Below are 115343 nucleotides of genomic sequence, written 5' to 3' on the forward strand. Positions count from 1 at the left end.
TCATTTTTAAAATCGCAGAATACTGCTGATGAGTCTAATTTAAATCCCCAAGTACTTGAACAGGTAGCTTTATAGGAACTATATCCATGATAAACTTCATCGACCTTTTGAAATCCACATACTTCCATTAAAGCTTTAAACTCATTAATTGATATTTTTCTTTCTGAAGTCTTAATATTTTGTCCTTCGCGAACATAAATATCTGTGAATCCTATACCGTCACTATGCTTTTGAGCAAACTCATCTATATTTTCATTTTCGTCTTTCAAGTCAACAAAATTCTCTCTAGGAACTAACTCAACTTGACAATAAAAGTCTTCATGCATATAAAGACCACTCTTTTTCTCATCAGGTTTGTTATTCTTACTTTTCAACCAGTTAAAAAGACTCATATTTCAAATTTGATATATTTTACATCAACATTTTCTGTCAACCATACACCGTTTTCAGAAAGATAGAATTCAATTCCATCAGTATTCATTTTCCCAGCATCAATTTTCAAAACAATTGGTTTCCCATATCGCATTCCGACCTTTTTCGCAGTTTCTGTATCACTTGATAAATGAACATGATGACGATTTTGCTTTAAAAGTCCATGCTTTTTTATTGAATCAATATTTCTGGTTGCGGTTCCATGAAATAGTATTTTTGGGGGTAATTTTTTCTCCCATTTCAAGTCAACATTTATTGAATGACCTTGATTAGCTCTTATTTTCGAAAAGTCATCATTAAACTTAAATCTTTGCTTGTCACTTGATTTTACAATTTCCTTTAATATCTCAATGTCAATCGAGTAATTAGCTTTATGCATTCCCTGAATTAAAAAATCCGTATTAACCCATCCATTTTCGTCAAGTTCTAAATCAATCGTTTCAGGTTTGTGTCTCAAAACCAAACTCAAAAACTTACTTATCTTAATCTTATCAGTTATCATTTTGTAGTGAGCTTTCCTATAATTCTGACTAACATTTAATTAAACTGTTGCATATCAATTATTTACAATCATCATGTTTTGTTATTAATTCTTTTAATTTCTTGGCTCCACCGTTAGCTTGCGGAGTCAATGACTTGGCTATAGGAGGAATTGGCTACAACGTTAAGAATATAGGGCGTTGGGCACTTCAAGGCTCCAAACTGCCAATTCCTTACATATTTTCTTAAATGTAATCATTTTCAGCTTTAGCACTATCTGCCCAATGACCTATATTTAGTGTTATCTCCTTTTCATTTCTATTTAGCTACCTCTAATCAATTTATTGTTAAGTAGCAGCGCAAATTCTTCTTTGCTACCTAAGAGGATTCCGTGTGTTTCATCCCAGCCGTTTTCATGCACTAGGCATAACATAAATTCTGACTTCAATTCAATCAAAAAACCATTGATTACATTCGGAAAGTTAAAGTCATACCATTTACTTTTTTCAATCTGAAATTCAAATTTCACTTCATTAATATTGAGTTCAATATTAACAGTTGATCCAAGATCTTTACCAAGACTGTCTGATTGAAAATTTTTAAGCGTCAAGTTTCCATTACTCTGCTCAAATAAGGTTTTTAGTTGATCCTCATAATCCTCAATATAAAAACCATGGATTCCGAATTTCAAAACCCTAGAATCATCAATCAATTTGGCTAAATTAACTGAGTTGTTTATTTTGATTACTTCGTCTGGACCTTTGATAAGTTCAACTAGGTCTTTCTCTGGCATCAACAATTCCCAGATATTGGCAGTCAAATACTCTATTTTAGGCTTACCAAACCCATGATAAAACCAATATATTTTTCCAAATTTGTCAGTTATAATTCCTGGGCCTTCTCCATCTGGATGATTTGAGTCAAAAAGAATTGTTGCCGATTCTCTATGTATTCCATTGGTCTGATTTATGTCTCTCAGCATTCTTCTTATGTTATTATCTACATCATGCTTTTGGAAAGATTCGAGAAGCTGTTTACTTATGTTGAACTTGTATATTTCATTTTGAAGTTCTAACTCTATCACCTTATCGTAATTGCGAAGTATCTTTAAAAAGAATTGAATATCGGAGGAGTCAGAATGTTCAAACCTTTGAGTTGAAGGTACAGAAGAGTTACTTTCTCTTTTTTGTCTCCTCAATAATACAAAAACAAGAACCAGAATAATAATTATAATAGAGATAGTAAGGGTCATATTTTTATTGGAGATAACGTTAAGAATATGGGGCGTTGGGCATTTAAAAGCTCCTAACTGCCAATTCCGCACATTTTTTCTCAAATGTAATCATTTTCAACTTTAGCACTCTCTGCCCAATGACCCATATTTAGTGTTGGGTACTGTTATTCTTCATAATAGCATTCAAATGTTGTACTTCGTTTTCTGAAGTAATCATTTAATGGCTCAAGGCCTAATTTTTCTCTTTCCCCTTCAGCCTTTTCGCAGTCACAAATAACCGGTTTCTTCCCAGCGTGGCCTATGTAGGATCCAATTAAAAAACAAATATCATAACTTGACTTATTAATATTACCAATTCTTACTAGGTTCTTGTAATCCAATGGGTATGCAGCGTTGTAAGGTGATAAATCACCTCTCAATATGGCATCAACTAGAATAGGTTTTAGGTTGTTTACTTGTTCCGAGGTAAAGTGATGTAACATAATAGTTATTTCTCCATAAGCATACTTGTCTCCTTCTTTTCCATCTCCAATCAAAGATCTACCCGGCCATTTTCCATTATTTGCTATGATAATTTCCGAAAGACGTTCATAGTTAAGACTGTCTGTGCTCTCCATTTTTCTCAAACTTCCAAAAATAGGATGTCGAGCCGCTTGATCACTGTCTACCATACTAAGTAATTCAGTTCTAAGCACAGTATTTAAGCCTCCTACATATTCTTGATGCAAAGAGTCATACTTTTCCCTCAATATTTTCCATTCCTTTGATTTTTTAAAAGTCGAAAGGTGTTTCCTGATACTTTTAATAGTCAAGCCAACTGAAATTCCTTCGACAAGATATTCATAGGTTCTCCCATTTTCAGCTAGAAGGTCTGAATTCACTGCAGCTAATAAGTAATCATTTTTAAATGGTTTGTCTACTAAATTAAAGGCGAACTGATAAAGGGAATCAGCCTTTCCATAATCCTTGTCAAGATGTGCAATCTCAGCTTTGTTAATTGTCTGGTAATAGGTTAAAAAATTAAGTCCTGAAGCATTTTGAAGTCCTAAAATTAACAAGACAAAAGAGAAGATAGCGGTTCGTTTCATTAGTTTGGTTAAGTTGCGATAACGAAATTGTACCCAACGCTATGGCTATGATGAGTGGGGCTTAAAGACTACTAAGCTTGCCAACTGCACACAGCCACAGCAACAGTTAAAATTACAAATTGTGGCTGACTTTCCAAGTACCGTCAAACTTTCCTGACTGATGAAACCCCATTCATTCATAGCTAGTGTTAGCAGTTTTATTTTTTTCATTTATTAATTCCTGTGCCGCTGTTCTCGCTTCATAAACAAGGTCATTGGATATACTTTTTTTCTTTAATTCAAATTCAGATAGTTCTCTGAATTTTATTTTGAATTGGTCAATTCTATTCTTTTCAGCATTCTCTTTCTCCTTGGATTCAATTTGTCTTTGTCTCAATGATTTTGGTGGAAATGGAATGAATTTATATGAATTTTTAGTTGGTTGAATTGGTGGGTTTACTATGTCTATCATCAAAGAGGTGAAAAAGTACTCTTGATTGTCCAAGGTTTGTATTCTAAGAAGACCATAATTTCGCCACGGCATTGGTATGTAGTTTTGTTTCCACTCTGCATGTCGATAATCTGAATAGTAAATACGCTCGATTTCTTTTAATTCATTCCAATCAATTTCTAATAACTTTCCCTTTTCTGTTATGTAAATTTTTTCTTTTTGGCGGTCAATTTCTATAACTGTCGATTTATTAAGGAAGAAGTAAGTAGGATGAAGTATTAATGCTGGGATAAACCAAAATAAGGTCCATAGAATTAGTAGTATTATTAGTTCAGGGTCAGGATAAATACCTTTCCAAAACCATAGAACAGCCAAAACCACTGGAATCATTCCTATGTTCCATAGTCCATTTGATATGGATTTGATTTGGTGTTTCAGGTCTATTTGGTACTTCTCAGGCATATTATATTACTGCTAACGCTTAGGCTATGATGAGTGGGGCTTAGAAACTACTAAGTTTGCCAACTGCACACAGCCACAGCAATTAATTAATTTACTAATTGTGGCTGACTTTCCAAGTACCGCCAAACTCTCCGGACTGATGAAACCCCATTCATTCATAGCTGGTGTTAGCATTTCGTTTATCATTCACAGCTATTGCTACTTCTATTTTGCTTGAAACGATTTCATTTCTAATTTTCCCTGCAGTCCAATCAGTTAACCCATTTATCTCGTTAATAATAACATTTTCAAGTTCCATATAATCATCGGTTGCATTTCGTTCAGTTATTTCAGCGTTAGAAGATTCACCATCCTTATTAACAATGAAACTCACAACAAAATATGGAGCATTCACAATATTGGATATCAGTTCTATTGAATCTTTTGCAAAGGTCTTTTTATTTAGCCTTTTGATAATTTCTTCTTGCCCATTGAAATTTGGATTAGTTGCCAAAAGCGGTCGTTCATCGAGTTGTTGTTCAGGAAAAACTGATCCTCTATTGGTTGCAAGAAATAAACTATCCGCTTGGTTTTTAATCAGCATCAAATAGTTTGAACCAAAACGTTCATTTATTACGCTATCCATTACAGATTTTTGACAATATCCTTCCCCATGCATAGATGCTACTAACTCCAATTGAATATTAGATTCACTCAATACTTGTCTTAGCTCCCTCTCGTATCTTGGAATCTCATTAATTAGCACATATTGTACTGTATCTTTTTTTAAGAGCTTAAATGCCTGTTCAATTTCTTCTTCACATATTGCATCTTCCAAATCCACAACATCTTCTTTATTCGGTTTTGAAGAACATCCGAAAATAATTAATATGAAAAATGTAATTGTATATCTCATGAATGCTAACGCAAAGCTAAAATGCGTTTGCTTCACTTCGCTGATGAAATACTAAAGTAGCGAAGCCAAACCGTAACCACAATTAATGAAAGATAAAAGAATAGAAACCTTCTGAGTGATTGTATTAAATGTTATTGAACGCCTCAGTTTGGCTTTGTGGTGAATTACCTGCTCACTTTGCTAGAAGCAGTAAGCAAATGCATTTTTAGTGAATGTTAGCATTTTGTTTTTTAAAGTCGTTTGTTAAGCTTAAAATACGATTCTTTAAGCTCGCTTGAATATTGATTTTAAAAAGTTTAGTGTTGATGACAAGTTTGTTTATTTCTTGGCAAATCAATACAAGTCTTTCCTTTTTTGAATTAGGAGTTGGGGGATTAACTAGCCAAATTTTACCCGTCAATCTGATATTGGAAAAATGAAACGTAGAACCATCAATTCCAAAATTTTGGCAATTTGCACAAACTGAACCAAGTGCCGCAGAAAAAAGATTACTGATTAGCTCATAGTCTTCACTTCGGATATGCTTGATGATTTTATTGATTTCTATATCATCAGTTTCAGGGAGAGAGTTCCAAATACTTTTTGAAGGACTAACATGTGTAATGAAATAGAAACTAGGTTTTTTTAGGTCAGTGGTATCGAGTTCAATAGCCCAGAAGGTTTCAGATTGTTGGTATCTAAGAATTTGAAAGTTTGATAATTGACTAATAAGAATTTCTTCTACTTTCTTTTCGTATTCCTTGTCTCCAAATAAACTTGCCCCAATTGGAGATAAGCAGTCATTGGAAGCCTTTTGTCCAAATACAGGGGTTATGGTGAAAAAAATAGCTGTTAATAGAAAAAGCTCTCTCATGGTTCTAAATGCTAACGCCACTGTATAAATTCGTGGCTGATTAAAAGTATAAAAATTTGCGTTAACTACCGAGGCAATCCGCAGGATTGGCTTATTAAATTAATTTTCACAAATAAGTCAATCCTGCGGATTGACGGGCTTTCTACGAAGAACTGAAGGAACAATAACCTACTAACAGCCATGATTTATGACAGAATGTTGTGTGTAGTTTATTATATTTCCTCATCTTCATAGGGTTCAACAGTTAATTCTTTGCTTGCTAAATCAAAGTATTGACTAAATGCAAATGACCAATCCGTTTCAGGTTTGGAAATTACTCCGAAGAATTCTAATCTACCGTCTTTCAGATTTTTAAACCAATATCTATGAAATCTTGCAATATCTAAGAATTCTTTGTCTGCAAATTTTGAGAATGCTGTTTTTGTGAAAGTAGAGTCAATAAGAATGGATTCACCCTCTCTTATATCTAATTGAATTTTAGAGTCTCGGTACTTATCCTGATAAATGGTGTCGTTAATCTCATACTCGTCTAAGACGTAACTGTCCAAGTAAGTCTTAGTTATCCTTATTTGAATATTTTGCTCATTTATCAAGGTGTCAAACTTTGCAGTTGAAATGTATTCAGGTATGAGTCTTTGAAGCACATGTGAATGTTTTTTAAATGCAGAATCGATTTCTGAATTCTTTGTTTCACTTGTCACTACTTTGGAAGACTCTGTCTTAGATGTCTGCCCATTTTCATGTCCTTGTCTTGATTGGCAACTCACAAAAGCTATTAAAGCAATACTTACAAATAAATAATGTTTTATCATTTCACGCTTATTACACACAACGGCTCGAATATGCGTAGTGCGGGATTTCAAGGTGCTTCACTATCAAATCGTTACTTTGTTTATTAAATGCTTTAAAGTTCAAATTTACCAAATCGCCCCGCATTACGTATATTTATTGTTACCTGCTTTTTTTTATTATTTCCTCAAAGTCAGGAATTAATCCAGAACCTTTATTTCCTACAATTTTGGATAGTCCATATTCAGAGAATTCAATTGCTTTATTATTGTTGTTCAAGAATTGATTCATTCTAGCTAAAAATAATGCTGTTCTAGTCTGAGGTTTTCTGATAAAAGATTTAGTATCTCCGTTCTCAATACTATCAGTCGTAAATTGGGATACAGTTTCTTCCCAATTGTCAAAATGGCTAAAATATGTTTCCCCCTTGTTTGAAATCAATTCTTTCAGTTCAGAAAATAAACTTTCAATCTCTGCGTCTGTTTTGGGAAATTCCCACCAAAAATCATTTTCATCATTAGGAGTCAAGCGAGATGTTATATCCATATCCCAAGTTTTCAGCTTTGACAAATCCTTCTCTACTGGCAGAGGAATAAAATCAAAATGAACACCAGTTTCAATGCAAAATTTTCCACCAGAACTTGATGGTTGAATAGTCAATGCTTTGACAATATTTTCAATATGTTTGTTGTAATCAAAGCCAGTTCCCTTCCATCCATTCTCTCGGAGAAAGGGTGCAAGTTCTTTTGTTACTATTTTCTTAAAATCGGCAGACTTCATATTCTTTTCTATCTGTATTTTTTGTCAATTAATTATCAATCAATCTCTCTATTCGCAGTCAGTTTCCTCGTTGGTAAAATTGCAGGTAACGTTAAGAATATAGGGCGTTTGGCAATTCATTGCTCCAAACGACCAATTCTCTACATGTTTTCTTAAAGGTAATCATTTTCAGCTTTAGCAGCATTTGCCCAATGACCTATATTTAGTGTTGTGGTGTCGTTCTTATTCTAATATATCCAAGCAGCAAATCCAAAGAAACCCCAATAAATTAGATAACAGTTCATTGTTGTCATTGAACTTGCTAGGCTTATCGTCCAAATTTTATTTCTCAAGCTTTTAAATCTGGACCTAAAGGATTGAGCTATGCCGAGAACTGTGAAAATTGGAAATAGGATGGTGCAAAGAGCTAGTAATATAGTTAACATTTGTGGCTCATGAATTTTTTCTATTGTTCCCATAAGGAGATAGAAAATAATACCAAGTAGAAAAAGCGATGAGCCAATTTCAAAGATCAGCTGTGGGCTGAAATCAATCTCTTTCTTCTTGATCATACTTATCAGACGAACTAAAAGTGAAATTTGAGAAGAGCAGATGATTACAAATGAGATAATCAAACTGAAGCCTAGAAATAATATAAAGAAGTAAGGAGTCTTCTTATAAGAAAAGCCTAATGAAGTGTACAATTGATCATTGGATTCATTAAATATGTATTGATATTCATTGTCAATTCCGTTGGGAGAGAAACTGTTCCGTCCTGTTCGAATCATTCTTGATTCCCAGCCTTTCTGACTAGATATTAAGATATTCCCAGTATCGGAATCAACAAAAAGTCCTTCTGTAAATAGTTCAGTTAAAGGATAAAGCAATTGGTTCCGAGGACTTGTCAAAACATAATGCCCTTCTAATGCCATTAGGTTAGCCTCTTTATTTACTTGTTTTGATTTTATCAGTTTCTGAGCAGTTTTTGGAACTAAGTTATGAAAGGCATTAATGACACCATCCACAGTTTTTGTAGCATTAGGTCCGTTTGAAACAACAAAAATACCCAATCCGAGTTCGTGGCAATATTCAAATTCAGAGTTGTATTTATTGATTGAACCACCATGCCCTAGCCATTTTCTACCCTCTCGAAATCGTGGATAAACACCAAGTCTGTAGCCATTTTCGGTTTTATTAAAGGCTTCAATGCTATGATGCGTTTCAAATTCTTTAAATTCACTTTGATCTAAAAATCGCTCACCTTTATTCAAAAGCATCATTAAAAAAGTTCCCATGTCTCGGGAGGAGCTTATTAATGAACCTGTAGGTCTAGTAAAAATATGTTTGAAGGGTAATTCTTTATTAGAGTAAGAATAAGATTTAGCAAGAAGCTGTTGATTGACGTCTTTTAGGCGTATGGAAGAATTTGTCATTCTCAATGGTTTTAGTACCTCCTGACTTATAAAGTCATTGTACCCTCTTCCTGAAACTTTTTCTATTATATAACCTGCTACTAAATAACCTACGTTGGAATATGCGTATTGAGTTCCTGGCTTCCAGCGAGTCTTTAATGAGTTTTCAACAATCTCTAGCCCATTCAATAATGGAAACTCATCATCTGTGACTGGAATACTTCTATCTTTAAAATGGAGTTCATCAAATCCTGAAGTATGCTCCAATAAGTGATAAACCGTTAACGGATATTCATCCTCCCATTGGTTTACAAAAGATAATTCTGGAGCTAGTTTCCCCACTTCATCCTCTAGTTCTAACTTACCTTCTTCTACAAGCTTTAAAATGCCAAGAGCAGTAAATGTTTTAGTGATAGACCCCAAAACAAATAAAGTAGAATCCGTAACTGGATACTTGTTTTCGAGACTAGCATTTCCTAATCCTTTGTAAAATAGAACACTATCCTTATTTACTACGATTACCGATGCTCCAACACTATGATTTTGTGTTATTACATTACTTGCCTCAGATTCTAATTTATGCCAGTCAATTGATTGTGCTTGTGATAATAATGCAGAATTGAGTAAAAACAGAAGAAGTGAGTAGGTTTTAAGATTGCTCATAGCTCAATTCGTTGCCAAAGATGATGCCAAGGTTGCTTGATTCATCAATGCACCACAACAATTGGCTATCGCTATTGTTGATACATATTATTATCGCACTAATCTAATGGATTTTTTATGTTTTTAATAAAATTATTTGCCACATGAGTATAAATTTCGGTGGTACTTAAGTTATTATGACCTAAAAGAGACTGTATACTTCTTAAATCTGTACCTTGCTCTAGCAAATGAGTTGCAAAACTATGCCTTAAAGTATGGGTTCTTACCTTTTTTTAATCCCCGCTTTTGCAACAGCTCTTTTTAATATCGATCTTATCGAACTGCTTGAATAATACTCGCCATTCATTCCTTCGAATAAGTAATTTTTAGGTTTATATTCTGAATAATAAGCTCTTAGTTCGACCAGTAATTTATTACTCAATAATGTGTAGCGGTCTTTTCCTCCTTTAGAATTTTCGATTCTTATCATCATTCTTCCACTATCAACATCACTTATTTTTAGATTGATTAATTCACTTACTCTTAATCCAGCTGAATAGATAGTACTAATCATGCACTTATGTTTTTTATGCTGAATGGAAGAAATGATGCGATTAATCTCATCTTTTGTAAGTACTTCTGGGAGTTTTTCTTTCTTAATTGGGCGTTCAATATCATAAAATCTGTTTGGCATATTCAAAACAACCTCAAAGTAAAATTTAATACTATTAATGGTTTGATTAACAGTCGAGTCACTGTGCCCTAAGCCTATTAAATGTGAAATGTATTGACGGATTTCAATTTCCCCTAATTCCTCTAGTGGTTTATTTTTATAAAAATTTATAAATCCTTCAAATTGGTTTATATAAGTTTTGGCTGTGTTTTGAGCATATTTTTTTAACTCTAGTTTTTGTAAGAAATTTTCTGGACACTTCCTTTTTCCTGAATGATTTTTACTTTCACGGTATTTTTTTTATGCTGAATTGTCCTTCCTTCTTTACGGGATTTTTCAAGGCTGCCTTTTTATAGAAATACTTTCCGTCTATCCATGCTACTCCTTTAAATTGTTCATATATCTTTTGGAGGTTTTTCTCTTTATTAGGCAAATATGCCATCCCATACTGATTGCTCCATTTGATACTAGGCAATTCTTTAACCATAGCTTGTACAACTTTATCAGGATAAAATTTTAATCCAATCATTCGCTGCCCTTTTACTTCCAAATGCCTAAGGCTGATTATCTTGCTGAATTTTTCCATTATATTCTTTTTTAATACAAACACCGATAAAAATTTCGATATTTTAAAGTTTAACCGTAGATTTAAACGTTTAATAAACGTTTAAATCTACGGTTATGAAAAAATGTATGAACTGTGAAAAAGAGTTAGAAGGAAGGGTTGGGAAGAAATTTTGCAGCTCTTATTGTAAATCCAATTACCACTACGCACGCAGAAAAGATAAAGAAGATTCCTTTTTTAAAACAGTTGACAAAAAACTAAAATTGAATCGAAGAATTCTTAAAAACTATAATAGGGCAGGGAAAGCAACAGTAAGAGCAGAGGTGCTAACCAAGCATGGTTTCGATCCAAATTATTTCACTCACTATTGGAAGAACAAGAATGGTGTTGTATATCTATTCTGTTATGAATTTGGGTTTTTGTCTTTTAGGGATGCGAAAGGGGTCAAGAAATTCACCTTGATAAAATGGCAGGGCCATATGGCGAATTGATTTATTGTAGCTTTTGTCCAAGTGGACGCTTGAACAAGGGGGCGTCTTTTTCTCTTCTCAAGAGAATCTCAAATTACCGATTCTTAAAAGCTATACTTCCCATCCCCACATCTAGTAAAAACTCCATGCTTTCATCTGGATTGTCGATGTAGGCTTGATTACCGAAGGTATTATGCCCTATTTTTTCGAAATTTTCGGCCATCTTTATATTGCACAATGGGGAATTATTGAGCCTTATTATTACAGGGATTTCCTTTGGCGGAAGCAATATGTTGAGATTACCCGCTCCTACTGATGCTGTTACTCTGCTATTCATTTTCCAGTCTGATCCGCAATCAATGGATATGGCACCGAAACCAACCTCAGCAATAATTTCCTTAGCTAAAGCGTAATTCAAATCCTTTACTTCTATATTGCCAAAATTAACTTTCACAAAGAATGTATCCATGGCAACCCTGTTCATGATGGCATCCTTATAGGAGAGTTTCACATCTGCGCTGGCGGATTTAATTTTTAATCTCTCAACTGCAAGTCTGCTCAAATCCACATTGGCATCTCCCATTAAATAATTAAGGTTCAAATCAAAGGCTTGATTTTCCGATAGATTAATTTGCCATATATCATGAACCTGATCTGAAGATGAAAAAAAGCTATTGGCTACAGATTCAGTAAAATTTAAGCCCATATGGCTTTTACAAGTTAATTCTGCATCTACTTTTTGGGTATTGTGTAGTTTTTCAATTCTAAAAGAGCTGGCTGCCACGTCATTTTCACTAGCTCCTAATATTAATAATGGCTCAACAGCATCTACTGCATTTAAAAAGGATTTACCTGCTTTGGTAGAAACTTTCAGTTCGATTTTATCAATACCGTTAGCTTCCTTAAGCTCGAAATGCTTATGTAGTTCTTGCCCAACTACTGTTGAAGCAATCAAAGAAAGTGATGTGAAAAATAATATATTCTGTAAAGCCTTAGCCATAATGAAGCTATTACGATGGCATTGTTCAATAGGTTGTTGCTTAAAATAAAAAAACCACTACTCTTTTTAGAATAGTGGTTTAATTTAATGATAAGGTCAAATTGCGCAAGTGACTACTTATGCATTATTTAAGATGAATCCTAATTAAAAAACTCTTTCACTCTGTCAAAAAAGCCTTTATCTGCTTTCGTTGGATTAGGTTTAAAGTTTTCTGATGCTCTCATGCTTTCCAGCATTTCCTTTTCGTTATCAGTCACTTTTTTCGGAGTCCAGACATTCACATGAATTAATTGATCTCCTCTTCCATATCCGTTTACATCACCAACTCCCTTGCCTCTCAATCTTAAGATTTTACCAGATTGGGTACCTGTCTCAATTTTGATTTTTACTTTTCCATCTATAGTCGGTACTTCTACTGTAGTTCCTAAAACGGCATCCACAAAATTTACATAAAGGTCATAAATGATATTGTTACCATCACGCTTCAATAACTCATGCTCGATTTCTTCAATCAGGATAATTAAATCTCCAGCTGCGCCACCCATTGGGGCTTCATTACCTTTGCCTGACATGGATAGTTGCATGCCATCCGTAACGCCTGCTGGAATTTTAACACTGATTACTTCCTCTTTTGACTGAAGACCAGTGTTGTCAACATGAGGTGGCTTTTTATCAATAAATTTACCTGAACCATGACAAGTAGGACATGTGCTGGCCGAAACCATTTGCCCTAGCATGGTATTGGTTACTCGTCTTACTTGACCAGAACCACCACAAGTTTCACATGATTTGTAGGTTACTCCATCGGCTGAAACCAATCGGTTTACTTTGATTTTTTTCTCAGCACCATGAGCTATTTCTTTTAAATCTAGCTTAAGCTTAATGCGAAGGTTAGAACCTCTTCTTCCTCTGCTTCTGCGGCCACCACCAGCTCCACCAAAGAAGCTTTCGAAACCGCCACCTCCGCCACCACCGAAGATGTCGCCAAATTGAGAGAAGATGTCGTCCATGTTCATTCCTCCGCCACCGAAGCCACCTGCTCCGCCTTTCATACCTTCATGACCAAATTGATCATAACGCTGACGTTTTTGAGGATCACGTAACACTTCGTAAGCTTCAGCAGCTTCCTTGAATTTATCTTCTGCTTCTGGGTTATCAGGATTTTTATCAGGGTGAAACTTGATGGCTACTTTTCGGTAAGCCTTCTTTATTTCTGCTTCCGAAGCACCTTTGCTAACACCTAGTATATCGTAATAATCTCTTTTAGCCATCTTATCTATATTCTAATATTTTAAAAAGATAATTTTTTTGATTTGATATTCACTATCAAGCCCAATAGCAAATGGGAACAAAAACCATCTCGTATAATTGCCTAATTAGGTCTATTTATTCTCCTATAACTACTTTTGCGAATCGAATTACCTTATCATTTAATAAGTATCCTTTTTCTACAACATCTACCACTTTGCCTTTCAACTTCTCATCAGGAGCAGGAATTTTAGTAATGGCTTCATGAATTTCAGGGTCGAATTCTATCCCTGGCTCATTGTCCATTGCTTTCAGTCCTTTATTGATTAAGGTCTTTTCAAATTTGTTTTTAATTAAAGAAAAGCCTTCTTTCAATCCTTCATTTTCAGACTGGTCTTCAAAAGATTTTTCTGCTCTTTCGAAATCATCCATAACAGGTAAAAGATCAGAAATTAGCTCTTCAGAAGCATTTTTCACTAATTCCAATCGCTCTTTGGCATTTCTTCTTCTGAAATTCTCGAATTCAGAATACAACCTCAAGAATTTATCTTTCGACTCTGCCAGTTCAATTTCCAACTTCTCGAAATCTGACAATTCTTCATCTTTAGCCTGAGCCTCTGCTTCTGCCGCTTTTTCTTCTTCTGATCTGTCGTCCTGACTTTCCTGTTCAGGATTTTGCTCGTCTTTTATATCTTCCGCAGTTTCTGCTTCTTTATTCAAATCTTTTTCGTCTATATCTTCTTTAGCCATAACTATATTATGTTATTCAATCTAATTTTCAGCTTAGGTGAACAAGGAGTTTGCCAACTGGTAGTTCACTGACAAGATGACATTAAGCATTTATAGCCTTCCAAATCATGTCTTTAAGCTCGTTTATGTTGTATTGTGTTAGAGATGAAATAAAAACATGCTCTAAATCATGGGGTAATTCTTTTTTCAGTTCTTGCATGAGCTCTTCATCCAAAAGATCAGATTTTGTGATGGCCAAAAGTCGATTTTTATCCAATAATTCAGGATTGTATTCCTTTAACTCATTGATTAAAATCTGATATTCCTTTTTCACATCTTTACTGTCGGCAGGTATCATGAAAAGCAATATGGAATTTCTCTCGATATGTCTTAAAAAGCGAGTCCCTAACCCTTTTCCAGCTGCTGCACCTTCAATTATTCCAGGTATATCTGCCATTACAAAAGATCGGTGATCACGGTAAGGAATCACTCCCAGGTTTGGAGTTAAGGTCGTGAAAGCATAATCAGCAATTTCAGGTTTGGCTGCCGAAACCACAGAAAGCAAGGTACTTTTCCCCGCATTTGGGAAACCAACTAAGCCAACATCAGCTAATAATTTAAGCTCTAAAATAATCCATTCCTCTTTACCGTCTTCACCAGGTTGAGCATAGCGAGGTGTTTGATTGGTGGCCGTTTTGAAATTAGCATTACCTAATCCTCCTCTACCACCTTCGGTCAATATTTTCTCTTCGCCTTCTTCTGTTATTTCAAACCTTACTTCACCCGTTTCGGCATCTTTGGCAACAGTTCCTAATGGCACTTCCAAGATAATATCTTTTCCATCAGCACCAGAACTTCTTGCTCCTCCGCCATTTTCACCACCATCGGCTATTACGTGTTTTTTGTACTTCAAATGGAGAAGCGTCCAAAGCTGGGTGCTGCCTTTTAAAATGATGTTTCCGCCACGACCACCGTTTCCACCATCGGGACCGCCTTTGGGTACATGCTTTTCTCTTCGCATAGAAACAGCACCTGCACCACCTTTACCGGAACGAGAGCAGAATTTAATATAATCAATAAAATTGGGATTGGACATGGGACTAAATTTTAAGGCGCAAATTTAGTTTAATTTAAGCAGGAAATAAAAAAGCCGACCTATTTTGAATAAGTCGGCTTCTGAAGAATTCAATATATTCTATTTTAATTTATCAATTTCACTTGAAATTTTACCAAAAATCTCGTCTATTGTGCCCACTCCGTGGATTTTTACAAATTTACCCTCGCCATCGTAATAGTTGGCAACTGGTAAAGTTTCTTCTTGGTAAACCTTAATTCTATTTTCAATTTTGGCTTCATCCTGATCATCCGTTCTGCCAGAAGTCTTGCCTCTTTCTTTAATTCGCTTTTTTAATTCCTCTTCAGGAACATCCAAAGCAATCATTCCAGCAATTTTCTCACCCTTTTCTTCCAATAAGGTGTCCAAAGCTTTTGCCTGAGGAACTGTTCTAGGGAAGCCATCAAAAATATAACCACTACTGCTGTCTTGGGTTTCTTTGATTTTTTCATCCACCATGCCAATTACCACTTCATCAGGCACTAAATTGCCTTCATCCATGTATTTCTGGGCTAGTTTTCCTAAGTCCGTTCCTTCTCCCAAATGCTTTCTGAATAAATCCCCAGTGGCAATATGGGTTAATTTATATTTATCAATTATTTTTTCGCTTTGTGTGCCTTTTCCCGCTCCGGGAGGGCCAAATAATATAATATTCAACATGATTGTAATTTAAATAGAGCCTTTTAGGCAATTACACGAATAAAATTTATAACTATTTTATATTCAGTAACTAATAATGAATTTTAGTGAAATTAATTATCAGATCTCATTTAATAGAAAATCAAATATAAAAGTTTTATGTTAAAAATTATCAAATTTAACTTAATTGATATATTTCCTTTAATTCCCTACCAAGGCCTTCATAATCCAAGCCATAGCCTACAACGAATTTATTGGGAATTTCAAAACCTACAAAATCTGGCTTTTCGGCTTTTTCCTGAGCATCAGGTTTATGCAATAATGTAGCTACTTTAATTGATTTCGTACCCAAATCTTTAAAAGCCTCCAATAGATGTTCCAAAGTTGTTCCCGTATCGACTATGTCTTCCAAAATTAAAATATCCCTACCAAATACATTCTCTTTCAAGCCTAAAATTTCCCTCACTTTTCCTGTGGTTTTAAGCGCTTCATACGAGGCTACTCGAATAAAGGTCACCTCAATTGGCGTTTTAATTGTTCTTATCAAATCAGCCGTAAAAATAAACGAGCCATTTAATACACTTACAAAAAGCGGTTTTTCACCTTCATAAGCCTTACTGATTTCAGCTCCAAGCTCATTAATCCTTTTACTAATTTCTTCTGCTGAAATATAAGGTATGAATTCCTTGTCAATAATCTTGATCATCTTATAATTCCTTCATTAAGAATTGGTACATGGCTACCATAGCCTCTATATCTTTTTTATGAACTTTTTCATCGGGAGAATGTACATTATCCTCTGGCGCACCAATAAAACACCAATCAATTGGGTAAGGGGATTCTTGTAATTCACGCCCATCACTGCCTCCACTAGCTTCCACTTCCAATTGATATGGGATTCCTGAATTATCTGCCATGTTTTGAATCATTTGCACGAATGATTGCCGGGGAACATTTCGATCACGCATAGAAATGGCTACTCCTTTTCCATGCTCAACTCCTTCTGTCACCCAGGTGATATCAGAAATTAAGGCTTGATGAATTCCATATTGCTCCACCATGAATTTTGCCAAAAAGGGAACGGTACCTCCACCATGTTCTTCATAAGCAGAAAAAACTATCATACCATTTTCTAGTGTCTCAGCTAATTTGAGGCAATTAAAAATGCCTAACCTATTATCTAGATAACATGATTGCACATAATCTTCAGTTTCTCTAAAATCACATTCAAAAGTTAGGCTGGCTCCTCTGTCAATTCCTCTTCCAAATTTATAAAAGGTATGATTTTCCTCATTCAGTTCTAAGTCGCATGCAATCGGCCCTAATGAATCCTCTCCTTTTAATTTATAGCCATTCTTAGCCTCAGGTCCTCCAATAGGAATAAGTTGGTTTTCGTAACGCACTGTAAACCCAACTGAATCCATATGGGCAAAAACAGCAGTGGTAGGCTCACCAAAAACTAGCACTAGACAATCCTGAAAATCTTCACCATGATGAAGCTTGGGTTTTACTTTCCAATCAGATTGATTTTGCTTGATGTATTGAAGCAAGAAATTTTTCATCATATATTCTTCTCCTGAAGGAGAATGAATACCGCATAATTGCTGAAGTAGTTCGTAATTTATCATTAGCGCAAAGTTAAAATCTTTTAAGAGCAGAAATGAAATTCCTATCGGGATATTTCCATTTTTTAATTTTTTTCTTAAAAAATAAAATTATATTTAGGTTTTGACACCAAAAAATGTCAATCTACTTCCAATAATGTACATTTTAGACAAAGAAAATAGCATTGCAAATCATTTTTTAGCTGAATTGCGAGAAATCGATATTCAAAAAGACCGCTATAGATTTAGAAGAAATCTTGAAAGAATAGCTGAAATATTAGCTTACGAAATCTCAAAATCTTTATATTTTCAAAACAAGGAAATCCAAACCCCATTGGAAAAAACCGCTGTTGCCTTAATGCACGATTTCCCCGTAATAGTGAGTGTATTAAGAGCAGGATTACCTTTTCATCAAGGTTTTCTTAATATATTCGATCATGCAGATTCTGGTTTTATTGGCGCATATCGAAAACATGGTGAGGGAGATGAATTTGAAATTGCCATGGGATATGAGGCGCTTCCTCCAATATCAGGCAGGGTTGTTATTCTTGCAGACCCAATGCTTGCAACAGGCAAATCTTTAATAAAAGCTGTTGAACATATAAGTAAAATTGGTAAGCCTGAAAAGTTTATCATTGCTGCTGCGATTGGTACCCCAGAAGGAATTCAAAATTTAGATGAAAGTCTCAAGGTAGATTTTGAAGTATATTTAGGTTCTTTGGACCGAGAACTAAATGAAAAAGCCTATATTTTACCTGGGCTTGGAGATGCTGGAGATTTAAGTTTCGGACAAAAACATACACATTAACATAATAGATGCCTCTATCAAACACCATATTGCTAATAGTTGGGTTGGCTGTCCTCATTCTAGGCGGAGAATTATTAGTGAGAGGCGCTTCAAGAATAGCTTTAAGATTAAAAATGTCTCCGTTAGTGGTGGGGGTAACTATTGTTGCTTTTGGCACATCAGCCCCCGAATTACTAATTAGTATTCAGGCTGCCTTAGCAGGAAGTCCTGACATTACTATGGGAAATGTTATAGGATCTAATATTTGCAATCTTGCATTGGTATTAGGTATTACAGCATTGATAGCTCCCATTCCAGTCAATTCTGATTCCATTAAAATTGATTGGCCTATGACTATGGGCTGTACCATATTATTATACTTTTTGATTCAGGAAGGATATGTGAACGATTATGAGGGGATAGGATTTATTTTACTATTGCTCCTCTACATGTTTTTCATAATCCGCAGATCAAGAAAAAACCATATGGCCTAGTAGATTTAGGAATTGAGGTTGAACCCCCTTCTGAAGGTTCCAGAAAGAATATGATTAAAGATTTTTCTTTAATCGCAATTGGTGGGGCTGGACTTTATTTCGGATCTGATTGGTTTGTGAACAGTGCCAAGGATTTAGCCATTTACATGGGGATCAGTGAGCGAATAGTTGGCATTACAGTGGTGGCCTTAGGTACTAGTTTACCTGAATTAGTGACCTCCGTTGTTGCAGCCTTTAAGAAAGAAACCGATATGGCTCTAGGTAATTTAATGGGATCCAATATTTTCAATATTCTTTCCATTTTAGGAATTACTAGCCTTATAGCAGAAATAGAAGTTAGTGAAGTTATTATTAACTCTGACATGATCTGGATGATGGGTATCACGCTCTTGATACTTCCATTTATGGCAATCAATAAAACTGTTGACCGCTATGAAGGCTTAATTTTAGTGGGGATTTATATTTATTATACCATTAACGTTATTTCATAGATTTTTAGAAATTATTCATCCTGATCTTCATCAGGCAACATTTCTATATCCTGAATTAACACCTTTTTAGAAATGCTTTGACCCGTTAATGTAGCCGCTAAACCACCCATTGCCGTTTCTTTATATTTAGTTTCCATACTTTGACCCACTTCACCTAATGCATCTACGCATTCATCAACAGGAATAACACCACTTACATTGGATAAAGCAATTTGGGCAGAAGAATTGGCTATTGCTGCAGCACTTGCATTTCTTACTACGCAAGGCACTTCCACTAGTCCTGCTACGGGATCGCAAACCAAGCCTAACATGCACTGAATGGTAATAGCAACGGCATTAAACACCTGATCTGTATCTCCTCCTAAACAATATACTATTGCTCCAGCAGCCATTGCTGCAGCACTTCCTGTTTCCGCTTGGCAACCACCAACTGCACCTGCTAAAGATGCTTTTTGCTCTATTATTAATGCAATTCCAGCACCAACCAAAAGCCCTTCTAATATTTTTCTATCCTCCAATCCGTGGATTTCTTGTAGGGTATACATGGTGCCAGGTAAAATTCCGCTGGCTCCAGCTGTAGGTGCAGCCACTACTCTTCCCATGCAAGAGTTCACTTCTTTAGCTGCCAATGCTCTGGCAATTAACTTCTGAAAATTTGGGTCTAAAACTGTTAAAGGATTTTGATATACTTTTTTTGCTCCATTATTGATCATTCCTGAACGAGATTGCATATCTTCTTCCAGGCCTGTCTTTACAGCATCACGCATTACATCATAGGCTTTTTGCAAATTTTCCCACACGAAATCTGCATCTTTACCCTTTTGGTCTTTTTCATATTCCAATACGGGTTCAAAAAGTTTAACACCTTTCTCCTCACAGTATTCTTTCCATTCTTTGAATTCACTAAAAAGTATTGACATAACAGTATAGATTTAGCCTAATGCATTAATCGGCAAAGAAACATAAAAGTTTAGCATTATTATAATTCAGAAGCATAATATGAATGTATATTTGCAACATGGAATTAAAAAACGATCTGCTGCTGCGGGCGGCAAAAGGCGAGAAAGTAGAAAGAACTCCTGTTTGGCTGATGAGACAAGCTGGAAGGATCCTACCTGAATATAGAAAAGTGAGAGCAAGTGTTAGTGGCTTTATTGAACTAGCACAAACTCCCGAATTGGCAGCTGAAGTTACCATACAGCCTGTTGACATCCTTGATGTAGATGCAGCCATAATTTTTTCTGACATTTTAGTGATTCCTGAAGCTATGGGATTGCCTTATGAAATGATAGAAAAAAGGCCCTCGTTTCCCTGAAACTATTCAATCTAAAGCTGATGTAGAGAAATTAAGAGTTGCTGATGTAGAAGAAAGCCTCTCTTATGTAACTAAGGCTATTGAAATTACAAAAAGGGATTTGAATGGCAGAGTTCCATTAATTGGTTTCGCTGGGGCACCATGGACTATTCTTGCCTATATGGTGGAAGGATCAGGCAGCAAAACATTCTCTAAAGCAAAAGCTATGCTTTACACAGATCCTGAATTATCTCACCAACTTTTAAATAAAATCACGGATAGCACTATCGCTTATTTAAAAGCTCAAATTAAAGCTGGAGCAGATTTAGTGCAAGTTTTTGATAGCTGGGCAGGAATTTTATCCCATGAACAATACAAAGAATTTTCTATTCCATATTTACGGAAAATTGCTGATGCAATTCAAGATGTCCCAAAGACTGTTTTTGCCAAAGATGCACATGCTGCATTTGCAGATTTAAGCCAACTCGATTACCAGACAATAGGATTAGACTGGACAATGAATCCAAAAAGTGTTCGAGATATCGTTGGGGCAAATAAAACCTTGCAAGGAAATCTTGATCCATGTGCGCTTTATGCTGATAAAGCAACTATACAAAAACATACCAAAAGTATGTTGGAACAATTTAGTCCAGGAAGACATATAGCCAATTTAGGACATGGAGTTTATCCTGACATCAATCCTGATCATGTAAAATATTTTATAGAGGCCGTAAAAGAATACAGCCAAAAATAACTTCTGAAACAGAAAAAGAAATAAAAGGCAAAGAATCCATCTTTGCCTTTTCTATATCTTACCTAATAAATAATAACCAAACTAATACCAGTAGTGGCAATAAGAATGGGATGGAATATCTAATAATATAACCAAAGAAAGATGGCATTTTAATACCGACTTGCTCTGCAATAGATTTCACCATAAAGTTAGGGCCATTCCCAATATAGGTCATAGCGCCAAAGAAAACAGCTGCAATAGAAATTGCGGTTAAATCTGCTACTGAGTCATAAAAGACCCCTCCATTTGCAAATTGGGTTACCTCAGCCAATACTGAAATACTTCCTCCCTGAGATGCCATAGCTGCAGCTAAGAAATTTAAATAAGTAGGTGCATTATCTAAAAAGCCTGAAAGAACTCCTGTCCCCCAGTAAAGCGTATTATGTGTAATCAAAGCTGCCCCAGTTTCAGATTTTGCAAAATCACCAACCAAATCCAAAGCAGGCATCATGGTACCGAAAATACCTACAAATATAAATGCTACTTCTCGAATAGGTTCAAAGCTGAATTCATTTAGCTCATGAACTTTATCCTTAGCAAATTTATAGGATAGATAGGTTACACTTAGCATGATCACCTCTCGAATGTAAGAGAATTGTTGCCCATCATATGTTATTCCCGGAACCCAAGAGAATACATTAGGATCAATAAAAACAGAAATAATAATAACGATTAACCAAAGAAAATTACGCTTTCCATTGATTGTGATTTTGTTGTCGAAAACTTCTTTTTCGTCTTCTTCGACTCCTGATTTATTTCTTCTGTCAAGAAAATAAAAGGCTACAGACAAAATGACTAAAGCAAATATCCAGGCTGGCCAGTTGTGTTCTAGCGTCCAGAAAAACGGAACCCCTTTTAAGAATCCTAAGAAAAGCGGAGGGTCACCAATTGGCGTTAAAGAACCTCCAATATTACTCACCATGAAAATGAAAAAGATAATATGGTAAGCTTTAATTCTGTTTTTGTTTAACCGTATGAATGGTCGAATTAATAACATTGAAGCCCCAGTAGTACCAATTAAATTAGAAACTGCCGCTCCAATCAATAGCATGATAATGTTTACTATTGGGGTAGACTTTTTATTGACCTTAATTACAATTCCACCAGAAGCAATATAAAGGGAGGCTAATAAGGATATAAATTGAATATACTCAAAAGCGGCATGGACAGGACTGTGGACATTATGGATCACAAACAAATAATAACTCACCACCAGAACTGCCAAAACAACTGCGATTTTCGGATAATTCTTATGCCAAAAATGTTCGTAAAAAAGTGGGCCAGTTGCTATCATCAATAACAACAACACAAAAGGGATTACCGTCCAGGCTGGTGCCGAATGGTGCCCCTCTTCCTCATTTTCTACATTTTCAGATGCTTCTTCTTGATTACCATCTTCTTGATTACCATCTTCCACAAGCTCTGTTGAAACTTTTGAGTCCGTAGAAAAAGCCTTTGGAACAAAAAAGGTGGTAAATAATAAGGTCAAAAATATTGCTGAAATAGAAAATAGTGATGTTCTCATGCAAATGATTTTTCAAGATTCCTCAATTTAGAAAGTTTACTATAAATAAACATAAGAGGAATTGATTAATTATATGTTAAATTAATTGACTTAATGCGATTTCAAAAGAAGTCTTTGAAATATTGACATTAGAATTACTAGCTTCAAAAGTTTTACGGAGCGCTCTTTCAATTGTTCTGGAAGTATCCTCAAAAATAGCTTCATCTGTAATTTCAGCATTGGTGGTCATTAGGTAGGCAAATACCCTTGCCATTCCGCAATTGGCAATAAAATCTGGAATAACAGCCACTCTATTATCAGCAAAATCTGCAATCGGCCAAAAAATATTTCCTTGTCTGCGAAAGGAACATTGGCACCGGCAGCAATCACCTCTAATTTGGAATCTATCATTTCCTCCACATGCTGTTTAGTAATTAACCTTGAGGCAGCAGCAGGTATAAAAACTTCAGCCTCTAGTACCCAAATTTTTTCGTTAATCTCATCAAACGAAATCAAATCATCTGATATTAATTCGTTACCTTTTCTATTGAGGAATAATTGAGTCAGTTCTTCTAATGAAAAGCCCTCTTTATTTATTAAGCCACCATTTCGGTCTATAATCCCCACAATTTTAACCCCCGCTTGAGCTAAGAAATAGGCCGCTGATGCTCCAACATTTCCCCAGCCTTGAATAATCGCCCTTTTCTCATTTAAATTTCCACCCCAAATATGGTAGTAATGCTCAACCGACTTTGCCACTCCAAAACCTGTCACCATATCAGCAACAGTGTATTTCCTTTTGATATCCGGACTGTAAGTAGAGGCTTCAATTACCTTGATTACACCTTGTCGAAGTTGGCCAAGTTTTTTTATTTTTTCTGGCTCTGTGGCATTAAAATGTCCATTCACCACACCTTCTTGCGGATGCCATAAACCATATGCTTCTGTGATGGGAATTACTTCATGAATTTCATCAACGTTCAAATCACCACCGGTTCCATAATAGTTTTTCAATAATGGAAATACAGCCTTATACCATCTTTCCAATACTCCTTTTTTTCTAGGGTCGTTAGGATCGAAGTTAATCCCTGACTTTGCTCCGCCAATTTCAGGGCCTGAAACGGTGAATTTCACTTCCATGGTCTTCGCCAAAGATTCAACTTCATGCTTATCTAAGCCTGGTCTCATGCGAGTTCCCCCACCTGCAGCACCACCTCTCAGTGAATTGATCACTACCCAACCTTCTGCTTCTGTTTCAGAATCTTTCCATTCAAATACTACTTCGGGTCGTTTATTCTCAAATTTCTCTAAGAGTTCTTTCATTTTATTCAGTTTAGTCAGTTCGTAAAAGTATAGGTGAAAATCTCACCCATGTTTCCAAAGCGCCAAAACTACAAAAATTAATTTCAAATGTTGCCTAGCTTTTGACCAGATATGCTATTCGAATGAGCACCGGTAACTGAAGCCAAGGTGTTCCATTCGTTTCTCACATTTAAAACCCCTAAAAATGCAAAAATCAAAGCCTCCTTATAGTTTACTATTTTTGGATCAGCTACTTTAAGCTCATAATTTTCATCCAACTTGGATTGAAGCCTTTCAATTAAAAAATCATTAAAAGCTCCTCCACCAGTCAATAGAACTTTACCTCCTTTTTTAGCTGAAACTAATGTATTGCGGATTTGTGTTGCGATATGTTCCACCGCAGTAGCAAGCATATCTTCTACGCCATATTTATTCACATCAATTATTGAAAGGATTTCAGGTTCGATTAGTTCTATTCCTAAACTTTTTGGAAAATCTTTCTTAAGAAAAGAAAAATCATTCCACTCCTTTAATAATGTATGGATTATATCTCCAGATTTTGCAAATAAGCCTTTATCATCATACTCTAAACCTTTAAGTTGGGCCAAAGTATTCAACAGAATATTGCAGGCGCATATATCATAAGCTATTCTTATATGCTCATTATTTAAGAAAGATAAATTTGCAATTCCTCCCAGATTGATACAAAAGTCGTACTCACTGAATAATAATTCATCGCCTATTGGCACCAAAGGCGCACCTTGCCCACCTTTTGCCATATCAAGTGTTCTGAAATCTGAGATTACTGGACAATCCGTAATCGCATGGATAAAATTGGGATTTCCTATTTGTAAAGTGAGTTGGTTCTCTGGTACATGAAAAACAGTATGGCCATGGGAGGCAATGAAATCAACTTTCAGTTTATTTTCATCAATAAATCCTTTTACTACCTTTCCTATCCATCTCCCTAAGTTAACATCCAATTGATGTAATTCCAGCCCATCTAAGTGAATCGACTCTCCTAATTTGGATTTCATCTCTTCAGGATATTGTATTGTTTCGCAATTCAACACTTTCCAATCCCATATTTGATTAGATAAAAGTTCAAATCTGCAAAATGCAATATCCAATCCATCTAAGGAAGTTCCAGACATTAAGCCGATGGCATTGTAGGTGTGCTTTTGCATAAATTTATTTAATTTTAGATTTGAAATATAGAAATATGAACTTAGCCATAGACGTAGGCAATACTAAAACTAAAATCGGTTTTTTTTCTGAAGACCGCTTAGAATTTACAAAAACTTTTGAATCTCTTTCCGAACTCAACCAGTTTTTAGATTCAAAAGAAATAAATTCAGCCATTATTTCCAGTGTAAATATTCCATATGAAGATCTCTTGAAAAAAATATCCATCCTAGATAAACCCATATTGTTAAGTAATAAAACTCCATTGCCTTTCGAAAATAAATATAAATCTGAAACCATAGGCTTAGATAGAATAGCTGCTGTAGCAGGTGCACAAACCTTATACCCAAATGAAAATACACTAATTATTGACTTAGGTACTTGTATTACTTACGAAGTTCTTGAAGACAATTCTATTTATCATGGAGGAGCAATTTCTCCAGGTTTATATATGAGATTTAAGAGTATGCATAATTTTACTGCTCGTTTGCCGTTGGTAGAACCTGAATCAATATCTACTTACATAGCAGATAATACAAAAGATGCTATGCAAAGTGGTGTTGTATTTGGAATTCAGGCTGAGATAGGAGCTTACATTCAAGAAGTTAAAAGAAAATATTCACCGCTTAAGACAATAATTACCGGTGGAGATGCAAAATTCTTTGAATCTAAAATAAAAGAGCCCATCTTTGCAATCCCTGAATTAGTTTTGTTGGGTTTAAATGCAATTTTAAGATATAATGCGTCACTTTAAGACCGGCTTAATTGCCAGTATTTTTTCCATATTATTTATTTCTTCCTCCTTCTCGCAAGAGATGGTTTCGCCCTATTCGGCCTATGGCATAGGACTGATGGCTGAAAAAGGCTATGTATCCAATAACGGGATGGGGAACGCAGGAATAGCTTACCAAAGCCCTTGGTTCATTCCAGTATTGAACCCTGCTTTATTAGGAGGACAACGCTTTACTTCATTCGAGGCGGGGTTAAGCATTTCTCAGAACAACATAAGCGATGAGGCGACACGTTTTACTCAAATAAATGGAGGACTAAAATATGCGGCCATAGCATTTCCTATAGTTCCTGGTAAATATGCTTTTTCAGTTTCTTTAAGACCACTTTCCTCCAAAAATTATGAGATTTTAAGAAGAAGTTCTAATCAAATACCTGACCCTCAGGCTCAAACCTCCAAATTTGAAGGAGAAGGAACAATCTCACAATTTAGCTTAGCTAATGGCTGGAACATTACGAAAAATATAGCCATTGGAGTGGAAGCCAACTATAATTTCGGCAACCTCACTGACAGAACCGTTTACGAAAACATCATTAATCAAGGTGACACTTTAAGTGTCCCTTACTTGGTATCAGCAGAATACACTGACAATTTTTCTGATTTCTCATTTGTATTCGGAACTAATTTTACAAAAAAATTGGGCGAGAACTTCTTGTCATTAGGCGTTACCTATGACTTGGAAGCTAATTTAAAAACCACACGAAATTCATTTTTACAACTCTTAAGTCTAACAGAAAATCCGCTTCGTGCAGAAAATACAGAAAACTCATTTTTAGAATCAGATGTGGAGGGCACCACAGTAGTGCCTCAAAAAATAAGTGCAGGATTAAGTTATGTTAAGCAGAATGCATGGGCAATTTTAGCCGATTTTTCCTATCAGGATTGGTCTACTTACAATAGTTTCGGAATTGCAGATAATAACTTTGGAGAGCAAATGAAATTAAAATTTGGAGGTGAATTTACACCTAATGCGCAATCTGGTACTAAGTACTTTGAAAGGATAACCTATAGGGCTGGCCTTAACATTTCTAATGGCCCATTAGTTATAAATAACAACTCTATAAATTCATTTGGCATAACTTTTGGTTCTAGCCTACCTATAAGTAATATATCAAATGTAAATTTAGCATTTGAAGTAGGTCAAAGAGGAACATTATTAAATAATTTGGTGCAAGAAAATTATTTAAACCTTAATTTGAGTTTTACTTTTAATGATAGATGGTTTTTACGAAGACAGTTTGATTAAATTTTAAAAAAGATGAAGAGAATTCTATTAACACTAGCATTACTAATATTTGCACAAGCTACTATGCTTGGGCAAAATGGCTGGAACTGGCCGGAAGATCCGGATAAGAAGGCAACTGCAATGGAAAAAAATGCACTTTATTCTGATATGCTTACAGCGGAAAAGTATGAAGCTGCAAAACCTCCTTTGGAATGGTTACTGAAAGAAACACCTGATTTAAACCCGTCTATTTATATACAAGGAGTTAAAGTATATGAAAATTTAGCGGAAACTACCACAGGTGAGAAACAAAAAAACATCCAAGATTCTGTGGTGCTATTGTATGACCTTAGAATGAAATATTTCAATGATGTTGAAAATGTTACCAACAGAAAAGCTTCTGGTGCATATGATGTGTGGAAAGAAAGAAAAGATAAGTATAAAGACTTATATGAAATCCACAAAGAAGCTTTTGAAATGTTAGGAGCCAAAGCTTTTATCTCCACTACTTTCCGTTATATGGATGCTGCAAGGAGATATAAATTAACTGGAGGCCCATTAACTGATTTGGATATAATCGAAATCTATGATCAAGTTCAAATTGTTCTGGATGAAATGGAGGCAAATGGAGAAAGTAAACAACAAATCCAAAGAGCTAGAGATTATATCGAAAAATTATTCAATGCTTCGGTAACTATTAATTGTAGCATGATTGATGAAAAACTTTATCCTAAGTTTATAGAGAATGAAAAGCCAGTTGAAGACGCTGAAAGAATTGTTAAATTCGGTTTAGCTGGGGGTTGTACTAGCTCGGATTCTTTCATTGACGCGGCAAAAGTTGTTCAGGAAAATACTCCAGAATTTGGTTTAGCTAGATTAATTGCCTTGAAAAGCAAATCAAAAGAGAACTATGAAGAAGCGGCAAAGTATTTCGAAGAAGCTTTAAAATATACTGAAGATAATATCAAAAAAGCAGATGTTCATATTGAATTGGCAGACATTGCTTCTAAAACTGGTAATAGGTCTAAAGCAAGAAGTTATGCTTATGAAGCTTTGGATGAGGATCCATCTAGAAAAGAAGCCTACACTTTAATTGGAGATTTATACCTTAAAAGTTTCCCTGATTGTAAAGGAGGAGAGGATATTGTAAAAGACAGAGCGGTTTATATTGCTGCTTACAATATGTATCAAAAAGGTGGTGCTACAAATAGAATGAGTGTTGCTAAAGAGCAATTTCCTTCTAATGAAGATATCTTTAACTATGATTACGAAGTAGGTGATGAAGTTACCGTTGGATGTTGGATAAACGAAACAGTACAAGTTCAAATTAGGGACTAAGATTATAAATATAATTTTTAAAAGCGGTCTGGAATTCAATATCTTGACCGCTTTTTTTATTTTTGACAAATGAATTGAATATTATTTAAGTACAAATATTTACCAACACACTCTAATACCTGAATAAATCGTGACCTATATAAAGCAATAAATAAACATGAAACAATTTTTCACCTTCCTATTTGTTTTGACCATTTTTGCCTGCTCATCAGGATTGGAAAAAAATAAAAATTTTGAGAAGTATACTGGCCCAATAATGGAAGCCGATACTATTGAAATTCTTTATTCTGATTCTGCTAAGGTTAGAGTTAAAGTGAAAGCCTCAAAGCAATATGAATTTGAAAATGGGGATAGAGAATTTCCGAATGATATTTTCATAGAGTTTTATGAACCTGACGGAACTATGTCTTCTACTTTAGAAGCCAATTCAGCTTACTTTACCAAAGAAACTCAAATCTATAAAGCAGAAGGAGATGTAGAAGTAATTGGATATATTGAACCAAGAAAGCTTAATTCTGAAGAATTATACTGGGAGCCTGAAAAAGAAGAAATTTACACCGAAACCTTCGTAAGAATTCAATCGGAAGATCAGATTTCTACAGGGACTGGCCTAAGGGCAAAACAAGATTTTTCAAGTTATAGAATTCTCAAGCCAAGCGGTACCATCTATTTAGATGAAAAAGATTCAAGCAATCAAGAGGTTAAACGTTCACCTACAGAACCTGAGAAACCTAAATCAGAAAACATTAAAAGAAAACCCGTTAAGAAAACCATAAAAAGATCGAATGAGCTCAAAGAAGAAAAAAACAAAGAATAAAAGTTCAGAGCCAAAGAAACCAAAAACTAATTTTATAATTATTGGTTTAGCATTTGCTTTCTTTATTATTGGTATTCATCAATCTATGACGGTGGGCTTTGAATATTCTTATTGGATTTTTATGTTATCTATAAGTCTCTTACTTTTACATAGATACCTAAGACAAAAAAATAAAGCGGAGGATAGTTCTAAATAAAAAATGGATAGCAGTTATTTTATATATATAATCGTTTCTCTACTCTTTTCTGCATTCTTTTCAGGAACAGAAATCGCTTTCATATCCTCCAATAAGCTTCATATTGAATTGCAAAGCCAGCAAGGCATCATATCTGGCAAAATACTCTCTAAATTTCTAGAGAAACCTTCCTCTTTTATTGGAACAATGCTTATAGGCAATACGATTTCTTTAGTAGTTTATGGTATTTATATGGCTAAAATGATAGAGCCCATTTTAATTACAAATTTACCTTTATTCTTTCAAAATGATGTATTTATTTTATTAGCTCAGACTTTTATTGCAACCATATTTGTTCTATTTATAGCAGAATTTACCCCCAAAAGCATATTTCTGCTTAATCCAAATGGATTATTATCTTTCTTTGCAGTACCCCTTTGGCTAATTTACTACCTAACTTATCCTATTGTTTTCTTTATAGTAAGCCTATCAAAAGTATTTATAAAATATGTGCTTAGGCTAAATTATGAAGAAGACAAACCAGTATTTGGATTAACAGATCTAGATCATTTTGTTAAAAACACGGTTCAACTTGACCATCAAGAAAGTAAAGTAGAATTAGATAAGAAAATCTTTAATAACGCACTTGAATTTAAAACTATAAAAGTGCGGGAATGCATGATCCCAAGGACTGAGGTAGTGGCTGTAGATATAGAAGATACAATTGAGGAATTAAAGGATGCATTTAATGATAGTGGTCATTCTAAGGTGTTGATTTATAAAGACACTATTGACGATGTTATAGGATATTGCCATTCATTAGCGCTTTTCAAAAAGCCCAGTACAGTTAAAGAAATTTTAACGCCTATAATTATAGTACCTGAAACCATGCCAGCCAATGAATTAATGATACAATTCATTCAAGAACATAAAAGCTTGGCGTTGGTCGTAGATGAATTTGGCGGCACATCAGGTATTGTCAGTTTGGAAGACATCATTGAAGAAATTTTTGGCGAAATTCAGGATGAGCACGATGATGAAGATTTAGTAGAAGAAAAAATCTCAGCTGATACCTTCGTTTTTAGCGCAAGACTTGAAATCGATTATATAAATGATAAGTATTTATTGAACCTGCCGGAAGGGGATTATGATACGTTAGGAGGCTTTATCTTGTCTATAACAGAAAATTTTCCACAATTAAAAGAAGAAGTCAGTAGTCCTCCATTCCGATTTGTGATAGAAAGTATGGAAGAAAACAGAATTAATCTAGTAAAATTAATTATCACTAACCCGAATTAAGCTAAAAGTAATAAATGGAATCACTTTGATATTAATCATTTATACTATTATTTTGCGAATCTTTGAAATAAACAAACATGGGAGTATTTAATACATTAAGAGTAAAAATGGGGTCGGTATTGATCGCCCTGATAGGATTATCCATTTTAGCTTTCTTGCTAACTGACTTGCTTGGGCCTGACTCCATGCTATTAGGTGGCGGACAATCTAATGATGTTGGTGAAATAGCCGGTGAAACTATCAACTTACCTGAATATCAGCGTAAGGTTGAAGAATTCAAAAACAACTTCAGAGCTGGAAATGGTAGAGCACCTTCAGATCAGGAAATGAGTTCGATCCGTCAACAAGCTTGGGATTTCCTTATTATTGAAAAAGCATTTCAAAAGGAATATGATGAGTTAGGCCTTGAAGTCACTAATGAAGAATTGGTAGACATGGTTCAAGGTGATAACATCAGCCCGATTGTTAGACAAAATTTTACAAATCCTCAAACTGGTGAGTTTAATAAGGAGCAAGTTGTTAATATTATTCGAAATATTGCGCAGGCTCCCGCAGAACAACAAGCTCAATGGTATTCATTTGAATCTTCATTAGTTCCTGCAAGGGCTAGAACTAAATATGATGAGCTCTTAGCTAGTTCTACTTATATCACAAAAGCGGAAGCTGAAAGAGCCTATCAAAAAGAAAATGAGACGGCTGATTTAGAATACTTATATATTCCATATTACTCTGTGAAAGATTCTTTAATTAACCCTTCAGAATCAGAATTGAAGAGTTTTTACAATGAAAACAAGGAAAATTATGAAACTGATGCTTCTAGAACTATAAGCTATGTGGGTTTTGAATTACTCCCTTCTGGAGAAGATTCTACTATGATTAAAGAAGAAATTGAAGAAATTAAAGCTGAGTTTCAGAAAGTGGAAGATGATTCAGCTTATGCTCGTCAAAATTCTGATAGAAGCAATTCATTTAAAACATATCCGATAGCACAGCTTCCTAAAATATTAGCTTCAAATACTAATATCCTTAAAGAAGGTGATGTAATAGGGCCATACATTGAAAACGGAGCTTATGTTCTTTATAAAACATCAAAGATTTTTGATGATACGGTATCTTCTGTAAAAGCAAGCCATATTTTGATTGAGGCTGAAGATGATAGCGATGAGGCAGACGCCAATGCAAAAAAAGAAGCACAAGAAGTACTTCAAAAAGCAAGAAGCGGTCAAGATTTTGCAGAATTAGCGAAAGATTACAGTGATGGTCCTTCTGCTACAAATGGTGGAGACCTAGGATGGTTCAAAGAAGGACAGATGGTGGACGAATTCAACGAAGCGGTTTTTGCAAAATCTGGAACTGGCGTTATCAATAATGTGGTTAAAACACAGTACGGCTACCACGTGATAAAAGTAACAGAAGAAAAAACAGCTAAAACATATAAAATAGCTACAATCCACAGAGAAATATTGCCATCTGAATCTACTAGAGATAATTTATACAGAAAAGCAGATCTATTTGCTGCTTCTAATGCCAACTACAGTGAATTCACAACCTCCGCAAAAGAAAGTGAATACAATGTTAGAAGTTCAGGTAAGATGTCTCCTAATCAAAGAACGATTGGTAACCTAGGATCTGCAAGACCATTAGTAAGATGGGCATTTTCAGATGCGACTAAAGGTAAAGTATCTGAAGTATTTGAGACAGATTCTCATTATGTGGTTGCTGTATTAACTAATGAAACAGAAAAAGGAACTGCTAATTTTGAGGACGTAAAAGCAGTAGTATCCAGAGAATTAAGAGAAAAAATGCAGGGAGATATCATTAAAGAAAAACTTTCTGAATTATCAGGTAACTTGAATGAAATCGCTAATGCATATGGCGCTGATGCTAATGTTTTCTCTACTACTAATGTGAAAATCTCTTCTAATTCATTAGCAAATGTAGGACAAGCTCCAAAAGTAATGGGTACGATCTTTGGATTGGAATTAAACACTCAATCGCAACCTTTAGAGGCTAATAATGGTATAGTAATCGTAAATGTGCGAAACAGAACCGCTGCACCAGAAGTTGCAGATTATAATTCTTATAAGGATCAATTAGCACAAAGTAGAAAAAACAATGTTTCATTTGAAATTAAATCAGCAATTGAAGAAAAAGCTGACATTGTAGATGAAAGATATAAGTTCTATTAATTTATTATATACTTAATATTTTAAGGGGCTTTTAAGCCCCTTTTTTTGTGAGAAAAAAAAGATAGAAAGAATGAGTACAGAAAAAGATATCGAATCTTTTAGAGAAAAACTGGAAGCTGTTTCAGAATGGCCGAGCCTTTATATGTTTAAATTTATTGTCGAAGCAGAGAAACAGGATCAGATCAAAGATATATTCGAAAACCACGAGGTAATTGTGAAGCCCTCAAGTAAAGGAAAGTATGTGAGCTTAACCATAAAAATGTTGGCTAATTCTGCTGAGCAGATTATTGAAAAGTATATGGAAACCAATAAGGTAAAAGGGGTTATTGCATTATAGCCTTTCTTAGTGTAACAAATCGTTTTTGGAGCGGTTACATATACTAAAAGAAAACATTATGTGGAAAGAAGAAAATAATACGTTAAAAAGAACATTTGAATTTAAAGATTTTACTGAGGCTTTCGGTTTTATGGCACAGGTAGCCATAATTGCTGAGAAAATGGGTCATCATCCTAACTGGTCTAATGTTTACAATAAAGTCAGTTTTGAATTGACCACTCATGATAAAGGCAATACCATTACTGAAAAAGATAGAAAGCTTGCAGAAGAAATTGATAAATTAGTTTAAGAAAATCTTTAATTTTGGGGATGGAGCAATCAGAAACTCAACTTTATTTGGTGCCCACCCCCATTGGTAATTTGGCGGATATGACCTACCGCGCAGTGAATATTCTGAACACGGTAGATGTGATATTAGCAGAAGACACCAGAACATCAGGAAAACTGCTAAAGCATTATGATATAAAAAAACCGCTTCAGAGCTTTCATATTCATAATGAGCATAAAAAGGTAGAGCAAGTAATTGAAGAATTAAAAGCTGGAAAAATAATGGCATTGATATCCGATGCTGGAACACCCGGAATCTCTGATCCGGGTTTTTTATTGGCCAGAGAAGCTCTGAAAAATGACATCAAGCTGGAGTCCCTCCCAGGAGCTACAGCCCTTATACCAGCTCTTATCAAATCAGGCTTTCCAAATGATAGATTTATATTTGAAGGCTTTTTGCCGCATAAAAAAGGCAGGAAAACAAGGATAGAAAACCTTAAAGAAGAAGACCGTACAATCATTTTTTATGAATCTCCACACCGTTTACTCAAAACATTGAAACAATTGGCAGAAGTAATGGGAGAAGACCGTATGGCATCTGTCTCTAGAGAGCTCACTAAATTATACGAAGAGACCCTAACAGACACACTAGAGGGCTTGATAGAACATTTTGAAAACACTGCTCCAAAAGGAGAAATTGTATTGGTATTAAATGCTAAATCATAAATTCAAACTATGAAAATTATCATGAGTCTTTTGTTATGCCTTTTTAGTTTAAATGGTATAGCACAGTATAATACAAATTTATCAGAAAGTGCTGAGATAAGTTTGATAACGGTGTCCCCTGGTAACGATTTACACTCTAATTTCGGTCATTCTGCCGTTTGGATACTAGACAAAGAAAGAAACTTGAGTATCGTCTATAACTATGGTATTTTCGATTTTGATACCCCTGGTTTTTATATGAAGTTTACAAGAGGGAAATTAGATTATAGATTGGGTGCTGGAAGTATCAATTATTTGGTGAATTCTGCCAATGCTGAAAACAGGTCTGTATTCCAACAAAAGCTCAATCTCAGTTATAAACAGAAAAAAGCAATATATGCTTACCTAGTAAATAATATTCAACCTGAAAATAGGTATTATAAATATGATTTTTTCTATGACAATTGTTCTACAAGAATAAGAGATTTACTGGAGGATGTTTTGGGAGAAGGACTAGTTTGGGAAAAAGAGGCAGAAGGCTACACTTTCAGAGAATTCTTGGATATTTATTTAGAAAATAAACCTTGGCAAGATTTCGGTATTGATTTAGCACTAGGTCAACCAACTGATGATCTGGCAGATAAAAGAAATGAAATGTTTCTACCTGATTTATTAATGATGCATTTTGATGAAGCTACTTATAATGACAAACCAATTGTTGAAGATAAAATCATATTATATGAAGCCGAAAAAAATGAAGATGCCGCTAGCTTTCAAATTCTCCCTGAGTACATCACTTGGTTTCTTTGTCTATTTGGTATTTTCTTAAGTGTAAGGCATCATAAATCTAAATTAAGTGATGTTTGGTTCAACAGACTATTGTTTATCATTACTGGTCTTGTGGGCTGTCTCATTTTCTTTCTTTGGTTTTTGTCAGATCATGTGGCGACTGTCAATAACTGGAATATCATTTGGGCTTTCCCATTAAATTTATTTTTAGCCTTTTTACTTTTCAAAAAACCAGCTAAAAAATGGCATACGGTTTTTTATGCAGTCTTTGGGATTGCTCAATTTATGGTATTAGGATTCTTCTATACATTACCACAAGCTATGCATGCAGCAGTTTTGCCCATTGTGTTATATTTTGCCTTTAAGTCATTTAATCTTTTATACAGAACCAAAAAAATGAATACCTGATGAAATTAAACGCTATCCACCAAGAAGCCATCAAATTAGTTAAAGAAGTAGGCGAGTTTATCAGACATGAATCCGAGAACTTCAATACTGATAAAGTAGAACATAAAGGCTTTAATGATTTGGTCAGCTATGTGGACAAAGAGGCTGAGAAAAGATTGGTAGAGGGTTTAGGTGAAATACTTCCTGAATCGGGATTTATTGCCGAAGAAGGTACCTCTAATAAAAAAGGTGAAGAATATAATTGGATCATCGATCCTTTGGATGGCACTACTAATTTTGTGCATGGTCTGCCTGTTTTCTCTATAAGTGTGGCTTTACAGCAGAATGATGAGATAATATCAGGTATAGTGTTAGAAATCAATCGAGATGAATGCTTTGAAGCAGTTAAAGGAGAAACTTCGAAATTAAATGGAAAGCCAATTTCTGTTTCAAAGAATATTGATTTGTCTCAAAGTTTAATTGCTACTGGCTTCCCCTACAATGATTTTGATAAAATGGATGACTACTTATCCATTTTAAAACATTTGATGCAAAACACGCATGGTTTAAGAAGGTTTGGCAGTGCTGCAGTAGACTTAGCCTATGTAGCCTGTGGAAGATATGAAGCCTATTTCGAATACAACCTGAATGCTTGGGATGTGGCAGCAGGAGCTTTTATCGTACAACAAGCTGGTGGGAAAGTCAGCCGATTTAATGGGGATGATGATTTCATTTTTGGAAGAGAAATAGTATCTTGCTCTTCTGATGTGTATAATGAACTATTAGCCATACTCCAGAACCGATGGAAACACAATCAATAGAAAGCAAAAAAACAATCTTACTTGTACCTAGGGATCAATTTGTTAGCCCTCAAACCTCAAGAAAATTATTCTATATAAGTAGCTTCTTATTTCTAGTTGCAGGAATTTTTATGGCTATGGAATTTTTTATGGAAAAGGGCGATAATGGGAATATTGTACAGTTTGTTTTTTTTATTTTAGCTGGTATTTTTTATTTTATTAGCGCCAAATCATCTTACAACAAGAAGCTTATGCCATATTTTGAGTTAACTGAAAATGGTATAAAAATAAAATTAGGTTTATTTAAAAACCCATATTTTATTGAATGGAGTAAAATAAGAAAGATTCAATTTGGACCTTTTAAAATCGGCATTAAACATAGATCAGACTGGCAATATTTCCCTTATATTACTGATAAAAAGACCTCTATCCAACTAAAAAGAGAGATAGAACAATTTGCAAAAGTAAAAAATATCGAAATTGAAAATATGCTAAAAAGGCAATGATTAATGCGTCTTTAAACCTATTATCAAATGGAAACACAATCAATAGAGAAAAGTCAAAGGATTAATTTAGGAGCAAGAAATGTAAAATTTTCAGACGATGCCATAAAGAAGTTAAATTATTTGCTAGGCACCTTATTCATTGGAATGAGCGTACTTTACTTTTTTAGAGATAATGCAGGAATAGCGGAAAAAGTAGTCTTCTGTAGCGCGTATTTTATAATGGGTTTGTTTTTTTTATTCATAAAAGCTCGAATTGAATTATCTCCTACCTCAAAATATGCTCCTCATTTCCTGGTTTCCGAAAATGGACTTAAAATTAAAACAGGCGTTCTTAAAAAATCTCAATTCATCGATTGGAATGATGTGAAGAAAATAGAATTGGGATATTACAAAATAGGAATTAAGGATCAAACTGGTTTACAATTTTATCCATATCAAACTAGAAAAGAAACCTCAATCAAAATTAAAAGGGCTATTGAAGACATTGCGGCTCAGAAAGGAATTGAAGTTGAGAATTTATTGAAAAAATAAGTTGATCTTATCTATAAACTAATAAAAACTATTAATCATACTCCAGAACCGATGGAAACACAATTAGAATTAAAAGGCAAAAGAATAAATTTAGGATTACAGAATGTTAAATATTCTGATTCTGCATTTCGGAAGCTTTCTTACTTTCTAGCTGCTTTTTGGTTTATATTAATAATAATAGACATTTTTTTTACAGAAAATAATGGGTTATTTGAAAAAATAGGTATGCCTGTTATATATGGGTTCAATGGCATTCTTTTCTTTGTAAAAGCTCATTTTGAATTATCACCTACCTCAAAATATGCTCCTCATTTCATGATTTCTAAAGATAGATTGAAAATTAAGAAAAATGTTCTTAAAAAATCGGAATTTATTAATTGGGATGATGTAAAGAAAATTGAATTGGGTTATTATAAAATCGGAATTCAAGATAAAACAGGCTTGAAGTATTACCCTTATCAAACTCGAAAAGAAACTTCAATCCAGATTAAAAGAGCTATTGAAGACATTGCATCTCAAAAGAGAATAGAAGTTGAAAATTTATTGAAAAGATAAGCTGATCTTCAATAATCAGCTTATCATATTCTATAAAGTTCCTTAAGCTCCAACACAGTTCCAATCTTGGCCATACTGATTGCCTGTTTCCTCCAGTTCATCCTCAAAATCTTGAATCTCATCAGGTGTGCCACATTGGTCTTCCTCAATACCAGTATTGGCTTCAGTACACACCACGCAAACTTCAACTAGTCCGCATGCTGAAATCATTAAAATCATTAAAAGGGTTGATAGTTTTTTCATAAGACTGTTATTTATCTGATTCTTCAGTTTCCTCTACCTCATCAATTGTCAATCGATTTTCTCGATTAGCTATTTCCCAGGCGGTATAAAAAACCAAATCTGTTCTTTTCTTTAATAAATCAAATTCAATCTTCTCTACAGTATCAGTATGCTGATGATAATCATCATGAGTACCGTTAAAATAGAAAATGATTGGGACACCATTTTTAGCAAAGTTCCAATGATCAGAACGATAATAAATTCTATCTGGATGATCTTCTGCATTATAAGTGTAATCCAATTCTAATTTAGTGTAATTCTCATTCATTGCTTCACTGATTTCATGTAATTCAGTAGAGATTCTGTTAGACCCAATTAAATATACAAATTCTCTATCATCTTTATGAGCAGAATCTACACGACCAATCATATCAATGTTCAAATTAGTAACTGTATTTTCTAAAGGAAAAACTGGGTTGTCAGCATAATGAGCTGAACCTAATAATCCTTTCTCTTCACCTGTTACGGGCATAAACAATATACTCCTTTTAGGGCCTTTTCCATCTTCTTTGGCTTTCACAAAAGCCTCCGCTATTTCTAGAACCGCAGTAGTACCTGAAGCATCATCATCAGCACCATTATATACTTTTCCATCTTGAATTCCTACATGATCATAATGAGCTGTCAATATAATTAGTTCATCCTTTTTATCGGTTCCTTCCAGATAGCCTAATACATTTTCAGTTTCCATGATTTCTGTATTGATTTCTGCAAACAATTCGGCATTGGCTACATCACCCAATTCCAATTCAGAAATAGACTTCCCGAAAATATCCTGTGCTAATTCTTTATAAAGCACCACGCTCGCAAGGCCATCCTTTGATGGTTCATCTCTAGACAACGAACCGTGAGTAGCATAATATTGTCCATAACGCATTACCATATTCATTCTGCTACTATCTTCAGCAAATACGACAGCTCCTTTTGCTCCTGCCTCTTCAATTGCTTTTAAAGTAGGGGTAAACTGACCATCCGCTTCAAAAGCTAAGAATTTACCTTTTGCTTCAATACCCTTAAGGTCTTCCTCCTGAGCTTTGTTTACAAATACGATTTCAATTTCGCTTTTTTCAAAAGGAACATTTGCCCAATAAACCATCTGCTCAAGATTTTTAATGGTTTTCCCTTTTATTTCCATTTCTGCTTTTCCTCTATAGGTTTGGTACAAATTAAACTTTTGGAAATAAGATCCATCAACCGGAGCTTGAAGCCCTAATGACTCAAAATGATTTTTAATATATTCTGCAGCCATTTTTTGGCCTTTTTTTCCAGTTTCTCTTCCTTCCAAAGAATCAGAGGCTAATAATGTTAAATGACGGGTTAAATCATCATCAGTAATAGTTTTTGCATATTTTCTTGCTTGCTTTTCCATTACTTGGGCTGATAGCAAACTAGCAGCCAATAAACTCATCATGAGAGTTGAGAAAAAAGTCTTCATAATTAAGGGGTTAAAGGTAAATTTATTTAAATTTTTTACTGTTATGTGAACAAAAATCCTAAATAATATATTGTACTTTTGTGGCACGAAACAGTCCGTGAATATCTAAAATATTTATTAAAGATACTTTCAAATATTATGAAATTAAACCCTCTGTACCAAGAAAGATTTGATGTAAGGCATAATGCACCGGATAATCAGCAAATATCAGAGATGCTGAAAACGGTAAAAGCTGATTCCTTAGAACATCTGATTGATGAAACAATTCCAAAAGCTATCCAGCTGAAGAAAGAATTAAACCTCCCTGAGGCACAAACTGAGTTTGAATTTTTAGAGTCGTTCAAAGAAATTGCTCAAAAAAATCAAATCTTTAGGTCTTACATCGGATTAGGGTATTACAATACGCACACACCTGGTGTAATCCAAAGAAATATTCTCGAAAATCCGGGATGGTATACTGCTTATACTCCTTACCAAGCTGAAATAGCTCAAGGTAGATTAGAAGCTTTGGTCAATTTCCAAACTATGGTAATGGATTTGACTGGAATGGAATTAGCAAATGCCTCACTTTTAGATGAAGGCACTGCTGCTGCTGAAGCTATGAGCATGTTCTATGGTTTAAGGAAAGGCAAGAAAAAATCGGCTAAAGTATTCTTTGTTGATGAAAACACCTTCCCTCAAACTATTGATGTCCTAAAAACCAGAGCTAATCCTTTAGGTATCGAGCTAAGATTTGCTGATTTATCGCAATTGGATGTTACTGATTCCGATATTTTTGGGTTTTATGCTCAGCAAATTAACTTAAAAGGAGAGGTCAATGATTTAAAGCCAATTATTGAAGCTGCTACTGAATATAATATTTATTCCACCATAGGTGCAGATTTATTAGCTTTAACGTTATTAACGCCTCCTGGCGAAATGGGCGCTGACTGTGTAGTTGGAACCTCACAAAGATTTGGTATTCCACTAGGTTATGGCGGACCTCATGCCGCATATTTTGCTACAAAAGAGGCTTATAAACGACAAATCCCTGGTAGAATTATTGGCGTTTCCTTAGATAAAGAAGGAAATAAAGCCTACAGAATGGCACTTCAAACCAGAGAGCAACATATAAAAAAGGAAAAAGCGACTTCCAATATTTGTACAGCGCAAGTATTATTGGCTATCATGTCAGGAATGTTTGGGGTTTACCACGGGCCTGTCGGTTTGAAGAAAATTGCAGTAAGGACTCATTCCTTAACTAAATTATTAGCCAATGGACTTACAGCATTAGGATATGAAGTAATCAATAAAAATTATTTCGATACGATCACTGTTCAATTAGAGTCAGAAAAATTAAGAGAAAAGCTTCATTCAATATTATATGAAAGAAAAATCAATCTTAACTTAACTGGAACCCATACCGTTTCAATTGCTCTAAATGAAACAACTCGTATTCATGACATTAAAGAATTGATAGAAATATTTGCATTGATAGTGGATGAGGATGCGAATAAATATTCTGTTGAAGACAAAGTTGATTCATTAGAACTGGATTGGCCAAAACAATTGATTCGTGAGAGTAGATTTATGGAGCATCCAATTTTCAATCAGTTCCATGCTGAGCACGAGATGTTACGCTATATCAAAAGATTGGAAAACAAAGATTTATCATTGGTACATTCCATGATTTCTTTGGGCTCTTGCACCATGAAATTGAATGCAACAGCTGAAATGATTCCAATCACTTGGCCTGAACTAGCACATATTCATCCTTATGCTCCAAAAGAACAAGCTTTAGGTTATCGAGAGATGTTCATCAAATTGGAAAATATGTTGACTGAAATCACTGGATTTGCTGCTACTTCTTTACAGCCTAATTCTGGTGCTCAAGGTGAATACGCTGGTTTGATGGTTATCAGAGCTTATCATCAAAGTAGAGGTGAAGATCATAGAAATGTAACAATAGTTCCTTCATCTGCACACGGAACAAATCCTGCAAGTGCTGTAATGGCAGGTATGAAAGTGATTATTACCAAGTGTGATGATCAGGGAAATATTGATTTAGATGATTTAAAAGCAAAGGCTGAAGAGTATAAAAATAATCTAGCAGCTTTAATGGTAACTTATCCTTCTACTCACGGAGTATTTGAGGAAAGTATTCAGGAAATCTGTCAGATCATTCATGATAATGGCGGTCAAGTTTATATGGACGGTGCCAACATGAATGCTCAGGTTGGTTTAACATCTCCAGCTAATATTGGAGCAGATGTTTGCCATTTGAATTTACATAAAACGTTCTGTATTCCACATGGTGGTGGTGAACCAGGTATGGGGCCAATTTGTGTTGCAGAACACTTAGAAGATTTCTTGCCAGGCAATCCATTAGTGCCAACTGGAGGTAATCAAGCCATTTCAGCTATTTCAGCGGCTCCATGGGGCAGTGCCAGCATTTTAGCAATAAGTTACGCCTACATCTCTATGATGGGAAGCCAAGGCCTTAAACAAGCTACACAACTTGCTATTTTAAATGCTAACTATATTAAAGAAACATTGGCGGGTCACTTCCCTGTTCTTTATACCAATCAAAAAGGTAGAGCTGCGCATGAAATGATTATTGACTGCCGTGCTTTCAAAGAATATGGTGTTGAAGTGGAAGATATTGCCAAACGTTTGATGGATTATGGATATCATTCCCCAACTGTTTCATTCCCTGTTCCAGGCACGATGATGATTGAGCCTACGGAAAGTGAAAGCAAAATGGAATTGGATAAATTCTGTACTGCTATGATTTCAATTAGAAAAGAGATTCAAGAAATAGCAGATGGAAAAGCAGATGCTGATCAAAACGTTTTGAAGAATGCACCTCACACTATGTCAGTAGCATTAGCTGAAAAATGGGAATTGCCATATTCTCGTGAAAAAGCAGTTTTCCCATTAGAATCTATTCGTCAAAGTAAATTCTGGCCAAGCGTTAGCAGAATTGACAGTGCTTATGGTGATAGAAACTTGATGTGTAGCTGCATTCCAGTTTCAGAATATGAAGATAAGCCTGAAGAGGCATTAGCATAAATTTACAAGCAGTTTAAAATGAAAAGCCTTTCAGATTTTAAATTTGAAAGGCTTTTTTTATGATTACTGGAAAATATGATCGAATTATAATAAAGTGAAAAACCTTATTCTACTATGATAGACTTGGTTTTATTATACTGTGAGCCTCCCGCCTCAACTATAAAAAACTTAGGATTATAATAACTTAAATCGTATTCTTTTGTAAATAAGCCAGATTTTGAAACAGTTTCTTGTTTAATTAAATTTCCAATTAAATCGTAGATTTTAATGGTGACAGATTTGTCATTTTCTTTATAGAAGCTAACAGTGAATTTCCCTTTATCCGTTTTTTTTAATTTAAAATCAAACTCAGGATTAACCAACAATTTTTTAGGGTAATTCACTCTACCATCCTTTTCAATACCTTCTAACTCAACACTGTCTTTTGAGCTTTCTTGGGCATAAGAGAAAGAAAGTGTAAAGCATAAAAAGGAAAGTATAAGTAAAACTTTTATCATATTTTAAGGCTATAATTAATTCTCAAATTTATCTAACACAAAATCTTTGCCATTAAAAGATGCAAAAGTATTATAATTTACCCATTCCCCTAAATTTATATAACGTGAATTTTCGTTTACTTCCAAATCAAGTGGTAAGTGCCGATGTCCAAATACATAAAAATCATGATGTGTTTGGCTTTCTACCTCTTTAGCGTAAGTCCAAAGCCACTCCCCCTCTCCCAAAAATTTCTCCGTTTCATCTGTACTGCTGCTAATTCTACTGCTAGCAGACCATTTATTGGCAATACTAATCCCTAAATCTGGATGTATTTGTCTAAATAACCATTGACATACTTTATTAGCAAATACTTTTTTAAGAAATTTATATTGTCTGTCCCCAGGCCCTAAGCCATCACCATGGCCAATCAACATTTTTCTATCTTTAGCCAATAAAGTTATGGGCTCTCTAAAAACCTCTATACCAAGTTCTTCAGTGAAATAACCAAACATCCACATATCATGATTGCCGGTAAATAAATAGATTGGCAAACCTGAATCAGCTAATTCTGCTAATTTTCCCTGAAAGCGAATAAAGCCTTTAGGAATGGCTTTTTTATATTCATGCCAAAAATCAAATATATCACCTACCAAAAATAAAGCACAGGCATCAACTTTTATTTTATCCATCCACCGAACTATCCTTTGCTCTCTTATTAAGCTTTCCTCTTGGTTAGGAGCTCCTAAATGAAAGTCTGAGGCAAAGTATATTTTTTTATCTGCTGGTATGTCCAGTTTTAGGGTTTTCATAATTCGCTACAAAGCTAAAAAAAGCATATTAAAACTTGGCTTTTTTTGTCAATTTCAAATATGAAAACTTATAATTTCTAGAAAAATAGAACATAAAAAAAGCTGAACCTAATTGAGATTCAGCTTTAATGTTACTACTTATGATTTCATTATTTACCTAAGAAAGAACTTAACATCCAGTGGTGTTTCTCCATATCTTGGATGAAAGTATTTAGCATATCTTCAGTTCCTACGTCTCCTATATCAATAGCAGCATTCATAGCATCTGTTAAATAAGATAATAATATTTGATAATCATTTAGAATTTCCTGTACCATTTCTTCAGCGGGTAAATCAGTTGGAGATTCCTTGATATTAGAATTTTCCATATAGTCACTTAAATTACTAAGCGGTGTATGACCAAAGACTCTAATTCTTTCAGCTATCTCATCTATGCTTTCTTTAGCTATATCATATCTTTCTTCAAATTGCTCATGCAAATCAAAAAAGTCAGCTCCTTTCACATTCCAGTGAAAATTTCTCAACTTTTGATAATGCATATGATAATTAGCTAGTAATGCATTCATTACTTCAACTAATCTTTCTGTTTCTGATTTGTCGAAACCTAACTTTCTATATCTTTTATCTACTGTAGTACTCATGTAATTAATTTATTTTGGTTCAATAAAAAATTAAAAAATCAGTATTACTATTAATTTTTGTAGTTAACTGATTCTTTCAATTGATTGATTGTATCTTTTCCTTTAGTGGAAACTGTATCAATCTCCTTATTTAATGTTGATTTCAATTCATCAATTTTCTTTAATGAATCTTTATAAGATTGATCAACATTTTTCTTCAATTTTTTTCTTGTTTTATCTCCTTTTTCAGGTGCATATAATAAACCTGCAACTGCTCCTGTCAACAATCCTAAACTAAATCCTGTCAAAATTTTTACTCCGTTATTCATAGCGATTTTAATTTTTAGTTTTTAAATATTCTTTACTGTTATAACCCCAAAAAGAAAATAATGTTACATATATTGACATTTTTAATCATAAAATGTTAATATTGTTAACAAATGACAAAAATATCAAACAACATAAAATATCTACGGACAGAAAAGGGATTGAGCCAAACCGCTATGGCAGAGGCTGTTGGTCTTAAAAGAGGTAATATTGCCTCTTATGAAAAGGAATTGGCTCAACCCAGTATTGAAAATTTGGTAAAAATAGCAGACTACTTTGGGATAGATATTCATCAAATAGTAAATGAAGACTTACAATATTCATCCAAAAAGATAACACAGGAGAAAAATCCTTTTAAAATATTTGAAGAAAGTTTCCCAATCCAAGGTTTGAAAGACCGTGTGAACGCTTTAAAAGGAAATCATAATGCAGAGGACAAAGTCAAAAGACTTAGAGATCAAAACAAGGATATCCAAAAAATGGTTGATGGCTTCAGAGCTTTTCATAAAATGAGAATGAATTCAAGTGATGGTTCGGAAGACCTTACTAAGAAATTGTCTGCTGATTACATCAACTTATTGGATATACTGCAAACTGTTTTAAAGAGTAATACAGATTTAATCAAAATAATAGATAAAAATCATGACTAATATATTGAGAATTACACTCCTATTTCTAACAATTTTTTCTACCAACATATTAAATGGGCAAAATTATCAAAAAGATGTAGAATCAATCGAATCAATTATGACCGCTTTAACAGAAGTGATTTCTGGACCTGCTGATGAGGAAAGAGATTGGGAGAGATTCAACTACTTATTTTCCGAAAACGCAAAACTTATTCCAACACAAAAATCAGAAACTGGTGACGTATCTTATAACTATTGGACTCCTCAGGAATATGTTGAAATGTACAAGAAAAATAGAGGAGGCACAGCTTTCTATGAGCAAGAGCTTTACAGGGTAACAGAATCTTTTGGGAATATTGCGCATTGTTTTAGCACTTACGCTGTGCGCAAATCCAAAGATGGTGCGATCCAAAGACGTGGCATAAACAGCATTCAATTATTGAAAGGAAAAGATAGATGGTACATCATGAATGTTTTTTGGAGCAATGAAACAGAAGAAGAGCCATTGCCCCAAAAATATTTAAAGGAATAAACTTTCTAGTTATTTATTAAAAACCTGTTCCTCCACAAAAGTCAGGATAGTATCACTCATATTTGAAATTGATTCAGGGCCTGCCCCATATCTAGAAACACTTTTGCTTACACCTTTTCGGTTATATGTAAATTTCTGAGTGGGCAAATCCATCATGTTTGATTTATATTGTTTATCCAAATTAACCCAATCAGCTGATTCAATTATGCCCAATAAAGATTCAAACTGATCATCCGTTAAAACTACTTCATGCTCTCCTGATACTTCGGTATTTTCCTTCCCATTAAAAACCAATTTTTTATCTCCGTATAGAGATAATTCAAAAACCGGGCAGGGTCCCATACATGACGTAGTATTTAAACTAAAAATTTCCTCTACTTTTTGAGAGGAAGTAGCAGAATTTGTTTTGCAAGATACCATCAAACAAAATACAAATAATATGCTTACATAATTATACTTAAAAATATTCATGATCGATTAGATGTTTTTATAACAATAGATTAATAATTATTAAAAACCAAAATAGAATAATTAAATTTAATGTTCATAACATTATTCACGAAGTATGAAAAATCCATTACTCATTACATTGGTACTATTAATTTCCTTATCATTTGCAGGAAATGCTCAAGTTTTTAAAAAAGTAGATCCTGTAATTTGTCCTGTTGACCACAATTCTTATGATACTTTTGTTCCTCCCTCTCAGGATTTTTTAGATCAACAATTTAAAAGATCCGCAAATCATGCCAATATAGTGGTAAACTACAATGGTTTTACGGAAGAAGCCCAAGTAGCTTTTCAATATGCTGTAGATATTTGGGCGAGTCTCCTTAAATCCCCAATTCAAATAATAGTTGAAGCTAATTTTGAAACGTTGGAAGAAGGAGTGCTTGGGTCAGCTAGCCCCAATGGTAGTATAAGAGATTTTGAAGGGGCTCCATTGAAAAATACTTTTTATCCCATTCCTTTGGCGGAGAAATTAGCTAGAGAAAATCTTAATGGGACTGAGGAAGCGGATATAATTTCACGTTTCAATAGTGATTTTGATTTTTATTTCGGTTTAGATGGAAATCCTCCAGTTGGCCAATACGATTTTGTTTCTATCGTTTTGCATGAGTTAGGGCACGGCTTAGGCTTTACAGGAGGGGTTTCTTTTGATGATAACAATGAAACGGGGTCATGGTCGATTTCCAACGGATTCCCAACTATATTTACACAATTTGCCGAATTAGGAAATAATACTCCTATTACTTCATTAACAGACAACTCTACTGAAACTGGAGATGCTTTTACTGGAAATAATTTATTCTTTAATGGCCCTTTCTCTGTTTTAGAATTAGGTGAAACACCAAAACTTTATGCTCCTAGCAGTTGGAATCAAGGCTCCAGCTTTTCGCATTTAGATGAATTAGAGTATCCTGCAGGTGATCCTAATTCCTTAATGTCTCCACAATTTGGGTCTGGGGAAGCAATCCATGACCCTGGCGTAACAATGGACATTTTTGCTGACATGGGATGGATTTATACTTTCCTGGAACACGAAAATAATTTCCAAATTACCGACAATACTACCGATCCTTTCAATGTTGAATTAAAAATTCTAAGTGACACCACTTTTGATTCGGAAAGCCCTGTTGTGGTTTATTCTATAGATAATTTCGAAACTTCCGATTCCCTTGATTTAGTAGATTCTGGCGATGGTATCACTTATGAAGCAGCTATTCCAAACCCAGGCAATAATTCTATTATTAGATATTATTTTGCTGGCGTAAAAGATATTTCTGGTCGCGAATTTCTTTCGCCTACAAATGCCCCTGAAGAATTTTATGAAATAAATATTGTGAATTTTTCATTCATAGAAGTGCCTTACACTTTAGCTGATGGAGGTGATTTCGAATCAAACCAGGATAATTTTCAAAGCGTAGCATTAGAAGGAGGCATTAATTTATGGGAATTAGGAATCCCTGGAAACAGATTAAATGAAGCTATCTCGGGTGAAAATGTATGGAAAACAAAATTGACTGAAAATATAGGGAATGAGGAAAAAAGAATTAGTAGTGCTTTAATTTCGCCAACTTTTGATTTTTCAGACGAAAGTAAAAACCATGAGCTATCATTTAATTTTATTATGGAAAATTCTTATTCTGAATCAACAGGTATATTTGATTTTGGGCCATTTGGGCTGAATGTACAATATAGCTTGGATAATGGAGAAACATGGGAATTATTAGGTGGTACAAATGATGATGCAGGTACTAATTGGTATAATATATCAGAATCTTCACCCTTAGTGTTTCCTGAGTTAGAAAATGTCGGTTGGATTGAACAAACTATAGAAGTAGAAGACGGAGATACTACTTTTATACCAAAAGAAGTTAAGTATAATGTGAGTTTTTTAACTGGTTTTGATCAAGTAAACTTCAGAATCGTTTTTTATGCAGCTGCTGGTTTTTCAGATATTGGTTATGAAGCCGATGGGGTATTAGTTGATGACTTTCAAATCAACAAGAGTAGTCCTACTGCAGAATTTAAATTAAAAGGAACAGGAATTGCTTTCGTAGGAAATGAGGTTGACTTTGATTATATATCTTCAGGAGCAAGCTCCTTTGAATGGGATTTTGGAGATGGAAATACCTCTACACTTGAAAATCCAACCCATATATATAATGAAAGAGGAAGTTATGATGTAAGCTTAACTATTACAAGTCCTGATGGAAATTCTACTGTAACCAAAGAGAATTTTATAACAGTGATTCCTACTGGTGAAATTCCTTACAGTATAGCTGATGGTGGTGATTTGGAAGGGGAAGTCTTAGATTTTGTAATCGAAAACGTATCAGGGACAGGCTTTCAAATAGGGCAAAGCACTGTTGAAGGAAAGGCTGGAACGGCAAGTGGAGAAAATGCTATTGTAACAGGACTTAATGAAAATCAATATCAAAATAATTCTGAAGCGTATATTTATACGCCTCAATTTGAATTTGAAAGTATAGGTAATTATGAATTTGCTTTTGAAACAAATTATAGTTTTGAGGATAATTGGGATGGGTTTATTGTAGAATATACATTAGATCAAGGGGAAACCTGGCTAAAGCTAAATGATGAGCAAGCAGATGATTGGTATAATCAAATTAGTGACCCACAGTCCGTTTTTGGAAATCAGGTTCCTATTTTTAGTGGAAATACAGCTAATGTTTTTGTAAGAAAATTTACAGATATTTCATTTTTAGGGGGAGAAGGCACAGTAAGTTTTAGAATTAAGTTTTTAACTGATGCAGCAGAAATTGATGCTGGGATGGCGATTGACAATATTGAAATAATTGGACCTGAGCCTGAACCAGCTATTCCTAATTTTAGTGCTAATACTCAGTTAGGATGTGAAGGAACGACTGTTGTTTTTTCCAATGAATCTTCTGGTTCAATTAAATCTTTGGAATGGGATTTTGGTGAAGGGGCTGAACCTGAAACTGCCACGGGAGTTGGCCCACATGAAGTTATTTATAATAATTCGGGAGGGTATTCCGTCTCTTTAACAGCTGAAGACGTAAATGATGTATTAGTAACTGAAGAAAAAAATGATTTTGTAATTATAGGGTCTGACCATATTCCTACTTTTACTGTATCAGAACCAGATGAAGACGGATTAGTTTTGTTGACAGCAAGTGAGGGAGATTCTTATCAATGGTTTTATAGAGATGCAATTATTGAAGGCGCTAGAGAAAAAACCCTTTTAACAGAAAGTAGCGGAAATTATAAAGTTGCAGTCACAATTGATGGCTGTCAAGGGATTTCTGAAAATTCCATTGTCACTTCAAATGATTCTCCACTTGCTAAAAGCTTCTCAGTATTTCCAAATCCTTTAAATAATGAGAGAGAACTGAATATTTCTTTTACAAATGAATATTTGGGGGAATATAATGTGGAGGTTTACAGCTTGAAGGGGCAACAAATTTTAACTGAAAAATTTAATAAGGTTGATCAAAAAGAAGAACAAATAATCAACTTTAATGAGGCTAAGGAAGGGCTTTACTTGATAAGAATATCCACTGGCAAGCAAAGCACTCAAATGAAAGTTCTAATAGAATAGAGTTGATAAGATTAGGATCTCAAAACCTATAAGTATTCATAAAGCTTGCGGGTTTTTTATTTCAATCCAGGCTCCCCTTGGATAGATATAAATAATTGTTTTTCAATGAATTAATACTTGGGAAAGTTAATTTAAAACCCCGAATTTCGCCATATATGGCAATTTTCGGGGTTTTGTGTTATATTGTAGTTGAGAAAAAAACAAATAACAACTGCAATATATGGCACAGCTGAATTTATTCCCACTCAAATCAATAGTTTCTCCAAAATGGTATATTTTCAAGACACTCGAAATCGGAAAAGTACATGAAAGGCTTCCTTTAAAAGAACTGGGAGAATGTCTCCCCCCACAGGATGAAAACAGTAAAGGTGCTCCCAGATGGTTGAGCAATGAGGGCATGTTTGCCCTGATGTTTTTAAAGCATTACCTGAACCTGAGCGACCACCAGTTGATAGAGCGTTTTAATACCGATTGGTCTTTGCAAATATTTTGCAACAGGCCACTGGCTGATGGTGAACTCATTAAAGATTCTAACCTGCCTTCAAGGGTAAGGACCCATATTGCAAAGCATGCGGATTTAAACCAGTTGCAAACAGTTTTGCTCAATCATTGGAAGGATGACATAGAGAACACCCATGTGCTGTCCATGGATGCCACCTGCTATGAGAGCTGCATCCGTTTTCCCACAGATGTAAAGTTATTATGGGAGTCCAATCAATGGGTATATGAAAAACTGCTTTTCAAACTTTGCAAGGTTACCGGTGAAAGAAGACCGAGGAACAAGTTTATTGATCAAAAGCGCAAACAGCTCACCTATGATAGGCTGCGCAAGAAGAGCATAAAAAAAGGGAAGGCCCGTAAGAAGAGCTTGATCTACCTGTTGGGCAAAGGGCTGGGGCAATTGCAGGATTTTCTCAACCTTCATCCGGAAGTAATACTTACTTCCCACCAGTACGGCTACATCCGCACCATTAAAAAAGTACTGCAACAACAAGAATACCTGTTCAATAATCCTGGCGAAAAGGTAAAAGACCGCATTGTTTCACTCTATAAGCCCTATGTTCGCCCAATAGTAAGGGGAAAGGAGAACAAGCCCGTGGAATTTGGGATGAAAGTCCACATGCTACAAACAGGAGGTATTCAGTATTTTGACCTGATGGACTTTAATGCCTATAACGAATGTAAAAGACTTAAGATAAGCTGTTTAAAGCATAGGATGCTTTTTGGGCAACTGCACCAACTGTCTGCCGACAAGATATACCCTACAAATGAAAACAGGCGCTACATTACCTCTAAACATATCTTCACCAACTTTGCCAAAAAAGCCCCGTCAAATTAAGCAAGCCCGAAAAAGCCTTACAGGCAGAACTTAACAAGGACAGGTCAACGGTGTTGGAAGGTAGTTTTGGGAACCATAAAAACCACTATGGGTTAAGGAAAATAAAAGCAAGGGGCGCTCAAAACGAAAGGGTATGGGTGTTCTTTGGTGTCATGGCATCGAACGCCAAGAAACTGGCCTTGAACAAAATTTCTCCCCCAGTCCGAATGGCAGCCTGACGAGAAAAAAATGAACATCACATTATTTTACAGGACAGGTACGTCCAATCGCTAAAAAACGAAAAAAATCAAACTGTTTAAAAGTGGAAATTGTACTAATCGAAGAGTCTGAAATCATATTTAAGATGGAAAAATACTTGAGGTAAAGAAATTAAATTATCATACCCCCTAAACGTTCGCTATTTCAAGCATTTTTCAAGAGGAGCCCAATCCAAAAGGTGATGCATTTTCAAAACCCATAAGTTTGTTGTTTTTAGGATGCTTGAACTGAATATATTCCGCATGCAACATCAACCTTTCAGCCTTATTTCCATAGAGAGTATCGCCAACAATAGGTGCGTCCAATCCTTTAGGATGGGCAGCATGAACTCGCAATTGATGGGTCCTTCCTGTTACTGGAATGAAAGTCACCATAGTCTTTTTTTCATTTTGATTTATCAATTTCCATTTGGTTAAAGCCTTTCTCCCAGCTTCAAAATCAACTTTTTGCATAGGTCGATTATCCTCATCAACAGCTAGAGGCAAATTTACTTCGCCATCTTTTTCCTTTAATCTCCCCTCTAAAACAGCGGAGTATCTTTTTCGAATAGTCTTATTCATAAACTGCTGCTGGAGAAATTTATGACTTTCTAGATCCTTGCTAATCAGCATTATACCAGAAGTCAGTTTATCCAATCGATGGGCTAATAAAGGGCCAGTAGCTTTGGGATATTTTTTTTGCATTCGGGTCAAAACAGAATCCTTTATTTCTTTTGAAGGAATACTCAACAATCCAGCTGGTTTTACTATCACTGCAATCTGTTGATCTTCATAAAGTGTTTCAATTACTTTGTCTTCAGCTGTGTATTGCAATAATGGGTCAACTTCAAGCTTTAAACCTTTCAACATATGTCCTAAAATAGGCTTACATTTTCCGCTACAAGCTGGATAAAATCTTCCTTCTTTCCTCAATTCAGATTTTGGTGCTTTTCCCCACCAAAATTCTCCCATGGCAATTGGCTTATATTGATGGGCAAAGGCGTATTGCAATAATTTGGGCAATGCACAATCTCCTGCGCCAGATGGAGGGTAACCAATAGGCTCAAAAACCTCTTCCAATCCTTTTGTATTACCCTTTACATTTAAAAATTGGTATTGGTCAAAAATTTGTTTCTGAAGTTGTGTGGATTTTTGTTTTCTTTCCTTCTTTAAATGTTGGATTTGAGATTCATAAACCGCAACTTTCGATTGGATGTAAGCAATTTTCTTTTTCCAAGCTTTATTTAACTTCTTGTAGTTGTAATCTTCATTAATGCTCTCTTTTCTTAGTTTATCTTCCAATTTATCAAAAGCTTCAGGGCTAAGATTAACCATTCCTTCCTCTCGTTTTTCTTTTCTTAAAGCCTTTGCTTTTTGCTTTTTTTCTTGCTCGGATTTTAATTCCAAATTTGATTGCTTGCTTTGCTCCTTAAGCTCAGCCATTAATTTCTTAAAATTCTGGTCTTCCTCAAGCGTCTTGATTTTGCGGTTGATTTTCACCAAATCTTCTTCCCCTTTTTTGTAGAACCCTTCTAATTCCAACCGATTGTAAATGGGCGGAACAAATTTGACAGGTGGTTCACCCTCATAATCTTGTCCAGAAAAAGAGGCTATATAACCAAGTTCACCTGCCTGATTTTGTACAACAAGTACACCATACATCTTTCCACTTATCTCATTTTTAATATTTGTAGTTCGTAATATTTCTTGTAATTCTTGCGCTGCCAATTCAGTAAGCGGATGAGGCTCATAAGAAAAAGGGAAAGTAAATTTTTCTGGTAGGGAATAATCTGAGATGTCTGATTCGTAAGCTATGAAATATGGATCCTGCATATTAAGAGAGATGATTGTGATGCTTTTGGCCAAATTGAATTTAGTATTGCAAAATTAAGTAAATAAAAACTTAGCCCAACTTTTAAATCTATTTCAATGATGATTCAAAAATCCTACTAATTATCATGTATTTGATTGACTAATATCATCAACATTAAAAAATCTCTAACGTTCTGATTATTAGAACCAAAAGATATAATCATGAAAAATAAAAGAGTAGTAATTACCGGAGGAAGTGGAGCGATAGGACGGGCACTCGCCAAAGAGTTATTGGCTAAAGGAGCCTCAGTCTTAATCACAGATTTAAAAGAAGAGGATTTAAAAAATGCTAAGGAGGAATTAGGTTCTGACAAGCTATTTACCTTTAAAGCTGATGTAAGTCAAGAAAAAGAGGTAGCCAAATATGTGGCTTATGCAAAAGAAAAATTAGGAGGCATAGATATCTTCTATAACAATGCTGGTGTGGAAGGTAAAGTGGCACCATTAGATGAATATCCTTTAGATGTATTTGATCAGGTTATAAATGTAAATATTAAGGGTGTTTACTATGGATTGAGGAATGTATTTCCAGTAATGAAAGAAAATAAAGAAGGTGGAAGTATTATTATTACCTCCTCCGTAGCTGGTTTAATGGGCACGCCAAATGTTTTGCCTTATGTAACCAGTAAACATGCTGTAATCGGTATGATGAAAACTGCAGCATTAGAAGGAGCTCCTCATAAAATCAGAGTGAATACTGTTAATCCATCTCCTGTAGATAATCGAATGATGCGATCTTTAGAAGAAGGATTTGCTCCTGGAGCTGGCGCAGAAGCTAAAAAAGGCTTTGAGCAAAGCATTCCGCTGCAACGCTATGCAACCAACGAAGATGTTGCGAAGTTGATGCTCTTTTTAGGAAGTGATGAAAGCAATTTTATAACAGGAACTGTTAACCCTATCGATGGAGGAATGACGGCATAATTATTATCGTAATTCTATACAATTATGTACGCAAATGAATCATCTAATGATCATTAATACCCTTACTATTAACGTAAATGGATTTTTAAAACTCTTTTTAAATTAATAAGTATATAATGCTAAATATTAATATTAAGAAAGCTTTGAAAAGAAGAGCATAAAGTTTAATATATATGCTTAATTTTAAGGTTAAATTAATACCCCATGATTTTAGCTGCCAGCGTAGATATTCCTATTTTAAGCGATATAGTGGTCATTCTAGGACTTTCTATTTTTGTAATCCTTCTTTTCCGAAAATTAAAGGTGCCGCCAATTATCGGTTTCTTGATTACGGGGATAATTGCGGGACCTTATGGTTTTCAATTAATTGATGCTACAGAAGGCGTAAAGGTATTTGCTGAAATTGGTGTAATCCTATTATTGTTTATTATCGGGATTGAGTTTTCTATCAAAAGTTTGATCTCCATCAAGCGAGCAGTTTTCATAGGGGGAACAGTTCAAGTGATAGGCACCATTTTACTAGTGATGTTAATTGCCCTGAACACTGGGTTTGATTTGAGTGCCGCTATTTTTCTAGGCTTTCTTTTCTCACTGAGTAGTACGGCTATTGTACTCAAAATCATTCAAGATAAAGGAGAAACTACTACTCCACATGGGAAGACCATTTTGGCTATATTGATTTTCCAGGATATCATAGTAGTCCCAATGATGTTATTTACTCCCCTTTTGGCTGGGGAATCTCAAAACATCTGGATGGAAATCCTCATGATGGTGCTAAAGGCAGCATTACTAATTGCATTCGTTTTAGTAAGTGCAAGATATATCGTGCCATGGCTGTTTTATCAAATTGCTAAAACCAGAAGTAAGGAGCTGTTCATACTCGTAATCGTATTAATCTGTTTTTCCATAGCATGGCTGAGTTCTGCTTTAGGACTATCTCTTGCACTCGGTGCCTTCTTAGCTGGACTTATTGTATCTGAATCAGAATATAGTCACCAGGCAGCAAGCAATATCTTACCTTTTCATGAGCTATTCACCTCCTTCTTTTTTGTGTCAATAGGGATGCTTTTGGATATCTTTTTTGTAGCAGATCATTTCCTCATCATAATTGGATTGATGGTAGCTACTGTAATTGGAAAGTCATTAATTGCTACACTCGCTGGAGCTTTTTTAGGGTATCCAGGGAGAACTTCCTACAGAATTGGCTTTTCAATCTTTCAAGTAGGAGAATTTGCCTTTATATTATCTACTGTTGGAATTACATATGCTGTAATTTCAGATTTGACCTATCAATATTTCTTATCAGTTTCACTTTTCACCATGGGAATTACTCCCTTTATGATGAGTATTTCGCCAAAATTGGCAGATAAGTTAGCCGCTAGTAGATTGGCTTCTGCAATTGGTAATAAGACACAAAGAATGTTCTTCTCTTTTCCCGAAGCCCCTGAAGAAGGTGCTGAAATACCAGAGGAAGAGCTAGATAAACATATTGTGATTATAGGATTTGGACTGAATGGTCAAAATGTGGCGAAAGCAGCTAAAAGTGCAGGCATTCCTTATGTCATTTGTGAAATGAATCCTGATACGATCAAAAAATACAAAGCTTTGGGAGAACCGATTCACTACGGAGATGCTATTCAGCCCGAAGTTTTAAAAGGTCTTGGCGTTTATAAAGCAAAAGTAGTGGTTATTGCTATTTCAGATCCCCTGGCAACTAAGAGAATTGTCACTCAAATCAGGACGATTAGCAATACTATTCATATAATAGTAAGAACTAGATTCATAGCTGAAACCGAAGAGAATCTTCGCTTAGGAGCAGATGAAGTTATACCAGAGGAATTTGAAACTTCGGTTGAAATTTTCACCAGGGTGTTGAATCAATATTTTATCCCCCAGAAAAAAATCAAAGAGTTTGTCCGTAATGTACGAGCAGATAATTATGAAATGCTCAGAGGTGTTCTCAAAAGGAGTCCAATGCAAAAACTGACGGAGGAATTTCCAAATTTAACGACCGCTTGCTATGAAATTGAAAAAGACCATAATGAAATCACCGATAAACCAATAGCAGAAACTAACATTCGCCATAAATTCGGTGTTACAGTGATAGGTTTGAAAAGAGAGGGTGATTTAACTACCCAAATTGGACCGGAAACCACTCCAAAAAAAGGAGATACCATTTTTGTATTTGGTAAACCCGAAGATTTGGAACAATTTTACGATAAAATCAGCATTTGAAAGAGTTACTTTAGAATCAATTATATACTAAATTTCATTCAGTGGAGAATACAGTTTTAACATCACTTGCCAAAAAATACGGCACCCCTTTATATGTTTATGATGCAGACAAAATTGCATCTCAAATTAAGAGACTTAATGATGCCTTTTCAGGTATTAATTTAAAGCTTAAATATGCTACCAAGGCCTTAAGTAATATTTCTGTGTTGAAATGGATGAAGAAACATGGTACTGGATTAGATGTTGTTTCTATTCAAGAGGCTTATTTGGGACTAAAAGCTGGTTTCGAGCCTAAAGATATATTGTACACACCTAATTGTGTTTCCATAGATGAAATTATAGAGGCTGTGGATTTAGGATTGATGATTAACATTGATAACATTTCCATTTTAGAGCAATTTGGACATCGCTATCATGATACTGTTCCAGTTTGTGTTCGCTTAAATCCACATATCATGGCTGGGGGAAACTCTAAAATCTCTACTGGCCATATCGATTCGAAATTTGGAATTTCAATTCTACAAATGCGACATTTGTTAAGGGTTATTGATAATTATAACCTAAATGTAGTTGGATTACACATCCATACAGGATCTGATATTTTAGATTCTGAAGTATTTTTAAGAGGAACTGAGATCATTTTTGAAGCTGCCGAAGACTTCCCAAATCTTGAATTTATCGATTTCGGTAGTGGTTTTAAGGTAGCCTACAAAAATGGTGATGTAACCACAGACATAGAAGAGCTAGGCAAAGAAGTAAGCAAAAGATTTAAATCATTTTGTAAAAGTAGAGGAAAGGATTTAGAGCTTTGGTTTGAGCCAGGCAAGTTTCTGGTTTCTGAGGCAGGATATTTCCTTTCAAAAGTAAACGTCATTAAAACTACGCCTGCCACAGTTTTTGTAGGTTTGGATACTGGAATGAACCATTTATTGCGTCCGATGATGTATGATGCTTATCATCATATTGAAAACATCTCTAATCCATCTGATACGCAGAGAGTTTACACAGTGGTTGGTTATATATGCGAGACTGATACTTTCGGAACCGATAGAAGACTATCAGAGGTAAGGCGCGGTGACATTATAGCCATAAAAAATGCTGGGGCTTATGGATTTTCTATGGCTTCCAATTATAACTCTCGATATAGGCCCGCTGAAGTAATGGTGCATGAAGGCAAAGATCAACTTATCAGAAAGCGAGAGTCTTTAGATGATTTATTAAGAAACCAAGTAATTGTGGATTTTGAATAAGCTTTTAACTTTTGGCTTTTTTATATTTATTTCTTACTTCCAAGTATTGGGGCAAGAAAATAAAGCTATTGATTTCCAAAAACAAACTCATTTTATAACTGGTATTGGTGGTAGTTATGTGAATGTTATTGATGAAGGCATATCTCCTTTACTTTACAAAGGAATAGGTGGCAATGTAATTCTAGGTCATTTTCAAGAAAAGGAAAAAAGCATAAACACCTCTTCTGCAAAATTTGACTTTAATAACCCTTCAAGCAGTATTAGTAATGCAGAAATGTATACTTTTCGTTTGGAAGGGCATTATCAAAAATTTTGGAAATTAGAGAGTCAAGAGGAAAAGAAATGGAAATTTAGACCTGGATTTGATGCTTCTGCTAAATGGGCTTTAAGACAACATTTGAGTTTCACTAATAATAGCCAGCATATTGAAACCAGATTCTCAATTGCCCCGGCATTAATGATCGCACGTCCTTTTCAATTATGGAATAGAAATTTTGAATTGGGTGCATTTACAAGTATTCCTTTATTAACCTATGCAACTCGTCCTTTATTTGCATCAACCCGATTCCCTGCTTCTGTAAATAAAGAAGAAGTTGAATTTCTAGACTACATAAAGCAAGGCGAAATCATAAGTTTCGGAAGTTATTTTAAATGGTCTGTTCAATATTATTTGTATTTTCAGCTTAAGAACGGAAATGGGTTAAGGCTTGATTATTTCTGGGGATATGAAAACTATAAAGCTCAAAATCCAATACAAACAGGTGAGCATTCTCTCATGATCAGTACTTTCTTTAAGATATGAGTCAAAAAAAATATATCATACTGCTTATATTTTCAATAAGTTTTTCATCATGCGAAAGGCTTTTTATGAATGAAGATCCTGAACCAGAAAATGCTGTCATTTTTGATCATTTATGGGAAACAGTTGATCAGAAATATTCGTTTTTCATCGATAAAAACATTGATTGGGATTCCGCTAGAGACGTTTTCAGACCAAAAGCAATTAATGCTAGAAACAGTATAGAGTTATTCAATGTACTGGCTGATATGCTATTTATCCTAGAAGATGGACACGTTAACATATCTGCAGGAATTGATTTATCCAGAAACTGGGATTGGTTTTTAGAATACCCCACCAATTTCAACTTTGATATAATTGAAAGAAATTATCTTGTTCCAAGTCAAGATTATCAGATTTCTGGTCCTATTCATAATACTATAATCGATTCTGTTGGCTATATGTATTATGAAAGTTTCTCAGATAATGTAAGTACGTCACTCATGAATTACATAGTGCAGAAATTTTTAATCGTTGAGAAGGACACCAGTTTTGAAATTAATAGTTTGGATGGCCCAGTTGCGGGATTAATAATAGACGTGAGAAATAATGGAGGTGGGAGTCTAAGTAATGCATTCACCATTGCCAATCGTTTTGCAAATGAGAAAATAAAAGTCGCAGACTGGTATTATAAAACCGGCCCCGGACATAATGAGTTTTCACAGCCAGAAGAAAAATTCATAGAATTTGAAGGTAATGCAGAATATAAATTCAATAAACCAATAGTAGTTTTGATCAATAGGAGCAGTTATAGCTCAGCAAACTTCTTTGCAAGCATGATGAGCCTCTTACCAAATGTGACGCTAATGGGAGATCAAACTGGTGGCGGTGGTGGACTTCCCATCAATGATGAATTGCCTAATGGCTGGCGCTATAGATTTTCATCCACCAGAACGATAGATGCAAATGGAAACAATATAGAATTTGGAGTTAAACCCGACATAAAAGTAGAATTAGATTCTACTGGTTTAGCCTTAGGAAGGGACAAGCTGATCGAAGAAGCTATTAACTTTATAAATAACCAATAATTGTACTTTTCTAATATTTTAAAAGAAACACTAACTCCAGTTTTTAAGGTTATCTCAAATTAAATTATGAGTCAATATTTTATCTCTAAAATTAACTTAAAGTAAACATTTAATTCATACAGATAAAAATGGGATAATATTAACCTAAGTATTTTTACTTAGATAGGTTTTGTTTAAGTAATTCTATGTTTTATATAACATTTTATTAAGCCTTTAAAACCTTACATTTGGTTTATAAATTACCCTCTATTTTTAACAAAAAAAAGATTCAAGTAATCAAAGGTTTTTTTAGGCTCCCCTTGGATAGATATAAATAATTGTTTTTCAATGAATTAATACTTGGGAAAGTTAATTTAAAACCCCGAATTTCGCCATATATGGCAATTTTCGGGGTTTTGTGTTATATTGTAGTTGAGAAAAAAACAAATAACAACTGCAATATATGGCACAGCTGAATTTATTCCCACTCAAATCAATAGTTTCTCCAAAATGGTATATTTTCAAGACACTCGAAATCGGAAAAGTACATGAAAGGCTTCCTTTAAAAGAACTGGGAGAATGTCTCCCCCCACAGGATGAAAACAGTAAAGGTGCTCCCAGATGGTTGAGCAATGAGGGCATGTTTGCCCTGATGTTTTTAAAGCATTACCTGAACCTGAGCGACCACCAGTTGATAGAGCGTTTTAATACCGATTGGTCTTTGCAAATATTTTGCAACAGGCCACTCTCCGATGGGGAGTTGATCAAGGATTCGAATTTGCCTTCAAGGGTCAGGAGTTATATTGCCAAGCATGCGGATTTAAACCAGTTGCAAACAGTTTTGCTCAATCATTGGAAGGATGACATAGAGAACACCCATGTGCTGTCCATGGATGCCACCTGCTATGAGAGCTGCATCCGTTTTCCCACAGATGTAAAGTTATTATGGGAGTCCAATCAATGGGTATATGAAAAACTGCTTTTCAAACTTTGCAAGGTTACCGGTGAAAGAAGACCGAGGAACAAGTTTATTGATCAAAAGCGCAAACAGCTCACCTATGATAGGCTGCGCAAGAAGAGCATAAAAAAAGGGAAGGCCCGTAAGAAGAGCTTGATCTACCTGTTGGGCAAAGGGCTGGGGCAATTGCAGGATTTTCTCAACCTTCATCCGGAAGTAATACTTACTTCCCACCAGTACGGCTACATCCGCACCATTAAAAAAGTACTGCAACAACAAGAATACCTGTTCAATAATCCTGGCGAAAAGGTAAAAGACCGCATTGTTTCACTCTATAAGCCCTATGTTCGCCCAATAGTAAGGGGAAAGGAGAACAAGCCCGTGGAATTTGGGATGAAAGTCCACATGCTACAAACAGGAGGTATTCAGTATTTTGACCTGATGGACTTTAATGCCTATAACGAATGTAAAAGACTTAAGATAAGCTGTTTAAAGCATAGGATGCTTTTTGGGCAACTGCACCAACTGTCTGCCGACAAGATATACCCTACAAATGAAAACAGGCGCTACATTACCTCTAAACATATCTTCACCAACTTTGCCAAAAAAGGCCCGTCAAATTAAGCAAGCCCGAAAAAGCCTTACAGGCAGAACTTAACAAGGACAGGTCAACGGTGTTGGAAGGTAGTTTTGGGAACCATAAAAACCACTATGGGTTAAGGAAAATAAAAGCAAGGGGCGCTCAAAACGAAAGGGTATGGGTGTTCTTTGGTGTCATGGCATCGAACGCCAAGAAACTGGCCTTGAACAAAATTTCTCCCCCAGTCCGAATGGCAGCCTGACGAGAAAAAAATGAACATCACATTATTTTACAGGACAGGTACGTCCAATCGCTAAAAAACGAAAAAAATCAAACTGTTTAAAAGTGGAAATTGTACTAATCGAAGAGTCTGAAATCATATTTAAGATGGAAAAATACTTGAGGTAAAGAAATTAAATTATCATACCCCCTAAACGTTCGCTGTTTCAAGCATTTTTCAAGAGGAGCCTTTTTATCCACAAAAAGAACAAGTTATCAACACTTATCCACAGTGAGATCATAAACAACTGTTTTTCAGGCACTTAAATAGATTTTGCTTAGATTAAAAATGTGGACAAGCCCCAGTAAGCCAACTACTTAGAGCTAAAACAGACTCAAAACAACTACCAAAGTAATAGATGTAATATTTTATAAATCTCAATTATTCTATTTGCTGTCTGATCAGCTTTTTACGGTAGGCATTGAAAATTCTAGACTTGGAAACAAATCCTTCATATTTACCATCCTCTAATACTGGAAGGTTCCAAGCACCTGTCTTTTCAAATTTCATCATAACAGACCGCATGTTTTCTTTGCCTGTAACGAAGGTAGGAGGGCTATGCATTAGTGTATTTACAATAATATTTTTTCGGGATTCCTCATCAAACATAATTTCCCGAATATCATCTAAAGTCACGATACCCATCAATTCGCGTTCTTTATTCACCACAGGAAAAATATTACGTTTGGAGAACCTAACCAAGTCAACCAATTCTCCCAATGTAGCGTCAGGATCAATAACGAGTAAGTCCGTTTCTATTACTTTCTTTAAATCAATCAAACTCAAGACCTGCCTGTCCTTATCATGGTAAATTAAATCACCTTTTTCCACCAAAGGCTTAGTATACATGGAATATTTTTCAAAGTAAGAAATAGTGCTGTAGGATATTGCTGAAACTATCATAAGCGGAACAAACAGCGTATAGCCACTTGTGATTTCTGCTATTAAGAAAATAGCGGTTAAAGGAGCATGTAATACTGCACTCATTACTCCGCTCATGCCAACTAATGTAAAATTACTGAGGCTAATAGGATCCGTAATTCCAATCTTGTTGATTAGGTATGCAAATAAAAATCCTGTTACACCCCCTAAAAATAGAGAAGGGGCGAAAATTCCTCCACTGCCTCCTGAGCCGATAGTCAAAGCTGTGGCAATAGGCTTTACTAATATAATACCAGCAGCGAAGAGAACTATTATGTAGAATGACTCGATTTCATCAAAAAACAAACTGTTATTTAAGATATTCTGTGCATTTCCTTCCAGCAATTTGGTGATGGTATCATAACCCTCACCATATAGAGGTGGTAATAAAAATATTAAAAATCCCAATGACACCCCACCTAAAATAGCCCGATTCAAGTCACCTTTTACATTTTTAATCAAGCCTTCTACCTTTCCTACTACTTTAGTAAAATATAAGGCCACTAAGCCAGTGAAAATTCCTAAAAAAATATAAAAGGGAGTATCAGCCGCTATAAATTCATCTGTTAAATTAAAAGAGAATAAAACATCATCTCCTAATAAAGTTAAGGAAACAAGAGCTCCACAAACTGAGGCTATCAAGAGTGGAATGAAAGAGCTTATGGTGACTTCCGCCAAAATCACTTCTATACTAAATATTACTCCAGCTATAGGAGAATTAAATATTGCGGAAATAGCACCAGCAGAACCACAGCCAATTAGTAATGTTCTTTGTTTATAATTTAAATGAACTAACCGACCAATATTTGAACCTATAGCTGAACCCGTAACCACAATGGGAGCCTCCAGTCCAACTGACCCACCAAAACCAACAGTTAAGGTACTGGTAAGCATTCTAGAAAAAGTCTTTGTCCGCTTTACTATACTTGACTTTTTTGAAATAGAATATAAAATATCTGTAATACCATGCCCTAGCTTTTCCTTTAATATGTATTTTGATAAAAGAAGGGTTAAAACTATTCCTATTAATGGATAACTCAGGTACAGATAATTACCAAATTCTTGCTGGAAATCACGTGTTAGAAAATTCTGAAGGACATGTACACTCTCCTTAAGGGTTACAGCAGCCAATCCCGCTATAATACCTATAACCCCACTCGTAATAATTACGAAATTAGTAGTGCTGACATGTTTAACACGCCAAATAAGAAACTTAAGTAACAGCCCTTTAAATTTCATGTGTATAAGTTTATTATCAACGGTCACAACTTGTCCCGTATTTATCGGGATGGAATTCGCAATAAATATTGAAAAGCGATTGAAATATATTCGCATTTCAATATTTTGCTCATTTCATGCATGCAAAGGTAAATAAATATAAAGCTATACAAGCTTGAAATAAATCTATTTTACTACATATCACCTTTATTTTCTAGTTCTAATTTAAGGAAAGTATTAATGATCCAAATGGTCAACAGAAAGGCGAAATCATAACCTCATTATGAATTTAGTTTTTGTACTCATCCTAAAATATAAGCCATTAGTCGATAAATAAATTAGATAATACAACCTTTTGGCACGTATCTTGGTCTTTAGTACATAGTTTTACAAAAACTTTTAGACATGGATAGGTATAGAATAAATTTCGTTTGTAATAAATTGCCTGACCAGAAAACTGGTTTGAAAGGTTTTAAAGTAGGTGAGAATTACGAAGGAAGAGCCTTTAACGGACTATTTGAATTAAATGCCAAATGGGGTTCTGGAACAGAAAGTAAATTAATTTCAAAATCACTCTTCAATGAGTACTTTGAGTTAATTCAAGAAAATCAATACATTAAAAATTCAGCTTAAGTGAATAATAGAAAGTCGACAAATAGTCGGCTTTTTTTATAGCTCACCAAATTAAAAATAGATTCAGAGCTACAAAAAATACAACCTGACAAAGGAGTAATATTAATGACACTTTATTTTTGAGTGGAAGTTTTACTAAAGCGTAAAAACTAAATATAAATAAAGAAATCACTGCCCATCCAATATAATTTTGAAGAGGAATTTGGTTATTCTCCCAGTTCCAAAAGTTCAATTCCATTGCCACAGGCTCAATTAATACATCTATTAGGACAGTAATGACTGTTGCCAGCATAATTTTTAATATAATATTTACTTTTAATGGAAATATTAATGACGCCACACAAAAAGTAATCAAAAACCAATTGATCCCGATGATTATAGGAACCCCACCCATTTGTGGGCCTAAAGTATCTGGATAAAGATATTCTCCGAAGATTAAACCAAAATTTACACCTAAGTATTCTGCGATAAATCCAACTAGATAACAAAAAAGGAATGCCCAAAGCAACGACCAGCTATATTTTCTTTGATATAGAATTAGAATGATGAATGAAAGTGATAAATTAAAAGCAGTTTTTTCAATGAACCACTCTTTACTATTAGATAGGATACCTAATACTCCAAAAAAATAAAAGGCCAGAATTACACCTATCCCTATAATTGGTCGTGATCTTAACTTTACTATTATAGAGCTCAATTTGGATGTATTCATTTAACTTCTGGACTTAAATCATCGATTATTTTTGCTGATAACAAACATAATGGAATTCCTCCTCCCGGATGAACACTTCCTCCTGAAAAATACAAACCCTTGATTTTTTGATGGAAATTAGGATGCCTTAAAAAAGCTGAGTATCGATTGTTTGAACTACTTCCGTAGAGCGCTCCTTGATAGGATGATGTTTTGCTCTCTATAGTACGAGGCTCTAAAATATTTTCTGTTTTTATATGACTAGAGATATCAACACCCAACATTCTATTGAGTTTAGTTAATACAAAAGACTTAATTTCTGGGATCAACTTATCCCAATCTTGGCCACTATTAGCTGGTACATTTACCATTACAAACCAATTCTCCATTCCTTCAGGTGCATCAGAAGGCGTATGCTTTGAAGTGATGTTTACATAAATGGTAGGGTCAGAAGCAATAGTTTTAGATTTGAAAATATGATAAAACTCCTTATGGTAATCTTCACTAAAGAAAATATTATGAAGTCCCAATTCACTGAACTCTCTATCGATCCCCCAATAAAAAATTAATGCCGAACTGCTTCTTTCCTGGTTTAAAGTAGCTTCAGGTTGTTTCTGATCAGCTAATAACTTCTTGTAAGTTGGATAGATATCCATATTGCTCACTACTAAATCAGCAAGAATCATTTTACCATTTTGGTATATCCCAATTGCTTTTTTATTTTCCACTGCAATTTTTTCTACTCCAGCATTGAGGTGAAATTTTACTCCAAGGCTTTCTGCAACTTTTGAAAGTTTATCTGTGATTTGATACATCCCACCCTCAGGATAAAATGTACCTCGATTTAATTCCAAATTAGCAATAGAGGTGAGGATTCCTGGTGCCTGATACGGGTCAGATCCATTATAGGTAGCAAAGCGATTGAATAATTGAACCAATTTAGAATCCTTCAACTGTGTTTGATTCACCTGATTCATGCTTTCAAACAAACCGAATTTATAAATATTGAGAATAGCAGGTATAATTTCTTTAGATAGAAATGTGGAAGTTTTATGCAGCGATTTCTCCAAAAATATTTTAGCAGACTTTTCGTACTTGAACTCAGCCTTTTTGATATAATTTACGACTACCTCTGCTGGAACTCCTAAAACATTCTCAACCTCCTCACCAAATTTTGTAGGATTAGTATAAGCCGTTAGTTTTTTACCATCTTCCCAAAAGTATCGACAGGATTCATCTAATTTTTTATAAGGAAATTTAATACTACTATCTTCTTTTTGAAGTGAAATTAAATCATCCACTAATTCAGGCAGTGTAAATAGTGAAGCTGCATCAAAACGAAAACCATCTTGTTCAAAAACAGATAGCTTACCCCCCAGATAGCTATTTTGCTCATAAACTTCCACTTCATACCCTTTCTTTGCCATCCGAATAGAAGTGGCTATACCTCCTATTCCTGCACCAATAATAATTGCCTTCATATAGTATTAATATTCAAATAAATAGGGACTTTTACACTGGAAATAGCGATAGTTATCTGATAATTAGAATTAATAAAATTTGTGTAATTAAAACTTAGAGCCCTTACAATAATTAAAATAATATGAAATTAAGATAAAAGTTTAAAATTAACCTGATTTTTTAGATATGAAGTTTAGGAACTTTACATTTTATCAATATCTCCTTTCATAATATTGGATATTCGCTCTACATCCTCTTTATATATTTTTGTATAACGGTGGTCTTCTCCAAGATATTTATTGGCCAAAGTATAAGACTCCTGAAAATATAGTTGTGCCATAGTGTAATTCTCTTGCTTTTCGAATAACATACCGTATTTATTATAGAGATAAGAAGTTTTTTGATGGCTTTCATCAAATTTTTCTTCAATTATATGCTCAGCTTTTTTTAGAAATTCATATGCTTTATCTGTTTCATCTAGCTCTAAATAGCAATTAGAAATTGAAATATAATCGTCTGCCACATATGGATGCATAACTCCAAAATTGGCAGTATCAGCTTTCAGAATTTCTTTGTATTCAGACAATGCCTTTTCAAATTTTAATTGGTTATAATAAATATTGGCTAAGCTATATCGAGTTGAGACAATAAAATTATTATCTGATTCAAGTTGAGTACTGAATATATCAATTGCTCTATTCAATATAATGGAGGCACTATCATAATTTTTCTTTTTATAATAAACACCCCCCAGATTACTGAATGTAATTGCTATATCGAGATTTGCTTTTGAATCAATTTTTCTTTTTAAACTGATAGATTTTTCAAATGATGCTATTGCAGAGTCATATAAAGACATGTCCTTTAATAAATTACCTTGATTATTATAATATATAGCAAGGTCTTTTTGATTTTCAGGACTTTTCTTTGATTTAAGAATATTTATAGCTTTTTCTTGATAATAGGATGCAGAATCATATTTAGATAAATCTTTATAAACAGAGGCATAATGGTTGTAAATATCTGCTTTATCTTTATCTAAGACTTCACTATTAACAAAAGTTTGGGCTTTATGGATTATCTGAAGTGAAGTATCATAATTTCCTTGAATTTGTTGAGATTTTGCAAATGCCAAAATATTTTCAATTTTGAAATATAGCGGCAAATTTTTGTCTGGTTTATCTATATCTTCCAATAAAACTGCAAAAATAGAGTCGGCTTTTTTAAACTCTGAAAGTTCTCTATAATTTCCTCCGAGCGTACTCATTATTTTTAACTTGCTGTAGTTGTCAATGTCTTGATACCTATTCAATACATCCTCTGCTAATTCCCTAGAATCATTCCATAAATAAACATTAGTGTAGATATTAATTAATCGATCGTAAAGACTGAGTTTAAATTCCCTATCCTCAAATTTTAACTCAATATTATTAACACTATTATCCAATATTTCCTTTACTGTCAGATTCCCATCTGTCATGTTAGGATCTGCACTATTAAAAATATCTAAAAGAAATTCGTTTGTTTTTATGGCTTTCAATTCATTTTCTTGCGCTCTATTTGCCTGATACGTTGAAAATATAATACCTAAAACCATTGAAGTAATCAGCAAAACTGAAAGCAATATTCTAATCTTATTTCTCTTAATAAACTTACTAGCAAGATAAGGCCAATTTTGACTATGGACTTTTACGGGTCTTGTAGCTAAAAAATTCTCAATATCCTGGATTAATGCAGAAACAGATACATATCTATCTTCTGGTGATTCATTTAAGCATTTTTGAATGATTGACAGAAGTTCTTTATTAATTTGATTTACTGCGAATATTAATTTTCTATTAGAAGCAGTAGGAAACTCTTCTTTATCAAAGGGTAATTCATTGGATAATACTAAGTGCAACAAAATACCCATTTGATAAATGTCAGTTGCAACGCTAATTGGCGATTGTTTTAACTGTTCAGGAGTTGCATAATAAGGTGAGGCCAAAAAATGTTTTTGCTTTAAGGGTTCTCCCATTTTTTGTGCTATTCCGAAATCTAATAACTTGACTTGGCCTTCTTTATTAATGAGAATATTGGAGGGCTTAATATCTAAATGTAGAATTAATCTATTATGAGCATAATTAATGGCATCACATATTTTTAGAAAGAGTTGGAGTTTATCTTGAAAACTTAGTTGATGTTTTTTCAAATATTCATCTATTGGTAGTCCATCTACATATTCCATAATAATGTAATGGATTCCCCTATCTGTAACACCACCATCTAAAATGTGCGCTATGCTTGAATGGTTAAGGTTAGCTAAAAACTGCTGCTCATTTCTGAAGTTTTCAAAGAAATTTTCTTTTATCTCATCGGGGGAGAAGCATTTAATTGCTACTTTATGCTCAAATTGCTTATCATTTCTTTCGGCCAAATAAACTTGCCCCATACCACCTCGGCCAAGAGGTTCGATAATTTTATATTTATCTATTAGATCTCCTGGCTGATAAATATCTTCCTTTTTCTCTTCTAAGCCATCGGCTATTCCTTCCTGAAGTTTGTCAAAATATTGATCTGCATCTTCAACATCCTTAAGCATTAAAAGAACAGTTTGCTTTAAACTCTCATCCTTTTTTGTTCGATTTTTAATATAGGCTTCCCGCTCAGAGGCAGGTAATTTTAATGCGTTTTGGAAGACTTCTTCCAATTCACTCCAAGAATATCCCATTTCATTTAAGCCGTTTTTCTTTCTTGGATTTGACTATAAATCCAAGCTTTGATTACTTGCCAATTTCTTTTTACAGTAGAGGGGGACACATCAAGTACAGTTGCCGTTTCTTCTATGGTCATATTGGCAAAAAACCTACACTCTACTATTTTTACTTGTTTGCTGTCTTTTCTTTCCAATTCTATAAGGACTTCATCTAATCTCAATAATTCATCAGAACAGTCATCAGACAAATTAATCTTTTCTTCCCATTCTTCAAAACAAAGATGCTGAGCATCTCGGCCTCTTTTGATAGCATTTTTTCTTCTTGCAGCATTTAGCAAAATATGGCGCATGGCTTTTCCGGCAACTCCGTAAAAATGAGCACGGCTAGTCCAATTAGCTTCAGAATTAATTATTTTTAAATAGGCTTCATGCACTATGGCAGTTGTATTCAATGTTTCAATTCCAAAATATTGGAATCTTATCCTATGGGCGATATGGCGTAATTCACTATAAATAACAGGAAATATTTTATTGTAGGCATTCATATCTCCATTATTCACTTGCACCAGTAATTGTGTTATTTCTCCTTGCTTTATCATAATAATCGATAAATATACTCAATAAAATGTACAAATCTATTATTTTTTAAGACAAATTAAAGATAAGTAGAAATATTTACTTAAACTGATTAAATAAATTTTTTTAAATTATTAAAATTATACTAACTATTGCAATTAGAGTGGAATGGACAGAATTACAAACAAAAAAAATGACATTTAACGACTTTAAAAATATTTTATTGTTTGCATTCCAACCTTTTTTACATTTTTGTGGTCACTATAAAATAAATCGAAAAATGTTTTTGTGATTCAAAATCATTTGAATACTTTCGAAGCTATAAAAGAATCTTTCACCTCTAAAATTTAACGCTATAGAATAAACTTTTACCAAACTAAACAAGGTGTTTTAAGATGAATAATCAAAAAACAATGCTGGACGACAGCCAATTAGTCGGTCAGTATATCAATGGTAATGAAGTAGCGTTTGAAGAATTAGTAAACCGCCACAAGTCAAGAATTTTCACGACTATCTACATGATCGTTAAGGATCAGTATGTAGCTGAAGATTTAATGCAAGAAGTTTTCATTAAGGCTATACGAACTTTAAAATCTGGTCGTTATAACGAGGAAGGTAAATTTTTGCCTTGGATTTTAAGAATTGCACATAATTTAGCAATTGATAGGTTCAGGAAAAATAAAAGGTACCCTACCATCGTTATGGATGATGGAAATAGTGTATTCGAAACCCTCGAATTTGCAGAAGGCACATTTGAGGACGCACAAATGAAGAGAGATGTGCATAAATCGCTTCGTAAATTGATACAGGAATTGCCTGAAGCACAAAAACAAGTGCTAATCATGCGCCATTATATGGACATGAGCTTTAAGGAAATTTCAGATCAAACGGGCGTGAGCATCAATACTGCATTAGGCCGAATGCGCTATGCCCTCATTAATTTGAGGAAAAAGATGCAACAATATAATATAGCCTATGACCAAAATTTTTACTCATGACGATTTAATCCGATATGTTTACGAAGAAACAGAGCCGGAAGAAAATCGGCAAATCGAACTGGCCTTAAGTGAGGACATGGAACTTTTAGAACAATACCATGAACTCCTTTGGCTGAAAAAGAAAATGGATGGGGGAATGATGGCTCCTTCAGAAAAAACCATCAATACTATTTTAGATTATTCGAAAGCTGTTAATTTGCATCCTGTAAAGGAATAGCAAATGACAAGAAAAGAACGCTACGAAGCATTTTTAGAATATTTTTCTAAAAACCAGCCACAAGCAGAAACGGAATTACATTATGAAAATCCGTATCAGTTGCTTGTGGCTGTTATTTTATCTGCTCAGTGCACGGATAAAAGAGTAAATATAGTCACCCCAGCACTATTTGAAGCTTTTCCCACTCCCGAACACTTAGCCAATTCTCACTTTGATGAGGTATTGCCTTATATCAAAAGTATCTCCTTCATGAACAATAAAACCAAGCATTTACTGGGTATGGCTAAAATGTTGGTGGAAGAATTCAATTCTGAAGTACCTGAATCTGTAGAGGATTTACAAAAAATGCCAGGGGTTGGAAGAAAAACGGCCAATGTTATTGCTTCTGTTGTTTACAATCAACCCACTATGGCCGTGGATACGCATGTTTTTAGAGTTTCTAAAAGACTGGGCTTGGTCAATCAAAATGCCAAAACCCCTCTAGAGGTAGAAAAAACATTAATTAAACACATTCCTTCAGAATATGTGCATGTAGCCCATCATTGGTTGATTTTACACGGTAGATATGTTTGCGTGGCAAGAAGGCCAAAATGCGAAGAATGTAAAATCACGCATTTTTGTCGATATTTTGAACGTAATTTCAATTGATAAATTTTCAAAAATTAACACTCCATTTTATTAATTCAAGCTATTCATAAGGCTCCTGAAAGTCCTTTATAATTTCATTTCTATTTTCAGGTCATTCCATAATTTTTCAACTATAAACTTTGATGATTTTGGTAATGAAATTCTTTTTTTTCAAAAAATATAGAAATATTAATCTAATATTACATACATATTTTATTGCATTAAAGCATTGAAATAGCGAAAAATAAAGTTTTTCTCACCTAACTATTACGTTTTATTTTTCGATAGACATACACATAAAATCGTTATATATTGATTTTCAACAGATTAATTATTACTTTCATTGATTAATATTTTATAACCAACCACAATAGTCATGAGAGAAAAATATTACTATCTTAGAATTGACCACTTAAATACCTATTTTAGTGGAAAAAACCGTCTATTTATTACAAGCTTAACGGTACTCTTTTTGCTTTTAATGTCAACTGACTTTATAAGAGCTCAAGGGGTTGAAAAACGACCAGCCGAACCAATAATTTGTCCGGCAAAGGATCAGGATATGTTTACTAGAATAAATATACCTGAAGTATCCAGCGGAGATTATCAAAGGACAGCGCAAAATGCTGCCACAGCGGAATTTGAAATTACTTTTGGCCCTGGGGCACAAGCTAACCCGGAAGCAATGGCTGCTTTTGAATATGCACTTGATATTTGGGCAACTCAAATAGTTTCTCCTGTTCCTATTAAGATTTATGCAGAATTTGCTAATCTAGGGGCAGGAGTCTTAGCATCTGCTGGCCCGGCTTACAATGTACTTAACTTTCCAGGGGCACCTGAAGAAAATACTCTGTATCCAGCAGCATTAGCTAATGCATTAGCTGGTGAGGCCTTGTTTCCAGATGAAGATTTTGATCTTATTGTCAATTTAGGGACTGGAATACCTTGGTATTTTGGTTTAGATGGCAACACTCCTGCTGGACAATATGATTTTGTAACTGTGGCATTGCATGAAGCTGGTCATGGTTTAGGATTTACTACTGTTCGCTCATTTAGTGGTGGCGTTGGATCCTTGAGATCAAATGGAAATCCTGCAGTTTATGGCCTTTTTATTGAGGACGGTGACGGGAATTTACTATTAGATTTTCCTGACCCTTCAACTGAATTAGGAGATGCCTTCACTGGTGGAGATATATTTATGGGAGGTACCTTTGCAGTTTCAGCATTAAACGGACAAAGGCCAGAACTTTACGCTCCTAGTAATTTTCAAGGAGGCTCAAGTATTGCCCACTGGGATGAGGCGGCCTTTCCTGCGGGTGACCCCAATTCTTTAATGACTCCTCAAGTTGGCTCTGCTGAATCTAATTTTGACATTGGAGATATCACAAGAGGTCTGTTCAGGGATATGGGCTGGCAAATAAATGAGGCAGATGTTTCTCCAATTGTTGCTGACATCAATTCCATTTCAGAAGAATTAAATGTGAATGACTCATTATTGACTACAATCAATTTAAGTAACCTTTCAGATTCATCCTTAGATGTGTCAATAAGTTCAATTCAATCTATTAATCTCATTAATGAGATTAATCCTACTTCACTTAGCATTGATTCTTTAAGTGATGAATCTTTTGAAGTATTATTTGATGCTTCATCCGCACAAGCAGGAATTTATAATGACACTCTTCTTGTGGATGTAATTAATTCCCCCACATCTATAAGGATACCTGTAGAAATCAGGGTTTTGGATGGAACAGAAGCACCTATTATTGAGGTTTCTCCTACTGCTTTTTCAGAAGAGATAGAGCAATTTCAAGTTCGTACAGAAGAATTACTCATAAGTAATACTGGTAATGCTGATTTAACTTTTAACATCTCTATTGATGGCGATTCGCTTGATCAGTTCAATTCAAATTTGAAGAAAACAAAAGAAGCTATTGCAACTGGTGGTTTTAATACTGCCACTTATCCTTATGTAGAAGGAAGTAGCAAAAGTGCTCTATTGAAGACTGAATCAAATGAGTATAGTGAAATTATCACAAGTTTATACACTACTGATTTTGAAGATTTTAGTATAGGAGATATCAATGGACAAAATGGATGGGTAAGCCAATTTGAAGATAATTGGGTTATTTCCGACAGTAATCCTGATGATGGTAATTTACATTTCCGTGGAGTTTCAGATGGATTAGGTGCAGATAGACCAGCTTCAGTATTAGCAATATCCCCAACAGTTGTGCCAGGAGATGAACCTTTTATGGTTTATTCCTCTCGTGTAAATATTGAAGGGGAAGGAGTTACTTGGGAAATTATACCTCAATCACCGGCTGCTGGTTCAGTAGTCACACGACTAAGATTCAATGGTGACGGAACTATTGATGCACTTGTGGATCCTGATTTTGTTAGCGTGGACGCAGAAATTCCAGATGGATATTTTGATTTAAGAATTGTTGTAGATAAAGAAGATTTCTCATTTTCTGTTTATTTCGATGATGAAATGGTCTTTTCTGGACAAGGCTTTGCTGGTGAAATTGAACAAGTGGTAGTTTTATCTGCAATGGAAGCCACTGGCAGTACAATTGACATTGATAATTTTGAGATTATTGATGGAAATGCAGATGCTCCTTTTCTTACTGTTAATCCAACGGTGGGCAATGTTCCATTTGGAAGCTCGCTTGCTGCTGAAGTAAAATTTGATGCTAGAACCTTAACACCAGGAGAATATACTGCAACTATTACTGTTAATAGCAACGATAGTGCTAATTCAACTATCGATGTACCAGTAAGCTTAACAGTAGTGCAACCTCCTGTTATTTCTGTTAATCCTGATGAAATTAGTGCAGCTATTGATGTTTCTGTAGATGATCCAGCTACTAAAACCGAGACCTTTACCATTTCAAACTCTGGTGAAAGCTCATTAGATTTTAGTACCTCATTGGGCGCTACTACCTTCACACCTAACTCTAATTTAAATAGTATAAAAATTGAAGAGTTAGACATGGCGCTTTATGGAGTAGGTAACTCAAAAGAAATGGAGGAAAAATCCGCTGGGATTAAAGCCAAAGTTTTGAGTACTATTGCTTCTAAAAAGAAAGAAGGAAGTGAATTAAGCTCCAATACCTTTTCAGATTCTATAGCTTATGATTCAGGAATCAATTTCCCTGATGACTTTGCAGGTGTTCAACAAGGTGCTTATACTAGTGCCATTAAGTTCGATGTAGAGTCTGCATTTAATTTAACAGCAGTGCGCAATGCATTTAGAACAGAGGCAGTAAGCGATCCTGTGGTAATCCTTGAAGTATATCTTGGTGGAAATACACCAAACGAAGGAGAGCTATTAACTAGTCAAACTTTCAGTCAAGCTAGTGAAGAAGGTATTTTTGCTATTGAAGAGCTAAATGAATCAATCTCATTTTCAGAAGGGGAGTCTTTTTGGGTTGTTCATAAATATCCAGATGGAATTGAATTCCCTCAAGGAGTTGATGATAATATTTCACAACGCCCAAACACTTATTTCTTTAGTGGAGATGGGGGAGATACTTTTAACCCGTCAGGCTTTGTATTTTTAGTAAGAGCACTTAGCGGATCTGGTTCAGATAATTACATTAGTTTATCTCCAGCTAGCGGGACAGTTGCTCCTGGTGAATCATTTGAAGTTTCGGCTACTTTTGATGGTACTAGTTTGCCAAATGGCTTACATGAAACTGATATCCTCATTTCAAGTAATGACCCAATAAACCCGTCCATTTCCGTGGCTACTAGTTTAAATGTATCTGGTCAAACTGCTGAAATTGAAGTTTCAGATGAATATTTATTATTCAATGATGTGTTTTTAGGACAAGATAAAGAAAGAACTTTTTCAGTTACAAATGCTGGGTTAGCAGATTTAAATGTTAGCTCTATCTCGTCAGATAATGCTGATTTCTCTGTTTCACCATCAAGTGCAAATTTAAGTCCTGGGGAAGAACAGATTGTTACGGTAAATTTTGCACCTAGTCAATTAGGAAGTATAAACGGAATTATCAGTATTGAAACTCCAGGAATGCAAAACCCGATTGAAGTTGTGGTAAATGGAATTGGAGCTGAGCCACCAATTGGTCAGTTTGATCCACAGGAAATTGTTGAAACCACGGACGCAGGAACTACAATTGAAAAAACAATCAGTTTAAAAAATGATGGTAACGCACCATTGATTTATTCCTTTCCTGATTTGGCACTAAATTCAATTTTAGCCAATCCTGAAGTTGCTTTGAATAATTCCGAATTACTTTCCTTTGATAATACGGGTATGGTAGAAGAGAAAGGAGCCGAAGATACGAGAGTAGGTCATGATGTTCTCTACAATGTAGGGACAGATAATGACTTTGGGTATAGCTGGATAGATTCAGACGAAGAAAATGGCCCAGTATACAATTTCACTGACATAACGGCTTCGGGAAATGAAATCACATCTAATGTAGGAGGAGATGGCACAGCACAAGTTCCTTTATCTTTTGCGTTTGAATTCTATGGTGAAAGCTATTCTAGTGCTTTTGTTAATGCTAATGGATTTGTATCATTTCAGGCCCCAGCAGGAGCCAATACATGGACTAATTCACAAATTCCAACCAATGATAATGTTAATAACATGATTGCAGGTTTTTGGAATGATATAGAGCCACAAGAATTCAATGGAGCAGTTCATTATCAAGATTTTGGAGATAAGTTTATAGTTCAATGGACAGACGCTACTGAATATTTTGGATCGGCTGATGAATCGGTCACTTTCCAAATAGTGTTGCATGATGATGGGAATATTGATATATATTATGAAGATGTAGAAAGTGCTTCTTTTCTTAATACTACAACAGTGGGAATTGAAAATGGCGATGGCACAGATGGTGCTCAGGTTGCATTTAACACTTCTTATATAAAGGATGAATTGGCCGTTAGGTTTATTAAACCAACCATAACATTCACTTCTTTCATTACAGCTGTTGATGATTTAAGTGGTGTTGTTCCAGCAGGTGGGTCAAAGGATATAACGGTTACTTTAGATGCCACTGATTTAAATGACGGCAGATATTTCGATCAATTAATCGCATCAACTAATGCGCCTTCCGATTCTGGAACTATTGCATTATTTGACCTGACTGTTATTGGTTTCCCTGAGATCGGTTTTGATTCTGATTCCTTAATGTTTGAACCAATATTTGTAGGATTGACTTCTGAGGCCTCTTTACTTATTACGAATGAGGGTTCAAAAGAACTTATTGTTTCTTCTTTATCAAATGGCAATGCTGATTTTGAAATAGATGAAACAGGCCCATTCAATTTACTGCCTGATCAGTCAAGAGTCGTAAATGTTAGCTTTTCGCCTAGTAGTGTAGGTAATATATCGGATGAGATTTTAATTGAAAGCAATGATGCTTTCGGTAACGAATCTGCTAATATTTATTTATCAGGTGTGGGTATAGATCCACCTGTGATAGAGCTTTCTCCTGATTCTCTTTCTGTAGTAGTTTATGAAGGTGATTCAACAACAGAAAATGTAACCATTTCTAATACAGGAGCTGCAGATCTTAATTATTCATTATCAGTGCCTTACTTTGGAGAAGCACAATCTGAAAATAGTGAAGTGAAACAGTATGAAAAACTTACTTATGATAAAATCCTAAGTAAAGAAACAGAGGACACAAGAGTAGGCCCTGAATTTTTAAATGCCAGTGGAGGACCAGGAACCTTTGGTTATACTTGGATAGATAACAATAGTGGCGGCCCTGCTTATGATTATATTGACATAAGTGAAACTGGGCAACTAGCCGATGTTGGTGGAGATGGAAACACCACTGTACCATTGCCATTTGAATTTAATTTCTTTGGAAGCAATGAAAATGAAGTCACTATTGGAGCTAATGGTTTCTTGACTTTTGATGCAATAGTAGGAAGTAACTTTACGAATGCACAGATTCCAGATGAATCTAATCCAAATTTATTCATTGCGCCTATGTGGGCAGATTTAGAGCCACAAGACGGTGGAGGAGTGTATTATGAGGCACATGATGATTATTTCATTGTTCAGTATGATAGTGTACCTGGCTTTGGTTTTCCACCATTTTTGCCAATACCTGATCCTGTTAGCTTTCAAGTAATTTTATATCCTAATGGGCAGATTAAGATGCAATACGAAAATGTTGCTTCAACTCTTGCAACTTCTTCCACGGTAGGTTTAGAAGGCCCTCAGGGATTATCAGGACTTCAGGTTATATTTAACAATGAATATTTAACGGACAATTTAGCAATCACATTTACTCCACCAATTCAAGGAGTACTTGCAGCAGGAGAAACTGCTGAAATTCCTGTAACCTTCTTTTCAGAAGGATTGGATGCAGGCGAGACCTACTTTGGAGATATAATTGTTAGTAGTAACGATCCTATCTCTCCTGAATTATCAATTCCAGTTTCATTAGAAGTTCTTGAACTACCAGAAATTAGTAGTTTCACGCTAATCAATGCTGAATTGAACGAAGAGATCGGTGAATTATTTACAGGTGAAATTATCAATTTAGATAATTATGCTAACAATGAGTTTAGCGTTATTGCAAACCCAACCATGGCAGATGTAGGAAGTGTAGTATTTGATTTTAACGGTCAAGAAGCCTTCCAAACTGAGAACATTGCTCCATATTCGTTGGATGGCGATTTTAACAATGGCAATTCATTCTATCCGGTAGCATTACCAAAAGGTGTTAATACAATCACAGCAACTCCTTACACAGGTGCAAATGGTAGCGGGAAAGAAGGTAAAGCCTTAACTGTTGAGTTTGAAGTGATTGACAACCAACCAGATTTCTGTTATGGAGAGTCCATTACATCTTATCAACCAGGTAATCGAAAAAATGGACAAGCAATTCCGCAAAGTAGATCTAATCCTGAACAAGCATTAGGTCAGCCACAGGAAAACGATAATTATAACTTTGTGGCATTAGGTTTTGGAGGTTCAATTACTATTGAATTGGGTTGTGAAGTAATGGATCATGAAGGAAATGATTTGTTAATAGTAGAGACTTCCTTTAGAGATGCGAATCGACCATGTGAACAATATCCAGAAAAAGCGAAAATAGAAGCCTCTGTGGATGGTGAAAATTGGGCAATTATTGCGGATGAAATTTGTGGTGATGGAGAAGTTGATTTAGCCAATGGTGGTTTAACCACAGCTAAGTTTATCAGAATCACTGATGTCAGTAACTCAGATGATTTCCAAGGAGGAAATGCAGATGGTTATGATTTAGATGGTATAATGGTGATTAATAACCTTGGAGATGAGCAAGATCCAGAATTGGTTAAAGAAATCGTAGAAAAGGAAAATGTGGTAGCTAATGAGGAAAATGTTATCGTAAGCGCTTATCCAAATCCAGCTACTGATTTTATAAATGTTGACTTAAACGGTGAAGGCGATCAATTCCATGTGAGGCTCTTTAATGTAACAGGTGAGTTAGTAGATCATACTATTCTATCTGTGAAAAATGGAGAGAACAAAGGAAAGCTAGATTTAAGAAAATATCCTCAAGGACTTTACCACTTAAGAGTCAAAAATCAAGAAGGAGGAATTGTTTCACAATCTAGAATCTTGAAATGGTAATTTGCATAATTAATAAAGTTTAAATTCAGAAAAGGCAACAATTAATTTTGTTGCCTTTTTTTATTACAAAAGCTTAATTCTTTATGGATCGATTTCCACTTAAAAGGAATACAAAATCACGCATTTCAGTAAGTATTTTGAAAAGAGTTTTAGCGTGAAAATAAAAAAATGAGCACTGACCTGATCAATGCTCATTCCTTTTAATTTTATTCATCGGTTTTTAAATAAAATTCATAAAAACCTGTTCCATCACATTCTTCTGGTTCCACTCTATCAATGGGTTGGCCATTGAAATATAGTTCTTTTATCGACATATCGTTCATATTAACATTCACAGTATCCTGAAACTGTTCATCTTCCCCATAAATCAAATAAAATTCGTCAACATTTTGATAGTAAGCAATCCAAGGAAATGGAATAGCCCAATAATACGGTTTACATGTATCTTCTTCTTCAAAACGACCTACTGTTACCGTTTGATTAGAAAAGCGCAAGGAATCTCCATCCTGATCAAAATACCACACATCTAAATCTTCTCCTTTCCAAATTTGATTTTCAGTTCCGTAAAGAACTGCAGTAATTCCTTCTGGCTTTCTAACTCCAGCTCCTCTTTCCCAGCATGAGCTCATTAACATAATGAGTGTTATAGTTGATATTAAGTTTAGTTTACTCATAGTTTAATTCCATTTACTCAGGTCAAAATCGTTGGTTACAGTTCAAAAATTAAAATTTACTCCAAAGCCCAAATTCCACCATGAATAGGGGTAATATTGACCGCTGTTTGAAAGTTCTTGCATGGCCACCGCTCCTGCCTTTAGATTAAATTTAATATGCTCACCTCCAAAGCGAATAAAGGCTGTAGGCTCTCCCAGCAACATGTTATGATTATATATTAATCCTGTCTCAGCTGTATTAGAGTAATAATTATTATCCTGCATTTCGGAAAATAAAAGGCCTGTTTTTAATCCTATTCCTAGATCTATTTTACCATTGGCAATATTGATTTTGCCAAAATTTAATTGTGAGAAATACTGATGATGAAAGCCGTCCAAATCCCCTGGCTGTGCACCCGAATATGCGTAGATATTTCCATATCCTAAGCCTCCATATAATTCCATTACGGCATCATTTTGAAAATGCTTATAGTATCCTCCAGCTCCTTGTATATAATTATGCTTAGTTCCATCTATCATGGTATTACCATGAACTTGAACAGTAATTTTATCTGAAACTCCATAGGAAAAAGTACCACCAATATTGCCCTTCACTAAAGATAAACCTGCATCCACTCGCAAGTCATTTTTTTCATGTATTAAAGGAACATCCACCATTTGGGGCTGATAGGCCACACAACTGAGCATTAAAAAAGAGGTTAGAATGAAAGATAAATAAGGTTGATAGTTTTTTTTCATCATTTTAGTTCAACTTATGTCTTGATTAAAAATATTTATTCACACTTAACTTCTTAGGTAAGTGACACAGACTATAAAAAAAGGGTTGGAAAAAAAACTAATGTATAGAATTTTGAAACATGAATAGATTGAGTAAACCATTCATGTTCAAAGGCAAGCAGTTCTTTTATTTTGAAAAATATTACTTCTGGGTAAATTTTTTATAATTTCGACATTGAATAAAATATTCATTGAAAGTAAAACTTCAATATATCGCCTTAGCTTTAGGCCCTTTGGTTTTCATAATTATCCAATGGGCCGATCCTCAATTTTGGTTTCCAGAAATTGGTTGGGACGTTTTTTCCATTGCCCTATGGATGATCATTTGGTGGATTTTTGAGGCTATCCCCATTTTTGCTACGGCTCTTTTGCCCATGGTTTTATTTCCAAGCACTGGAGTGTTTAATATTACTAATGCCACCGCACCTTATGCAAGCCCTATTATCTTCCTTTTCATGGGCGGGTTTATGCTTGCATTGGCCATGGAGAAACATCAGCTCCATAGAAGAATTGCATTAAATCTAATCCGCTTGACTGGAACCAATGCGAATGGAATCATTTTAGGTTTCATGTTGGCTACTGCCGTCCTCAGCATGTGGATCAGCAATACCGCCACGGCTGTAATGATGTTACCCATCGCCCTTTCTGTAGTAAAATTACTGGAAGTGCATGAGAATACATTTTCAGGATTTAACCGTTTTAAAACAGCTCTTTTTTTAGGTATTGCTTATGCTGCTAATGTTGGTGGTATGGCCACCATTATTGGAACTCCTCCCAATGTTGTTTTGGTAGGATTGGTGAAAAGCATATTAGGAAAAGAAATTAGTTTTGTAAGCTGGTTGATAATAGGGATTCCAACGGTGGCCGTTATGTTAGTAATTATTTATCAAATGCTAACCAAGGTTTTATTCCGACATGGCATCACTAAAATTGAAAAAGCAGAATTGTTTATCAATCAGGAGTTAAAGCAATTAGGTAGTTGGAGCAAAGAAGAAAAATGGGTAGCGGTAATATTCAGTCTAACTGCTTGCTGCTGGATATTCAAATCTCAGGTCAATTCACTTTTAGGGATAGAACTTTTGAATGACACGGTAACTGCCATGTCTGGCGGATTGGCCACTTTTTTAGTACCGCTCAATAAATCAGGCAAAATGCTGATGAACTGGGAGGACATGAAAAATCTTCCCTGGGGAATTTTGATTTTATTTGGAGGTGGAATGACCTTAGCCAAAGCCATGGAAACTGCCGGCTTTGTGGATATGATAGGAGAAGCCATCAGTCAATACGAAAACATCCCATTATGGCTATTATTGTTAATCTTAACTGCATTAGCATTATTTTTAACTGAGGTTATGAGTAATGTGGCTTTAACCACAGTCGCTATCCCTATGGTATTGAGCATAGCTAATGGACTGGATGTAGAGCCATTACTTTTGGCGATACCTGTTGCCATGGCTACGAGTTGTGCATTTATGATGCCCATCAGCACCCCGCCCAATGCAATAGTTTTTTCAAGTGGCTATATCAATATGAAGCAAATGGTGAGGGCTGGGATATTATTGAATATTTTAGCGGTGATTGTTTTGGTGGTGGCTGGATATTTTCTGGCTCCTTTTGTAGGAGGTTAACATCTAATGGAAACAGCCGAAGGCTGCTTAAATTTTAACCGCAAAGTTCCGCAATGAATTTCACAGAGATCGCAAATTCATAGCTTTTAATTGGTCAATAGTGTTCATTTGTTTTTTATGGGATTGAAAATAACCAGCTTTAGCTGTACATTTTTTAGTGCCCATAGTGAAATCCTCAGTGAAACTCAGTGGTTAAATCATTTCAGCTTTAGCTGAATTATCATTTTTTATTTCCTATTTGTTTTTCACACCAAAAAGCCTTTAAATTCCTTTACCAATTCTTGTTCTTTCTCTAAAATTTCAGGTCTTCTGAAAAGAATGAAAGCATTTTTCAGTTTTTTGAAATGATATTCTGTTTCGTACATTACTACCGAGACTAGCGGGAAAGTAAAAACTATTATTCCTGCCAAAACCCAGCCTAGGCTAATGCTTAAAACAATAAATATTAATAGGTAAAATAAAGGATAAAGGAATAATGAAATACCAGCTCTTAACGAAATATGCCAGGTAATATCTTTCACTCCGGCTATTACCTTTTTTTCAATAATGTATTCAGGAATAAAATTGACAATTTTGGCTATGAACCAAAAAGGCAAGCCAATCAAAACTCCTAGAGCTTTAAAAAACAAACCAACTATATTTGTTTTTTTTGCTGTAAAATCTTCTGAAAGTCCATATTCCTTCACTTCTTCAAAATAAGTCTTAACTTTACTTTTTATCAAAGCCGTTCTTTCTTCATTCTCCTGAAGTTGAGTTGCTAAAGTATTAACCACCTCATTTTCTGCATGAACAATGGATTTTTTATACTCAGCCCAGCTTGTGGCGTATGGTTTTAGTAAGGTTCTTACTTGCTCCATAAATTCATATTCATCATGCCATTTAATATCAAGCATTTCATCTGAAATATCTTCCCGCATTTTATCAGTAAATTGCTTCTGAGCCTTAGTCGGGTTTTCTTCAAAAACTGTTTGAAAATCCTTTACCTGAAAGGCATCTCCAAAATGCACATGTAAATCGTACCATCTCTTCGGATGATTTTCATAATGAATTCCAAAAGGAGCTACATTTAAGCCCAATCGGAAATCATTTTCCTCTTCAGCCTGAAAAGCAATTCTTGCTGGGCCTTTTTGCATGGGCCTTAAAAACCTCCTTATAGCATGATTCCCTTCAGGAAAAATCAATAAAGGTTCACCATTTTTAAATAGATGAACACATTTTTTAAATATCTCATTGTTTTGGGCTACACTGCCCATATTGTCCTTTTTTCTATAAATGGGAATTAATCGAATAATATCAAGTGCAATAGCTGCCCATTTTGATTTAAAAATGTCTGCCCTAACCAATATGTTAGGACTTATATTTCGAGCTACTTTAATCAAAACAAGACCATCCATAAAAGTATTTTGATGATTGCTCACAAATAAAGTTGGCTTACGATTTTTAATTTTATCATAACCTGTTACTAGGATATTACGATAACTAAAAGATAAACTCGCCTCCATTAAAGAGCGTAAGAAATAATAAATCAATGACTTTAGAATATTGTACATTCGGTAAATAAAATAGTAAAGCCACAAATATAATGATTTTAGACAGTGTTCAATATCACTAAAAAAATGTTCGATTATGAACAGCTAAAAATTAGCTTTAGTCCTAAAAATGCTATTTTAAGCAGTTTTGGTATTTGGCACTCATCTTGATAAATATTTATAAAAAGAAAAATGGAAAAGAAATTAGAAAGAACAAAAGAAAGAGTTTTCGCAGGTGTATGTGGAGGAATAGCTAAATACTTTGGCTGGGATGCAGGAAAAGTACGTTTACTTTATGTTTTAATCTCCATATTAAGTGCGGCCTTTCCAGGGATATTAGTATATATTATTTTATGGTTTGTTATGCCGGAAGAAAATTTGAGTTGGAAAAGATAAAATGATTTACTCTTCTGAGAAATCAATCATATATATTTTTTCCTTACCATCAATTTTCTTAGCTCTAATGAGGACAAGATAAGTGCCTTCGGAATGAACATAATTCCCAATGGCATATTTCAAATCTCCTTTTGAAGTTCGTTGGATGACATATTCAAAGTTGATAGGTTCATGCTTTTTAAAGAACTCTTTTAGATAAATTTCTGCATGGGCTTTACTATAATTACCTAATTCACCTATGACATTGAGCTGGATATTATCATGGAAATGTTGGGACAATTCCCTTGAGCTACCAGTATTAAGTGCTAAGCGAACATCTGCAAAAAGTGACTCATTTTGGGCATAGGTATTGCCATTTCCTATGCTTGGAAATAATAGGAAAAAGAAAATTTTTATACCAATTCCCTTCATTAGAATTTATGATCAGATTTAAATAGGTGAGTTAGCTAAAATTGTGCCATACCTTATAAATTAAAACTTAATTTATTTTATAATGATAAAAGCTGTTTCCCTTGTTTTTAGATTGATTTAAATAGGATGCCTCTGTGAAGAAAACAAGAAAAAGTTTTCGCAGGAATAGAAAAATATCTTGGCTGGATACAGGGAAAGATAAATTGATCTATTCCTCAGAAAAATCAATTATATATATCTTTTCTTTGCCATCAATTTTTTTAGCTCTTATGAGAACCAGATAAGTACCTTCTGAATGAACATAATTTCCGATGGCATATTTCAAACCTTCATTAGAACTGCCTTGATGTGCATATTCAAAGCTGATAGGTTCGTGTTTTTTAAAAAATTCCTTTAAATATATTTCAGCATGTACATTACTGTAATTACCTGATTCTCCTTTGATATTTAGCTCTATATTATCATGGAAATATTGAGATAATTCTTTTGAACTACCTGCCTTAAGTGCAGATCGGACGTCAGCAAACAGCGATTCATTCTGAGCTTGGGCTAAAGTCAAACTAGAGACTGATAATACCATTATTAAAAAAAACCTGATAGCAATTTCCTTCATTAGGATTTATAATTCATTTAAATAAGTGAATAAGCTAAAATTATGCCATAGATTAAGTAAAAGCTTTTAATTTTTTAATATAGCTTTTGATTTTATTCTTTAAGTTCAAACATAATATTCATACAAATTAGCATATTGGAATCGAGTATGCAAAAAGCATTCATTTATTTTCCAAATAAACGATATTAGCTCTAATTTTATTTACTACGAATATCCAGCATTTTACCTATCAAAATCCCCTTATTTTCTTTAAATGACACCTCTTCATCACTTACTTTTTTCACTCCCTCGATAGTATAAAATGCTTTTGGATTATACTCATTAATTTTAGGGATCAATTCTTTCAAAGTATTTCTTTTCACAACTGTAAAAATAATATTCACTTTGCCGTCATTACCTGTAGCATCAATATTTGAATATCGATGATTCTTTTTTTCTAAATATTCTATTAAATCATGAGCAGGCAAAGCTGTAATTACCCTGACCACAACCCGACCTATTGCCATTTTTTCCTCCAAAATAATACCCACATAGGTCCCAAAAGCATATCCGGTAGCATATGAAATATAACTTACGGGATTATCGATATGTTGAAATATCTGACCAATAGCCAACAACCATATTAAAGATTCAAAAAAGCCTAAAAGCGGTGCAAGCCCTTTCTTACCTTGCATTACTAGTATAACCCTTATAGTCCCAATTGAAACATCTGCAACTCTTGCCATAAAAATTAACAAAGGCAAAATTATAAAGGCAAATAGGTCACTGGAAAAACCTAATTCTTGAAAAAACTCTTGCATATAAATTCAATTTGAAAGAAGAAACTCAAATATGTGAAAATTAATTCAGTTGGGAAAATAGATAGTTTTGGATTGAGATTATACCAGTAAATATTTAGTGTGTCTGTGTATTGCGGTTTGACGGTTCCAACCGTCTGACTGAAATCCAACATCTTTAGTCTAAAATCATCAATCTTATACCTAAGTTATCATCCAAACAAATAACTTACCACTTCACCCAGCTGACTAAAGGTTTTAATTTCAATATTATAGCGAGCGGTATCAACCCCTTTCATGCTAAATTTGGAAACCAATATTTCCTTAAATCCTAATTTCTCTGCTTCAGCTATTCTATTCTCCACTCTGTTTACTGCGCGAATCTCACCACTAAGCCCAACTTCTGCGGCAACGCAGGTTTTGGAAGACAAAGGAATCTCCTCTAATGAGGAAATAATAGCAACACAAACGGCCAAATCAATAGCAGGATCCTCCACTCTAACACCTCCAGCTATATTTAAAAACACATCTTGAATGCCTAAGCGGAAACCTCCTCGTTTTTCCAAAACTGCCAGCAACATGTTTAATCTTTTGCTATCATAGCCAGTAGCAGATCGTTGAGGAGTACCATAAGTTGCAGGACTCACCAAAGCTTGAATTTCAATCAAAAGAGGTCTATTACCTTCTAAAGTGGCACCTATTGCCGTTCCACTACTGTCTTTGTCTTTTTGGGAAATTAATATTTCAGAAGGATTACTGACCTGCCGCAAGCCATTTTGCATCATTTCATAAATACCCAATTCATTTGTGGAGCCAAATCTATTTTTGGTAGTCCGTAATATTCTATAGGTAAGGTGGCGATCACCTTCAAATTGCAGGACAGCATCCACCATATGTTCCAAAACTTTTGGGCCAGCAATTGCGCCATCTTTAGTGATATGTCCGATTAAAAAAACTGGGATTTTATTCTCTTTGGCAAATCGCATTAATTCAGCCGTACATTCTTTTACCTGACCAACACTACCAGCAGCTGATTCAATTTTAGGAGAATGTAAAGTTTGAATGGAATCAATCACCAGCAAATCAGGTCCTAAAGCTTCCACTTCTCTGAAAATATCAGCGGTATGAGTTTCGGTGAGGATAAAACAGTTTTTGGAATCATGTTCCATTCTATCAGCTCGCATTTTAATTTGCTGAGCACTTTCCTCACCGCTAACATATAAAACTTTAAGATTTGCAAGCTGCAAGGCTATCTGAAGCATCAAAGTAGATTTTCCTATGCCTGGCTCTCCGCCAATTAATACCAATGAGCCTGGCACTATCCCTCCTCCTAAAACCCTGCTCAATTCACGGTCAGCCACTTTAATCCTGGCTTCATTAGTGCTTTCCACTTCCTGGATAGCAATTGGTTTATTAGCTCTTTTACTAGGCGATTGATATCCGCTTGAAGATTTTTCCTTTGTAACTACTTCCTCCACAAAGGTGTTCCACTGTCCACATGACGGACATTTTCCAACCCATTTAGGTGATTCATGTCCACACTCCTGACAAAAATATGCTGATTTAACTTTAGCCATAAAATAATTTATGCTGCAATTTATTTATAAAAATGAAGATAGTAGTGAAATATTTAAGTTGTGAATAAATTAAGCCAATATCCCCTGAATATCTTCCTTGCTCAAGCTTTTCATAAAACTTTCCTCTGTGCTGATTAAGTCCCTTGCTAACGTCAGTTTTTTCTCTTGAAGTGCGAGTATCTTTTCTTCTACAGTATTTTTGGTGATGAATTTATAGGTGAAAACTTGTTGCTTTTGACCAATTCTATGTGCTCTGTCCACTGCTTGTTGCTCGATAGCTGGATTCCACCAAGGATCTAATAAAAATACATAATCCGCTGCGGTCAAATTCAATCCCAAACCTCCGGCTTTCAGGGAAATTAGGAATACAGATATTTCTTCCGTTTCCTGAAATAGTTTCACTTGTTTCTGACGGTCTTTTGTTGTTCCATCCAAATAAGCATATTTGATATGGCTACGCTCCATATAATCTTTAAAAAGGCTCAAATGCTTAACAAACTGGCTAAAAACTAGAATTTTATGCCCTTTAGAAATTATTGAACTTAGCATGTGGGTAACGTCTTCCATTTTCCCTGAATCGCCTTGATATTCTGGATCAACCATTTTAGGATGATTGGCAATTTGTCGCAATTGAGTTAATCCTTGCAATAAAATCATTTGAGAACTGCGGATTCCTTTTTTCTCAATTTCATCTAAAATCATGTCACGGAAGTAGTTTTTAACCTCCTCATATTTTTCCTCTTGCATGGTAGTCATGCCTGAGTAATGGACACTTTCTATTTTATCAGGAAGTTCAGTTGCCACTTGGGATTTATGCCTTCGCAAAATAAATGGCTTAATCAACGTAGCTAATTTCTGTGATTTCTGTTCATCTCGCTTTTTCTCAATAGGTGTTACAAACTCATCTTTAAAGAATTTCTTATTTCCCAAAAGCCCTGGATTTACAAACGACATTTGCGACCATAAATCCATAGTACTGTTTTCCACAGGAGTACCCGTCAACACAAGTTTTCTTCTAGATTTTAATTTTTTTACGGCTTTGGCAATATGCGAATCTGGATTCTTAATGGCCTGAGATTCATCCAAAATAATGTAATTGAATAAAAATTCCGACAGAATATCCACATCCAAGCGTGTGATCCCATAGGAAGTTAAAATCAAATCATAATCCTCGAATTGTTTGCTGTCTTTGATTCTGTTTGTTCCTGTGTAAACAAATATCTTCAATTCGGGCGTAAACTTTTCCGCCTCAGACTGCCAGTTATATACCAGAGAGGTTGGCATTATTAAAAGACTTGCAGCCGTCCTGCCATTTTCCTTTTCAGATTGAAGCATGGCTAAAGTCTGAACGGTTTTTCCTAAACCCATATCATCAGCCAAGCATCCGCCAAAATTATACTGATTTAAAAACTGCAACCAATTAAAGCCTTCCTTTTGATAAGGGCGCAATTCCCCTGAAAAATCTTCAGGCATTGGATGGTCATCTATCTGCGTGAAGTCTTTCAGTTTTGCTAGTTTTCTGTCCATTTGAACTTTAGCCAAATTGCTATTTTCCATTTCATTGACAAGTGACAAATGATGCTTTCGCATTTTCATAGCATCTTCATCACCATTTTCCATAAAACTGAACAGCTCGGAATAATCTTCAAACCAATGAGATGGAATTACTGCAGTCTGGTTATTAGGCAATTGAAACTCAGTTTGATTATTTAAAATATGCTTTCTAAGTTCCTTAAAAGAGATTTCATAATCTCCGAACATCACAACTGCATTGATATCAAACCAATCAATACCTTCGGATATATCAATTTCAATTGATGATTTTCCTACAAAATATTTCTTGTTGTCATATAATCTGCCCTGCTCAACTTCTACACCGTTTTCTTGCAGCCAGTCCACATTTTTAGTAATCCAGCTAAAAGCAATGGCTTTTGGTAGAGTGACTTTTCCTTTCATTATGTCTAAGCCCCTATCTACCATAGCATCTCTCAGGCTTTTTTCTTTCAAAAGATTTCTAACCAATCGCTTAAAAACAAACTGACCATCCTCTTTCTCAACTTTTACTGAAACTCCTTCCCCTTTACCTAATGGAAACGTATGCTCTCCATATTGGAATTTTAATTCTAAAAGTAAATTCCCATCAGACTCAGGCTTCGATTCTTCTTCGTCAAAAAGACCCACACTTTGTCCTTTGACAACCGCTAATTCTGAAATTTTCAGTTTAGGAAAGGGCTCTTCTCGAAATGTTTTGATTTTAAATCCTCTAGCAAACACATCAAAAGAGGCAACAAGCGGTGCAACGAATTTTTTGAAATAGGTTTCCTCTACTTTCTGAGGAATCGCAATGAATTTTTTATTGAGGAAAGGCTTTATTTTTTTTCCTTCTGGGTCTTTTTCAAAAGAATACAACTTTTGGTCAACCACTAGCCAGGCGGGTTCATTACAAATTAAGTACGCCCCTTTATATTGAAATTCTAACTTCTCTCCATTATGCTTAATAGTAGGAAAATAATGCGTATTATCTTCGTTTTTTACAAAATGGAAAAGGATAGTGGCTTTTTCTTCCATTATTTCGATTTGACGCCAAGCTGGCTCTCCATCATTCCCCATTTCAAAAAGCATCTTGCCTTTTATTCTGCTAAGAATTTCTGAACGCCTTTTTTCCATGTAGCGTTCTATTTCACTCTTTACTAATTCATTTCCACCATCCAGATTGTAATATTTATCGAAGAATTCTGCAGGCTTCATTTTCTTTTTGGCAAACTTCCTCACTACCACATCTTGCTGCATTTGATCCATAAGCTCAATAAGCTCATAGTCCACATCATCAAGACCCTTTTCGAATTCTTTGGCATTTTTTGCGGAAATATTCTGATGGGAAAAAGTTAATTCCCCCCTACTATTTTTTTGCACTACAAAAGACTCGAAAGTGTAGCCCAAATATTCATGTTCGAACAGCGAATATATCAGTTGAAATGGTTGAGTGGTGTATACCTTCATGAATAAAACTTATCGATCAAACAGTTTATGTCAGTTTTTTGATAAAATCAGAATTGAAATTTAATGAATTAGGATGGAACTCGTATTATTTTTTTGAATATTTTCCTATAATCGCTGAATTTCTACTGATTTAGCAGCAACTTGGGCAGGTTTGAAAGATGCTAAAATAGTAATAATCATTATTGTCAGCATAGTGAAGACAAAATCTGAGGCAATCATCTTAACTGGATAAGCCTCTTGAACAGCAGAAGACATGTTCATAGAAACTAACCCATATTCCTGCTGCAATAAGCAAATAATAAAACCAAAAAGACCACCAGTTAAAGCTCCAGAGAGTGAAATAATAGCCCCTTCTTTTAAGAAAATATTGCGGATAGTTTTTATTGGGGTTCCCATTGCATACAAAATGCTGATATCTCTTTTCTTATCTAAAGCGAGCATGGTTAAAGCAAAAAAGATGTTGAAAGAAGCTACCGCTAAAATGAAACTGAAAGTAATATAAATGAATAATTTTTCAATCTTAATTGCCTTAAGCAAGGAAGCATGTTGTTCATCTGAATTTTGAATTTCAAATTTATCACCTAAATCTTGCTTTAGGGCTTCTTGAATTTTCTCAACTGATGTTCCCTCTGCCAAATTAATTTCAATTGAGGTACATTCGTTTTTCTTACCTATTAATTTTCTAGCAAAGCGCAAGGGAACAAAAATATACTTCTCATCATATTGCTTTTCAATAGCAAAAATCCCTGCTGGCATTAGAATTCCTGAATTGTACATACTGGAAGGATTTGTTCTGCCCGGGCTAATGTTTTTTGGATAATAAAATTGCAAAGCCAAAAAATCATTTCGAGAGTTGATTGACAAATCATATCGAATACCCTGACCAACCACTGCAAAATTCTGCTCTTTTTCTGTCAGCTTTAATTGACCTTCTGTGATGTGGTTTTTCAATTCACTCTTTTCCACAAAATCAGGACTAACACCCTTCATACGAACAACAGATTCGCCATCATTATAACGTACCAAAACATTATCCTCCACTACTTGCACAATCGTGGCTAAACCTTCTCTTTGTTCTATTTTATTCTGTAGATCTTTATCGTACTCAAAGAATTTCCCTTCCTTCAAACTAATCTTAATATCAGCATCAAAAGAACTGTATAAAGATCGAATTAAGTCTTCCAATCCGTTAAAAACAGAAAGTACTATTACCAATGCAGCCGTTCCAATAGCAACACCGACCATGGCAATAATGGAAAGCACATTAATGAATCCTTTTTTCTTCTTAGATAGGAAATATCTTCTTGCTATGAAAAATGATAGGTTCTTCAATATTCTAATGCTGGATTTTAATCATTTTTTTCTTCATCATCCTCATCTTTTTCTTCTGGTGGGATGTCGAGTTTCGATAGAATATCATCTATGCGATTTGCTCTTTCCAAGGTATCATCCATGAAAAATGCAATCTCAGGAACAATTCTAACTTGTTTCCCTATTCTATTTCCTAAGTGTTTTCTAATTTCACTTTTTCTTTCTCTAATCATTTCCAATGTTTCGCTAGGATTATCAGACAACATTAGGCTTAGATAAATTTTAGCATAGCTCAAATCTGGAGATACCTCCACATCTGTGATCGTGATAAAAGCTTTTCCAAAGGCATTAGCCATTTGTTTTTGGAATATTTCGCTTAAATCTTTCTGTAATAAACTGGAATATTTTTTCTGTCTTGAACCTGCAGCCATATCATTCTATAATTTCTTTACAAATATGCACGATATTTTATACAATTTGTGCTTTATCGCCTAATTTAGCAATTGTATTTTAAACAAAACCAAAGACTATTGTTAGGTTTTTTCCGAATAAATGACCCTTATCGCTTACTGATCCTTGTTTTGGCAGTTCTCCTTTTGCGTTTACCCTATCTAATTGGGTCAGAACCATTGGTATATGAAACCAATTGGCTCTTAATTGGAGAAGCTCTGAATTCAGGTAAAACTTTATATAAAGATTTAATAAGTCCAATAGCCCCTTTAGCTGCCTGGATTTATATGGCAATAGAATTTGTATTTGGCAAATCGATTTTGGCTTTACAAATTATAGCATTTTTGTTAGTCACTTACCAGTTTTCTCTTTTTAACAATATAATGTTAAGAAATAAAGCTTACAATGAAAACTCTTATATCCCCGCATTGATTTATGCCTTGATGATGTTTACTTTCTACGATTTCTTTACATTATCACCAGCACTCATTAGCCTTACCTTTATCTTATTGGTTTTAGACAATATTTATTTGAGGATAGAAAATAAACTTCAGGATGCCACTATTCTAAAAACGGGTATTTTCATGGGATTGGCCGTTCTGTTGTATCTTCCTTCAATATTTTTCTTAGTGGCTACCATTCTTTCTTTTGCATTATTAACAAGCCTAGTTTTACGTAGATATTTATTGTTTTTATATGGTTTTACATTCCCCATAGCCATAGTACTGATCTATTTTTACTGGCAGGACGGGCTAGATGCACTTTATACTCAATGGGCAGCATTTAATATTTGGGACTCTGTTGTTCCTATAATTAATTTACAGTCAATCCTTATAATTTCTATATTTCCCACAATTATCTTTCTATTTGCACTTTACAAAACATTTAGTGCTTCCCGCTTTACAAATTACCAATTAAGGGTGCAGCAAGTTATGTTCATTATGTTTTTAGCCGCACTAGGTAGTTGGTGGATTTCTGAACAACAAGCTCCATTCGAATTATTAGGTTTTGTACCTTCATTTGCATTCTTTATTATTCATTTAATTTTTCAGTTTAAAAATAAATTAAAAGCTGAGATATTTTCACTCTTTTTTAGTGTTATCCTAATCACAATAAACTTTACGATTTACTATCAAAATTTCACCATTCACAGGTTTGGGGAGTTCAATAAACTAACAAGCCAAAAATCAGTATATGATGAATTGATAAAAGATAAATCGGTTATGATTTTAGGAGGGAATACAGATATGTACCAACATGCAGGCAGAATAGCAACTCGATTCTATCATCCTGAATTAAGTGAATATATTTTAGATCAGATGAATGAAAAAGAGCAACTAATTGCTTTAAATGATGATATTCAAAAATTTAAGCCTGAATTAATTATAGATATATTAGGAATATTCAAAAAACATAAAGCAGAAATGTCTTTGATAAATGAAGAATACCTTCAAATTAGCCGTAATTTGCATGTAATAAAGACTAAAGATTTAAAAAAATAAATTTGTAAAAAGCATACCTACTAAAGATAAACAATAATGAACAAAATTTTCATAACGTTTTTGACATGTGATGTTGTTTTAGAATCTGATTTTACTCATATTTGAAGCGAATATGGGAGAACTATTACTTTATATTGGAATCATTACAATTTCTACTTTTGCGGTTTGGAAAGGCGGTAGTCTACTCGAAGAATCATCAGAAAAGCTTTCAGATTACTATAGGTTACCCCCTTTAATTCAAGGTACAATTATTACTGCAGTAGGATCGAGTTTTCCAGAATTAGCTGCCACGGTTTTGTCTACTTTACTTCATGGGAAATTTGATTTGGGAGTATCAGCAATTGTGGGTTCTGCCATTTTCAATATTTTGGTTATACCAGGAATTTCGGCAGTTATAGTCAAAAGGATGCCTGCAGATTTAAGTTTAATTTATAAGGATACGCAGTACTATATAATTTCAGTTTTTATTCTCTTTATAACTTTTGCCCTTGCCTATATATATTATCCAATAGTAGTTACTCCAAACAATATGGAAGGGACAATGACTAGATGGATTGCTTGGATTCCTATTGCATTTTATGGCCTTTATCTTTTCATCCAAGGAATGGAAACTAGAGATTACAGAAGAGACCATGGAAAACGAGCTGTTTTGGGAGTTGATAAAGGAACAATAAATATAAGAAAGGACTGGATTAAGCTTATAATAAGTCTAATTTTAATTGTGGCTAGTGTAGAAGGTCTAGTAAGTGGCGCCATATTCTTAGGAGAATTTTTTAATACCCCTGATTTCATTTGGGGAATTACAATTGTAGCGGGTGCCACTAGCATACCTGATGCTGTTGTGAGTATTAAAATTGCTCGGAAATTTAAAGGCTCCATAAGTTTAGGGAATGTTATTGGCAGCAATATTTTTGATTTATTAGTAGCTGTTCCCGTTGGGGTTCTAATTGCTGGGACTGCGGTTGTAAACTTTACAGTAGCGGCTCCTCTGATGTTGTTCCTTGCGCTAATTACAATTATTATGTTCATTTTTCTAAGGACAAACCTAGCCTTAGTTAGATGGGAAGGGTTAGTTCTATTAGTTCTTTATGTAGTTTTTGTAGTTTGGATGGTATTAGAGACATTAGGAATTACCTCTGTAGTAATTAAATAAAAAAAGCCTGTTTTCCATAAGAAACAGGCTCAATTATATTTCAAGTTTGATCAGCTTTTGCCTAACTCAGCAAAATATTGATGAAATAAAGCAACAGTTTCAATTCCTTTTAAATAATTCTCAACACCAAAGCTTTCATTAGGCGAGTGAATAGCATCTGAATTCAGACCAAAGCCCATTAAAATACTATCTAAGCCCAAAATATCTTTAAATAAAGAAACAATAGGGATACTTCCTCCTTCTCGTGTTGGAATTGGCTTTTTACCCCATACTTTTTCAAAAGCTTTTTCTGCTGCCTTATAGGAATCAGTATCAGTAGGTGTAACATAAGGCATTCCGCCATGATGAGGAGTTACTTTTACCTTTACACTTTTAGGAGCAATACTTTCTAAATGCTCCTTAAAAAGCTTTGTGATTTCATGATGATTTTGGTTTGGAACCAAACGCATAGAGATTTTTGCATGCGCTTTTGACGGCAATACCGTTTTAGCACCTTCACCTATATAACCACCCCAAATTCCGTTTACATCCAAAGTAGGGCGAATACCCATTCTCTCCAAAGTATTGTATGAAGCTTCTCCTTCTACATCGTCAATATTCAAATCCTTTTTGAAATCATCTAAGTTGAAAGGGGCTTTATTCATTTCATCTCTTTCGGCTTGTGTCAATTCCAAAACCTTATCGTAAAAACCAGGAACAGTAACTTTCCTATTTTCATCCTGAAGTGAAGTAATCATTCTAGCTAATACATTGATTGGATTAGCAACAGCACCACCATAAACACCCGAGTGCAAATCTCTATTTGGACCTGTAACTTCAATTTCCAAATAACTGATCCCTTTCAAACTTACAGCCATAGAAGGATGTTCGTTTGCAATCATGGAAGTATCTGAAATGACTATAACATCCGATTTTAATTTCTCTTTATTTTCTGCTATGAAAATTTCCAGATTTTCTGATCCCACTTCCTCTTCACCTTCGATCATGAATTTAACATTGCAGGGAACCCCTCCGTTTTTCATCATCATTTCAAAGGCTTTCACATGAATATACATTTGGCCTTTATCATCTGCCGAACCTCTCGCCACTATTTTACCATCTTTTATAACTGGGTTAAAAGGTTCGGAATCCCAAAGCTCATAAGGATCAGCTGGTTGCACATCATAGTGACCATAAACCAAAACTGTAGGTAGTTCAGGATCTATAAGTTTATCAGCATAAACTATTGGATGACCAGCGGTTTCGCACACTTCAACATTATCAGCTCCTGCCTCTTTAAACTTAGCCTTCATAAATTCAGCTGCTTTCTTTACATCTCCTTTAAATTTGGGATCAGCACTTACGCTTGGTATCCTTAGTAAATCGAAAAGCTCATCTAAAAACCTTTGTTTGTTTTCGTTTAAATATTTCCCTGTTTCTTCTTTAGTTATCATTTATGAATATTTATGAATTGTAATATAATTAAATCTAAAAACCATCGTCATCATCGTCATCTTCAGGTGGGGCATCTTGCGTAGGGATTGGTGAATTATTGGCAGGAACACCCGCTGCACTACTTGCCTCACTTGCCATTTCTAAATAATAAGGCGCATCAATATCAAAATATCTTTTACGGTAATCCTCTATGAAGTTAGTTACTTCCAATTTATCTCCAGTTAAAAATACAAAATCACCGAATTTAGCTTTTTCCGCTTTGGATTTGTTATCAATTAGCTCATTTGCTTCTTCATTAGAAGAGAAAAATATTAACCTATCTTCCTCATAATGAAAGAAATACCAACAAGAAGGTGAGACTTGAAGAAACAACTTTATTGCTGTTCCCATTTCTAATTTCTGAATCTCAATGAAGCCATCAATATTTGCATTTATATCTTGCGCCCCTGTATTAGATAGTCCTATTTTACCAACGCTATACCAGGATTGCTCCTCATCTGACCATTTCATATCTATATTATTTAACACTAAGGTTTTGGTCAAATCAGAGGATAAGGAATTAAGTGGAATATATTCGTTAAAAATATTCTCCTCATAACGCTTAGCTGTTGAATTACCTGCTATTTCAGCTAATTTAGATAATAACCTATCTAAATCCTTTGTAGATTCTGGCAAGCCAAGACGCTGCACAACTTCTAACATATCTAGCCCGATTGTAGAAGTGAAAGCATTTGGTAAGTCAAACTCTATTGTCATCATTAAATTGAAAATAAATTCTTGACTTAATAAATCACCTGAGCCAGAGCCAGCCGATTTAAATTCAGCCTCTTTTCGGCTCTCCATGAATTGAAAAGGCCCTTCAAATTCCAATTTTTGATCTTTTTCATTGTAGGCAAAATATTTCCCAGCGTAGGATATCCCAGCCTTTCTTCCTTTGTCTTCTATTACAAATTGATTTTTAGAAGCACTATAGGTAAGCAATCCACTTGGTTTAAAGAAATCAACATCGGAGAAATCCCTCTTTTCATTCATAAAGGTAGCATAGAGTTGATTATTTACATTATCGAAATGTATACCGGCTTGTAGAGGTTCTCCCATTTCAGTAGTGCTATTGTCAAAATCTATTACAACTTCTTTTGCACTTCCATCGCTCTTGTAGGCAATCCAAGTATCGTAATTTGGGATATCCTGGAGATCTGGTTGAATATAACCTTGTAACTCTAAAGCAGGCCTATCTGCATACATGGTTACATCACCTTTATAATACATCCCCGGACTAATCAACATTCTATCTTCTTTTCGGACAACTCCTGAAGATACTGTTCTTAATTTTTCATCTTTTGGGGCTGGCAGTAAACTAAATTCACCCATTTTAATGGAAAAAGTATCGCCTATCGAGTTTACATATCTATAGGTAGCGTTACCCTCAAATTTATTCCTTGAAATGATATCAATTTCAGCATCGTACAGGTTATGATAGCCAGTTAAGGTGTCCAACTTTAAGGTTGCATTATATAATTTATTAATTTTCCCATTCTCCCCAATTATCACCTCTCCACCACTAGGTGTTATTTGTGCATCAGCAACTGTAATATAAGGAATACCAGACACATTCAATACCTGACTCTCAATGTCATATACTGCTTTTGTAGCATTAAAGACCAATGAATCTTGATCTGGATTAGTGGAATAGAAATAGGAATTATTAATATTGATATCAGTAGGTTTGGTCATCTCAACAATTTTTTCGTCAAGTTTCCACAATGCTGAAGGAATAGAGGTTTTATAACTTGCATATGGAAAATCCAATGCGGCATCACCCTCTACCTCAGGATTTACAGTTGCCGTATTAGCCTGAAAATCAAAATCTAACCTAACATCATCAGCTGATAAAGCTGGAATAGTATCAGTGGATTCAATTCTAAAATCTGCATGTCTGGCAGAAAAACTTTGCTCTTCAAAACTAAATTCTTTAGAGGAAGTATTTGAGCCTCTTGTAGTCATTTCACCAAGACCAAACAGTCCTTTTTTCGATATTATGGTTTTGCCTTCTAAGGAGGCTGTTTCATCATACATTTTGAAAGGTTCAGAGCGATTCGCCATATAAAGGCTATCCTTTGCAGTAAGCCATCGCATATCAAAATTTAAAATTTCCATTTGAGGATAAGACACTCCTTCCCAATCCCCTGGCTCGATAGAAGCATAGGTACCAGTTGCAGTGATAGAATCTTTAAAGAAAGTAAAGTTGTCAGACTTTATGGTAGAACTCAAATATTCAATTTTATCCCCTCCTCTTAAGCCTTGATTATCCAGTTTAATCGTCCCGTAAAATTGAGCTTCACCTGCCAGTAAGTCTATACCCTCCTCTGGTAAAGGGTGATTAAATCCTAAAGACTTATCAGGCATTACTCTTAACTTTTCTTCAAACTCTGGGAAAATTTCTCCCGAATGAAATATACCGTCAAAGGCAATTGAATTGGGGTCTGAACTACTCACAGAATCGATCTCAAATGGAGGAATTATGAAATAAAGACTTTGATCATAAACTCCATTTAAAATCTCCTCACCAAGAAAATAGACTGTGGCGCCCTTAGTGGCATTAAAAATAGGGTATTTCGGAAATTCTTTTTGAGCAGATTTATTATTAGGTTCGTTAATGTATAAAACCCCAGCAGTTTCCACTAATTGATTTTGGATTTGCTCTTTATTTGATTGTTTATTGTTATCACCAGTTGCCAAGTTGAATTTAATATTATCGATTTTTGGCATAGAAATCAGAAAACTGTCATAATCCATCTTGAATTCCTCTCCTATATACTGATAATTTCCTGCATATACTGTTCCATCAAATTGCACATCACGATTTTTTCTCAATACCACTCTTCCGCTATCGGGCTCTACACTTATTCCCAGTTTGTCATTAATGATAAATTCTTCTACTCCGAATATGTCCAGCGTTCCTTTATCAAGATTTAATTTACCATTTGGCCTTCCTGAAGAAACCGATGAAATTTGAACGTTATCATAATCTTTTCTACCCCACCTAGAATCTACGTAATGAAAGGCTTTGTTTAACATATCAATTCTACCGCTTACGACATCGTATTTAATAAAACCGTTCTGCATCAACAACTTCATACCCGATCTTAACTTTCTTTCATCTATTCCAGTTTTTTCAGCAATTTCATTCGTATAAAAAGTGTTTCTGTTTGCAGTTCTGCTGTAATTAACTACCACTTGTAAAGCATGAAACTTATACAATCCCGAAAGACTATTGTATCTATATTCATTAAAATATTCTGCGGATTCAAATAGAGCTGGCACCCTATTTCCTGCAATCAGAATTGAGATATCAACAACCGATGAATCCATATCCCAGCTAAGTTTATCCGCAGTGAAATCCATATTAAAATAGCTGGCGTAAAATGGCGCATTTTTAAAATTACCTTTATTTTTCAGGAGGTTTAATGTGTTTTCAGATACACTGTAATTGAGGCTTAAACCAGGATGGTAAATTGAGTCTTTTCTTTGATAAAGTGAAACACTACTAACTTCTGAAGTGAATGAGCTATCAGCATAAATAAATTCACGAGATTCCGCTCTGAATTTTTTAACTGCAGTACCTTGTAACTCCAATGTGCTAAGGCTATTATCCATAGAAGAAGTACCCAAAGTAGTTCCTTTCAAGGTTATTCCACCAGTTAAGTATAGACCCTTCACATCTACGAAATTTAAATCATAGCCTGATTTATAAGATTGGAAAAAAGGAAAGTTTGTTTCTCCTTTTGAGTTACTTTCAGCTTTAAAATCAATAAAGCCCTTTACTGGTTCCTTTAATATTTCTGGGTAATTCAAAGTGACTTGTTCTGCAGAAAATTCTTTTTCATTAACTTCAAATGTAAATTCTGACAATTCAGCATTCAATTCTTGAGGAGATTTACCTAAATGCTCCCAGGTTAAAATACCACTTTCAGCAACAAAAGTATTGCCCATAAGCTCAAGGCTTCCTGAAACATCATTTATTTTAATTGAATCGGTAGTATTTAAGAATTTCAGATTTATATTCTTCAATTTTACGATTGGCCCTTCTAGGACTGGCATAGGTTCACTATAAACCGATAAGTCCACACTTGAGGTATTTTCGTCCTCAGTCTGTTCAGTATCATTAGTCGCTTCAGTATCCCAGGCATCATCACTTTCTCCCCATGCATCATTATCACCCCAGCCGCTGTCATCTTCACTGTCCCAATCATCATTAGATTCAGAACCCCACTCGCTTTCAGTTTCTTCTTCATCTATTTCAACTGTTACTTCAGGTTCGGTTGGCCATTCGAAACTCACACTTCCACCTGAAAATGCAACTTGATAATAACGACTATAGAAAATAGCTTTCTTTTCTAGAATTTGTTCCGTAGTTCTTAAAATTGATTTGAATTGATTGGTTTCAAGCTCTTCATATGCTTTTTTGGCTATTACTAAAAATGTATTGATAGCTTTAGCAGGATCTTTCAGATTAGATGAAGCTCCAGATAAAGTGCTAATAAAAGGTACTCTGAAATCTCTTACTGAAAGATTGTCAGATTTCATTTGATTGTAAATCTCTTTTATTTGAGCCTTATTTTGCTGAGTAAATAAATTATCCTGGTTCCAATAATTTTGAAAAAATAGAGATACACTTTCTCCCTTTTCCGAATTTAATTGAGCTAAATCCATTTGAACAGACTTTAAAAAATCTGGTTCAGCAGCATCTTCTGTACTAGCTTCATCTTGAGAAATCGCCCAAAAGGAACTCCAAAAAGTTAATATGGTGATGAAAAAAATTCTCATTTATTATTCTTAAGCAAAAGTGCAGACCATTGGTTCCTTACGGATTTATTGACAAGTTCTAACGAAAATTTTTCACATTCATTTAAAATATCTTGAATATCATTTTCATAAAACCCACTCAACATTAAAAATCCATCTTTTTTGATATATTTTTGTAGATGTTGAATATCTGCTAATAAAATATTTTTATTAATATTGGCTAAAATCAAATTATACTCCGCCATTTGAGGAATAGATTGAACCTCTCCCTTCCAGACTTTGAATTTTGAATTATCGATTGAATTTAAGGAAAAATTTTCAATAGTATTTTCAACTGCCCATTCATCAATGTCATAAGCCTCTACGTTTTTGGTTCCTTTAATAGCTGCTAAAATAGCTAAAATCCCTGTTCCACAGCCAGCATCTAAAACAGTTGCATCTTTTAAATCCATATCATGCATCAAATTCAGCATTTGATAAGTAGTTTCATGATGACCTGTGCCGAACGACATTTTAGGAGTAACCACTATTTCAATTGGAAACTGAGGATTTGGCGGATGAAAATCTGCTCGCACTAAAATTTTGTTTTCCACTTCAATTGGCTGATAATTTTTTTCCCAATCTGCATTCCAGTTTTCTTTTTCTACAGAGCCCAACTCATATGTTACGGAAGTCAAGCTTTCATATTGCTGAAAAAGCTCCTCAATTTGAGAAGCTTCTATGGTTTGGTTTTCATCTGAATAAGCAAAAAGCCCTCTTCCATCTTCCTTTTCTTGAAAGGTAGAGAACCCAATTTCTGCTAACTCTGCCATGAAAATTTCAATAAAATCTTCCTGACAATTTACTTCTAAAGATATATAGCTCATTATTTAAATTTACTTCCATTTAAGCTGTAAAAAATTCCCGCCAACGCCTGTGCCTTCACAGGCGTTTTATCGTTTTGTGAAGACCTGTCTGCTCAGGCGGGCAAAACATAACTTTCTTAAAAAGTTCTATCTAAAATGATTTAATAATATCAGTGAAATCTCTTGATTTAAGAGAAGCACCGCCAATTAAACCACCATCAACATCAGGTTGAGAAAAAAGTTCTTTCGCATTATCAGGTTTACAACTTCCTCCATATAAAATAGAGGTTTCATTTGCAGCATCTTGACCAAATTTAGAGGCAATATGCTCACGAATGGTTTTATGCATATCCTGAGCTTGTTGAGAGCTAGCTGTTTTGCCTGTTCCAATTGCCCAAATTGGTTCGTAAGCAATAACGATATTTTTGAATTGCTCAGCAGATAAATGAAATAAGCTATTGGTCAATTGCTTGGTTACATAATCATTCTGAGTATCCGCCTCTCTGATTTCCAAAGGCTCGCCACAACAAAAAATTACTTTCAAGTCATTTTTCAATGCGTTATCTGTCTTTTTCGCTAACTCTTCATCTGTTTCAGAGAAATGTTGTCTTCTTTCGCTATGACCCAAAATCACATACTGAGCACCTAATGATTTCAGCATAGGAGCAGAAACTTCACCGGTGAATGCACCAGCATCTTCTAGGTGGCAATTCTGCCCTGCCAAAACAATTTGCCCCATCTCAGGAATTAAATTTTCAACTGCATATATAAATGGAGCTGGAGGAGCAATTACTACTTTAACATCAGAAGGCCCTTCATCTTCCACCATATTGGCGATTTCAGAAGTCAATGATTGCGCTTCTACTAAAGTTTTATTCATTTTCCAGTTTCCTGCTACTATTTTCTGTCTCATTTTATTTTCAAATTTTGTTATAGGCTAAAAAACAAAAATAAGAAGATTTGAGCATAAAGCTAAGGGATAGTAGATTACATACACAAAGTAGGCAGCAATTGTAGTTCCTTTTTCAGTTCAGCATCTAAATTTTCCTTTGTTAAGCCCACTTCACTTAATAACTCCCAAAAACCTACACCCCCAGTTATTAATACAAATAAATGTTCTTTACCATAAATCCTAAAAGTCCTTTCACAAATCAAGGCACCCACCATATAAGGAATTGAGGTATCACCAACAAATACCCTTTCAAATGGCTTCAAATATTTTGATAAATCAATATCTGGATTAGAATTTAAATGATTTTTGAGATTCTCTTTATGCCAAGAATAAGAATAGGTCCGAGTCCCACCGATATAAGTGGCTACTCCTTCTTCTATTAACTTATGGGTGGAGGATGATAATACTAAATTATAATGGTGAACAATTTCGTGCGTGTACACTTCAGTATTATTAGCTGATAAAACAATATTATGGCGTTCAGCTAAACCACCTCCACCGTCTATATACATGGTGGGTTTGTAATCAAAGCCTTTGATTACAAAGAGCTCTTTTAAGCCAACACATGAGTAATAAGTGATTGGCAAAGGGTCAATACTGTAAAACTCACTGATTTTATCAATTGCTTCCAATTGCATTTGTGCTTCTGTTTCATCGAATTCTTTTTGAGGAGAAACAACATATTGAATACTTCCTTTTTGAATTTTGTCCCAATCTTTGGTGAAGTATCCAAGGGGATTACTAAACACAATATTACCTTTTGTTTTGGTTGCTACTATATTATAAATAGCTTTTATCGTATTCTCATTATTAATCTCATCGTGTCCTATAAAAGCTATTTTAGCAAGCTTTTTATGCTCTTCATCTGTGTCCACAATTTCCATCAAAGTTGGCTGATAGAAATTTTGAATAGAGTCTTTATGCTCAATATTATAAATATCAGAATAAGGAAAAATATAGGTGCCAAAGTCAGGTTTATACCAATATTTATTTTCGTAAAGCGACTTATTCTTAGTCTCTAAAAACTTCCTAAGGGTTCCAATTATTTCCTGATTTATTGGCTTATCGGTATCGATATGGGATGAAATTGTCAGTTTTAACGGTGAGTCGGATTCATCTTTTTTACTATGGTCACATGAGGCAATGATTCCTATTAAGAATATATTTAAAATTAATTTCATTAATAAAGAACTCCAATTCTCAACTTTTATTTTTATCTTTTCTCTCCTTTTGAATTTTCATAAAAAACTACATCGAGCATAAATGTCCGTGATTTTTTGATAGAATCTTCTTTCACTTGCACGAATCTCTCTGATACGTCCAAGCAATTCCTCAAAATAATCTTTCCCGAATTGAGAAGAGGCCTGTTTAAGTCTATCATCATCCATGGCAAATCCTTTGATGATGTATTCCCTTAATACTTTTGTAGCCCAAATTCGGAATTGAGTTCCTCGCTGAGATTTCACTCTATAGCCAACAGAAATAATGACATCTAAATTATAGTATTCTAAATCACGAGATACTTCACGAGTGCCTTCTATTTGAACTTTTCGGAATTTCCGAACAGTTGAATTGCGTTCTAACTCACCTTCTTGAAAAACACTAGTAATATGCTCAGAAATGGTTGATTTAGTTTTTTCGAATAACTCTTGCATAGCTTCTTAAGTGAGCCAAACAGTCTCATTATGCAAAAGCACATCTACCTTTAATTCACCACTTTGGGAAACATACAATAAAAAATTACTTTTATTTGGAGTGAGACAATTTTCCATGGTTAAATTCTTTCAGTTGACATAAACAAAACTAAGAAAAAGAATTTAACCAAATTAATAATGGCACATTGATTAAATTATTACTCAATCTAATATTCCCACTTCCCCATATCCACTACTGGTCTCAAATAAATTTCAGGAATAATCGAATCCAGTTTCTCAAAATCTACCTCATTCACTAAGGATACTCTATGAATGTTGAAGCCTTCAATTTCTTTCAATTCCGGAATCCAATATCTGATATACTCTCCTTTACCATCATATTTTTTGGCTTGGCTCAGAATATTAAAATAGCGGTTTTCTCTTGGGTCATTTCCTACTCTAGCTACATACGCCCAGTTTCCCCAGTTGCTAGCCACATCATAATCAATTAATTGATGCTCGAAATACCAGGCTCCCATTCGCCAATCTAATCCCAAATCTTTTACCAAAAAGCTTGCTACATTTTGCCTCCCTCGGTTACTCATAAAACCAGAAGCATTTAATTCCCTCATGTTGGCATCAATAAAAGGCACTCCTGTTTCACCATTTTTCCATTTATCAAAAAGTTGTAAATCCCATTTCCAATCTACTTTTTTTCCTTTTATGCCTTCTTTTTGGAATAGCTGAGCACCAAACTTCTTCAAGACAAAATGAAAATAATCTCTCCAAATCAGTTCGAAAACCATCCAATAAGTGGATTGGTTTTTCTTTCGTTCCTTCTCATATTGCTTTACCTGATAATAAATGGATCTAGGCGAAACACATCCTAAAGCTAGCCAAGGAGAAAACTTGGAAGAGTAACTTTCCCCTAATAGTCCATTTCTAGTGTATTTATATTCTTTGAGTTGGTCTGTTTCCCAAAAATAATGGCTCAATCGCTGCCATGCTTTGCTTTCTCCTCCCTGAAAATCTAAAACTGATTTTTTATCTACTTCAATTTTTTGTATTCCTAAATCTGAAAACTCAATGTTTTGATTTACTGAAATAGAATTATTTAACTCTTGAGGTGATTCAACTAAATCTCTGACTTCGGTTTGCTTCTCATTTTCTTTTCTGAATTGAGTAAAAATATCTGGTAACTTCCCGATCGGCCATGGAATATCATCTTCATGAAAAAGAGTAGATTGAGCATAAAAATGTACCACGGATTTATGCTTTATAAATAGTTCTTCAACTGCTTTTTCATCTTGAATTTCTTCAGTGCCAGATTCCTTCGGAGCAAACAATCCATCAAAATTATACTCTTCCAAAAGTGATTGAATTATTTGCACTGGATTGCCTTTTCGAATTAATAATTTACCTCCCTTTTTCTCAATATTTTGTTTTAAATCCAAAACTGATTGCCATTCGAAATTCAATTTAATGTTAGAGGAGCGTCTAATTCCTAATGGGTTTTCTTGCCAGTCTTTTTCATCAAAAATATGGAGCAAAAGGTATCGTTCTGAATTCTTGATTCCTTCCCAAAGAGCTTCATTATCTTCCAATCTTAGATTTTTTCGAAACCAAATCAGTGATTTTTGATGCCTTTTTTTCATTTTACACAGATTTTAATCTGTCATCATAACTCATTGCTCAAAATTTATGTTTGAAGCTTTTTAATTAAGCCGATAAAAGATAAATTGACACTTGGAAACAGAAAGCGTAAAACATGAAAAAAATTAATTTCAATTCCATTAAAAGTAGAATGATAATCGGCTATGGCAGTATGGCACTGTTAATAGTAATTGTTGTTTTTATTACGCTTTCACAAATCGCCAATATCATGGTGATGGGGAATGATATTTTAGAAAATAAGCAACCTTCCCGTATGTACGTGGATGCTATGAAAAGTGGAGTGCGTCATTCCAATGTCACATTACAAAATTACTTGCTTTCTGGAGATGAAAAATTAAAAAATGAGCTAGATGAGATTTGGGAAAAAGAAGTTCAAGCAACAAAAGACAGCATTGACTCTTTGAAAGCTTATTGGGGTAATCCAGAAAACATCATTATATATGAAAAGCTCAACAGGTTAGGTGATAGGATTCGAAATAAACAAGCGGAGGTGATGAGTAATGCCCAATTTGGAGGTGGAGACATCAGTTTATCACTTTATGACTACACAGACATGGAAGGTGATACTATATACGATACGAATGACCTTCAAAATTGGATAGATGATGAATTAAACAACCAAAGCTCTAATAACAATCCTAATGGGAATTTATACGCAGATAATTTAAAGCCTTTAAGCGATGAATTCGATGAGAAGGCGGCACTTTTATATTCAAATTTGGAACAGGAATCTTTAACAATTGGTGATAAAATTTTTGCGGCTAGAGATAGGTTTGTAATAATTGAATCAATCATAGTCATATTATCAATTGTTTTATGCTTTATATTTTACCGCTTTGCCCGCAAACAAATTAAAGGGAGTATTGATGCCTTACAAAGCGAAGTTAAAATCCTCAGCGAAGGCAACATCCCAGAAACAAAAGCAAAAACTAATGACGAATTTGATATTATTCTAGAAGAAATACACACACTATCTGGCAATTTAGCGAATGTTAAAAACTTTGCCTTGGAAGTAGGAAAAGGTAGTTTCGATAGTGACATTTCAGTTTTCAACAATCAAGGAGATATTGGTTCATCCCTAGCAGAAATGCGTGATAGTCTGAAAAATGTATCGGAAGAAGCCAGAATCAGAAATTGGACCAATAAAGGCTCTGCTGAATTTGGGGATATATTAAGGAAATACAACAACAACATAAGTGAGCTGAGTGATCATGTTATCACCTTTATGGTAAATTACCTCAGCGCCAATCAAGGAAGTATTTTTATAGTAGATGAAGATGCAAACGGAGAAGAGGCGCTTCATCTGACCGCAACTTATGCTTATGATAGAAAGAAATTTTTAGAGAAAACTATTCAAGCAGGGCAAGGATTGGTTGGACAAGTATACCTTGAAAAACAATCCATTTACATGAAAGAATTGCCTGAAAATTATATTACTATCACCTCCGGCTTAGGGAAAGCAACTCCAAAGAGCATTTTTATAGTTCCGCTCATTGCCAATGATACTGTTTATGGTGTTATTGAAATAGGAACTTTCACTGAGTTTACTGAAAATGAAAGAAAATTTATTGAAGATGTAGGCGAAAACATTGCTTCCTCAGTACAGTCTGTTAAAATTAATGAGAGAACCAATAAATTATTGGAAGACTCTCAACAGATGACGGAGGAAATGCGTGCTCAGGAGGAGGAAATGCGCCAAAACATGGAGGAACTGCAGGCAACTCAAGAAGAGATGGAGCGCTCTCAAAAAGAAAATAATGAGCGTCTTATAGCTATTGAGAAAAGCGGTATGTCCTATATTGAGTTTACTCCTAATGGTGAGATTATAACTGCTGACGATACTTTTATTGATTTATTCGGCTACAATTCAGTTGATGAAATCAAAGGCAAGCATCACCGAATTTTTGTAAGTGATGAATATGCCAGTTCAGAGGATTATCAACTATTCTGGGAGAACTTAAGAGCAGGAAAAATCCAAAATGGGATTTTCGAACGCTACAGTAAGAATGGACAAAGAATACAGATTAAAGGTTCTTACACAGTCATAAGAAATCAAAATGGTGAAATTACCAAAATGGTGAAATTTGCATTTGATATTACCGAAGTTTATCAAAAATTAGAGGCTTTAGTAAAAGAAAAAGAAGCTTTAATTCAGCAATTAGAAGAAATAGAAGGGAAAATTAAAAGTGCTGGAGAAGGTGGTCTAGATGAATTAAAAGCCTATCAAAAAGAATTAAAAAAATCTTTAATTGAAAAACTTCAAAAAAACGAGTCAGAATTAAAAGCCTCACTTGAGAAACAAAAACGAGATTTAGGTATTTCTTAAAAAGCATTCAATTCCGCTCCAACTATTAATAAGAGCAATCCTTAGATAAATGTAGCATTGATTCTAAAGCTATTTTTTAAATTAATAAAAACATAAAATAACACTGCAGGTTATTCAACCCAATATGAAAAAAGCAAATAAAGGAAAGACAGGAGTATTATTAGTGAATTTAGGAACACCCGATTCAACTAAAACATCGGATGTACGAAAATATTTAAGGGAGTTTTTAATGGATAAAAGGGTAATTGATATTCCATTTTTATTCCGCTGGATGTTGGTTAATTTGATTATTGCACCTTTCAGAGCTCCAAAATCTGCTAAGGAATATCGTAAACTTTGGGTGGAAAGAGGGTCGCCTTTGAAATTCTATGGAGAAGATGTTAGAGATATGCTGCAAAAAGAGTTGGATGATGAATATGTTGTAGCAATAGCAATGCGGTATCAATCTCCAAGCATTCAAGATGCCTTGGATGAATTGAGAAAACATAAAGTGGATAAAATAATTGTGGTTCCTTTATTTCCACAATACGCTTCTGCCACCAGTGGATCGGTTCATGATAAGGTGATGGAAATTGTACAAAAATGGCAAATCATTCCTCAAATTAATTTCATTAGCACTTTTGTGGAAGAACCAGGCTTTTACAAAACCTTTGCCCGCTTAGGTAAAAAATACTTGGACAAACATGAATATGATCATGTGATCTTTAGTTTTCATGGTTTGCCAGAACGCCAAATAAAAAAGGGCTCTGTAGATAATTATTGCAAATTAGGAAATTGCTGCAATGTTTATCATGATAAAAATAGATTTTGCTACAGAGCGCAATGTTTTCAAACAGCTCGCTTAATAGCAAATGAACTAAACCTTCCAGAAGATCAATATACCGTAACATTCCAAAGTCGATTAGGTAATGATCCTTGGATTAAACCTTATACCGATGATGTTTTAAAAGATTTAGCCAAGGATGGAAAAAAATCAGTATTAGCTTTTTCACCTGCTTTTGTTTCCGATTGCTTGGAAACCACTATTGAAGTGGGAGAAGAATTCAAAGAGGAATTTGAGGAAGCTGGAGGAGAAAGATGGGACTTAGTTGAAAGTTTAAATGACAATAAAGATTGGGTACAAACTCTAAAATCTTTAGTCCTTAAAAATTAGATTAAGCACACATTCGGAGCGTTAAGAATTTTTAACTAAATTATTGGCAGTTTGAAATATGAAAAGCCAATATTTTAAAATAATAGCGCCCTTAATCTTTATATGCTTTGCTGAGTCTAGCTTTGCAATTCAAAATGATTCATTACAGAATTTTTTAGAAAAAAAACTACTTGAGGCTTCCTTCAAAGAAAAAAAAGATGTCTTAGATTATTTAGAAATTACAGATCAGATTTATCCAAACTCTCCATCAGAAGCATTATTCTATATTAACATGCTTGAAGAAAAGTTAGAATCTGAGAAAATAGAAATAGGAAAAGAAGATATCCTAAATAAAAAAGGGATATTCTATTGGCAACAGGGAATATATGATGCCGCATTAAAAGCTTTTTTTGAAGCGCTCTCCATTTTCGAGCAAGAGGGCAATAATATCGAAGTCATTAAAGCCCTCAATAATATTGGTGAAACTTACAAAAAGCAAAAAGACTACATTCAATCTGCTAAGTTTATTCAACTTGCACTTTCTAAATCAGATAAGGCAAAAGACTTTGCTCCAGAGTTGATATTGGTAAACTTAGGGCAGCTTTTTATGCTAAACGAAAACTATGACAGTGCAAATTACTATTTAAATCAAGTGTTAAGTAAAGACTCCATCAGCAATCAAACAAAAGGGTTTGCTAATCTTTATAAAGGCATGATTAATCTTGCAAATGCAAAAAATGATTCTGCTCATTTTTACCTACAAGAAAGCTTGAAATATTGGGAAAAATTAAACTACGCAAGAGGAATTGTTGAGAGTAATATAGAAATCGCTAGAGTTTATGTTTTGCAAAATAATTTAGAAAAAGCAAACCAACGTTTAAAACAGGCTGAACAATTAGCCCTGAATATCAATACTTTAGATCTATTGCTTAAAATCTATCAGTCTAAGATTGAACTATTTAAAATTAATGGTAGTAAGGATTCCTTGGTTTTTTATTTTGATAAATATCTGGAAATTCAGGATTCTATATTTAATGCAGAATCCAGAGCTGAAATAAATAAGCTAAGCATTCAATATAATTTATCTCAAAAAGAAAAAGAAAGTTATAAGTTAGCTTTAGAACAATCCCAATTGGCCAATAAAATTGAGAATAGAACTCAATTTTTAATACTATTGATTGTAGCCCTTATCTTTTCAATCGTAACTATTTTGTATTTGAGAAATAAAAGCAACCAACTCAAAAATGCTCATATTAAACTTAAACAACAAAAAGAAGAGATAGAAGAAAAGCAGAAGAAGATTTCATCCAAATCATTAGATCTTGCCAGAGTTAACAAAGAACTTCATAATCTCAATAAAAATTTAGAAAAAAGGGTTTTGGAGAGGACTAGAAAATTAAATGAACGGAATCGACAAATAGCAGAATTCACCTATTATAATTCTCATAAGTTAAGAGCCCCTGTTGCAAATGTGTTAGGGCTTATTAATGTGATAGAATTAACTAAAGATGGAAAAATAGATCCTACCGTATTAAACTATCTCAAAATAAGCGCAACGGAATTAGACAAAGTGATTTTCAATTTGAAAAATCTACTTGAACTCGATGAGGAATTAGATCAATAATAATTTAATCTACTTCTGGTAATTCAACTTTAAATGTGGTTCCTATTCTGGTTTTAGAAGTAAAACTAATCTTACCTTTTAACACATTTAACGTATCCACCACAATATACAATCCTAAGCCCGATCCTTCGGTGCCTTGGTGAGCTCTAAAAAACATCTCAAATATTTTGCTTTGATATTCATCTGGAATACCTGAACCATTATCTTCCACCTCTATTACATAAGAATTATTCTCCTTTTTAGCCGAAACTTTAATATATTGAGGGTCATCTTGTTTGAAATCATGGTATTTTAAAGCATTGGTTACCAAATTACTTAAGACAATATTGATTCTCTTAGGATCAGTTCTAATTTTAAAATCCGAATCATATGCCCTGATCAGTTCTACTTTTTCGGCATTTTGATAATATTTTAAATCTTCCACTATACTGTCCAAAATGTCATCCATTTTAACCAGCTTCATTTCAAGTGGTTTCTTAGTATTAGTTGAAAAATCCATAATACTTTTAATGAATTCCTCTAGTTTAGTAATGCTAATGTTCATCAATTTGAAATACTCCTTAATTTCTTCAGGATTATGAGACATTCCTGCAACGGAAATAAGTCCTCTTAAAGATTTTAAAGGGGCAACCAAATCGTGAGATGATCGGTAAACAAAGTTGTCTAATTCATTATTAATAGTTTTTAATTCTTCATTCGCTTCTTTTAAGCGTTCTTTTTGTGAACGAAGCTCTGAAGTTCTCTCTTTTACTATTTTTTCCAGTTTCTTATTAGCAAAGCTTAACCTATGAGTACGGTATTTAATAAATCCATAGATTAATAACCCAACTATTAATACAAGTAAAATATAGGTGATATAGCTTTCATACCATTTTGTAGGAACGTTTATTTTAAATTCAAATGGTTGAATATCTAAATCTAAATTCTGAATGTTTCTAGCCTTCAAGTGAAAAGTATAATCGCCACCTGATAAATTGGTATATTCTTTTCGTGTATTATTAGTCCATTCTGACCAACCTTCATCAAAACCTTCTAGGTAGTAAGAAAATTGTAAGTTTTCTTTTAGAAAACTAGGTACAGAAAAATAAAAATCAATTGAATTACTCTTTTTTTCGGGTAGGGATATTATATGATTACTGCCTTTTATAAAAACAGAACTGTCACTGATCTTTATATATCTAACTTTAGCTTCTGGTTTAAAGCTATTTTTTTTCTCTGGATCATAGAACTGCAAATATTGCAATCCAAACCCAGAAGTTAGCCAAATATTACCTCTTCTATCCTCAATTGGATCAGTATAGTAATTAGAAAACAAGCCAGATTTTTTATCTAGCTTCTTAATAATATCTCCATCATCATTAAACAGTACAATTCCATTTTGCCAAGTTGAAGCTAAAAATAAGGAGTCCTGAAATTTTTCGACATAATATAGGTAGGTACTATCTTGTAAGAAGTATTGATTTATTTCATTATCCCACAGCTCAGTTTCATAGGTTTCAGGATCTAACTTAAAAATCCCACTTTCTGAGGTAAATAATAACCATTCTTTATCTTCTTTTTGAAGGATTTCCCAAGCATAATCATCCTCAAAAATGAAATCTTCATTGATTAAGTTAAATGTATCATTTTCTAACCTAGCTAATCCACCTTCCTCACCATATATTGAAACTAACAAATCATCTTCAACCTTATATATAGTTAGGTATTTATTATCGGTTTGAATTTTCTTTAAAATCTCCCCATCCCATTTAAATAACGAACTATCTGAGTTAAAAAATACATCGCCATTATGTTCTATAATTTTCCAAACATATGGGATATCAATTTCACCAATCGATTGATCATTCAAGGGATGATAAATCATATTTCCTATCTGATTTCTTTGAAAAAAGCCAAACTCATTACTTCCAAAAGTATAGATCTTGTCTCCTATGATTTTTAGAAAAGATATAGGGGTATAATCAGGTGTTCTGTATAATTGCCAGTGGGTGCCATCAAATTCTAAGAGGCCATTTTCATTACCAAAATACATTATACCGTCTTCGTCCTCATTTGCGACATAATTAAAAGAGCTTGCTTGGTAGTTGGAACCATTAAAATCAAAAATCACGATAGAATCCTGTGAACCTGCATTAACAGAATCAGCATTTTGAAAAGATAAGGCATAGAAGGTGGGGAGCTCAAAAAATATAATGAGTAAAAATATACGCCATGCTTTTACACTTCTTAGGAAAAGCAATAATTTAGATATTGACATATTCAAAAAATCCAATAGTTCTTAAATTTAGAGAATTATTATCAACTCAAAAAATATATTAGACAAACAGTTAGCTGGCTTCGATGTAATATTATATAAAAATAGCCCATGCTTAAATAAAAACATGGGCTATTGAAATAATGCAATTAAAGCTCTTCTACTCCATTTCAATTAGTTCTTGATTAGCATTCATGAAATGATACTCTGTCAAGGCTAATGAACTATCTTGAATTAACTTAATCCATTTTCCATATTTGAAAAACCATTTGACACGTAAGGATATTATCCCTTTAGTGTAATGTGAGTACAAAAATGGATGCAAAGCAAGACTTAAAGATTTTTCATTTTGTTTTGTTAACAAATATTCCAAATCTTGCTCAATTTTATCTGAAACCAGTATTGAAGCAGTTATTTTACCTGTTCCATTACAAGTAGGACAACTTTCCTTGGTTACAATATTCAGTTCAGGCCTTACCCTTTGACGGGTTACCTGCATTAATCCAAATTTAGATAAAGGAAGTACTGTATGCTTAGAACGATCAGTTTCCATAAACTCCTTCATCTTTTTGAAAAGGAGTTTTTTGTTATCAGGGTTTTTCATGTCGATGAAATCGACAACGATTATTCCGCCCATATCCCTTAATCTTAATTGACGAGCAATTTCTTTTGCCGCCTCAAGATTAGTGCTTAAAGCAGTATCTTCCTGACTTTCTTCATTATTGGATTTATTCCCACTGTTAACATCAATTACATGTAAGGCTTCTGTATGCTCAATAATGAGATATCCACCACCTTTTACGTTTACAGATTGTCCAAATAATGATTTTAACTGTCTTTCAATTCCGAAATGCTCAAAGATCTTATTCCTTCCCGTATATAGCTTTAGGATTTTCTCCTTACTTGGGTCTATCTTTTGGATATAGGTCTGGATTTCATTGAATATTTCTTCGTCATCCACATGGATACTGTCGAAAGATTCATTCATCATATCCCTTAAAATGGAAGAAGCCCTGCCAACCTCACCAATAATTTTATCTTTTGGTTTGGCATCTTTAAGCTTTTTAACTCCATTCTCCCAAGTATCTAATAAGTTTCTTAGGTCTGTATCCAGTTCTGCCACCTCTTTACCTTCGGCAACAGTACGGATGATTACGCCAAAATTTTCTGGCTTAATGGAAGAAATTAATCTGGTGAGTCTTTTACGTTCCTCACTAGTCGATATCTTTTTGGATATGCTTATTCCATTGGCAAATGGTACTAATACCAAATACCTTCCTGCTAGTGACAACTCGCATGATAGTCTTGGCCCTTTCGTAGAGATAGGTTCTTTAATAACCTGAACCAACACCTGCTTGTTCTTGGAG

Annotated in this window: 98 protein-coding genes and 3 pseudogenes (2 of these 101 only partly in view); 44 read left to right on the forward strand and 57 right to left on the reverse strand. The window is 34.5% G+C overall.

Annotated elements, in window-relative coordinates:
* The 14 genes and pseudogenes from ABWH96_RS20625 to ABWH96_RS20690 all read right to left on the reverse strand — a co-directional run.
* Positions 1-392 carry the 5' portion of a hypothetical protein gene (locus ABWH96_RS20625; protein ID WP_375579373.1) on the reverse strand. The gene continues 187 nt to the left of window position 1, outside the view, so 392 of the gene's 579 nt are visible here — the first part of the coding sequence; it begins with the start codon at positions 390-392; its stop codon lies off the left edge, out of view.
* A complete protein-coding gene (locus tag ABWH96_RS20630) occupies positions 389-934 on the reverse strand; it encodes an RNA 2'-phosphotransferase (protein ID WP_375579374.1) in 546 nt (181 codons plus the stop codon). The genes ABWH96_RS20625 and ABWH96_RS20630 overlap by 4 nt, the downstream gene beginning before the upstream one ends.
* Before the next feature lie 300 nt (positions 935-1234).
* Positions 1235-2164, reverse strand: a complete 930-nt coding sequence (locus ABWH96_RS20635; RefSeq protein ID WP_375579375.1) for a hypothetical protein — start codon at positions 2162-2164, stop codon at positions 1235-1237.
* A 146-nt stretch (positions 2165-2310) separates the two neighbouring features.
* A complete protein-coding gene (locus tag ABWH96_RS20640; RefSeq protein ID WP_375579376.1) occupies positions 2311-3234 on the reverse strand; it encodes a hypothetical protein in 924 nt (307 codons plus the stop codon).
* Between the two features lie 172 nt (positions 3235-3406).
* Positions 3407-4126, reverse strand: coding sequence for a hypothetical protein (locus tag ABWH96_RS20645; protein ID WP_375579377.1), 720 nt, complete (start codon positions 4124-4126; stop codon positions 3407-3409).
* Positions 4127-4277: 151 nt separating this feature from the next.
* The gene (locus ABWH96_RS20650) at positions 4278-5021 is read right to left on the reverse strand and encodes a hypothetical protein (protein ID WP_375579368.1); all 744 of its coding nucleotides are present in this window, start codon (positions 5019-5021) and stop codon (positions 4278-4280) included.
* A 205-nt stretch (positions 5022-5226) separates the two neighbouring features.
* A complete protein-coding gene (locus ABWH96_RS20655; protein WP_375579378.1) occupies positions 5227-5874 on the reverse strand; it encodes a hypothetical protein in 648 nt (215 codons plus the stop codon).
* A gap of 212 nt (positions 5875-6086) precedes the next feature.
* Complete coding sequence (locus ABWH96_RS20660; protein ID WP_375579379.1) at positions 6087-6686, reverse strand: DUF4738 domain-containing protein; 600 nt, start codon at positions 6684-6686, stop codon at positions 6087-6089.
* 139 nt (positions 6687-6825) lie between these two features.
* Entirely contained in the window at positions 6826-7443 is a 618-nt protein-coding gene (locus ABWH96_RS20665; RefSeq protein ID WP_375579380.1) for a DUF4304 domain-containing protein, read from the reverse strand.
* A gap of 227 nt (positions 7444-7670) precedes the next feature.
* Positions 7671-9497: a serine hydrolase domain-containing protein gene (locus tag ABWH96_RS20670; RefSeq protein WP_375579381.1), complete on the reverse strand. Its 1827-nt coding sequence runs from the start codon at positions 9495-9497 to the stop codon at positions 7671-7673.
* A 98-nt stretch (positions 9498-9595) separates the two neighbouring features.
* Positions 9596-9724, reverse strand: a complete 129-nt coding sequence (locus ABWH96_RS20675) for a tyrosine-type recombinase/integrase (protein WP_375579382.1) — start codon at positions 9722-9724, stop codon at positions 9596-9598.
* A gap of 35 nt (positions 9725-9759) precedes the next feature.
* Positions 9760-10170 (reverse strand): tyrosine-type recombinase/integrase, encoded by a 411-nt coding sequence (locus ABWH96_RS20680; protein WP_375579383.1) that lies wholly within the window; start codon positions 10168-10170, stop codon positions 9760-9762.
* A gap of 60 nt (positions 10171-10230) precedes the next feature.
* Positions 10231-10341: pseudogene (locus ABWH96_RS20685) on the reverse strand (hypothetical protein); the annotation flags it as partial.
* Between the two features lie 94 nt (positions 10342-10435).
* Positions 10436-10735 (reverse strand): hypothetical protein, encoded by a 300-nt coding sequence (locus ABWH96_RS20690; RefSeq protein ID WP_375579384.1) that lies wholly within the window; start codon positions 10733-10735, stop codon positions 10436-10438.
* Between the two features lie 95 nt (positions 10736-10830).
* Here ABWH96_RS20690 and ABWH96_RS20695 point away from each other — a divergent pair, with 95 nt between their 5' ends.
* Complete coding sequence (locus tag ABWH96_RS20695) at positions 10831-11205, forward strand: hypothetical protein (RefSeq protein WP_375579385.1); 375 nt, start codon at positions 10831-10833, stop codon at positions 11203-11205.
* Between the two features lie 73 nt (positions 11206-11278).
* Here the strand turns inward: ABWH96_RS20695 and ABWH96_RS20700 are convergent, their stop codons facing one another.
* The 7 genes from ABWH96_RS20700 to ABWH96_RS20730 all read right to left on the reverse strand — a co-directional run bounded on the left by ABWH96_RS20700 (position 11279) and on the right by ABWH96_RS20730 (position 17542).
* Positions 11279-12184, reverse strand: coding sequence for a hypothetical protein (locus tag ABWH96_RS20700; RefSeq protein WP_375579386.1), 906 nt, complete (start codon positions 12182-12184; stop codon positions 11279-11281).
* Between the two features lie 140 nt (positions 12185-12324).
* Complete coding sequence (gene dnaJ, locus ABWH96_RS20705; RefSeq protein ID WP_375579387.1) at positions 12325-13455, reverse strand: molecular chaperone DnaJ; 1131 nt, start codon at positions 13453-13455, stop codon at positions 12325-12327.
* A 115-nt stretch (positions 13456-13570) separates the two neighbouring features.
* Positions 13571-14182, reverse strand: coding sequence for a nucleotide exchange factor GrpE (locus tag ABWH96_RS20710; protein ID WP_375579388.1), 612 nt, complete (start codon positions 14180-14182; stop codon positions 13571-13573).
* Between the two features lie 82 nt (positions 14183-14264).
* A complete protein-coding gene (gene obgE, locus ABWH96_RS20715; RefSeq protein WP_375579389.1) occupies positions 14265-15257 on the reverse strand; it encodes a GTPase ObgE in 993 nt (330 codons plus the stop codon).
* 99 nt (positions 15258-15356) lie between these two features.
* Positions 15357-15935, reverse strand: a complete 579-nt coding sequence (locus ABWH96_RS20720; protein ID WP_375579390.1) for an adenylate kinase — start codon at positions 15933-15935, stop codon at positions 15357-15359.
* Between the two features lie 157 nt (positions 15936-16092).
* Entirely contained in the window at positions 16093-16620 is a 528-nt protein-coding gene (gene hpt / locus ABWH96_RS20725; protein WP_375579391.1) for a hypoxanthine phosphoribosyltransferase, read from the reverse strand.
* A 1-nt stretch (position 16621) separates the two neighbouring features.
* Positions 16622-17542 (reverse strand): M20/M25/M40 family metallo-hydrolase, encoded by a 921-nt coding sequence (locus ABWH96_RS20730; protein ID WP_375579392.1) that lies wholly within the window; start codon positions 17540-17542, stop codon positions 16622-16624.
* 133 nt (positions 17543-17675) lie between these two features.
* On the opposite strand from ABWH96_RS20730, the gene upp reads away from it, so the two are divergent.
* The 3 genes from upp to ABWH96_RS20745 are packed head-to-tail and all read left to right on the forward strand — an operon-like array spanning position 17676 to position 19290.
* Positions 17676-18326 carry a uracil phosphoribosyltransferase gene (gene upp / locus ABWH96_RS20735; RefSeq protein ID WP_375579393.1) on the forward strand — a complete coding sequence of 217 codons (651 nt, stop codon included), beginning with the start codon at positions 17676-17678 and terminating at the stop codon, positions 18324-18326.
* Positions 18327-18334: 8 nt separating this feature from the next.
* The gene (locus tag ABWH96_RS20740) at positions 18335-18799 is read left to right on the forward strand and encodes a sodium:calcium antiporter (protein ID WP_375579394.1); all 465 of its coding nucleotides are present in this window, start codon (positions 18335-18337) and stop codon (positions 18797-18799) included.
* Positions 18800-18849: 50 nt separating this feature from the next.
* A complete protein-coding gene (locus tag ABWH96_RS20745) occupies positions 18850-19290 on the forward strand; it encodes a sodium:calcium antiporter (protein WP_375579395.1) in 441 nt (146 codons plus the stop codon).
* 11 nt (positions 19291-19301) lie between these two features.
* Here the strand turns inward: ABWH96_RS20745 and sdaAA are convergent, their stop codons facing one another.
* Complete coding sequence (sdaAA, locus tag ABWH96_RS20750) at positions 19302-20210, reverse strand: L-serine ammonia-lyase, iron-sulfur-dependent, subunit alpha (RefSeq protein ID WP_375579396.1); 909 nt, start codon at positions 20208-20210, stop codon at positions 19302-19304.
* A gap of 98 nt (positions 20211-20308) precedes the next feature.
* On the opposite strand from sdaAA, the pseudogene hemE reads away from it, so the two are divergent.
* Positions 20309-21338, forward strand: a pseudogene (gene hemE / locus ABWH96_RS20755) (uroporphyrinogen decarboxylase).
* A 58-nt stretch (positions 21339-21396) separates the two neighbouring features.
* Here the strand turns inward: hemE and ABWH96_RS20760 are convergent.
* From ABWH96_RS20760 to ABWH96_RS20770, 3 genes and pseudogenes are all read right to left on the reverse strand, one after another.
* A complete protein-coding gene (locus ABWH96_RS20760) occupies positions 21397-22902 on the reverse strand; it encodes a sodium:proton antiporter (protein ID WP_375579397.1) in 1506 nt (501 codons plus the stop codon).
* A 76-nt stretch (positions 22903-22978) separates the two neighbouring features.
* Positions 22979-24204 (reverse strand): annotated as a pseudogene (locus ABWH96_RS20765) (Glu/Leu/Phe/Val dehydrogenase dimerization domain-containing protein).
* Positions 24205-24287: 83 nt separating this feature from the next.
* Positions 24288-25370, reverse strand: coding sequence for an anhydro-N-acetylmuramic acid kinase (locus ABWH96_RS20770; RefSeq protein WP_375579398.1), 1083 nt, complete (start codon positions 25368-25370; stop codon positions 24288-24290).
* Between the two features lie 35 nt (positions 25371-25405).
* On the opposite strand from ABWH96_RS20770, the gene ABWH96_RS20775 reads away from it, so the two are divergent.
* The 14 genes from ABWH96_RS20775 to ABWH96_RS20840 all read left to right on the forward strand — a co-directional run bounded on the left by ABWH96_RS20775 (position 25406) and on the right by ABWH96_RS20840 (position 38078).
* Positions 25406-26122 (forward strand): type III pantothenate kinase, encoded by a 717-nt coding sequence (locus tag ABWH96_RS20775; RefSeq protein ID WP_375579399.1) that lies wholly within the window; start codon positions 25406-25408, stop codon positions 26120-26122.
* On the forward strand, positions 26109-27404 hold the full coding sequence (locus ABWH96_RS20780; protein ID WP_375579400.1) for a hypothetical protein: 1296 nt from the start codon (positions 26109-26111) through the stop codon (positions 27402-27404). The genes ABWH96_RS20775 and ABWH96_RS20780 overlap by 14 nt, the downstream gene beginning before the upstream one ends.
* Before the next feature lie 12 nt (positions 27405-27416).
* Complete coding sequence (locus ABWH96_RS20785) at positions 27417-28721, forward strand: tetratricopeptide repeat protein (RefSeq protein ID WP_375579401.1); 1305 nt, start codon at positions 27417-27419, stop codon at positions 28719-28721.
* Positions 28722-28878: 157 nt separating this feature from the next.
* Positions 28879-29538 (forward strand): LPS export ABC transporter periplasmic protein LptC, encoded by a 660-nt coding sequence (lptC, locus tag ABWH96_RS20790; RefSeq protein ID WP_375579402.1) that lies wholly within the window; start codon positions 28879-28881, stop codon positions 29536-29538.
* Positions 29539-29737: 199 nt separating this feature from the next.
* Entirely contained in the window at positions 29738-31012 is a 1275-nt protein-coding gene (locus ABWH96_RS20795; protein ID WP_375579403.1) for a hemolysin family protein, read from the forward strand.
* A gap of 77 nt (positions 31013-31089) precedes the next feature.
* Positions 31090-33201 (forward strand): SurA N-terminal domain-containing protein, encoded by a 2112-nt coding sequence (locus tag ABWH96_RS20800; RefSeq protein ID WP_375579404.1) that lies wholly within the window; start codon positions 31090-31092, stop codon positions 33199-33201.
* Positions 33202-33271: 70 nt separating this feature from the next.
* Positions 33272-33538 (forward strand): DUF493 domain-containing protein, encoded by a 267-nt coding sequence (locus ABWH96_RS20805; protein ID WP_375579405.1) that lies wholly within the window; start codon positions 33272-33274, stop codon positions 33536-33538.
* Between the two features lie 58 nt (positions 33539-33596).
* Positions 33597-33827, forward strand: coding sequence for a 4a-hydroxytetrahydrobiopterin dehydratase (locus ABWH96_RS20810; RefSeq protein WP_375579406.1), 231 nt, complete (start codon positions 33597-33599; stop codon positions 33825-33827).
* A 20-nt stretch (positions 33828-33847) separates the two neighbouring features.
* Positions 33848-34531, forward strand: a complete 684-nt coding sequence (gene rsmI, locus ABWH96_RS20815) for a 16S rRNA (cytidine(1402)-2'-O)-methyltransferase (RefSeq protein ID WP_375579407.1) — start codon at positions 33848-33850, stop codon at positions 34529-34531.
* A gap of 9 nt (positions 34532-34540) precedes the next feature.
* Positions 34541-35707 carry a DUF4105 domain-containing protein gene (locus ABWH96_RS20820; RefSeq protein ID WP_375579408.1) on the forward strand — a complete coding sequence of 389 codons (1167 nt, stop codon included), beginning with the start codon at positions 34541-34543 and terminating at the stop codon, positions 35705-35707.
* On the forward strand, positions 35707-36507 hold the full coding sequence (locus ABWH96_RS20825) for an inositol monophosphatase family protein (protein WP_375579409.1): 801 nt from the start codon (positions 35707-35709) through the stop codon (positions 36505-36507). The genes ABWH96_RS20820 and ABWH96_RS20825 overlap by 1 nt, the downstream gene beginning before the upstream one ends.
* Positions 36489-36992 (forward strand): hypothetical protein, encoded by a 504-nt coding sequence (locus tag ABWH96_RS20830; RefSeq protein WP_375579410.1) that lies wholly within the window; start codon positions 36489-36491, stop codon positions 36990-36992. Before ABWH96_RS20825 ends, ABWH96_RS20830 begins: the two co-directional genes overlap by 19 nt.
* Positions 36993-37019: 27 nt before the next feature.
* Positions 37020-37523 carry a hypothetical protein gene (locus ABWH96_RS20835; protein ID WP_375579411.1) on the forward strand — a complete coding sequence of 168 codons (504 nt, stop codon included), beginning with the start codon at positions 37020-37022 and terminating at the stop codon, positions 37521-37523.
* Between the two features lie 51 nt (positions 37524-37574).
* Positions 37575-38078 (forward strand): hypothetical protein, encoded by a 504-nt coding sequence (locus ABWH96_RS20840; RefSeq protein WP_375579412.1) that lies wholly within the window; start codon positions 37575-37577, stop codon positions 38076-38078.
* 42 nt (positions 38079-38120) lie between these two features.
* Here ABWH96_RS20840 and ABWH96_RS20845 read toward each other — a convergent pair whose 3' ends face one another.
* Positions 38121-38321 carry a hypothetical protein gene (locus ABWH96_RS20845; protein ID WP_375579413.1) on the reverse strand — a complete coding sequence of 67 codons (201 nt, stop codon included), beginning with the start codon at positions 38319-38321 and terminating at the stop codon, positions 38121-38123.
* 7 nt (positions 38322-38328) lie between these two features.
* Positions 38329-39795 carry a M28 family peptidase gene (locus ABWH96_RS20850; protein WP_375579414.1) on the reverse strand — a complete coding sequence of 489 codons (1467 nt, stop codon included), beginning with the start codon at positions 39793-39795 and terminating at the stop codon, positions 38329-38331.
* A 138-nt stretch (positions 39796-39933) separates the two neighbouring features.
* On the opposite strand from ABWH96_RS20850, the gene gcvP reads away from it, so the two are divergent.
* The gene (gcvP, locus tag ABWH96_RS20855; RefSeq protein ID WP_375579415.1) at positions 39934-42846 is read left to right on the forward strand and encodes an aminomethyl-transferring glycine dehydrogenase; all 2913 of its coding nucleotides are present in this window, start codon (positions 39934-39936) and stop codon (positions 42844-42846) included.
* A 104-nt stretch (positions 42847-42950) separates the two neighbouring features.
* On the opposite strand, the gene ABWH96_RS20860 is transcribed toward gcvP, so the two are convergent.
* The 4 genes from ABWH96_RS20860 to ABWH96_RS20875 form a co-directional block, all read right to left on the reverse strand.
* Complete coding sequence (locus tag ABWH96_RS20860; protein WP_375579416.1) at positions 42951-43343, reverse strand: hypothetical protein; 393 nt, start codon at positions 43341-43343, stop codon at positions 42951-42953.
* A 15-nt stretch (positions 43344-43358) separates the two neighbouring features.
* The gene (locus ABWH96_RS20865; RefSeq protein ID WP_375579417.1) at positions 43359-44132 is read right to left on the reverse strand and encodes a UDP-2,3-diacylglucosamine diphosphatase; all 774 of its coding nucleotides are present in this window, start codon (positions 44130-44132) and stop codon (positions 43359-43361) included.
* Positions 44133-44281: 149 nt separating this feature from the next.
* Positions 44282-44773: a Dps family protein gene (locus ABWH96_RS20870; RefSeq protein ID WP_013454300.1), complete on the reverse strand. Its 492-nt coding sequence runs from the start codon at positions 44771-44773 to the stop codon at positions 44282-44284.
* A gap of 50 nt (positions 44774-44823) precedes the next feature.
* Positions 44824-45081: a YtxH domain-containing protein gene (locus ABWH96_RS20875; protein ID WP_375579418.1), complete on the reverse strand. Its 258-nt coding sequence runs from the start codon at positions 45079-45081 to the stop codon at positions 44824-44826.
* 111 nt (positions 45082-45192) lie between these two features.
* Between ABWH96_RS20875 and ABWH96_RS20880 the strand changes: the two genes are divergently transcribed.
* Both ABWH96_RS20880 and ABWH96_RS20885 read left to right on the forward strand, forming a co-directional pair.
* Entirely contained in the window at positions 45193-45729 is a 537-nt protein-coding gene (locus ABWH96_RS20880) for a helix-turn-helix transcriptional regulator (protein ID WP_375579419.1), read from the forward strand.
* A complete protein-coding gene (locus ABWH96_RS20885; protein WP_375579420.1) occupies positions 45722-46240 on the forward strand; it encodes a hypothetical protein in 519 nt (172 codons plus the stop codon). The genes ABWH96_RS20880 and ABWH96_RS20885 overlap by 8 nt, the downstream gene beginning before the upstream one ends.
* Positions 46241-46249: 9 nt before the next feature.
* On the opposite strand, the gene ABWH96_RS20890 is transcribed toward ABWH96_RS20885, so the two are convergent.
* Positions 46250-46711 carry a DUF6438 domain-containing protein gene (locus ABWH96_RS20890; protein ID WP_375579421.1) on the reverse strand — a complete coding sequence of 154 codons (462 nt, stop codon included), beginning with the start codon at positions 46709-46711 and terminating at the stop codon, positions 46250-46252.
* 94 nt (positions 46712-46805) lie between these two features.
* Between ABWH96_RS20890 and ABWH96_RS20895 the strand changes: the two genes are divergently transcribed.
* The 3 genes from ABWH96_RS20895 to ABWH96_RS20905 all read left to right on the forward strand — a co-directional run bounded on the left by ABWH96_RS20895 (position 46806) and on the right by ABWH96_RS20905 (position 51884).
* Positions 46806-50327 (forward strand): PKD domain-containing protein, encoded by a 3522-nt coding sequence (locus ABWH96_RS20895; protein ID WP_375579422.1) that lies wholly within the window; start codon positions 46806-46808, stop codon positions 50325-50327.
* A gap of 220 nt (positions 50328-50547) precedes the next feature.
* On the forward strand, positions 50548-51666 hold the full coding sequence (locus tag ABWH96_RS20900; protein WP_375579423.1) for a transposase: 1119 nt from the start codon (positions 50548-50550) through the stop codon (positions 51664-51666).
* A gap of 50 nt (positions 51667-51716) precedes the next feature.
* The gene (locus ABWH96_RS20905; protein ID WP_375579424.1) at positions 51717-51884 is read left to right on the forward strand and encodes a hypothetical protein; all 168 of its coding nucleotides are present in this window, start codon (positions 51717-51719) and stop codon (positions 51882-51884) included.
* 195 nt (positions 51885-52079) lie between these two features.
* On the opposite strand, the gene ABWH96_RS20910 is transcribed toward ABWH96_RS20905, so the two are convergent.
* Positions 52080-53735, reverse strand: coding sequence for a pseudouridine synthase (locus ABWH96_RS20910; RefSeq protein WP_375579425.1), 1656 nt, complete (start codon positions 53733-53735; stop codon positions 52080-52082).
* Between the two features lie 201 nt (positions 53736-53936).
* On the opposite strand from ABWH96_RS20910, the gene ABWH96_RS20915 reads away from it, so the two are divergent.
* From ABWH96_RS20915 to ABWH96_RS20945, 7 genes are all read left to right on the forward strand, one after another.
* Positions 53937-54695, forward strand: a complete 759-nt coding sequence (locus ABWH96_RS20915) for an SDR family NAD(P)-dependent oxidoreductase (protein ID WP_375579426.1) — start codon at positions 53937-53939, stop codon at positions 54693-54695.
* A 204-nt stretch (positions 54696-54899) separates the two neighbouring features.
* Positions 54900-56930 (forward strand): cation:proton antiporter, encoded by a 2031-nt coding sequence (locus ABWH96_RS20920; protein WP_375579427.1) that lies wholly within the window; start codon positions 54900-54902, stop codon positions 56928-56930.
* Between the two features lie 41 nt (positions 56931-56971).
* Positions 56972-58180, forward strand: coding sequence for a diaminopimelate decarboxylase (gene lysA / locus ABWH96_RS20925; RefSeq protein WP_375579428.1), 1209 nt, complete (start codon positions 56972-56974; stop codon positions 58178-58180).
* Positions 58173-58982, forward strand: a complete 810-nt coding sequence (locus tag ABWH96_RS20930; RefSeq protein ID WP_375579429.1) for a hypothetical protein — start codon at positions 58173-58175, stop codon at positions 58980-58982. The genes lysA and ABWH96_RS20930 overlap by 8 nt, the downstream gene beginning before the upstream one ends.
* Entirely contained in the window at positions 58979-60046 is a 1068-nt protein-coding gene (locus ABWH96_RS20935) for a S41 family peptidase (RefSeq protein ID WP_375579430.1), read from the forward strand. The genes ABWH96_RS20930 and ABWH96_RS20935 overlap by 4 nt, the downstream gene beginning before the upstream one ends.
* 442 nt (positions 60047-60488) lie before the next feature.
* Positions 60489-61607: a transposase gene (locus ABWH96_RS20940; protein WP_375579431.1), complete on the forward strand. Its 1119-nt coding sequence runs from the start codon at positions 60489-60491 to the stop codon at positions 61605-61607.
* 50 nt (positions 61608-61657) lie between these two features.
* Positions 61658-61825, forward strand: coding sequence for a hypothetical protein (locus ABWH96_RS20945; RefSeq protein ID WP_375579424.1), 168 nt, complete (start codon positions 61658-61660; stop codon positions 61823-61825).
* Positions 61826-62224: 399 nt separating this feature from the next.
* Here ABWH96_RS20945 and ABWH96_RS20950 read toward each other — a convergent pair whose 3' ends face one another.
* Entirely contained in the window at positions 62225-64003 is a 1779-nt protein-coding gene (locus ABWH96_RS20950) for a chloride channel protein (protein WP_375579432.1), read from the reverse strand.
* 384 nt (positions 64004-64387) lie between these two features.
* Here ABWH96_RS20950 and ABWH96_RS20955 point away from each other — a divergent pair, with 384 nt between their 5' ends.
* Positions 64388-64615, forward strand: coding sequence for a hypothetical protein (locus tag ABWH96_RS20955; RefSeq protein ID WP_375579433.1), 228 nt, complete (start codon positions 64388-64390; stop codon positions 64613-64615).
* A 43-nt stretch (positions 64616-64658) separates the two neighbouring features.
* Here ABWH96_RS20955 and ABWH96_RS20960 read toward each other — a convergent pair whose 3' ends face one another.
* From ABWH96_RS20960 to ABWH96_RS20975, 4 genes are all read right to left on the reverse strand, one after another.
* Positions 64659-65312, reverse strand: coding sequence for a carotenoid biosynthesis protein (locus ABWH96_RS20960; protein WP_375579434.1), 654 nt, complete (start codon positions 65310-65312; stop codon positions 64659-64661).
* 11 nt (positions 65313-65323) lie between these two features.
* The gene (crtD, locus tag ABWH96_RS20965) at positions 65324-66787 is read right to left on the reverse strand and encodes a 1-hydroxycarotenoid 3,4-desaturase CrtD (RefSeq protein WP_375579435.1); all 1464 of its coding nucleotides are present in this window, start codon (positions 66785-66787) and stop codon (positions 65324-65326) included.
* Between the two features lie 182 nt (positions 66788-66969).
* The gene (locus ABWH96_RS20970) at positions 66970-69477 is read right to left on the reverse strand and encodes a tetratricopeptide repeat protein (RefSeq protein WP_375579436.1); all 2508 of its coding nucleotides are present in this window, start codon (positions 69475-69477) and stop codon (positions 66970-66972) included.
* 5 nt (positions 69478-69482) lie between these two features.
* A complete protein-coding gene (locus ABWH96_RS20975) occupies positions 69483-70061 on the reverse strand; it encodes an ECF-type sigma factor (RefSeq protein ID WP_375579437.1) in 579 nt (192 codons plus the stop codon).
* 372 nt (positions 70062-70433) lie between these two features.
* Here ABWH96_RS20975 and ABWH96_RS20980 point away from each other — a divergent pair, with 372 nt between their 5' ends.
* From ABWH96_RS20980 to ABWH96_RS20995, 4 genes are all read left to right on the forward strand, one after another.
* Positions 70434-71036, forward strand: coding sequence for an RNA polymerase sigma factor (locus ABWH96_RS20980; protein WP_375579438.1), 603 nt, complete (start codon positions 70434-70436; stop codon positions 71034-71036).
* Positions 71014-71253, forward strand: coding sequence for a hypothetical protein (locus ABWH96_RS20985; RefSeq protein WP_375579439.1), 240 nt, complete (start codon positions 71014-71016; stop codon positions 71251-71253). The genes ABWH96_RS20980 and ABWH96_RS20985 overlap by 23 nt, the downstream gene beginning before the upstream one ends.
* 3 nt (positions 71254-71256) lie before the next feature.
* The gene (gene nth, locus ABWH96_RS20990) at positions 71257-71901 is read left to right on the forward strand and encodes an endonuclease III (RefSeq protein ID WP_375579440.1); all 645 of its coding nucleotides are present in this window, start codon (positions 71257-71259) and stop codon (positions 71899-71901) included.
* Between the two features lie 355 nt (positions 71902-72256).
* Positions 72257-79498, forward strand: coding sequence for a choice-of-anchor D domain-containing protein (locus ABWH96_RS20995; RefSeq protein ID WP_375579441.1), 7242 nt, complete (start codon positions 72257-72259; stop codon positions 79496-79498).
* A 206-nt stretch (positions 79499-79704) separates the two neighbouring features.
* On the opposite strand, the gene ABWH96_RS21000 is transcribed toward ABWH96_RS20995, so the two are convergent.
* A complete protein-coding gene (locus ABWH96_RS21000) occupies positions 79705-80172 on the reverse strand; it encodes a hypothetical protein (protein WP_375579442.1) in 468 nt (155 codons plus the stop codon).
* 42 nt (positions 80173-80214) lie between these two features.
* Entirely contained in the window at positions 80215-80913 is a 699-nt protein-coding gene (locus ABWH96_RS21005) for a hypothetical protein (protein WP_375579443.1), read from the reverse strand.
* Positions 80914-81140: 227 nt separating this feature from the next.
* On the opposite strand from ABWH96_RS21005, the gene ABWH96_RS21010 reads away from it, so the two are divergent.
* On the forward strand, positions 81141-82577 hold the full coding sequence (locus tag ABWH96_RS21010; RefSeq protein WP_375579444.1) for an SLC13 family permease: 1437 nt from the start codon (positions 81141-81143) through the stop codon (positions 82575-82577).
* 245 nt (positions 82578-82822) lie between these two features.
* On the opposite strand, the gene ABWH96_RS21015 is transcribed toward ABWH96_RS21010, so the two are convergent.
* Positions 82823-84127, reverse strand: coding sequence for a 1-acyl-sn-glycerol-3-phosphate acyltransferase (locus ABWH96_RS21015; RefSeq protein ID WP_375579445.1), 1305 nt, complete (start codon positions 84125-84127; stop codon positions 82823-82825).
* 171 nt (positions 84128-84298) lie between these two features.
* On the opposite strand from ABWH96_RS21015, the gene ABWH96_RS21020 reads away from it, so the two are divergent.
* Positions 84299-84502: a PspC domain-containing protein gene (locus ABWH96_RS21020; RefSeq protein WP_375579446.1), complete on the forward strand. Its 204-nt coding sequence runs from the start codon at positions 84299-84301 to the stop codon at positions 84500-84502.
* Between the two features lie 6 nt (positions 84503-84508).
* Here the strand turns inward: ABWH96_RS21020 and ABWH96_RS21025 are convergent, their stop codons facing one another.
* From ABWH96_RS21025 to rbfA, 7 genes are all read right to left on the reverse strand, one after another.
* On the reverse strand, positions 84509-84913 hold the full coding sequence (locus ABWH96_RS21025; protein WP_375579447.1) for a DUF4783 domain-containing protein: 405 nt from the start codon (positions 84911-84913) through the stop codon (positions 84509-84511).
* A gap of 208 nt (positions 84914-85121) precedes the next feature.
* Complete coding sequence (locus tag ABWH96_RS21030) at positions 85122-85526, reverse strand: DUF4783 domain-containing protein (RefSeq protein WP_375579448.1); 405 nt, start codon at positions 85524-85526, stop codon at positions 85122-85124.
* Positions 85527-85723: 197 nt separating this feature from the next.
* The gene (locus ABWH96_RS21035; RefSeq protein WP_375579449.1) at positions 85724-86326 is read right to left on the reverse strand and encodes a DUF2179 domain-containing protein; all 603 of its coding nucleotides are present in this window, start codon (positions 86324-86326) and stop codon (positions 85724-85726) included.
* A gap of 188 nt (positions 86327-86514) precedes the next feature.
* A complete protein-coding gene (gene radA / locus ABWH96_RS21040; protein WP_375579450.1) occupies positions 86515-87879 on the reverse strand; it encodes a DNA repair protein RadA in 1365 nt (454 codons plus the stop codon).
* Positions 87880-87948: 69 nt separating this feature from the next.
* A complete protein-coding gene (locus ABWH96_RS21045) occupies positions 87949-90879 on the reverse strand; it encodes an SNF2-related protein (RefSeq protein WP_375579451.1) in 2931 nt (976 codons plus the stop codon).
* Between the two features lie 105 nt (positions 90880-90984).
* Entirely contained in the window at positions 90985-92211 is a 1227-nt protein-coding gene (locus tag ABWH96_RS21050; protein WP_375579452.1) for an ABC transporter permease, read from the reverse strand.
* Positions 92212-92228: 17 nt separating this feature from the next.
* Entirely contained in the window at positions 92229-92621 is a 393-nt protein-coding gene (rbfA, locus tag ABWH96_RS21055) for a 30S ribosome-binding factor RbfA (protein ID WP_375579453.1), read from the reverse strand.
* 150 nt (positions 92622-92771) lie between these two features.
* On the opposite strand from rbfA, the gene ABWH96_RS21060 reads away from it, so the two are divergent.
* Entirely contained in the window at positions 92772-94142 is a 1371-nt protein-coding gene (locus ABWH96_RS21060) for a hypothetical protein (protein ID WP_375579454.1), read from the forward strand.
* 112 nt (positions 94143-94254) lie between these two features.
* A complete protein-coding gene (locus ABWH96_RS21065) occupies positions 94255-95295 on the forward strand; it encodes a sodium:calcium antiporter (protein ID WP_375579455.1) in 1041 nt (346 codons plus the stop codon).
* Between the two features lie 50 nt (positions 95296-95345).
* On the opposite strand, the gene ABWH96_RS21070 is transcribed toward ABWH96_RS21065, so the two are convergent.
* From ABWH96_RS21070 to ABWH96_RS21100, 7 genes are all read right to left on the reverse strand, one after another.
* The gene (locus ABWH96_RS21070) at positions 95346-96728 is read right to left on the reverse strand and encodes a dipeptidase (RefSeq protein ID WP_375579456.1); all 1383 of its coding nucleotides are present in this window, start codon (positions 96726-96728) and stop codon (positions 95346-95348) included.
* A gap of 34 nt (positions 96729-96762) precedes the next feature.
* A complete protein-coding gene (locus ABWH96_RS21075; protein WP_375579457.1) occupies positions 96763-101556 on the reverse strand; it encodes a hypothetical protein in 4794 nt (1597 codons plus the stop codon).
* Entirely contained in the window at positions 101553-102401 is an 849-nt protein-coding gene (prmA, locus tag ABWH96_RS21080) for a 50S ribosomal protein L11 methyltransferase (protein WP_375579458.1), read from the reverse strand. Before prmA ends, ABWH96_RS21075 begins: the two co-directional genes overlap by 4 nt.
* A 130-nt stretch (positions 102402-102531) precedes the next feature.
* Positions 102532-103293: a triose-phosphate isomerase gene (gene tpiA / locus ABWH96_RS21085; protein ID WP_375579459.1), complete on the reverse strand. Its 762-nt coding sequence runs from the start codon at positions 103291-103293 to the stop codon at positions 102532-102534.
* Between the two features lie 74 nt (positions 103294-103367).
* Positions 103368-104513, reverse strand: a complete 1146-nt coding sequence (locus tag ABWH96_RS21090; RefSeq protein ID WP_375579460.1) for a hypothetical protein — start codon at positions 104511-104513, stop codon at positions 103368-103370.
* Between the two features lie 57 nt (positions 104514-104570).
* Positions 104571-104987, reverse strand: coding sequence for a RhuM family protein (gene rhuM / locus ABWH96_RS21095; RefSeq protein ID WP_375579461.1), 417 nt, complete (start codon positions 104985-104987; stop codon positions 104571-104573).
* 206 nt (positions 104988-105193) lie between these two features.
* Complete coding sequence (locus ABWH96_RS21100; RefSeq protein WP_375579462.1) at positions 105194-106621, reverse strand: DASH family cryptochrome; 1428 nt, start codon at positions 106619-106621, stop codon at positions 105194-105196.
* A 113-nt stretch (positions 106622-106734) separates the two neighbouring features.
* On the opposite strand from ABWH96_RS21100, the gene ABWH96_RS21105 reads away from it, so the two are divergent.
* From ABWH96_RS21105 to ABWH96_RS21115, 3 genes are all read left to right on the forward strand, one after another.
* Entirely contained in the window at positions 106735-108966 is a 2232-nt protein-coding gene (locus ABWH96_RS21105) for a GAF domain-containing protein (RefSeq protein WP_375579463.1), read from the forward strand.
* A gap of 124 nt (positions 108967-109090) precedes the next feature.
* Positions 109091-110119 (forward strand): ferrochelatase, encoded by a 1029-nt coding sequence (gene hemH / locus ABWH96_RS21110; protein WP_375579464.1) that lies wholly within the window; start codon positions 109091-109093, stop codon positions 110117-110119.
* Between the two features lie 58 nt (positions 110120-110177).
* Positions 110178-111722, forward strand: coding sequence for a tetratricopeptide repeat protein (locus ABWH96_RS21115; RefSeq protein ID WP_375579465.1), 1545 nt, complete (start codon positions 110178-110180; stop codon positions 111720-111722).
* Between the two features lie 4 nt (positions 111723-111726).
* Here the strand turns inward: ABWH96_RS21115 and ABWH96_RS21120 are convergent, their stop codons facing one another.
* Together ABWH96_RS21120 and ABWH96_RS21125 are read right to left on the reverse strand one after the other, a co-directional pair.
* Positions 111727-113979, reverse strand: a complete 2253-nt coding sequence (locus ABWH96_RS21120) for an ATP-binding protein (RefSeq protein ID WP_375579466.1) — start codon at positions 113977-113979, stop codon at positions 111727-111729.
* A gap of 157 nt (positions 113980-114136) precedes the next feature.
* Positions 114137-115343, reverse strand: partial view of a ribonuclease E/G gene (locus ABWH96_RS21125; protein WP_375579467.1) — the 3' portion only. It continues 347 nt past the right edge of the window; only the last 1207 of its 1554 coding nucleotides appear in the window; its start codon lies beyond the right edge, outside the window — the gene reads right to left on this strand; its stop codon occupies positions 114137-114139.

The sequence above is a fragment of the Marivirga tractuosa genome, assembly GCF_042140215.1.
GTDB classification, from domain to species: domain Bacteria; phylum Bacteroidota; class Bacteroidia; order Cytophagales; family Cyclobacteriaceae; genus Marivirga; species Marivirga tractuosa_A.

Excerpts from the sequence above, each read along its gene's own strand:
- ABWH96_RS20630 (WP_375579374.1), bottom strand. The coding sequence starts at position 934 with ATGATAACTGATAAGATTAAGATAAGTAAGTTTTTGAGTTTGGTTTTG.
- ABWH96_RS20635 (WP_375579375.1), bottom strand. The coding sequence starts at position 2,164 with ATGACCCTTACTATCTCTATTATAATTATTATTCTGGTTCTTGTTTTT.
- ABWH96_RS20640 (WP_375579376.1), bottom strand. The coding sequence starts at position 3,234 with ATGAAACGAACCGCTATCTTCTCTTTTGTCTTGTTAATTTTAGGACTT.
- ABWH96_RS20645 (WP_375579377.1), bottom strand. The coding sequence starts at position 4,126 with ATGCCTGAGAAGTACCAAATAGACCTGAAACACCAAATCAAATCCATA.
- ABWH96_RS20650 (WP_375579368.1), bottom strand. The coding sequence starts at position 5,021 with ATGAGATATACAATTACATTTTTCATATTAATTATTTTCGGATGTTCT.
- ABWH96_RS20655 (WP_375579378.1), bottom strand. The coding sequence starts at position 5,874 with ATGAGAGAGCTTTTTCTATTAACAGCTATTTTTTTCACCATAACCCCT.
- ABWH96_RS20660 (WP_375579379.1), bottom strand. The coding sequence starts at position 6,686 with ATGATAAAACATTATTTATTTGTAAGTATTGCTTTAATAGCTTTTGTG.
- ABWH96_RS20665 (WP_375579380.1), bottom strand. The coding sequence starts at position 7,443 with ATGAAGTCTGCCGATTTTAAGAAAATAGTAACAAAAGAACTTGCACCC.
- ABWH96_RS20670 (WP_375579381.1), bottom strand. The coding sequence starts at position 9,497 with ATGAGCAATCTTAAAACCTACTCACTTCTTCTGTTTTTACTCAATTCT.
- ABWH96_RS20680 (WP_375579383.1), bottom strand. The coding sequence starts at position 10,170 with ATGCCAAACAGATTTTATGATATTGAACGCCCAATTAAGAAAGAAAAA.
- ABWH96_RS20690 (WP_375579384.1), bottom strand. The coding sequence starts at position 10,735 with ATGGAAAAATTCAGCAAGATAATCAGCCTTAGGCATTTGGAAGTAAAA.
- ABWH96_RS20695 (WP_375579385.1), top strand. The coding sequence starts at position 10,831 with ATGAAAAAATGTATGAACTGTGAAAAAGAGTTAGAAGGAAGGGTTGGG.
- ABWH96_RS20700 (WP_375579386.1), bottom strand. The coding sequence starts at position 12,184 with ATGGCTAAGGCTTTACAGAATATATTATTTTTCACATCACTTTCTTTG.
- dnaJ (WP_375579387.1), bottom strand. The coding sequence starts at position 13,455 with ATGGCTAAAAGAGATTATTACGATATACTAGGTGTTAGCAAAGGTGCT.
- ABWH96_RS20710 (WP_375579388.1), bottom strand. The coding sequence starts at position 14,182 with ATGGCTAAAGAAGATATAGACGAAAAAGATTTGAATAAAGAAGCAGAA.
- obgE (WP_375579389.1), bottom strand. The coding sequence starts at position 15,257 with ATGTCCAATCCCAATTTTATTGATTATATTAAATTCTGCTCTCGTTCC.
- ABWH96_RS20720 (WP_375579390.1), bottom strand. The coding sequence starts at position 15,935 with ATGTTGAATATTATATTATTTGGCCCTCCCGGAGCGGGAAAAGGCACA.
- hpt (WP_375579391.1), bottom strand. The coding sequence starts at position 16,620 with ATGATCAAGATTATTGACAAGGAATTCATACCTTATATTTCAGCAGAA.
- ABWH96_RS20730 (WP_375579392.1), bottom strand. The coding sequence starts at position 17,542 with ATGATAAATTACGAACTACTTCAGCAATTATGCGGTATTCATTCTCCT.
- upp (WP_375579393.1), top strand. The coding sequence starts at position 17,676 with ATGTACATTTTAGACAAAGAAAATAGCATTGCAAATCATTTTTTAGCT.
- ABWH96_RS20740 (WP_375579394.1), top strand. The coding sequence starts at position 18,335 with ATGCCTCTATCAAACACCATATTGCTAATAGTTGGGTTGGCTGTCCTC.
- ABWH96_RS20745 (WP_375579395.1), top strand. The coding sequence starts at position 18,850 with ATGATTAAAGATTTTTCTTTAATCGCAATTGGTGGGGCTGGACTTTAT.
- sdaAA (WP_375579396.1), bottom strand. The coding sequence starts at position 20,210 with ATGTCAATACTTTTTAGTGAATTCAAAGAATGGAAAGAATACTGTGAG.
- ABWH96_RS20760 (WP_375579397.1), bottom strand. The coding sequence starts at position 22,902 with ATGAGAACATCACTATTTTCTATTTCAGCAATATTTTTGACCTTATTA.
- ABWH96_RS20770 (WP_375579398.1), bottom strand. The coding sequence starts at position 25,370 with ATGCAAAAGCACACCTACAATGCCATCGGCTTAATGTCTGGAACTTCC.
- ABWH96_RS20775 (WP_375579399.1), top strand. The coding sequence starts at position 25,406 with ATGAACTTAGCCATAGACGTAGGCAATACTAAAACTAAAATCGGTTTT.
- ABWH96_RS20780 (WP_375579400.1), top strand. The coding sequence starts at position 26,109 with ATGCGTCACTTTAAGACCGGCTTAATTGCCAGTATTTTTTCCATATTA.
- ABWH96_RS20785 (WP_375579401.1), top strand. The coding sequence starts at position 27,417 with ATGAAGAGAATTCTATTAACACTAGCATTACTAATATTTGCACAAGCT.
- lptC (WP_375579402.1), top strand. The coding sequence starts at position 28,879 with ATGAAACAATTTTTCACCTTCCTATTTGTTTTGACCATTTTTGCCTGC.
- ABWH96_RS20795 (WP_375579403.1), top strand. The coding sequence starts at position 29,738 with ATGGATAGCAGTTATTTTATATATATAATCGTTTCTCTACTCTTTTCT.
- ABWH96_RS20800 (WP_375579404.1), top strand. The coding sequence starts at position 31,090 with ATGGGAGTATTTAATACATTAAGAGTAAAAATGGGGTCGGTATTGATC.
- ABWH96_RS20805 (WP_375579405.1), top strand. The coding sequence starts at position 33,272 with ATGAGTACAGAAAAAGATATCGAATCTTTTAGAGAAAAACTGGAAGCT.
- ABWH96_RS20810 (WP_375579406.1), top strand. The coding sequence starts at position 33,597 with ATGTGGAAAGAAGAAAATAATACGTTAAAAAGAACATTTGAATTTAAA.
- rsmI (WP_375579407.1), top strand. The coding sequence starts at position 33,848 with ATGGAGCAATCAGAAACTCAACTTTATTTGGTGCCCACCCCCATTGGT.
- ABWH96_RS20820 (WP_375579408.1), top strand. The coding sequence starts at position 34,541 with ATGAAAATTATCATGAGTCTTTTGTTATGCCTTTTTAGTTTAAATGGT.
- ABWH96_RS20825 (WP_375579409.1), top strand. The coding sequence starts at position 35,707 with ATGAAATTAAACGCTATCCACCAAGAAGCCATCAAATTAGTTAAAGAA.
- ABWH96_RS20830 (WP_375579410.1), top strand. The coding sequence starts at position 36,489 with ATGGAAACACAATCAATAGAAAGCAAAAAAACAATCTTACTTGTACCT.
- ABWH96_RS20835 (WP_375579411.1), top strand. The coding sequence starts at position 37,020 with ATGGAAACACAATCAATAGAGAAAAGTCAAAGGATTAATTTAGGAGCA.
- ABWH96_RS20840 (WP_375579412.1), top strand. The coding sequence starts at position 37,575 with ATGGAAACACAATTAGAATTAAAAGGCAAAAGAATAAATTTAGGATTA.
- ABWH96_RS20845 (WP_375579413.1), bottom strand. The coding sequence starts at position 38,321 with ATGAAAAAACTATCAACCCTTTTAATGATTTTAATGATTTCAGCATGC.
- ABWH96_RS20850 (WP_375579414.1), bottom strand. The coding sequence starts at position 39,795 with ATGAAGACTTTTTTCTCAACTCTCATGATGAGTTTATTGGCTGCTAGT.
- gcvP (WP_375579415.1), top strand. The coding sequence starts at position 39,934 with ATGAAATTAAACCCTCTGTACCAAGAAAGATTTGATGTAAGGCATAAT.
- ABWH96_RS20860 (WP_375579416.1), bottom strand. The coding sequence starts at position 43,343 with ATGATAAAAGTTTTACTTATACTTTCCTTTTTATGCTTTACACTTTCT.
- ABWH96_RS20865 (WP_375579417.1), bottom strand. The coding sequence starts at position 44,132 with ATGAAAACCCTAAAACTGGACATACCAGCAGATAAAAAAATATACTTT.
- ABWH96_RS20870 (WP_013454300.1), bottom strand. The coding sequence starts at position 44,773 with ATGAGTACTACAGTAGATAAAAGATATAGAAAGTTAGGTTTCGACAAA.
- ABWH96_RS20875 (WP_375579418.1), bottom strand. The coding sequence starts at position 45,081 with ATGAATAACGGAGTAAAAATTTTGACAGGATTTAGTTTAGGATTGTTG.
- ABWH96_RS20880 (WP_375579419.1), top strand. The coding sequence starts at position 45,193 with ATGACAAAAATATCAAACAACATAAAATATCTACGGACAGAAAAGGGA.
- ABWH96_RS20885 (WP_375579420.1), top strand. The coding sequence starts at position 45,722 with ATGACTAATATATTGAGAATTACACTCCTATTTCTAACAATTTTTTCT.
- ABWH96_RS20890 (WP_375579421.1), bottom strand. The coding sequence starts at position 46,711 with ATGAATATTTTTAAGTATAATTATGTAAGCATATTATTTGTATTTTGT.
- ABWH96_RS20895 (WP_375579422.1), top strand. The coding sequence starts at position 46,806 with ATGAAAAATCCATTACTCATTACATTGGTACTATTAATTTCCTTATCA.
- ABWH96_RS20900 (WP_375579423.1), top strand. The coding sequence starts at position 50,548 with ATGGCACAGCTGAATTTATTCCCACTCAAATCAATAGTTTCTCCAAAA.
- ABWH96_RS20910 (WP_375579425.1), bottom strand. The coding sequence starts at position 53,735 with ATGCAGGATCCATATTTCATAGCTTACGAATCAGACATCTCAGATTAT.
- ABWH96_RS20915 (WP_375579426.1), top strand. The coding sequence starts at position 53,937 with ATGAAAAATAAAAGAGTAGTAATTACCGGAGGAAGTGGAGCGATAGGA.
- ABWH96_RS20920 (WP_375579427.1), top strand. The coding sequence starts at position 54,900 with ATGATTTTAGCTGCCAGCGTAGATATTCCTATTTTAAGCGATATAGTG.
- ABWH96_RS20935 (WP_375579430.1), top strand. The coding sequence starts at position 58,979 with ATGAGTCAAAAAAAATATATCATACTGCTTATATTTTCAATAAGTTTT.
- ABWH96_RS20940 (WP_375579431.1), top strand. The coding sequence starts at position 60,489 with ATGGCACAGCTGAATTTATTCCCACTCAAATCAATAGTTTCTCCAAAA.
- ABWH96_RS20950 (WP_375579432.1), bottom strand. The coding sequence starts at position 64,003 with ATGAAATTTAAAGGGCTGTTACTTAAGTTTCTTATTTGGCGTGTTAAA.
- ABWH96_RS20955 (WP_375579433.1), top strand. The coding sequence starts at position 64,388 with ATGGATAGGTATAGAATAAATTTCGTTTGTAATAAATTGCCTGACCAG.
- crtD (WP_375579435.1), bottom strand. The coding sequence starts at position 66,787 with ATGAAGGCAATTATTATTGGTGCAGGAATAGGAGGTATAGCCACTTCT.
- ABWH96_RS20970 (WP_375579436.1), bottom strand. The coding sequence starts at position 69,477 with ATGGGATATTCTTGGAGTGAATTGGAAGAAGTCTTCCAAAACGCATTA.
- ABWH96_RS20975 (WP_375579437.1), bottom strand. The coding sequence starts at position 70,061 with ATGATAAAGCAAGGAGAAATAACACAATTACTGGTGCAAGTGAATAAT.
- ABWH96_RS20980 (WP_375579438.1), top strand. The coding sequence starts at position 70,434 with ATGAATAATCAAAAAACAATGCTGGACGACAGCCAATTAGTCGGTCAG.
- ABWH96_RS20985 (WP_375579439.1), top strand. The coding sequence starts at position 71,014 with ATGACCAAAATTTTTACTCATGACGATTTAATCCGATATGTTTACGAA.
- nth (WP_375579440.1), top strand. The coding sequence starts at position 71,257 with ATGACAAGAAAAGAACGCTACGAAGCATTTTTAGAATATTTTTCTAAA.
- ABWH96_RS20995 (WP_375579441.1), top strand. The coding sequence starts at position 72,257 with ATGAGAGAAAAATATTACTATCTTAGAATTGACCACTTAAATACCTAT.
- ABWH96_RS21000 (WP_375579442.1), bottom strand. The coding sequence starts at position 80,172 with ATGAGTAAACTAAACTTAATATCAACTATAACACTCATTATGTTAATG.
- ABWH96_RS21005 (WP_375579443.1), bottom strand. The coding sequence starts at position 80,913 with ATGATGAAAAAAAACTATCAACCTTATTTATCTTTCATTCTAACCTCT.
- ABWH96_RS21015 (WP_375579445.1), bottom strand. The coding sequence starts at position 84,127 with ATGTACAATATTCTAAAGTCATTGATTTATTATTTCTTACGCTCTTTA.
- ABWH96_RS21020 (WP_375579446.1), top strand. The coding sequence starts at position 84,299 with ATGGAAAAGAAATTAGAAAGAACAAAAGAAAGAGTTTTCGCAGGTGTA.
- ABWH96_RS21025 (WP_375579447.1), bottom strand. The coding sequence starts at position 84,913 with ATGAAGGGAATTGGTATAAAAATTTTCTTTTTCCTATTATTTCCAAGC.
- ABWH96_RS21030 (WP_375579448.1), bottom strand. The coding sequence starts at position 85,526 with ATGAAGGAAATTGCTATCAGGTTTTTTTTAATAATGGTATTATCAGTC.
- ABWH96_RS21035 (WP_375579449.1), bottom strand. The coding sequence starts at position 86,326 with ATGCAAGAGTTTTTTCAAGAATTAGGTTTTTCCAGTGACCTATTTGCC.
- radA (WP_375579450.1), bottom strand. The coding sequence starts at position 87,879 with ATGGCTAAAGTTAAATCAGCATATTTTTGTCAGGAGTGTGGACATGAA.
- ABWH96_RS21045 (WP_375579451.1), bottom strand. The coding sequence starts at position 90,879 with ATGAAGGTATACACCACTCAACCATTTCAACTGATATATTCGCTGTTC.
- rbfA (WP_375579453.1), bottom strand. The coding sequence starts at position 92,621 with ATGGCTGCAGGTTCAAGACAGAAAAAATATTCCAGTTTATTACAGAAA.
- ABWH96_RS21065 (WP_375579455.1), top strand. The coding sequence starts at position 94,255 with ATGGGAGAACTATTACTTTATATTGGAATCATTACAATTTCTACTTTT.
- ABWH96_RS21070 (WP_375579456.1), bottom strand. The coding sequence starts at position 96,728 with ATGATAACTAAAGAAGAAACAGGGAAATATTTAAACGAAAACAAACAA.
- ABWH96_RS21075 (WP_375579457.1), bottom strand. The coding sequence starts at position 101,556 with ATGAGAATTTTTTTCATCACCATATTAACTTTTTGGAGTTCCTTTTGG.
- prmA (WP_375579458.1), bottom strand. The coding sequence starts at position 102,401 with ATGAGCTATATATCTTTAGAAGTAAATTGTCAGGAAGATTTTATTGAA.
- tpiA (WP_375579459.1), bottom strand. The coding sequence starts at position 103,293 with ATGAGACAGAAAATAGTAGCAGGAAACTGGAAAATGAATAAAACTTTA.
- ABWH96_RS21090 (WP_375579460.1), bottom strand. The coding sequence starts at position 104,513 with ATGAAATTAATTTTAAATATATTCTTAATAGGAATCATTGCCTCATGT.
- rhuM (WP_375579461.1), bottom strand. The coding sequence starts at position 104,987 with ATGCAAGAGTTATTCGAAAAAACTAAATCAACCATTTCTGAGCATATT.
- ABWH96_RS21100 (WP_375579462.1), bottom strand. The coding sequence starts at position 106,621 with ATGAAAAAAAGGCATCAAAAATCACTGATTTGGTTTCGAAAAAATCTA.
- ABWH96_RS21105 (WP_375579463.1), top strand. The coding sequence starts at position 106,735 with ATGAAAAAAATTAATTTCAATTCCATTAAAAGTAGAATGATAATCGGC.
- hemH (WP_375579464.1), top strand. The coding sequence starts at position 109,091 with ATGAAAAAAGCAAATAAAGGAAAGACAGGAGTATTATTAGTGAATTTA.
- ABWH96_RS21115 (WP_375579465.1), top strand. The coding sequence starts at position 110,178 with ATGAAAAGCCAATATTTTAAAATAATAGCGCCCTTAATCTTTATATGC.
- ABWH96_RS21120 (WP_375579466.1), bottom strand. The coding sequence starts at position 113,979 with ATGTCAATATCTAAATTATTGCTTTTCCTAAGAAGTGTAAAAGCATGG.